General features: G+C 64.5%; 98 protein-coding genes, 1 tRNA gene and 2 pseudogenes (2 of these 101 running past the window's edge). 47 read left to right on the forward strand and 54 right to left on the reverse strand.

The features are described from left to right. Both ASD68_RS10840 and ASD68_RS10845 read left to right on the forward strand, forming a co-directional pair. Nucleotides 1-1561, forward strand: the 3' portion of a protein-coding gene (locus tag ASD68_RS10840; protein WP_056606597.1) for a VWA domain-containing protein. 482 nt of this gene lie to the left of the window's left edge; 1561 of the gene's 2043 nt are visible here — the last part of the coding sequence; its start codon lies off the left edge, out of view; its stop codon occupies nucleotides 1559-1561. A gap of 131 nt (nucleotides 1562-1692) precedes the next feature. After that, on the forward strand, nucleotides 1693-2064 hold the full coding sequence (locus ASD68_RS10845) for a hypothetical protein (protein ID WP_200945374.1): 372 nt from the start codon (nucleotides 1693-1695) through the stop codon (nucleotides 2062-2064). A gap of 333 nt (nucleotides 2065-2397) precedes the next feature. On the opposite strand, the gene ASD68_RS10850 is transcribed toward ASD68_RS10845, so the two are convergent. From ASD68_RS10850 to ASD68_RS16645, 10 genes are all read right to left on the reverse strand, one after another. Further along, nucleotides 2398-3105, reverse strand: a complete 708-nt coding sequence (locus ASD68_RS10850; protein ID WP_056606599.1) for an SMI1/KNR4 family protein — start codon at nucleotides 3103-3105, stop codon at nucleotides 2398-2400. Between the two features lie 554 nt (nucleotides 3106-3659). After that, nucleotides 3660-4232 (reverse strand): hypothetical protein, encoded by a 573-nt coding sequence (locus tag ASD68_RS10855; protein WP_056606602.1) that lies wholly within the window; start codon nucleotides 4230-4232, stop codon nucleotides 3660-3662. Nucleotides 4233-4626: 394 nt separating this feature from the next. Next, a complete protein-coding gene (locus tag ASD68_RS16640; protein WP_082546039.1) occupies nucleotides 4627-5100 on the reverse strand; it encodes a hypothetical protein in 474 nt (157 codons plus the stop codon). A gap of 371 nt (nucleotides 5101-5471) precedes the next feature. Then, a complete protein-coding gene (locus tag ASD68_RS10865) occupies nucleotides 5472-6107 on the reverse strand; it encodes a hypothetical protein (RefSeq protein WP_056606608.1) in 636 nt (211 codons plus the stop codon). A 27-nt stretch (nucleotides 6108-6134) separates the two neighbouring features. Then, nucleotides 6135-7478 carry an ATP-dependent protease ATPase subunit HslU gene (gene hslU, locus ASD68_RS10870; protein WP_056606611.1) on the reverse strand — a complete coding sequence of 448 codons (1344 nt, stop codon included), beginning with the start codon at nucleotides 7476-7478 and terminating at the stop codon, nucleotides 6135-6137. A 121-nt stretch (nucleotides 7479-7599) separates the two neighbouring features. Next, entirely contained in the window at nucleotides 7600-8136 is a 537-nt protein-coding gene (gene hslV, locus ASD68_RS10875; protein ID WP_056606616.1) for an ATP-dependent protease subunit HslV, read from the reverse strand. 509 nt (nucleotides 8137-8645) lie between these two features. Beyond that, complete coding sequence (gene xerC / locus ASD68_RS10880; protein ID WP_056606618.1) at nucleotides 8646-9527, reverse strand: tyrosine recombinase XerC; 882 nt, start codon at nucleotides 9525-9527, stop codon at nucleotides 8646-8648. A gap of 7 nt (nucleotides 9528-9534) precedes the next feature. Then, the gene (locus tag ASD68_RS10885; RefSeq protein ID WP_056606621.1) at nucleotides 9535-10221 is read right to left on the reverse strand and encodes a DUF484 family protein; all 687 of its coding nucleotides are present in this window, start codon (nucleotides 10219-10221) and stop codon (nucleotides 9535-9537) included. 82 nt (nucleotides 10222-10303) lie between these two features. Beyond that, nucleotides 10304-11152 (reverse strand): diaminopimelate epimerase, encoded by an 849-nt coding sequence (dapF, locus tag ASD68_RS10890; RefSeq protein WP_056606624.1) that lies wholly within the window; start codon nucleotides 11150-11152, stop codon nucleotides 10304-10306. An 8-nt stretch (nucleotides 11153-11160) separates the two neighbouring features. Next, nucleotides 11161-11376, reverse strand: a complete 216-nt coding sequence (locus ASD68_RS16645) for a lipoprotein (protein ID WP_082546040.1) — start codon at nucleotides 11374-11376, stop codon at nucleotides 11161-11163. A 148-nt stretch (nucleotides 11377-11524) separates the two neighbouring features. On the opposite strand from ASD68_RS16645, the gene ASD68_RS10895 reads away from it, so the two are divergent. Then, the gene (locus ASD68_RS10895) at nucleotides 11525-12208 is read left to right on the forward strand and encodes a hypothetical protein (protein ID WP_056082856.1); all 684 of its coding nucleotides are present in this window, start codon (nucleotides 11525-11527) and stop codon (nucleotides 12206-12208) included. Between the two features lie 452 nt (nucleotides 12209-12660). On the opposite strand, the gene ASD68_RS10900 is transcribed toward ASD68_RS10895, so the two are convergent. Continuing rightward, complete coding sequence (locus tag ASD68_RS10900; RefSeq protein ID WP_056606627.1) at nucleotides 12661-14265, reverse strand: carboxylesterase/lipase family protein; 1605 nt, start codon at nucleotides 14263-14265, stop codon at nucleotides 12661-12663. Further along, nucleotides 14262-15260 (reverse strand): alpha/beta hydrolase, encoded by a 999-nt coding sequence (locus ASD68_RS10905; protein ID WP_235578717.1) that lies wholly within the window; start codon nucleotides 15258-15260, stop codon nucleotides 14262-14264. The genes ASD68_RS10900 and ASD68_RS10905 overlap by 4 nt, the downstream gene beginning before the upstream one ends. Before the next feature lie 127 nt (nucleotides 15261-15387). On the opposite strand from ASD68_RS10905, the gene ASD68_RS10910 reads away from it, so the two are divergent. From ASD68_RS10910 to ASD68_RS10950, 9 genes and pseudogenes are all read left to right on the forward strand, one after another. Continuing rightward, the gene (locus ASD68_RS10910) at nucleotides 15388-16218 is read left to right on the forward strand and encodes a hypothetical protein (RefSeq protein WP_056082864.1); all 831 of its coding nucleotides are present in this window, start codon (nucleotides 15388-15390) and stop codon (nucleotides 16216-16218) included. Nucleotides 16219-16247: 29 nt separating this feature from the next. Continuing rightward, a complete protein-coding gene (locus ASD68_RS10915) occupies nucleotides 16248-17267 on the forward strand; it encodes a TRAP transporter substrate-binding protein (RefSeq protein ID WP_056606630.1) in 1020 nt (339 codons plus the stop codon). Nucleotides 17268-17280: 13 nt separating this feature from the next. Then, entirely contained in the window at nucleotides 17281-17799 is a 519-nt protein-coding gene (locus ASD68_RS10920; protein WP_056607522.1) for a TRAP transporter small permease, read from the forward strand. Nucleotides 17800-17802: 3 nt separating this feature from the next. Next, nucleotides 17803-19086: a TRAP transporter large permease gene (locus ASD68_RS10925; RefSeq protein ID WP_056606633.1), complete on the forward strand. Its 1284-nt coding sequence runs from the start codon at nucleotides 17803-17805 to the stop codon at nucleotides 19084-19086. 104 nt (nucleotides 19087-19190) lie between these two features. Next, nucleotides 19191-20726: a family 43 glycosylhydrolase gene (locus ASD68_RS10930; protein WP_235578737.1), complete on the forward strand. Its 1536-nt coding sequence runs from the start codon at nucleotides 19191-19193 to the stop codon at nucleotides 20724-20726. 46 nt (nucleotides 20727-20772) lie between these two features. After that, complete coding sequence (locus tag ASD68_RS10935) at nucleotides 20773-21801, forward strand: LacI family DNA-binding transcriptional regulator (RefSeq protein WP_056082875.1); 1029 nt, start codon at nucleotides 20773-20775, stop codon at nucleotides 21799-21801. A gap of 459 nt (nucleotides 21802-22260) precedes the next feature. After that, nucleotides 22261-23016 carry a 2-dehydro-3-deoxy-D-gluconate 5-dehydrogenase KduD gene (gene kduD / locus ASD68_RS10940; RefSeq protein WP_056082878.1) on the forward strand — a complete coding sequence of 252 codons (756 nt, stop codon included), beginning with the start codon at nucleotides 22261-22263 and terminating at the stop codon, nucleotides 23014-23016. A gap of 188 nt (nucleotides 23017-23204) precedes the next feature. Next, nucleotides 23205-23843, forward strand: coding sequence for an RpiB/LacA/LacB family sugar-phosphate isomerase (locus ASD68_RS10945; RefSeq protein ID WP_007082391.1), 639 nt, complete (start codon nucleotides 23205-23207; stop codon nucleotides 23841-23843). A gap of 271 nt (nucleotides 23844-24114) precedes the next feature. After that, nucleotides 24115-24957: pseudogene (locus tag ASD68_RS10950) on the forward strand (D-hexose-6-phosphate mutarotase); the annotation flags it as partial. Between the two features lie 174 nt (nucleotides 24958-25131). On the opposite strand, the gene ASD68_RS10955 reads toward ASD68_RS10950, so the two are convergent. Then, nucleotides 25132-28938, reverse strand: coding sequence for a LamG-like jellyroll fold domain-containing protein (locus ASD68_RS10955; RefSeq protein ID WP_200945375.1), 3807 nt, complete (start codon nucleotides 28936-28938; stop codon nucleotides 25132-25134). 130 nt (nucleotides 28939-29068) lie between these two features. Continuing rightward, a complete protein-coding gene (locus tag ASD68_RS10960; RefSeq protein WP_056606638.1) occupies nucleotides 29069-31885 on the reverse strand; it encodes a TonB-dependent receptor in 2817 nt (938 codons plus the stop codon). 282 nt (nucleotides 31886-32167) lie between these two features. Here ASD68_RS10960 and ASD68_RS10965 point away from each other — a divergent pair, with 282 nt between their 5' ends. Further along, entirely contained in the window at nucleotides 32168-33187 is a 1020-nt protein-coding gene (locus ASD68_RS10965; protein ID WP_056606641.1) for a sugar kinase, read from the forward strand. A gap of 112 nt (nucleotides 33188-33299) precedes the next feature. Here the strand turns inward: ASD68_RS10965 and ASD68_RS10970 are convergent, their stop codons facing one another. Next, nucleotides 33300-33791, reverse strand: a complete 492-nt coding sequence (locus ASD68_RS10970; protein ID WP_082546042.1) for an N-acetyltransferase — start codon at nucleotides 33789-33791, stop codon at nucleotides 33300-33302. 399 nt (nucleotides 33792-34190) lie between these two features. On the opposite strand from ASD68_RS10970, the gene ASD68_RS10975 reads away from it, so the two are divergent. Then, on the forward strand, nucleotides 34191-35675 hold the full coding sequence (locus tag ASD68_RS10975) for a RimK family protein (protein WP_056606644.1): 1485 nt from the start codon (nucleotides 34191-34193) through the stop codon (nucleotides 35673-35675). A 26-nt stretch (nucleotides 35676-35701) separates the two neighbouring features. On the opposite strand, the gene ASD68_RS10980 is transcribed toward ASD68_RS10975, so the two are convergent. Continuing rightward, the gene (locus ASD68_RS10980) at nucleotides 35702-35950 is read right to left on the reverse strand and encodes a hypothetical protein (RefSeq protein ID WP_056606647.1); all 249 of its coding nucleotides are present in this window, start codon (nucleotides 35948-35950) and stop codon (nucleotides 35702-35704) included. A 244-nt stretch (nucleotides 35951-36194) separates the two neighbouring features. On the opposite strand from ASD68_RS10980, the gene aroE reads away from it, so the two are divergent. The 3 genes from aroE (at nucleotide 36195) to ASD68_RS10995 (ending at nucleotide 37933) form a co-directional block, all read left to right on the forward strand. After that, a complete protein-coding gene (gene aroE, locus ASD68_RS10985; RefSeq protein WP_056606650.1) occupies nucleotides 36195-37025 on the forward strand; it encodes a shikimate dehydrogenase in 831 nt (276 codons plus the stop codon). Next, nucleotides 37025-37288 (forward strand): YkgJ family cysteine cluster protein, encoded by a 264-nt coding sequence (locus ASD68_RS10990; RefSeq protein WP_056606653.1) that lies wholly within the window; start codon nucleotides 37025-37027, stop codon nucleotides 37286-37288. Before aroE ends, ASD68_RS10990 begins: the two co-directional genes overlap by 1 nt. Nucleotides 37289-37396: 108 nt before the next feature. After that, nucleotides 37397-37933, forward strand: a complete 537-nt coding sequence (locus ASD68_RS10995) for a hypothetical protein (RefSeq protein WP_056606656.1) — start codon at nucleotides 37397-37399, stop codon at nucleotides 37931-37933. Between the two features lie 32 nt (nucleotides 37934-37965). Here ASD68_RS10995 and ASD68_RS11000 read toward each other — a convergent pair whose 3' ends face one another. After that, the gene (locus ASD68_RS11000; RefSeq protein ID WP_056606659.1) at nucleotides 37966-38499 is read right to left on the reverse strand and encodes a gamma carbonic anhydrase family protein; all 534 of its coding nucleotides are present in this window, start codon (nucleotides 38497-38499) and stop codon (nucleotides 37966-37968) included. Between the two features lie 102 nt (nucleotides 38500-38601). Here ASD68_RS11000 and ASD68_RS11005 point away from each other — a divergent pair, with 102 nt between their 5' ends. After that, complete coding sequence (locus ASD68_RS11005; RefSeq protein ID WP_056606661.1) at nucleotides 38602-40659, forward strand: M3 family metallopeptidase; 2058 nt, start codon at nucleotides 38602-38604, stop codon at nucleotides 40657-40659. A gap of 49 nt (nucleotides 40660-40708) precedes the next feature. Here the strand turns inward: ASD68_RS11005 and ASD68_RS11010 are convergent, their stop codons facing one another. Further along, nucleotides 40709-41332 carry an NAD(P)-dependent oxidoreductase gene (locus tag ASD68_RS11010; RefSeq protein ID WP_056606664.1) on the reverse strand — a complete coding sequence of 208 codons (624 nt, stop codon included), beginning with the start codon at nucleotides 41330-41332 and terminating at the stop codon, nucleotides 40709-40711. Nucleotides 41333-41433: 101 nt separating this feature from the next. On the opposite strand from ASD68_RS11010, the gene ASD68_RS11015 reads away from it, so the two are divergent. Continuing rightward, nucleotides 41434-41805, forward strand: coding sequence for a helix-turn-helix domain-containing protein (locus ASD68_RS11015; RefSeq protein WP_056082912.1), 372 nt, complete (start codon nucleotides 41434-41436; stop codon nucleotides 41803-41805). A 76-nt stretch (nucleotides 41806-41881) separates the two neighbouring features. Here ASD68_RS11015 and ASD68_RS11020 read toward each other — a convergent pair whose 3' ends face one another. Then, nucleotides 41882-42091, reverse strand: a complete 210-nt coding sequence (locus tag ASD68_RS11020) for a cold-shock protein (RefSeq protein WP_007809889.1) — start codon at nucleotides 42089-42091, stop codon at nucleotides 41882-41884. A gap of 259 nt (nucleotides 42092-42350) precedes the next feature. On the opposite strand from ASD68_RS11020, the gene xth reads away from it, so the two are divergent. From xth to ASD68_RS11035, 3 genes are all read left to right on the forward strand, one after another. Beyond that, nucleotides 42351-43130: an exodeoxyribonuclease III gene (gene xth, locus ASD68_RS11025; RefSeq protein WP_056082914.1), complete on the forward strand. Its 780-nt coding sequence runs from the start codon at nucleotides 42351-42353 to the stop codon at nucleotides 43128-43130. A gap of 109 nt (nucleotides 43131-43239) precedes the next feature. Next, nucleotides 43240-43917 carry a YecA family protein gene (locus tag ASD68_RS11030; protein WP_056082916.1) on the forward strand — a complete coding sequence of 226 codons (678 nt, stop codon included), beginning with the start codon at nucleotides 43240-43242 and terminating at the stop codon, nucleotides 43915-43917. Between the two features lie 169 nt (nucleotides 43918-44086). Continuing rightward, the gene (locus tag ASD68_RS11035) at nucleotides 44087-44920 is read left to right on the forward strand and encodes a pirin family protein (RefSeq protein WP_056606667.1); all 834 of its coding nucleotides are present in this window, start codon (nucleotides 44087-44089) and stop codon (nucleotides 44918-44920) included. Nucleotides 44921-44975: 55 nt separating this feature from the next. On the opposite strand, the gene ASD68_RS11040 is transcribed toward ASD68_RS11035, so the two are convergent. Next, on the reverse strand, nucleotides 44976-45536 hold the full coding sequence (locus ASD68_RS11040; protein WP_235578718.1) for a gluconokinase: 561 nt from the start codon (nucleotides 45534-45536) through the stop codon (nucleotides 44976-44978). Between the two features lie 392 nt (nucleotides 45537-45928). Between ASD68_RS11040 and ASD68_RS11045 the strand changes: the two genes are divergently transcribed. The 4 genes from ASD68_RS11045 to ASD68_RS11060 all read left to right on the forward strand — a co-directional run bounded on the left by ASD68_RS11045 (nucleotide 45929) and on the right by ASD68_RS11060 (nucleotide 49002). Beyond that, a complete protein-coding gene (locus tag ASD68_RS11045; RefSeq protein ID WP_056606672.1) occupies nucleotides 45929-46396 on the forward strand; it encodes an SPFH domain-containing protein in 468 nt (155 codons plus the stop codon). 177 nt (nucleotides 46397-46573) lie between these two features. Continuing rightward, nucleotides 46574-47212, forward strand: a complete 639-nt coding sequence (gene rsmG / locus ASD68_RS11050; RefSeq protein WP_056606675.1) for a 16S rRNA (guanine(527)-N(7))-methyltransferase RsmG — start codon at nucleotides 46574-46576, stop codon at nucleotides 47210-47212. 63 nt (nucleotides 47213-47275) lie between these two features. After that, the gene (locus ASD68_RS11055; protein ID WP_056082938.1) at nucleotides 47276-48130 is read left to right on the forward strand and encodes a ParA family protein; all 855 of its coding nucleotides are present in this window, start codon (nucleotides 47276-47278) and stop codon (nucleotides 48128-48130) included. A gap of 2 nt (nucleotides 48131-48132) precedes the next feature. Then, nucleotides 48133-49002: a ParB/RepB/Spo0J family partition protein gene (locus ASD68_RS11060; RefSeq protein WP_056606677.1), complete on the forward strand. Its 870-nt coding sequence runs from the start codon at nucleotides 48133-48135 to the stop codon at nucleotides 49000-49002. Between the two features lie 120 nt (nucleotides 49003-49122). Here the strand turns inward: ASD68_RS11060 and ASD68_RS11065 are convergent, their stop codons facing one another. The 13 genes from ASD68_RS11065 to ASD68_RS11125 all read right to left on the reverse strand — a co-directional run bounded on the left by ASD68_RS11065 (nucleotide 49123) and on the right by ASD68_RS11125 (nucleotide 61483). Then, on the reverse strand, nucleotides 49123-49656 hold the full coding sequence (locus ASD68_RS11065) for a hypothetical protein (RefSeq protein ID WP_235578719.1): 534 nt from the start codon (nucleotides 49654-49656) through the stop codon (nucleotides 49123-49125). Between the two features lie 95 nt (nucleotides 49657-49751). Beyond that, on the reverse strand, nucleotides 49752-50177 hold the full coding sequence (locus ASD68_RS11070; protein ID WP_056082948.1) for a F0F1 ATP synthase subunit epsilon: 426 nt from the start codon (nucleotides 50175-50177) through the stop codon (nucleotides 49752-49754). A 127-nt stretch (nucleotides 50178-50304) separates the two neighbouring features. Next, entirely contained in the window at nucleotides 50305-51738 is a 1434-nt protein-coding gene (gene atpD, locus ASD68_RS11075) for a F0F1 ATP synthase subunit beta (protein ID WP_056606683.1), read from the reverse strand. 125 nt (nucleotides 51739-51863) lie between these two features. Beyond that, complete coding sequence (gene atpG, locus ASD68_RS11080; RefSeq protein ID WP_056606686.1) at nucleotides 51864-52781, reverse strand: F0F1 ATP synthase subunit gamma; 918 nt, start codon at nucleotides 52779-52781, stop codon at nucleotides 51864-51866. 119 nt (nucleotides 52782-52900) lie between these two features. After that, nucleotides 52901-54451: a F0F1 ATP synthase subunit alpha gene (gene atpA / locus ASD68_RS11085; protein WP_056606689.1), complete on the reverse strand. Its 1551-nt coding sequence runs from the start codon at nucleotides 54449-54451 to the stop codon at nucleotides 52901-52903. 151 nt (nucleotides 54452-54602) lie between these two features. Continuing rightward, nucleotides 54603-55133: a F0F1 ATP synthase subunit delta gene (locus ASD68_RS11090; protein WP_056606693.1), complete on the reverse strand. Its 531-nt coding sequence runs from the start codon at nucleotides 55131-55133 to the stop codon at nucleotides 54603-54605. Between the two features lie 2 nt (nucleotides 55134-55135). After that, nucleotides 55136-55606, reverse strand: coding sequence for a F0F1 ATP synthase subunit B (locus ASD68_RS11095; RefSeq protein ID WP_007082360.1), 471 nt, complete (start codon nucleotides 55604-55606; stop codon nucleotides 55136-55138). A gap of 102 nt (nucleotides 55607-55708) precedes the next feature. Next, nucleotides 55709-56002, reverse strand: a complete 294-nt coding sequence (gene atpE, locus ASD68_RS11100; RefSeq protein WP_007082359.1) for a F0F1 ATP synthase subunit C — start codon at nucleotides 56000-56002, stop codon at nucleotides 55709-55711. A gap of 66 nt (nucleotides 56003-56068) precedes the next feature. Further along, nucleotides 56069-56887 carry a F0F1 ATP synthase subunit A gene (atpB, locus tag ASD68_RS11105; protein ID WP_056082963.1) on the reverse strand — a complete coding sequence of 273 codons (819 nt, stop codon included), beginning with the start codon at nucleotides 56885-56887 and terminating at the stop codon, nucleotides 56069-56071. 3 nt (nucleotides 56888-56890) lie between these two features. Beyond that, the gene (locus tag ASD68_RS11110; protein WP_056082966.1) at nucleotides 56891-57256 is read right to left on the reverse strand and encodes a hypothetical protein; all 366 of its coding nucleotides are present in this window, start codon (nucleotides 57254-57256) and stop codon (nucleotides 56891-56893) included. Nucleotides 57257-57498: 242 nt separating this feature from the next. Next, the gene (locus ASD68_RS11115) at nucleotides 57499-57876 is read right to left on the reverse strand and encodes a phasin family protein (RefSeq protein WP_007082356.1); all 378 of its coding nucleotides are present in this window, start codon (nucleotides 57874-57876) and stop codon (nucleotides 57499-57501) included. Nucleotides 57877-58124: 248 nt separating this feature from the next. Continuing rightward, entirely contained in the window at nucleotides 58125-58493 is a 369-nt protein-coding gene (gene queD / locus ASD68_RS11120; RefSeq protein ID WP_056606696.1) for a 6-carboxytetrahydropterin synthase QueD, read from the reverse strand. Between the two features lie 137 nt (nucleotides 58494-58630). After that, the gene (locus tag ASD68_RS11125; protein ID WP_056606697.1) at nucleotides 58631-61483 is read right to left on the reverse strand and encodes a TonB-dependent receptor; all 2853 of its coding nucleotides are present in this window, start codon (nucleotides 61481-61483) and stop codon (nucleotides 58631-58633) included. A 137-nt stretch (nucleotides 61484-61620) separates the two neighbouring features. Between ASD68_RS11125 and ASD68_RS11130 the strand changes: the two genes are divergently transcribed. Beyond that, complete coding sequence (locus tag ASD68_RS11130; protein ID WP_056082975.1) at nucleotides 61621-62400, forward strand: DeoR/GlpR family DNA-binding transcription regulator; 780 nt, start codon at nucleotides 61621-61623, stop codon at nucleotides 62398-62400. Between the two features lie 16 nt (nucleotides 62401-62416). Here the strand turns inward: ASD68_RS11130 and ASD68_RS11135 are convergent, their stop codons facing one another. Then, nucleotides 62417-63538, reverse strand: coding sequence for an amidohydrolase family protein (locus ASD68_RS11135; RefSeq protein ID WP_056606700.1), 1122 nt, complete (start codon nucleotides 63536-63538; stop codon nucleotides 62417-62419). 113 nt (nucleotides 63539-63651) lie between these two features. Between ASD68_RS11135 and ASD68_RS11140 the strand changes: the two genes are divergently transcribed. The 7 genes from ASD68_RS11140 to hutH all read left to right on the forward strand — a co-directional run bounded on the left by ASD68_RS11140 (nucleotide 63652) and on the right by hutH (nucleotide 72586). After that, entirely contained in the window at nucleotides 63652-65760 is a 2109-nt protein-coding gene (locus ASD68_RS11140; protein ID WP_056606703.1) for a glycoside hydrolase family 36 protein, read from the forward strand. Beyond that, on the forward strand, nucleotides 65757-66683 hold the full coding sequence (locus ASD68_RS11145; protein WP_056606706.1) for a DMT family transporter: 927 nt from the start codon (nucleotides 65757-65759) through the stop codon (nucleotides 66681-66683). Before ASD68_RS11140 ends, ASD68_RS11145 begins: the two co-directional genes overlap by 4 nt. Before the next feature lie 15 nt (nucleotides 66684-66698). Then, nucleotides 66699-67985, forward strand: a complete 1287-nt coding sequence (locus ASD68_RS11150) for a D-tagatose-bisphosphate aldolase, class II, non-catalytic subunit (protein ID WP_056606708.1) — start codon at nucleotides 66699-66701, stop codon at nucleotides 67983-67985. Further along, on the forward strand, nucleotides 67975-69132 hold the full coding sequence (locus ASD68_RS11155; RefSeq protein WP_056606711.1) for an SIS domain-containing protein: 1158 nt from the start codon (nucleotides 67975-67977) through the stop codon (nucleotides 69130-69132). Before ASD68_RS11150 ends, ASD68_RS11155 begins: the two co-directional genes overlap by 11 nt. Continuing rightward, nucleotides 69129-70073 carry a BadF/BadG/BcrA/BcrD ATPase family protein gene (locus tag ASD68_RS11160; protein WP_056606714.1) on the forward strand — a complete coding sequence of 315 codons (945 nt, stop codon included), beginning with the start codon at nucleotides 69129-69131 and terminating at the stop codon, nucleotides 70071-70073. The genes ASD68_RS11155 and ASD68_RS11160 overlap by 4 nt, the downstream gene beginning before the upstream one ends. Nucleotides 70074-70260: 187 nt before the next feature. After that, on the forward strand, nucleotides 70261-70986 hold the full coding sequence (gene hutC, locus ASD68_RS11165; protein ID WP_056606717.1) for a histidine utilization repressor: 726 nt from the start codon (nucleotides 70261-70263) through the stop codon (nucleotides 70984-70986). Nucleotides 70987-71056: 70 nt separating this feature from the next. Continuing rightward, nucleotides 71057-72586, forward strand: coding sequence for a histidine ammonia-lyase (hutH, locus tag ASD68_RS11170; RefSeq protein WP_056606720.1), 1530 nt, complete (start codon nucleotides 71057-71059; stop codon nucleotides 72584-72586). A gap of 320 nt (nucleotides 72587-72906) precedes the next feature. Here hutH and ASD68_RS11175 read toward each other — a convergent pair. The 13 genes and pseudogenes from ASD68_RS11175 to ASD68_RS11235 form a co-directional block, all read right to left on the reverse strand. Then, nucleotides 72907-73255: pseudogene (locus tag ASD68_RS11175) on the reverse strand (6-carboxytetrahydropterin synthase). Nucleotides 73256-73286: 31 nt separating this feature from the next. Then, complete coding sequence (locus tag ASD68_RS11180) at nucleotides 73287-75095, reverse strand: DUF262 domain-containing protein (RefSeq protein WP_056606722.1); 1809 nt, start codon at nucleotides 75093-75095, stop codon at nucleotides 73287-73289. 68 nt (nucleotides 75096-75163) lie between these two features. Then, nucleotides 75164-76207: a phospholipase D family protein gene (locus ASD68_RS11185; RefSeq protein WP_056606726.1), complete on the reverse strand. Its 1044-nt coding sequence runs from the start codon at nucleotides 76205-76207 to the stop codon at nucleotides 75164-75166. Between the two features lie 98 nt (nucleotides 76208-76305). Beyond that, nucleotides 76306-77079 (reverse strand): HNH endonuclease, encoded by a 774-nt coding sequence (locus ASD68_RS11190; protein WP_056606729.1) that lies wholly within the window; start codon nucleotides 77077-77079, stop codon nucleotides 76306-76308. Then, the gene (locus tag ASD68_RS11195; RefSeq protein WP_056606732.1) at nucleotides 77076-77774 is read right to left on the reverse strand and encodes an RNA ligase family protein; all 699 of its coding nucleotides are present in this window, start codon (nucleotides 77772-77774) and stop codon (nucleotides 77076-77078) included. The genes ASD68_RS11190 and ASD68_RS11195 overlap by 4 nt, the downstream gene beginning before the upstream one ends. Nucleotides 77775-77776: 2 nt before the next feature. Then, entirely contained in the window at nucleotides 77777-78301 is a 525-nt protein-coding gene (locus ASD68_RS16870; protein WP_156458383.1) for a hypothetical protein, read from the reverse strand. A 4-nt stretch (nucleotides 78302-78305) separates the two neighbouring features. Continuing rightward, a complete protein-coding gene (locus ASD68_RS11205; RefSeq protein WP_056606738.1) occupies nucleotides 78306-79640 on the reverse strand; it encodes a DUF3696 domain-containing protein in 1335 nt (444 codons plus the stop codon). Next, on the reverse strand, nucleotides 79640-83689 hold the full coding sequence (locus ASD68_RS11210) for an N-6 DNA methylase (protein ID WP_056606741.1): 4050 nt from the start codon (nucleotides 83687-83689) through the stop codon (nucleotides 79640-79642). Before ASD68_RS11210 ends, ASD68_RS11205 begins: the two co-directional genes overlap by 1 nt. Before the next feature lie 10 nt (nucleotides 83690-83699). Beyond that, nucleotides 83700-86483 (reverse strand): helicase-related protein, encoded by a 2784-nt coding sequence (locus ASD68_RS11215; RefSeq protein WP_056606743.1) that lies wholly within the window; start codon nucleotides 86481-86483, stop codon nucleotides 83700-83702. After that, nucleotides 86480-91780, reverse strand: coding sequence for a DEAD/DEAH box helicase (locus tag ASD68_RS11220; protein ID WP_056606746.1), 5301 nt, complete (start codon nucleotides 91778-91780; stop codon nucleotides 86480-86482). Before ASD68_RS11220 ends, ASD68_RS11215 begins: the two co-directional genes overlap by 4 nt. Before the next feature lie 147 nt (nucleotides 91781-91927). After that, nucleotides 91928-93253, reverse strand: coding sequence for a type II toxin-antitoxin system HipA family toxin (locus tag ASD68_RS11225; protein ID WP_056606749.1), 1326 nt, complete (start codon nucleotides 93251-93253; stop codon nucleotides 91928-91930). Further along, nucleotides 93250-93540 (reverse strand): XRE family transcriptional regulator, encoded by a 291-nt coding sequence (locus ASD68_RS11230; RefSeq protein ID WP_082546043.1) that lies wholly within the window; start codon nucleotides 93538-93540, stop codon nucleotides 93250-93252. The genes ASD68_RS11225 and ASD68_RS11230 overlap by 4 nt, the downstream gene beginning before the upstream one ends. 506 nt (nucleotides 93541-94046) lie before the next feature. Continuing rightward, nucleotides 94047-94123, reverse strand: a tRNA-Met gene (locus ASD68_RS11235). Nucleotides 94124-94296: 173 nt separating this feature from the next. Here ASD68_RS11235 and ASD68_RS11240 point away from each other — a divergent pair. The 8 genes from ASD68_RS11240 (at nucleotide 94297) to ASD68_RS11275 (ending at nucleotide 99418) form a co-directional block, all read left to right on the forward strand. After that, nucleotides 94297-94851 carry an RNA pyrophosphohydrolase gene (locus ASD68_RS11240; RefSeq protein ID WP_007082344.1) on the forward strand — a complete coding sequence of 185 codons (555 nt, stop codon included), beginning with the start codon at nucleotides 94297-94299 and terminating at the stop codon, nucleotides 94849-94851. A 58-nt stretch (nucleotides 94852-94909) separates the two neighbouring features. After that, nucleotides 94910-95107: a (2Fe-2S)-binding protein gene (locus ASD68_RS11245; protein ID WP_200945376.1), complete on the forward strand. Its 198-nt coding sequence runs from the start codon at nucleotides 94910-94912 to the stop codon at nucleotides 95105-95107. Between the two features lie 126 nt (nucleotides 95108-95233). Continuing rightward, a complete protein-coding gene (bfr, locus tag ASD68_RS11250; RefSeq protein ID WP_007082342.1) occupies nucleotides 95234-95704 on the forward strand; it encodes a bacterioferritin in 471 nt (156 codons plus the stop codon). Between the two features lie 106 nt (nucleotides 95705-95810). Next, nucleotides 95811-96557: a DUF6776 family protein gene (locus ASD68_RS11255; RefSeq protein ID WP_056606754.1), complete on the forward strand. Its 747-nt coding sequence runs from the start codon at nucleotides 95811-95813 to the stop codon at nucleotides 96555-96557. Further along, nucleotides 96544-96975, forward strand: coding sequence for a polymer-forming cytoskeletal protein (locus tag ASD68_RS11260; RefSeq protein WP_056606757.1), 432 nt, complete (start codon nucleotides 96544-96546; stop codon nucleotides 96973-96975). Before ASD68_RS11255 ends, ASD68_RS11260 begins: the two co-directional genes overlap by 14 nt. 103 nt (nucleotides 96976-97078) lie before the next feature. Further along, complete coding sequence (gene erpA / locus ASD68_RS11265; RefSeq protein ID WP_007082339.1) at nucleotides 97079-97447, forward strand: iron-sulfur cluster insertion protein ErpA; 369 nt, start codon at nucleotides 97079-97081, stop codon at nucleotides 97445-97447. A 14-nt stretch (nucleotides 97448-97461) separates the two neighbouring features. Further along, the gene (gene nudC / locus ASD68_RS11270; RefSeq protein ID WP_056606759.1) at nucleotides 97462-98433 is read left to right on the forward strand and encodes an NAD(+) diphosphatase; all 972 of its coding nucleotides are present in this window, start codon (nucleotides 97462-97464) and stop codon (nucleotides 98431-98433) included. Between the two features lie 115 nt (nucleotides 98434-98548). Continuing rightward, nucleotides 98549-99418: a beta-lactamase induction protein gene (locus ASD68_RS11275; protein ID WP_056606763.1), complete on the forward strand. Its 870-nt coding sequence runs from the start codon at nucleotides 98549-98551 to the stop codon at nucleotides 99416-99418. A gap of 66 nt (nucleotides 99419-99484) precedes the next feature. On the opposite strand, the gene ASD68_RS11280 is transcribed toward ASD68_RS11275, so the two are convergent. From ASD68_RS11280 to ASD68_RS11310, 7 genes are all read right to left on the reverse strand, one after another. Further along, complete coding sequence (locus ASD68_RS11280; RefSeq protein WP_056606766.1) at nucleotides 99485-101359, reverse strand: MFS transporter; 1875 nt, start codon at nucleotides 101357-101359, stop codon at nucleotides 99485-99487. A 244-nt stretch (nucleotides 101360-101603) separates the two neighbouring features. After that, nucleotides 101604-102887: a phosphoribosylamine--glycine ligase gene (gene purD / locus ASD68_RS11285; protein WP_056607532.1), complete on the reverse strand. Its 1284-nt coding sequence runs from the start codon at nucleotides 102885-102887 to the stop codon at nucleotides 101604-101606. 81 nt (nucleotides 102888-102968) lie between these two features. Then, entirely contained in the window at nucleotides 102969-104357 is a 1389-nt protein-coding gene (locus ASD68_RS11290) for an AMP-binding protein (protein WP_056606769.1), read from the reverse strand. 233 nt (nucleotides 104358-104590) lie between these two features. Further along, complete coding sequence (locus ASD68_RS11295) at nucleotides 104591-105163, reverse strand: Sua5/YciO/YrdC/YwlC family protein (protein ID WP_056606771.1); 573 nt, start codon at nucleotides 105161-105163, stop codon at nucleotides 104591-104593. After that, complete coding sequence (locus ASD68_RS11300; RefSeq protein ID WP_056606774.1) at nucleotides 105164-107695, reverse strand: DNA topoisomerase I; 2532 nt, start codon at nucleotides 107693-107695, stop codon at nucleotides 105164-105166. Nucleotides 107696-107806: 111 nt separating this feature from the next. After that, on the reverse strand, nucleotides 107807-108943 hold the full coding sequence (gene dprA, locus ASD68_RS11305) for a DNA-processing protein DprA (protein WP_056606777.1): 1137 nt from the start codon (nucleotides 108941-108943) through the stop codon (nucleotides 107807-107809). Nucleotides 108944-109036: 93 nt separating this feature from the next. Continuing rightward, nucleotides 109037-110164: a LysM peptidoglycan-binding domain-containing protein gene (locus ASD68_RS11310; protein WP_056606780.1), complete on the reverse strand. Its 1128-nt coding sequence runs from the start codon at nucleotides 110162-110164 to the stop codon at nucleotides 109037-109039. A 190-nt stretch (nucleotides 110165-110354) separates the two neighbouring features. Between ASD68_RS11310 and def the strand changes: the two genes are divergently transcribed. The 5 genes from def to ASD68_RS11335 all read left to right on the forward strand — a co-directional run. After that, nucleotides 110355-110864 (forward strand): peptide deformylase, encoded by a 510-nt coding sequence (gene def, locus ASD68_RS11315; RefSeq protein WP_056606785.1) that lies wholly within the window; start codon nucleotides 110355-110357, stop codon nucleotides 110862-110864. Continuing rightward, nucleotides 110861-111802, forward strand: coding sequence for a methionyl-tRNA formyltransferase (gene fmt / locus ASD68_RS11320; protein WP_056606789.1), 942 nt, complete (start codon nucleotides 110861-110863; stop codon nucleotides 111800-111802). Before def ends, fmt begins: the two co-directional genes overlap by 4 nt. 10 nt (nucleotides 111803-111812) lie before the next feature. Beyond that, nucleotides 111813-113117, forward strand: a complete 1305-nt coding sequence (gene rsmB / locus ASD68_RS11325; RefSeq protein ID WP_056606793.1) for a 16S rRNA (cytosine(967)-C(5))-methyltransferase RsmB — start codon at nucleotides 111813-111815, stop codon at nucleotides 113115-113117. A 211-nt stretch (nucleotides 113118-113328) separates the two neighbouring features. Beyond that, nucleotides 113329-114543 (forward strand): O-antigen ligase family protein, encoded by a 1215-nt coding sequence (locus tag ASD68_RS11330; RefSeq protein ID WP_162247415.1) that lies wholly within the window; start codon nucleotides 113329-113331, stop codon nucleotides 114541-114543. Nucleotides 114544-114694: 151 nt separating this feature from the next. Continuing rightward, nucleotides 114695-115343 carry the 5' portion of a CDP-glycerol glycerophosphotransferase family protein gene (locus ASD68_RS11335; RefSeq protein ID WP_156458384.1) on the forward strand. It continues 368 nt past the right edge of the window, so 649 of the gene's 1017 nt are visible here — the first part of the coding sequence; it begins with the start codon at nucleotides 114695-114697; the stop codon falls past the right edge of the window.

Raw genomic sequence — 115343 nt, forward strand, 5'->3', positions numbered from 1 at the left:
GGGCGTGGCGGGCACCCTGGCCGTCCTGCGTGCGGACGCGCTGCGTGCACGGCCGCCGCTTGCCGCGTTTCCCGCTCAATTGCAGCCGTTGGAACGCCTGATTCGTGGCGTGCTTGAAGCGTCATTTGCGCCGGGTGAGGAACTATCCCAACTCGGCCTGCCCTGCCCAACGCCGGCCGAATCCCTGCTGCGCGCCAGACAAATCGCGGATCACCTGCGCCGCACGGCCACGCGACAAGACTGGGGCCCGCACCCGTTGCTGAAAGATCTATGGACTGGCGAGCTGCGCGTGCCACTCAAACATGCGGCCAGCGTGGTGCCCACCAACAGCGCCGACCCGTTCGATGCAGATCGAAAGGCAGCGCGCAGCGCGCGCCTGGCTCGCCGACCGGACGTGCGCGAAGCCGATGACGAGGAAGACGACGAGCGCCCCGGTGCATGGATGGTGCAGACCGCGCAGCCACATGAACAGGCGGAAGATCCCGGCGGTCTGCAGCGCCCGACCGACCGCGACGACGCCACCGCGGCCGACGAATATGCCGATGCGCTATCCGAGTTGCCCGAAGCACGCCTGCTGACGCGCCCGGGCCGGCCCAAGGAAGTCTTGCTGTCCGATGATCCACCCGATGGCGCCGCGCGAGTCGAGGCACCGTCGACGTCCACCGCGCAGCACGCGCTGAACTATCCGGAGTGGGATTACCGCATTCGTGCGTATCATTCGCCCGGCGCCGCGGTGCACCCCTTGCCCGCCGCCGTCGGCCCGCAGGCGTGGGTCGACCACACCCTCGATGCCCATCGCGGCATGCTGCAGGAGATTCGTCGCCGCTTCGAAATGCTGCGCGCGCGCCGCGTCCGCATACACAAGCAACTGGACGGCGACGAAGTCGATCTGGAGGCGTATATCGAAGGCCACGCCGACTACCGCGCCGGCCTGCCGTTGCCGCAGCGCCTGTACCAGAGTCAGCGGCGCGTGCAGCGTGACATGGCCATCATGCTGCTCATCGATGTCAGCGGCTCGACCGATGGCTGGATCGTCGGCAACCGCCGCATCATCGACGTCGAGCGCGAGGCGCTGTTGCTGGTGTGCATCGCGCTCGAAGGCCTCGGTCAACCGTATGCCGTGCAGGCGTTTTCCGGCGAGACGGCGCAAGGCGTGATCGTGCGCGAGGTCAAACGGTTCGACGAGCCGTATGGCCCGGCCGTCGCCTTGCGCATCGCGGGGCTGGAGCCGGAAAACTACACCCGCGCCGGCGCCGCCCTGCGCCATGCCAGCAACCGCCTGGTGCAGCAAACCGCGCAGCACCGACTGCTATTGATGCTGTCCGACGGCAAGCCAAACGACATGGATCATTACGAAGGCCGCTACGGTGTCGAAGACCTGCGCCAGGCCGTGACCGAAGCGAAGCTGCAGGGCATCTCGCCGTTCTGCCTGACCATCGACCGCCAGGCCGCCAACTACCTGCCGTACGTGTTTGGCGCCAGCCAGTACGCGCTGCTGCCCAAGCCGGAGCTGCTCCCTACCGTACTTCTCGATTGGTTGCGGCGACTGGTTGGCCACTGATAAATCGCCGCGTCACTGCGCGCGGAGTATGTTCAAACAGCGGGGGGCGCGTTTACGGGCTGGAAAGTACACGACGGCACGACACGACCCGTACAGGCGCGGTGTTTTTTTGTCCATCAAGGGGAGAAAACATGAATATCAGCATTCAGAACATGTTGCTTATCTGCATCACGCTGTTCGCGATCGCGGCAGCCGGTGGCCTGGTCATGGCCGGTATGCGCGCATTGGCGAAGCGCAACCCACCGGCATGGCTGGCGCTGTTGCATGGCCTGTTGGCCGGCGCCGGTTTGACGCTGCTGTTATTGGTCTACTTCGTCAGTGGTTTGCCCGTACTCGCCGCGTGGGCGTTGTTGCTGTTGATCATTGCCGCCGGCGGCGGGGTAGTGATGAACCTCGGCTATCAATGGCAGCAAAAGCCGCTGCCATTGCCGCTGATGTACGGTCACACGCTGATTGCGGTTGTCGGTTTCGCGCTGCTGGTCTGCGCTGCAATCGGCACCTGATACCGCCACAGCCACAAGAAAGTGTGTCAGGGACAATTCCAAACAAGCTCCGGGAAAATTGTCCCTGACACGAATGGCACTTACTTAAGGCCGGCCGACCCCGTTCTATCCCGTTCTCGCTGAGCGTAGCCCGCGCAGCGGGCGGAGTCGAAGCGCTGTCAGGTGGGGGACGCCCTCGCCGCCGGCATGCCCTTCGACTTCGGCCTTCGGCTTACCTCAGGACGAACGGTGCTTAAGTCAGTGTCATTCGTCCCTGACAGCATTTTCCAATCCGAAACTGCGGTAGACCTCACCTCTCGCTGAGGTTCGCCTGGACGCGTCGTCGAGCTGTACCTACTCGGGAACGTAGTACGGGAACGCAATGCCTGGGTTGTACTTTGCATGAGCGGCCGCCGCGACCTTGATGTCGCCATCCATCTCGGCATCTGGCCCATCAACGGAAACGCCACCGTTCTCCATCGTCTCTCTCGCCGTAGCAAAGTAGCTGGTAAGGCTGCGGTATGCCTCTTGTGGACCGCTCTCCGTAAAGTAAAACATCAGCGGGCTTGCCTCGACGGTCGCTGATGCGCATTCAACGAAGTACCACTCCTCCTGAAAGAACATGACGGGGAACCAGGAGCGATCCCAATCAAGCAAGTGCTGTGAACGGAGGGACCGGTACTGCTGCATGGCTTCATCGGCAGGCATCAGCTGGTGGTACCAGACAAACGAATGGACGGTTGAAGTGTCCGGGTGCCCGTTCCTCCACCGCCACAAGGCGCGAAGCTCTCGCGGCAGCTTGCACCCCAGCTCGGCCTCCATCGCATCCAGGGCAGCGTCATCGAGGCCGGGCTTCAGCGCCCCCGCGACCCCGGTGCGCCTGTCGACATGCCAGGCTGCTATGTAATCGAGGTCCCCGCGCATGGCGCTGATGTCCGCGCTCTCAAGCGCAGCGGCTCGCATCTGATCGGTAATCCGGAATGCATCCTGAAACCCATCCCCCCCGGGGCTCGAGCAACCCGCCAACGCCAGCGCCAGAACCGTCAATAACCCGATGCGCATCGTGCAGCCCCATGCTGGAATTGAGCAGCGTGCAGTGTTTGCGCGGCCGCCTGGACGAACAGTGGGCGCCCAGTGTCACTACTCGGGGCGCTGCTCCAAAGTACCAGCAGGCGGCCCGAAAAGATGATGATCAAAGTCGTAAAAGGACAAGAATTGCCCCTCTTCCTGCACACGACCGCGGGCTAGCCGAATTTCAACGTCGATGGCCCCCGCACCTGGCCTGGTACTCCCAAGAACGCCGACGCCGGTCATCGGTACTGACATCCGGGTTGAGCCGTGCCGCGAAGCGGCATCGGCCCGGGCGAATTGCCAGGCCTCAGCCGACCCGTCCGCGGCGGGTAAATGACCAGACCCAAGCAAAGAGCGTGCAGAGGCCAATAATAAATGAACCTGACCCCATATTCACAGGCCAGCCCGAACCAACACAATGCGCCTTGCAAACACAGAGCCGAAACGCGACGCCCACGAAAAACTGCGAAGGGGATGCTCTGCCGCCTAACGCCTGAATTAAGCCAACCCGCGAAGCGGGTTCGGCTTGAATGAATTGTTAGGGCTCACCCGCGATTCCTTTTGTAATGCGCAAGGAACTCCGCGTTGCCCGATGCCACCTCTTGCATGAGCTGCAACATAATCACCGGACCTGGTACTACATGCTCTTCTAGAACCTCTTGACCGTCATAGTCCGGGTTGGTTGGTATCTCCACGTTCACCACCCACCACGTCTCGATCTTTCGAATTAGCTTAACGAGTTCAGGGAACAGTTGTACATGGGTTGACGGCAACTCACCAAACACAAGGCCTTGAAGATTGTGGGCCAATGCATTTCGAGTTGCTTTGACCCGCTCGAAGGATTCGATGTCCGATTGCTCGAGCACATCGTTCTCTTGCAGCCAACTCAAGGAAGCGTAAAGACGGCTTCGGTTCCGAGACAAGACCTCGGCCTGATACTTCGGGTCTATGAGGTCACCCCCTACACCAAATCCGAAACAGTAGAAGTCACGGATGCGGTCGCAGATCGATTGCTTGAGGATCTCGAAGGCGGCGATGTACAGAGAGGCTGAGATCAGTCGCTCGCGCGTGATCTCTGGATCGAGAAGCTCTTCCCATCTGCGCACGTGATCACTCATGTGAGCCCTAACGCTGGAGTTGAGCGGCGGCGAAGCCGTCCGCCTCGAACGAGTTGTTAGGCGTCAACTGCTCCATGGTCAGTCCTTAAGAATAGAACCAAGTGCAGTTATGAGGACTAAGAAGATTAAGCCGAAGATCAGATGGGCCAGAACCACAATACCAGCAGCAAAGCAAAGGGCTCCGATGACCTGTGCCGCCCTTCCGCTGACGCTAAAGTCTGGGACATCGCCTATGTCAGGTCCGAACTGCACCTTTTGAAACACTATCCCGCATACGGCACTGTACATACAGAGCACGAAGAGAATGTAGCGCGCGATGTCCCAAGATTCCATTGGCGCCTAACGCTTGAGTTAAGCGGCGTGCGGCTTTTCGCACGTCCGCTTGGACGAATTGCTATGTTTTGGTGTAGCGTTTAGTGACTTCTTCTTGCGCAAATTTTTGAAAAATTGAAACTTTTTCCCGTGCCGATTTGACCATACCATCTACGAGCTGCTTTTCCTGCTGACTCTTATTTAGAAAGACGAAGCCTTGAACGTCTGTGACAAGATTGAATGCAACAAGGCGGACTTCATCGGTTGAGATAATTTGTACGTTATTAAAAGCACGCAAATAATTTTTATATGAATCTGAGTCTGGGGTACAACTGCTGAATAAGTGGCTCTGAATAAGATCTTGGGATTGAACTAGTAGCTCAACATATTTCGACTTTTTTTCTTCTTGTAGCTTGTAAAACTGCTCTCTGGCTTCTTTTTGTTCATCGTGGGATTGCTTTTTTTTGAGAACGAGGTACCCGGATACCGCTGATATCATGGCTCCAAGCCCTATTTTTACAGCAGTATCGACGACGCTAATCCAAGATGAATCCATTCGGCTCTCCTGAATTCGGTGAGAAACATAACGCTATGTAGATTTCAAAGTGCAGTCTAATCCTGCAGCCTATTTCGGCAACCCATCCCCACGCGCCCTGTTCCTTTCGCGGCAAAGCTAGTGAATCCCCGGCCTGCCGAAAGGCAATCTACCCCAATAGTCACCTTCGAGCCGTCTCGTCGAAGGAATACGCGACGATGCCCATCGGTGTTTCACGAAAGGCCCGGCGCGGCAAGATGCCAGCGTCCAAGCACTCCTCGCAGGAGCGTGCACAACAAAGCACCCGGAGGCGGCGTAGACCCCAAGGGTATCGACATCTTTTGATACACCCGCCATCGGCCTGTCGGGAATGCCGGTCCTGCAACTACCGACTACTGCCGCGTCGGCAGCTCCGACACGCCGCTGTCCCCTTCCAGCAAAGCCGGCGCCGGCCCCGCCACAGCCAGCAGCGACATCGCATAACCATCCTCGATGCTGATGGTCGAGACCTCATCCCACGCGAAGAACGAGGCCTCGCGCATCCACTCGGCGTCGGGGCTGACTTCCTGCATGGTGAAGCCGTCTTCCTCGACGGCGACGAGGCGGCCGATGTAGCAGACTTCGGCTTCGTCTTCGCTGTCGACGTGGACGCCGATGACCGGCGACTGGGCGCCGGCGGCCTGGACGACGTCGCGGATGTTGTCGAGCGGGAAGCCGCGCGGGGGGCGCGGCAGGATGTGTTTCAGCGCCAGGGCTTTCTCGAAGAAGGCGTGGTGCTTGTCGGGGGCTTCCAGCTCGGAGATGTCGCGGTGCCGCATGATGTACATGCCGTCGTAGGTGATGCCGTCGCCGACCACCCACAGCAGGAAGAACTCGCGGCCGACGCCGCCCACGTAACCGCAGAAGCTGCCGTGCTCCAGCTCCTCGCGCCATAGCCGCACGAGGGTTTGCTTTTCTTGCGCTTCGCGCAGCTGGGCGCGCTGGCCGGTGCTCTTGAGTTCAATGATGTTGCTGTTCATGACGGTCATTTTAACAGAGCGGGCCCTTGGGCTTGTTTAAAGGATGTAGCGGCTGAGATCCTCGTCCTGGGCGAGACTTTCGAGGCTTTTGTCTACGTGTTCGGCGTCGATACGGTAGTTTTCACCGGACTTGTCCGCGGCCTCGTAGGAGATTTTCTCCAGCAGCCGCTCCATCACGGTGTGCAGGCGGCGGGCGCCGATGTTCTCGGTGCGCTCGTTGACCTGGAACGCCACCTCGGCCAGCCGGTCGATGCCGGAGTCGGTGAATTCCAGCCCCACGCCTTCGGTGCCCAGCAGCGCCACGTATTGCTTGGTGAGCGCGTTGTGCGGCTCGCGCAGGATGCGCTTGAAGTCGTCCACGCTGAGCGCGTTCAGTTCCACCCGGATCGGCAGGCGGCCCTGCAGCTCGGGGATCAGGTCCGATGGCTTGGCCAGCGAGAACGCGCCGGAGGCGATGAACAGCATGTGGTCGGTCTTGATCGGGCCGTACTTGGTGGACACGGTGGAGCCTTCGACCAGCGGCAGCAGGTCGCGCTGCACGCCTTCGCGACTGACGCCGGCATGACCGTGGTCACCGCGCTGGGCCACCTTGTCGATCTCGTCGATGAAGACGATGCCGTTCTGCTCGGCCGCCTCCATCGCCTGCGCGCGCAGCTCCTCGTCGTTGAGCAGCTTGCCGGCCTCTTCGTCGATCAGCAGCGGGCGCGCCGCCTTGATGGCGAGTTTGCGGCTCTGGGTCTTGGCGCCGCCCAGGTTCTGGAACATCTGGCGCAGTTGCGAGCCCATCTCTTCCATGCCCGGCGGCGACATGATTTCCACGCCCACGTTCATGGCGAAATCCAGCTCGATCTCGCGCTCGTCCAGCGCGCCTTCGCGCAACTGCTTGCGCAGTTTCTGGCGGGTGTCGCTGTCGATGGCGGGCGCGGCGGCGGCGTCATGACTCCAGTCGGTGGGCTGGGCCTGGCGGCGCGGCAGCAGCGCGTCGAGGATGCGGTCCTCAGCGCGATCCTCGGCCTGCGTGCGCACGCGTTTGACCGCCTGCTCGCGGGTGAGCTTGTAGGCCACGTCGGCCAGGTCGCGGATGATCGATTCCACATCCTTGCCCACGTAGCCGACCTCGGTGAACTTGGTGGCCTCCACTTTCACGAACGGCGCGTTGGCCAGCGTGGCCAGGCGCCGCGCGATCTCGGTCTTGCCCACGCCGGTGGGGCCGATCATCAGGATGTTTTTCGGCGTGACCTCGTTGCGCATGTCCGGCTCGAGCTGCATGCGCCGCCAGCGGCTGCGCAGCGCGATCGCCACGGCGCGCTTGGCGTCCTGCTGGCCGATGATGTAGCGGTCGAGTTCGTTGACGATTTCGCGGGGGGTCAATTCGGACATGAGGTCACCGGGAAGAGGGGTTTTCGGCCGTCATCCCGGCGAAAGCCGGGATCCAGTGTCGTTGCCGTGAAGGCGCTGGATTCCGGCTTCCGCCGGAATGACGGTGTGGGATCGAGGCGGCTTACAGTTCTTCGATCGACACGTTGTGATTGGTATAGATGCAGATGTCGCCGGCAATCTTCAACGCCTTCTCGACGATGGTGCGGGCATCGAGTTCGGTGTTTTCCAGCAGGGCCATGGCGGCTGATTGGGCGAACGGGCCGCCGGAGCCGATGGCGATGAGGCCGTGTTCGGGTTCCACCACGTCGCCGTTGCCGGAGATCAGCAGGGAGGTCTCCTTGTCGGCCACCGCCAGCATCGCCTCGAGCTTGCCGAAGCGGCGATCGGTGCGCCATTCCTTGGCCATTTCCACGGCGGCGCGGGTGAGGTTGTTGTTGTGCTTCTCGAGTTTTTGCTCGAACAGTTCGAACAACGTGAACGCGTCGGCAGTGGCGCCGGCGAAGCCAGCTACCACGTCGCCAGTCTTGCCGAGGCGGCGCACCTTGCGCGCGTTGCCCTTCATCACCGTATTGCCCAGTGTGACCTGGCCGTCGCTGCCGATGACGACGCGCCCTCCGCGGCGAACGCAGACGATGGTGGTGGCGTGGAACGATTCCATGGGGGGCTCCGCAACTCATTGGGTTGGCTCGATGAGATGGGGACTTGGGGGGGTGGGGTTCAATGTTGGAGGGGCGTTCTGGCCCCTGTTTGCAGGAGCGGCTTTGTTGGAAGTTCCCCCCGCGGTGTGAACCGCTTCGTCGAGAAGTTCCCCGCGGCATGCGCCCCCTCTCCCCTGCCCTCTCCCCGCAGGGGAGAGGGTATTACGGTGTCTTTGTGTCGCTGAGGTTTGGCAGGAGGCTTGTCCTGGCGTCATCGACAAACGGGGAAGTTCGAAGGCGCCGTGATCTCCTCTCCCCATTGGGGAGAGGAGACAGGAGAGGGGCGGTGCTTGCGGGGGAGTGAAAAGGAAGAGGCTTTATGGCGGCGTGGGCGGCTTCGTTGGAAACCTCCCCACGGCGTGTCCCCCTCTCCCTGCCCTCTCCCCGCAGGGGAGAGGGGATTACGGTTTTTTTGTGGTGCTGAGGCACCGCCGTTTGCGACTTGCCCTTTGCTCTTGGCGCGGCGCTGTTACGGCTTCCGCTTCGCCCTCGGATGCGCGGCGTCGTACACCTTCGCCAGATGCTGGAAATCCAGGTGCGTGTAGATCTGGGTGGTGGCGATGTCGGCGTGGCCGAGCAGTTCCTGCACGGCACGGAGGTCGCCGGAGGATTCCAGCATGTGGCTGGCGAAGGTGTGGCGCAGCAGGTGGGGATGGACGTGTTTGGGCAGGTCCATCGCCAGTTTGTTCATGCGCAGCTGCACGGTGCGGGGGTTGATGGGGGCGCCGCCGCGGCCGCGGAAGATGGCGCTGTCCGGCTGCATGCCTTCGGCGGCGCCCAGCGCACGCAGCGCGGTGATGGCCGGGCGGCCGACGGGCACTACGCGGGTCTTGCTGCCCTTGCCCAGCACGCGCACTTCGCCGCCGTCGAGGTCCAGGTCGATCCAGCGCAGGTTGACCAGTTCGGACAGACGCAGGCCGCTGGAATAGAACAGCTCCAGCATGGCGCGGTCGCGCACGGCCAGCTTGCCGCCGCTGTCGGTTTCCACCAGCGCGCCGGCTTCGTCCACGTCCAGCACTTGCGGCAGTTTGCGGCGCACCTTGGGGCCGCGCACGCCGGCCAGCGGGTCGTGCGCCAGCGCGCCTTCGCGGATCAACTGGCGAAACAGGCTGCGGCAGGAGGACAGCAGCCGCTGCAGGCTTTTCGCAGCGAGGCCCGCGCGGTGTTCGGTGGCAATGAACGCGCGCATGCGGTTGGGATCAAGCGCGTCGAACGTGGCCACGCCCTGCGCCTCCATGAAGCGCAACAGCTTGGCCAGGTCACGGCGGTAGGCGTCGACCGTGTGCGCGGACGCCTGGCGCTCGCTGGCCAGGCGTTGCAGCCACGCATCGACCTGGCTGGCGGGGCTCATTGCCGGCTCAGGCAACGTCCCGTGCGCGCGCCAGGGCGGCGGTGACGGTGGCGGCGATCATCTTCAGGAACAGCGTGCCCATGCCGGGCTGGAAGCGGTCCGGGTCCTTGCTGCCGATGGCCAGCATGCCGGTGTGGTCCAGCCGCATCACGGCGGCGGAATGCACGTGATCGGCGTCATCGCCGAACAGCCGCTCCAGTTTCTGCGGCGACAGGCGGCCGGAAACGGGCTCGTGCTGTTGCAGGAAATCGGCGAACTCCGGCAGCTCGGCGGCGCCGCCGGGAATCTGCTGCAACCACGCCGCACGCGGCAGTTCCGGCTGGTTGCCGAACAGCAGCAGGCGCACCTGGTCGGTGTGGAAATCGGCACTGAGCTTGGCCACCACGCTGCGCGCGGTGACTTCCACCGTGTTGGCGCGCAGCAGCGCCACGGTGAGCGCATGCACGCGCTCCATCAGCTTTTCATTGTCGGCGGCGATGGCGATAAGGTCGGCCAGTCGCCGCTCCAGCTCCGCGTTCTTGTCGCGCAGGCTCTGCAACTGATACATCGCCAGCGACGCCACCGCGCCTTTTTCGTGCGGCATGGTGAGTTGCGCGGCCAGCTCGGGGTAGTCGCTGAGGAACTGCGGGTGGCTTTTCAGGTAGGCAGCGACCACGCGGCCCTGGGTGGCGTCGTCGAGCAGCGTTTCGGTCATGCGCGGTGATCCTCGGGGCTACGGGTGACGGCAGAAACGATCCGCCAGCGAACGGCCAGTGTGCGATGGACGCCGCCGCGCTTCAATGGATGGCGTCGACGGCCAGCCATTCGCCTTCGAACACGAACGCGGCCGGGCCGGTCATCCACAGGGGCTGGCCGGGGCCGGCCCAGTCGATCTGCAGCGCGCCGCCGGGCAGTTCCACCGTCACCGACTCGTCGACCTCGCCGCGCGCACGCAGCACGGCCATGGCCGCGCAGGCGCCGGTGCCGCAGGCCAGCGTCCAGCCGGCGCCGCGCTCGTGCACGCGCAGGCGCAGGTGGCCGCGATCGACCGATTGCACGAAACCGGCGTTGACGCCTTCGGCAAAGCGCGGATGGACGGACAACGTCGGGCCGACGCGCTCCAGCGCGGGCGCGTGCAGGTCGTGCACCGGAATCACGGCGTGCGGGTTGCCCATCGACACCGCGCCGATGCGCAGCGCCTCGCCATCGGCATCGATGACGTAGTCGGCGGCGACGCCATCGGCCTGGAACGGCAACCGCGCCGGATCGAACTGCGGCTCGCCCATGTCCACGGTGACGCGGTGCGGATCGAGCACGCGGATGGTGACCGCGCCGGAGGGACTTTCAATGCGCACATCCTCGCCCAGCGCCAGCGCGCCGGCGCGATGCAGCCATGCCGCCACGCAGCGCACGCCGTTGCCGCACTGGCCCGAGGGCGTGCCGTCGGCGTTCCAGATGCCGTAATAGAACGCGCACGAGGGGTCACGCGCCGGCTCCACGCTGAGCAACTGGTCGAAGCCCACACCGGTGTGGCGGTCGGCCAGCGCGCGGATCTGCGCCACGTCCAGCGCGAACGGCTGCTGGCGGCAATCCAGCACCACGAAGTCATTGCCGATGCCGTGCATCTTGGAAAACGCCAGGGACATGACTGTGCTCAAAGCTCGGTGGCGGGAAGCGTAGCCGTGCCCGCTGGCGTAGATGGCATGGCAGCCCCAGCCGGCGCGGGCGCGGGCAGTGCACTGCTCGCCGGCGCGGGCGCCGGTGCGCTGGCCGGCTTGGCCGGCGGCATCACCAGCGGACCCTTCAGGCCGCAGCCGGCAAGCGCGGCGACGGCGAGGCAGACGGGTAGCAGCAGGAGGGATTGGCGCATGTCGGTATCCGGAGGGCGGTGGAGGCGCCACGGCGCCAGACTCGCCGCAGTATAGCGAGCCGCCCGCGGCACCTGCCCGCTGCCTTCATCCCGCTGCCGTTATCATGCGCGACTGCATTCGCGCATCGCGCGCGACGAGGAAACCACGATGGAATGGAGCACATGGCTGCGCCTGCCGACAACCGTGCTGCTGGTGCTGGCGGCGCTTTTTGCGCTGGCCACGCTGGTGCAACTGGTTATGGTGCGCCAGCGATTGCACGGCGGCCAGCCGTTTGCAGCCAGCGGGCGAGCGCTGCTGTGCCTGCTGTTTTTCGCGCTGACCGTGGTGCTCGGCGGCATGGGTTACGCGCTGCGCGGCTACCGGCTGCTGGCGCAGGAAAGCCCGGTGGTGGATATCGACGCGCGCATCCTGTCGCCGCAGCGCTGGGCGCTCACCTTGAGCTGGCCCGACGGCAGCACGCGGCAGGTGCAATTGGCCGGGGACGACTGGCGGGTGGAGGCGGTGGTGCTGAAGTGGAAACTGCCGGCGCTGCTGAGCGGTCTGCCGCCGCTGTACCGGCTCGATCGCCTGTCCGGCCGCTACGACGACCCGGAGCAGGAAGCCACCGCACCGCGCACGGTGATCAGCTTTCGTTCGACCGACGGCTTCGACCTGCTGAACCTCAAGCGCAGCTATCCGCAATGGCTACCCGAGGTGGATACCGTCTTTGGCAGCGGCGCGTATCTGCCGCTGGTGGATGAGGGGCATTACAGCGTCAGCTTGATGCGCACCGGCGCGCTGGTGGCACGGCCGGATGAGGCGACTGCGGCGCGTATCGCCAGCCCGTTGTAACGGCGCTGTTGCTCCCCCGCTGCGCAGGGGAGCTGCCCGGAGGGCTGAGGGGGCTTTTCGTTCCTGCGGGAAAGCCCGGATCAAGAGCGCCCTCTTCCGCCCTTCGGGCACCTTCTCCCGCGTGCGGGAGAAGGGAAAGTGCGCCCCATCCGCCCTGTCGGGCACCTTCCCCCGCGAGCGGGGGAAGGAACATTTCGCGCGGCAACCAACGCTTGCTCCCCCCGCCTGCGGGGGAAGCTGCCCGAAGGGCTGAAGGGGGGCTTTTGGCTCCTGCGGGAAAGCCCTGATCAAGAGCGCCCTCTTCCGCCCTTCGGGCACCTTCTCCCGCTAGCGGGAGAAGGGAAAGTGCGCCCCCATCCGCCCTGTCGGGCACCTTCCCCCGCGAGCGGGGGAAGGAACATTTCGCGCGGCAACCAACGCTTGCTTCCCCCGCGAGCGGGGAAGGGACGGCTTCAGAACGTGCCGCGTTGGATGAAGGGGACCTGGGCGTAGAGGCGGCGTTCGGCGCCGCGGGGGTCGTCGGCCTGGCGGATAGCGCTGTCGAACAGCATGGTTTGCCGACGCGCCAGCGAATAGCCGTCCCAGTGTGGCAGGCCCTTGTGGTTGGGGTTGCCGTGGCGGGCCAACGCCAGCAGGGCGTCGCTCATCGCATCGGCCATGCGTGTGGCGTCCTCGCTGCGGCCGGTGCGTGAGCCCGGTTGCTGCGGGTTGTGGAAAACCAGCGGGATGTCGAGGGTGTGGAAGGCGCGCAGTCTGGCGGCGTCGCCGTGGCGGTCGTACCAGTCCAGTTCGTAGGCCCAGGTGGGTGCGCCCTGCCGCGCGCGGGCTTCCAGTTCCTCGACGGCGCCGCGCCAGGAGCGGCCCGCGGTGGTGGCGGCGAAGAACACGTCCGATGGTGTGTAGTCGGGGTACAGGCGGCGGTATTCGGCGATCACCACGGACGGCAGCAGGTCCACGTATTGCTGTTTTTCCAGCTTGGCCGGCAGGTCGTCCCAGGTCAGATTGAAGTTGGCCGGGTCGTGGCCCAGGAAGGCGCGGGTTTCGTCGTGGGTGTTGCCGATGACCATGGGGATGCCGGCCGATTGCGCCGGTGCCTGCGGCCAGAACGGGTGCGACGGCAGCGCATGCGAATCCAGCACCGGGCCGAGGTACAGGTTGGTGCTTTCCATCCGCGAGGGATCGTGGATCTTCATCGCCTGCAGCAGTTTTTCCAGCGGCATGCGGCGCAAGGCGTCGGCATCGGCGTGGAAGTGATCCAACACCAGTTGCGCGCGCTGGCTGGCGGCCCGCGGGCCGGCGGCGGTGACCTGCTGGCCGCTCATGGTCCAGGCGCGATGGAACAGGCCCTTCGCTTCCGGCATCGCCATCAAGGTGGCGATCTTGGCGCCGCCGCCGGATTGGCCGAACACGGTGACATTGCCCGCATCGCCACCGAATTCGGCGGCGTGCTGCTGCACCCACTGCAAGGCCTGGATCAGGTCGAGCTGGCCCACGTTGCCGGAGTCGGCGAACGCCTCACCGCCGAGCTGGGCCAGGTACAGATAGCCGAACAGGTTGAGCCGGTGGTTGAGGGTGATCACCACCACGTCGCCGCGCTGGCTTAGATGGGTGCCGTCGTAGAGCGGGCTGCTGCCGGAGCCGTTGCTGAAGGCGCCGCCGTGGATATAGACCAGCACCGGCCGCTTGCCGCCATCGCGCAGTGCGGGCGTCCACACGTTGAGATAGAGGCAATCCTCACTGCCCGGGCCTTCGGCGCTGGTTTGCGGCGCGGCGGGGCCGTAATCGAACGCGTCGCGCACACCGCGCCACGGCAACTCCTGCACGGCGCGCTGGAACCGGCGCGGCGCCGTGTCGGCACCGTAGGGAATGCCGCGAAATACGTGGATGCCCTGCTCCAGCTGCCCTGCGACGCGGCCACTGCGCAGGCGGGCAATCGGGCTGGAGTTGGTGCTGACCGAACCGGCCATGGCCACGGCGGGCAAGGCGACGGCCAGCGAGCCGAAGGCGCCGGCGCGCAGGAAGTGGCGGCGTTGCGGGTCCATCTCTTCAGCGCTCATGGCGAAGCCTTCCCGGGTTGCGTGGCGATCCAGTCCAGTGCCAGCCGCGGCCAGGCGGCGGTGGTCAGGCCGTGCGTGCCGCGCACACCGAAACCGTGGCCGCCGTGCGGAAACAGATGCATCTCGGCGGGCACTCCCGCAGTCAAAAGGGCGCGGTAGAACTGCAGCGCGTTGCCTACCGGCACGGCCGGGTCGTCCTGCGCGTGAACCAGGAAGGTGGGCGGCGTGTCGGGGCGCACCTGGTATTGCATCGAATACTGGCGCAGCAGTTGGGCATCAGGATGGGGCCCCAGCAGCCGGTCGCGCGAACCGCCATGCGTGTCCGGCCCGGCCATGTCGATCACCGGATAGATCAGCAGCTCGAAATCCGGTCGCGCACTGACCTTGTCGATGGCATCGGTGGCCGGGTAGACCGCCTTGTCGAAACCGGTGCCCAGCCGCGCGGCCAGATGGCCACCAGCGGAAAAGCCCATCACACCGATGCGATGCGGGTCGAGCTGCCATTGCGCGGCGCGGCTGCGGATCAAGCGCAGCGCACGCTGCGCATCGGCCAGCGCCGCCTCGCGGTCAGCGCGGCCTTCGCCGGGCAGGCGGTAGCGCAGCACGAACAAGGTCACGCCGCCCTGCTCGACGAAGGCCGGCGCCATTGCCGAGCCCTCCTTGTCCAGTACCACCCGCTTGTAGCCGCCACCCGGCGTGATCAGCAGGCCGACGCCGTTGGGCCGGGCCGGGCGGTAGACGACCAGGTACGGCTCGCTGACGTGGGTGACGTAGCGATCCGGCAGGGCCGGATCGGCGCTGCGCTCGACGAGCTGCAGTGGTTGGTCGAGCGCTTTGTCTCCCGGTGCCAATCCGGCCGGCCACAGGCTGATCCGGTCGGCCGAGCCGGGCGCCGGCTCACCGTCGGCGGTGGCCGTCGCCAGCGGGGCGCAAAAACAGAGAAATAGCGTCAATGCCATGACAAACAGTTGCTTGCGCCGATGCGATGGGGACATGTGCGGCTCCGTGATGAGCGGGGTGGGCGAAATTTGTGCACTGCCTATTGCCAGATGACACCGGTTGACCATATATAGCAATCACCGTATTGTCGATGGGCAGTGCAGCAACTATCAGGAGAGTCACTTGAGCAACGAGCAAGGTCACCGGAACGCGACCGTTTCCGCATGGGAAGACATTGCCCACCGATTCGTGGAAGCGCGGCGCGCCGGTCGATCACTGCCGGATTTCCCCGGCGAGATTCCGCCGGATCTGGTCAGCGCCTACCGGGTGCAGGACCTGGCCATCGCGCAGTGGGACGACGCGGTGGTGGGCTGGAAAATAGGTTACATCGCCGCCGATCGCCGCGATGTCTCCGGCGACGAACGCCTGCTGGGCCCCATATTTCGCCGCAATCTCTGGAATGCTACCGGTGCCATCGTGGATATCCCGGTGTTTTCCGGCGCGGGTGGTTTTGCCGCGGTGGAAGCGGAGTACGTGCTGCAACTGGAAGCGGATGCGCCAGCCGACAAGCTGGACTGGACGCCCGAGGAAGCAGGACTGTTGCCCACCCGGCTGCATGTCGGCGTGGAAGTGGCCAGCAGCCCGCTGGCCACGATCAACAAGCTGGGCCCGCGCGTGGTGGTATCCGATTTCGGCAACAACAACGGCCTGGTGCTGGGGCCGGAAATCGACCACTGGACGACGTGCGACGAATCAAAGCTCACCGCGCGCACCGAAATCGACGGTGTGGTGGTGGGCACCGGCGGCGCGGCCAACCTGCCGGGTGGATTGCGCGGTGCATTCGCCTTCGCCCTGCGTCGCTCCGCCCTGCGCGGCCGGCCGCTGAAAAAGGGCGACCTGATCGCCACCGGCAACGCCACCGGCATTCATGACATCGACGTGGGCCAGCTGGCGCTGATCGATTTCGGCAGTGCCAAGATCGTCTGTCGGGCCACGCCCAGCCCCGCGGGCTGAGGAAACTTGATCATGCAGGGGAGGGGAAAATGATTACACGTCGCGGTTTTCTCGGTGCCGGCCTGGGCACGCTGGCCGCCTCCGCCCTGGCCGCCTGTTCCAACGGCGCCTCGGCCGGCATGGGTGGCAAGGACAGTGCCGGCGGCCACCTGCTGACCGCGTCGGATGTGCATGTCGCCAACTACCCCACCGTGACCGCGGTCGACTGGATCGGCAAGGAACTGGAGCGGCAGACCGACGGCCGCCTGCGCTTGCGCATGTACCACTCCGGCCAGCTCGGCCGTGAGTCCGAGGCGATCGACATGGCGCGCTTCGGCGCCATCGACATCACCCGCGTGTATTCGGGCGCCTTGAACAACGCCTTTCCGCTGACCCAGGCGCTGTGCCTGCCCTACGTTTTCGACTCGGTGGCGCACATGCGCCACGCGCTGGACGGCGGTGTCGCCGCGGCCGTGCTGCGCGGTTTCGAAAGCCGCGACCTGATCGGCCTGGCCATCTACGACTCGGGCACGCGCAACTTCTACAACACCAAGCACCCGATCGTGGAACCGCACGACCTGCACGGCCTGAAGCTGCGCGTGGCGCGCTCGGACATTTTCCTGGAGCTGATCCGCATGTTCGGCGCCAACCCCACGCCGATGTCGCTGGGCGACACGTTCTCCGGGCTGGAGACGCACATGATCGACGGCGCCGAGAACAACATGCTCAGTTTCCAGTCCAGCCGCCACTACGAGTCGGCGCGCTACTGGTCCGAAACCGAGCACTCCTACGCGCCGGACATCCTGCTGATGTCGCGCCGCAACTTCGAGAAGCTGACGCCGGCCGATCGCGAACTGGTGCTGGATCTGGGCCGCCGCTCGGTCACCGTGATGCGCCAGCAGTGGGATGCCACCGAGGGCAAGGCGCGGCAGACGGTGCTGGCGCACGGGGTGAAGGCGAACGCGGTGGACATGGTCGCGTTCCGCACGGCGGCCGCCCCGCTGCTGCAGAAATACCTGCAACAGCCGGATGTCGCCGAGATCTATCGCCGTATCCGTGAATTCACCTGAGGGGATGGCATCGATGTCCGAGACCGACGACCGCACGATCGTGACTGGCCCCCAGCGATGGCTGGAAGTGCTTGCGCGCATCGCCATCCACATCGCCGCGTTCGCCATGCTGGGCCTGGTGGCCGTGCAGGGCTGGCAGGTGTTTGCCCGCTACGTCATCAACGATTCGCCGGGCTGGACCGAGCCATTGACGATCCTGCTGCTGAGCACGGCGATGAGCCTGGGCGCCGCCGCGGCGGTGCACAGCAACCGGCATTTCGGCTTTTTTCTGCTGGCCGGTCAGCTCGGCCCACGGTTGAAATGCGCGCTGGAAGTGGTGGTGGAGATCGTGGTCGCAACCATCGGCGCCGTGCTGGCCTGGTGGGGCTGGATGCTGTGGATGGATGGCGTGCACATCAAGACGGCCGGCGCGGATTTCCCGCAGAGCATCAACTACCTGCCGCTGAGCATCGGCGGCGCGCTGATGCTGGTGTTCGCGATCAATCGCCTGGTGCTGGCCTTGCGCCCCACGACCATTGAAGGGGGCCACTGAGCCATGGGCATCGCGATTCTTTTCATCGTCTTCGGTGTGCTGCTGGTGCTGGGCGTGCCGGTGGCGTTCTCACTGGCCGCGGCGGCGCTGGCCACGCTGTGGTACCTGGATCTGCCGGCCGTGGTGCTGGTGCAGCAGATCGGCGCCGGTATCGGTACCGCATCGCTGGTCGCCATTCCGCTGTTCATTTTCGCGGGCGAGATCATGATGCGCGGCGGCATCTCGGAGCGCCTGATCGCGTTCGCCGCCTCGCTGGTGGGGCGCCTGCGCGGCGGCCTGGGCCAGGTGTCGATCCTGTCCTCGCTGTTTTTCGGCGGCGTCTCCGGCTCGGCCATCGCCGATGTGTCGGCGGTGGGCGGCACCATGATTCCGCAGATGGTCAAGCGCGGTTACGACCGGGATTTCGCGGTCAACGTCAGCATCACGGCGGCGCTGGTGGCGCTGGTGGTGCCGCCATCGCACAACCTGATCCTGTTCTCGGCCGCCGCCGGCGGCAGCATCTCCATCACTGACCTGTTCGCCGCCGGCATCCTGCCCGCGCTGCTGATGACCGTGGTGCTGATGGTGACCGGCTACTGCGTGGCGCGTCGACGCGGCTACGGCGTGGAAGCGTTCCCCGGCTTTCGCAAGGTGGCAAAACTGCTGATCGCGGCGCTGCCCGGGCTGGGGCTGGTGGCCCTGATCTTCATCGGTATCCGCGCCGGCATTTTCACCGCGGTGGAGTCGGCGGCGATCGCGGTGGTCTACGCGTTGTTCGTCACCGGCGTGCTGTACCGCAATTTCAGTTTCCGCGGCTTCCTGGACACGGTGGTGCATGCGGCGCAGGGCACCGGCGTGATCCTGTTCGTGATCGCCACGGCGGCGGTGTTCGGCTGGTTGCTGGCCTATCTTGAAGTGCCGGTGGCGATGGTGAACTTCCTGGGCATGATCGCCCACGACCAGACCACGGTGCTGCTGATGATCGTGGTGCTGCTGCTGATCCTGGGCACGTTCATGGATCTGGCGCCGATGATCCTGATCTGCACGCCGATCTTCCTGCCCGTGGTGAAGGCCTACGGCATCGATCCGGTGCATTTCGCGATGGTGCTGGTGATCAGCGGCGGCATCGGCCTGGTGACGCCGCCGGTGGGCTCGGTGCTGTTCATCGGCACCGCCATCGGCAAGATCAGCATCGCCGAATCCATGAAGACGATCTGGCCGTTCTGGCTGGCGGCCGTGGCCGGTTTGCTGGTGGTGACCTTCTTCCCGCAGCTGTCGCTGTGGCTGCCGGCGCTGATGCGGCACTGACAAGCGAGTACCCCATGACTCCACGATCGATCAACCGGTTACTCCCCAGCCACGGACGGCTTTTTGATACGACATGCAGGCGGCTGCTGATGCTGGCCGCCTGCATGGTGATGGCCGGCCCCGCGCTGGCCGCCGACGCCGCGCAACCCCGGAAGCGCGGCATCGAGCACCAGCGCATCGCCGACCTGGGTGACGGCCGCTTCCTCAACCCGGTGCTGTCCGGCGACCACCCCGATCCGTCCGTGCTCAAGGACGGCAAGGATTACTACCTCACGCTGTCCTCGTTCGACGCCTACCCGGGCCTGCCGATCTGGCATTCGCGCGACCTGGTGAACTGGCAGCCGCTGGCGCATGCGATCCGCACCGACGTGGGCGCGATCTGGGCGCCGGACCTGGTCAAGTACAAGGGCCGCTACTACATCTACTTCGCGGCGCGCACCGCGGAAAAGCGCGGCAACTACGTGGTCTGGGCCGACGCCATCGGCGGGCCGTGGAGCGAGCCGGTGAGCCTGGGCCTGCCCCGCCACATCGACCCCGGCCACGCCGTGGGCGAGGACGGCAAGCGCTACCTGTTCCTGTCCGGCGGCGATTACGTGCAACTGGCCGACGACGGCCTCAGCGTGGTCGGTGTGCCCAAGCACGTCTACGACGGCTGGCATTACCCGGAAAGCTGGGACGTGGAGAGCTATTCGCAGGAAGGCCCCAAGATCAGCCGGCACAACGGCTGGTTCTACATGACCACCGCGGTGGGCGGCACCGCCGGCCCGCCGACCGGGCACATGGTGATCAGCGCCCGCTCGCGTTCCATCCACGGGCCGTGGCAGAACTCGCCGCACAACCCCATCGTGCGCACCGCCAGCCGCGACGAGCCGTGGTGGTCGCGCGGTCACGCCACCATCGTGGAAGGCATCGACGGGCGCGACTGGATGGTCTACCACGGCTACGAAAACGGCTATTACACGCTGGGCCGGCAGATGCTGCTGGACCCGATCGCGTGGACGGCCGACGGCTGGTTCGTGGCCAAGGGCGGCGACCTGGGCCAGCCGCTGGCCAAACCGGCCGGCGAGGCGTTGCCCCATGGCATGGCGCTGTCGGACGGTTTCAGCGGCGACAAGCTCGGCCCGCAGTGGGCATTCTTCAAGCCCGGCCCGGACGAATACCGGCGCCTGTCGTTCAAGGACGGCGACCTCACCGTGCAGGGCAAGGGCCATTCCCCCCGCGACAGCTCACCGCTGACGGTCATCGCCGGCGACCGCGCCTACGAGTTCGAGGTGGAGATGGATATCGCCCCCGGCGCCATTGGCGGCGCGCTGCTGTTCTACAGCGACCGCCTGTATGCCGGCGTGGGCAGCAACGGCGAGCAGTTCATCCTGCACCGCTACGGCGAGGACCGTCCCGCGTCACTGCCGCCCAGCCGCAAGGGTGGAAAACTGTGGCTGCGGGTCACCAACAACCGCAACATCCTGACCGTGCACACTTCGCAGGATGGCAAGCACTGGCAGAAGTATCCCGTGCAAATGGACGTCTCGGGTTACCATCACAATGTGGCCGGTGGCTTCCTGGCCCTGAAACCGGCGATCTATGCGGCCGGAACCGGGGCTGTGACATTCCACCATTTCCGTTACCGCGCGCTGGACTGAAACCCGATGGTCGAAGGCCCGCGCAGAAGGATTCCAAAGGATTCCCTTGAGCAAGAAGGCCGATTCCAAAACCGTGACGATCAACGACATCGCACGGCTGTCGGGCGTTTCCAAGAAAACCGTCTCGCGCATCATCAACAACTCGCCGCTGGTGCGCAAAGACACCCGCGACAAGGTCGAGGCGTTGATGCGCGAAGTCGGTTACGCGCCCGATCCGCTGGCGCGCGGGCTGGCGTTTCGGCGCTCGTTCCTGATCGGCATGGTGTACGACAACCCCACCGCCCAATACGTGGTGGACATGCAGTACGGCGCGCTCGACGCGCTGCGCGGGTCCAGCTTCGAGCTGGTGGTTCACCCCTGCGATTCCCGCAGCGCTGATTACATCGAAGGCGTGCGCCGGTTTGCGCAGCAGCACAAGCTGCACGGCGTGATCCTGGTGCCGCGCGCCTCGGAAGACCAGGCGCTGGTCGAGATGCTCAAGGACATCGGCTGCCGTTACGTGCGCATCGCCGCCGTGCCGATGGACGAAAGCTCGCAGATGGTGATCACCCATGACCGCGACGGCGCGGCGGAAGCGGCGGATTATCTGCTGTCACTGGGCCACCGCGACGTGGCCCTGATCACCGGCCCCGTGGCCTACCGCTCCACGCTGGAGCGCTCCGCCGGCTTCCTCGACGCCTTGCGCAAGCGCGGCATCACGCTGCCGGACGACCGCATTGTCGAAGCCGGTTACACCTTCGAATCGGGCCTGGCGGCGGCCGAAAAGCTGCTGCTGGGCGACCGCCGCCCCACCGCCATCTTCACCGGCAACGACGAAATGGCCGCGGGTGTGTACAAGGTGGCCCTGCGCGCCGGTATCGACATTCCGCGCGAACTGTCGGTGATCGGCTACGACGACAGCTCGCTGGCCTCGCGCCTGTCACCGTCACTGACCTCGGTTCGCCGCAACACGCGTGACACCGGGCGTACAGCGGCCGCCATGCTGCTCCAGCCCGAAGGCCAGGGGCCGCTGGCTTCCGCCAGCGTGCGGCCGCATGTGGTGGTTCGCGACTCCTGTCAGCCGCCGCAGCGTTAGGGCTCCGCGCTTCCTTCCCCCGCCCGCGGGGACAAGATGGCAGGACTGCCATCTTGAGCAGCGAAGCTGCCCGAAGGGCGGAAGGGGGCCAGCACACCGAACGCGTGACATATAGAGCGCGCTCTTCGATTGGCGTGGAAAAGCCAACAGCAGCGCGGCTTTGCCGCGCGCCCCCATCCGCCTTCGGCACCTTCCCCCGCGAGCGGAGGAAGGAAGCAGCCTGCGCTTTCATCCTTGGTCTGGACGGTTCATACGAACCGGCTTTCCGGACTCTGAGCACCCGAATGACCGGGCCTTTCCGGAAAAATGACACCGGTTACCAAAATAGGCATAATGAGACTCAGCCGCCTCATGACGGAAGCCCAAACCGTCGCGTGCGCACACGGCCGCGTCGACCACCAAAACCGTCGTCCACGGCCGTCTTCCCAACCACGTACACCGTTCGGAGAGAAGAACACCATGACGAATCCATTCAGTCTCGAAGGCAAGGTCGCTTTGGTAACCGGTGCCAATACCGGGCTGGGCCAGGGTATTGCGGTGGCGCTGGCCGCCGCCGGCGCCGATATTGCCGGCGCCGGCATCGTGCCGGCCGACGAGACCGGCGAGAAGGTGCGGGCGCTGGGGCGCCGGTTCGTCAACATCGACGCCAACCTGATCAGCGTGGAGCCGGTTGCTCGCGTGGTGGCCGAAGCCATCGAAGGCCTGGGTCGGCTGGACATCCTGGTCAACAACGCCGGCCTGATCCGTCGCGCGGACGCGGTGGACTTCAGCGAGAAGGACTGGGACGACGTGATGAACGTCAACATCAAGTCCGCCTTCTTCATGAGCCAGGCCGCGGGCAAGCATTTCATCGCGCAGGGCGGCGGCAAGATCATCAACATCGCCTCGATGCTGTCGTTCCAGGGCGGCGTGCGGGTGCCTTCCTACACCGCCTCCAAGAGCGGCATCGCCGGCATTACCCGTCTGCTGGCCAACGAATGGGCCGACAAGGGCGTCAACATCAACGCCATCGCGCCGGGCTACATGGCCACCGACAACACCGCCCAGTTGCGCGCCGACGAGGATCGCAGCAAGGCCATCCTCGACCGCATCCCGGCCGGGCGCTGGGGCAAGCCGGAGGACCTGGGCGGCACCGCCGTGTTCCTGGCCTCGCGTGCCGCCGACTACGTCAACGGCGCGGTGATCCCCGTCGATGGCGGTTGGCTCGCGCGCTGAGAAAACCCGTACGCCGTCATCCCGGCGAAAGCTGGGGGCGCTTCACAACAGCCGAAGACGGGTCATCCAGCGCTTTGGCAGCGACTGCAGTCACTGGATTCCAGCGTGCGCTGGAATGACGAGCAAGAGCCATAGCGAAAAGCTGCTTCCCTTACCTCTGCACCACTTTTGAACCAAAGGAGTCACCCATGAAAATCGCCTTGATGATGGAATTCAGCCAGGCTCCCAAAAACCCGATCGTGCTCGAGCAGCTGCAGGGCGTGGCCGCGGCCCAGGGCCACGAAGTGTTCAACGTGGGCATGGATGGCGAGAACGACCATCGCCTCACCTACATCCACCTGGGCATCTGCGGCGCATTGATGCTGAACTCCGGCGCAGCCGACTTCGTGGTCAGCGGCTGCGGCACCGGCCAGGGCGCGATGATGTCGCTCAATGCCTGGCCGGGCGTGTATTGCGGCTACTGCATCGAGCCCACCGACGCGTTCCTGTTTGCCCAGGTCAACAACGGCAACGCGCTGGCCCTGCCCTACGCCAAGGGGTTTGGTTGGGGCGGCGAGATCAACGTGCGCTACATCTTCGAGAAGGCGTTCGACGGCGAGCGTGGCCAGGGCTACCCGGCCTCGGGGCGCCAGTCGCAACAGACCAATGCCGGCATCCTGGCGGCGGTGAAGCGTGGCGCGGCGAAGGATCTGGTCGAAGGCCTGAAGTCGATCGACCCGGAGCTGGTGAAGCACGCGGTCAGCGGCGAGCGTTTCCAGAAGGCGTTCTTCGACAACGCGAAGGACGAGAAGCTGCGCGCCTACGTCAGCAGCGTGCTGGGCAAGTAAAGCCCGCCTGGAAGCCCACTGCCCACGTCCGGCTTCGGCCGGACGTGGGCAGTGGGTTTTCTGCCAATCTGCATGGGTATTTCATCGGAGGTGGCGTTGCATGAATTCGACCTGCGCTTCCATCGTGTTGGGGCTGCTGCTGGCCGCGCCGGCCTTCGCGGCCCAGCCGGACAAGACCGGGCCGTTGAGCACGTTCCATTTGCCCGACGGCTACAGCCAGCTGGTCAACGCGCCGGCGCCGGCCAGGCTTGACCCGGACGTGCGGGTAGCAGGCCTCAGCAGCGGCGAATTTCACGGCTTCCCCGCGTGGCTGGTGGACACGCCCTACGCCAGCGCCGCCATCAGCGTGTTCGGTGGCCAGTTGCTTTCGTTCGTGCCCAAGGGTGGCCCCGACGTGTTGTGGCTGTCGCCGCTGACCCAACATCAGCCGGAACCGATCCGCGGCGGCACGCCGGTGTGCTGGCCGTACTTCGCCAAGATGGGCCAGGCTGGCGACATGCCGTCGCACGGGCTGGTGCGCACCACGGCATGGAGCGTGCACGAGGCCCGACGCGAGGCTGACGGCACGGTTGTGCTGAAGCTGGCGCCGCCCACCCTCGCGGGCTTGCCCTTGCGTCTGACGATGACGCTGCGCATCGGCCGCACGCTGTCGCAAACGCTGGCAACCGAGAATGTCGGCGACAAGCCGGTGGTATTCACCCAGGCCCTGCACAACTATTTCCATGTCGGCGACGTGCGCAAGGTGACTGTCGCCGGCCTGGACGGGCTGACCTATCTGGACAAGAAGGACGCCGGCCGCGCCCACATGCAGCACGGCAACTGGCAGTTGCTGCCGGCGGGATACAGCGACCGCATCTACACCGGGGCCAGCGGCCCTTACGTGCTGCACGACCCGAGCCTGGACCGCGACATTCGCATCAGCACCCGCGGCAGTCATTCGGCGGTAGTGTGGAATGCGGGCGAAGAAGCCGTTCGCCGGATCGACGATATCGGCGCGGGTTGGCGCCATTACCTCAGCGTGGAAGTGACCAATGTAGCGCCTGATGCCATTGAGCTGCAGCCGGGGGAGCGGCATGAGCTTGAGCAGGTGATCGAGGTCAGCGCCCTGAAATAACCCGTGGACAATTTGTTCCACGCCCGTCATCCCAGCGAACGCTGGGATCCAGTGCCTCGGGGCCTTCGAACAAGCCACGGCACTGGATTCCAGCTTTCGCTGGAATGACGGTTGGGGAGCTCGAGGTCAACCGGGCACAAGGCCCGGCGGCATTCGGCCGCCGGGCCTTGGTGATTACTCCAGCGGCAGACGGTTGTTGAGTCGGGTGACTTCCTCGACATCGCCTTGCTGCGACACCTGCACGCTGGCACCGTCGTGCTTGAATCCTTGTGGCAGCTTCAGTTCGACCCGCACGGTCTTCGGCAGCAGATCCAGCGGTGCGGGCAAGGCCGGAATGGCGACGCGCGCGACTTCGCGCCCGTCCGCATCGGTGACTACCGCCTGGCCCGGCAAGGTCGCGACATGGCCGAGGCTGTGCACGGTCAGCTTCAACGTTTGGCCGTCCCTATGCAGATCACCACGACCGATGCCCAGGTCGGCGCGAGTGGCGACCGACGTGCCGGCCTTGATGCGCGCGAACGCGAACACCTGAGTTTGCCGTGGCGGGAAGCGCAGCGTGGTGCTGGCGCTGGTTTCCAGAGGCACGTCGTGTTGTGTGGCTTTGCCGTCGATCTTGCCGTCGCCGTCGCGGTCGACGCCGCTGCGGATGCGCCAGGTGCCCGGGTCGATGTTCCAGCCGGTCATGTGCGCGTCCAGTGGCTTGTCACCGAGGTTGTAGGCGGTCACCGTGAAGCGGTCGCGCGAGGGTGCATTGACCAGCAGCGCCACCTGCTCGGCGGCGTGGGGCTGGTCGAAGCGCCAGCTCACCGTGTTGCCGGGGTAGCTCTGGTTGCGCTTCAGCGCGATGCCGCCCAGGCGTACGCGCTGCAGCAGTTCGCTGGGCGCCTCGACGCGGTCGCTCCACCAGTGGCCCTCGGTCATCATGTATTCGTGCTGGGCCTTGTCCTGGATGCCCTGGCCAAACAGTTGCTCCAGGTAGCGCTTGTCGCCGGTGAGCTGCCACGCCACCACGCTGGGGAAGCCGATCTTGCCGGCTTGGGCTTCGTCGACGAGACGCTTGCCCCAGTCACTCTGGCGACCCAGCACGTCGATGAAGTTTTCGCCCAGGTTGGCGATGGCGTCCGGGCCGCCGCGCACCACGCGATAGTCCAGCGCCTTGAGGTATGTGTCGTCACCGCTCCAGCGCCACGCGGCCCAGAACAGATGCATCAGGTCGCCGGCACCGGAGCCCTGGTTGAGTTCGCCGCCGCGCGTCTTGTCGGTGGACCACTGGATCTCGTTGGGTAACGCCCAGCGGCCTTTCGCGTCGGTGTAGGCATGGGCCAGATAGCCGTCCGCCAGTCCGGTGACGAGTTCGCGGCCGGTGGGGTCGGCGTTGTACACGCCGAGCAGGAAGGCCGGGTGCAGGATCGGGAACGAGTACGGTTTCTGCCACTGCCAGTTCGGATCGCGGTAGATCTTGTTGCCGCCGAACCAGTCGGTGGAGAAATGCAGGTGACCTTGCGGGTTGCGCCGGATGATGCGCTCATCGAGCGCCTTCACCGTGGCCATCAGGCGTTCGACGGTGAGCGGATCGCCCCAGTTGAGGTAGAGCATTTCCGAGTCGGCGTTGATGCCTTCCTCGTAGGAATGCAGCTCGTCGGTCTCGATGGTGCTGAGGCCGTTGGAGAACATGCCGTTCTTGTAGACCGCGTCGGACAGCGCGGTCAGCGAGGCGTTGAGGCGATCGGGCTGCACGCCCATCAGGGCGAGCCCGGGCCACTGCTGGGTGAGGTCGGTGTCGTCGGAGATGCCGCCGCCGAAGTCGCCGTAGGCAATCTGGCGGTTGTCGATCCACCAGTCGACGAAGCGGCGCACGTACTTCAGGTCCTCCACCTGGCGGAACGCCCACAGCGGCACGCCGGCCGGCGGCTGCGGCTGCACGAACGGCGGCAGGCCCTGGCTGTTGTAGCTGATGTCGTTCCAGTACATGCGGCCCTGCTCATGCTCGGGGTCCACCCGCAGCAGGTCGCTGATGTCGGCGTACAGACGGTCGTACAGGCGCTGGCGGCGGGAGGTGGTGTGCTCCTCGACCATGAAGCCCCAGTTGTCGCGCACCTGGTTGAAGCGGTCAGCCACGTGCTCCTTGATCGCCTGCTGGCGATCCTTGAACACCAGCCGGATCTCGGCGCCATCGAGCGATTTCGCGTTGAAGCCGGGCGCGGCCGAGGCGATGGAAATCCACAGGCTGTCGGCAGTGAGGATACGGTCGCGCAGGTCCAGCCACAGCGTGCGCTTCTGGCCCGGCTTCACCGACACGGACACGTCGATCATGTCGCGTCCCGGCCAGATCGGGTCCTTGATGCGGATGTCGAGCGGAATCACCTTGCCGTCGGGGCCGGTGTGCGTAGCCGGCAGGTCGAGCGCGGGGAGGTCGATGGCGACGCCGTCCAGCCCGTCGTGCATGTTTTCCCAGCTGTAGGCCCAGCTGCGGATCAGCGGCTGCGCCGCCGGTGCACTGCCAATGCCCGACGGGATCAGCACCTGCACGATCGGCAGCGGATGCGCGGGCAGGCTGTCGGGCCCGCGCGTGCGCGAACCCGCGCCTTTGGGCAGCGCCATCACCGTGGAACGCTCGTCCGGCGCAAAACGGCCGTCGATGTAGTCGCGCAGACGGTCAAGGTTGGTGTAATCCGGTAGCGCGTTGCTGTCGATGATGTAGCGCTGCTTGACCGAGCCCGCGGGCTCGGCGGCGTTGCTGACGTCGTAGCCCCAGATCTCCTGGATCGGGGTTTCCTGGGCGACGTTGGTGAAGCGCAGTTTGCCGCCGGTTTGCGCGGCGAAACTGTTGACGCTGCGCACCACGCCTTCGGGCAGCGTGAACAAGGTACCGGCGTCGCCCGCCAGCGTGCCGTAGGCCGCGCCGCGGATCTCGATACGGTTGATCGCTTCGCCGGCGGGCACGGTGAGGTCCAGCGTCTTGCCGCCGTCGACGTAGGTATTCCAGTCCGGCAGGGTGAAGTAATCGTGGCGACCGGCCAGGCGCGAGCGGTTGTAGACGCCGGGCCAGGTGGTTTCGGCGATGCCGTCGGTGCCTTTCCACATCCACTGCTTGTGGTCGCGCACGTCGGCGAACTCGACCTTGCGGATGCTTGTGACGGGCGCGGTCAACGCGGGCGGCGGTGTGCGATTCCAGCCGTAGCGATGCCACCAGGCGCGCTGCGAAGTGGTGGCGTCAGATGCGGTTTTCGGCTCGCCATGATGCGCCAGCGCGGAAACATCGCGTGCATCGAGCATGCGGTCGTACACGCGGATGTCGTCGACGTCGCTGCCGCGCAGGAAATTGTAGCGGCTCTGCACCTGGTAGGGCGCCATCACGCGGCCGGCCAGGCCCAGCTGGTCCAGCGCCGCGTCGTAATCGCCGGTGGTTTCGGCGCGCGCCACCTGCTTGCCGTCGACGAACAGGGTGACGCCCTTGTCCTCATCCCAGCCGAAGGCCAGGTGCATCCACTGTTTCGGGTCGGGGTTCTTGTCCAGCTTGAACGAGACGCGGGTGCGGGCCAGGTTGGCGTCGGTGACGAAGGCGTCGAAGCCGTGGCCGTTCCAGTCGATGCGCAGCCAGACCATGTCCCAGCTGCTGTGGTCGGCATAGCCGACGCGGAAGATCACGAACGGCGCCTCACCCACGGGATAGCGTGAGCGCCAGAAGAACGAAAGTGTGCCGCGCTCGGCGCGGATATTGCCTGGCGCATTCCATGCCAGCACGCCGTTGTCCTGCCACTGGATGGCCTGGCCCATGGCGCCATCGGCAACCAGGCTGACCTTGTCCTTGAAGTTGGGAACGGCGTCGCCTTCGGCATGATCGGCGGTGAAGCCGTGGTCGGCCGAAACGTGGAACAGCAGCTCAGGCAGGGTGCCCTGCGCGGCGGCAGGCAGGACGGCGGCGAAAGCGCCGACCAGTGTGAGGAGGTAACGCGAACAGCGGTTGAAACGTGGTGACATCGTGCATCCCCCGGCAACATGCGCGGAATGCCGTCTCGCACACGGTGGAAAGTGAGCGACACCCGCGGCGGGCGCAGGTGTCGCTCCTTGCGACAACGTCCCGGCCTTGCGACCGGGACGTCAGACGGCGTCAGAGCTTGTAACGGAAGCCCACAAGATACACGCGACCCGTTTCGCTGTAGTCCAGCGGCAGTTGGGAGCTGGCGCCGATCCAGGTCTGCGAGGGTTCGTTGGTGAGGTTGGTGCCCTCCAGGCTCAATTCCATCTTGTCGTTGAGCTTGTAGCGCAGCGAGGCGTCCACGAAGGTGTTGCCGCTCTGGCCATGCACATCGTCGGTGAAGCCCTGCTCCCTACCCGGCACGTCGATCAGGTAGTCGTCGCGGTTGGTGGCCGAGACGCGGCCGGAGAAACGGTCACCCTCGTAGAACAGGGTGGCGCTCCAGGAATGCCGCGACAGGCCGGTCAGGTCCGTCTTCAGCGAATTGTCGCCCTTGCTGGTCATGTACTGGATCTTCGAATCGACGAAGGTGTAGTTCAGCTGTGCACCCAAATTGCTGAACTTGCCGGGCAGGAAGGTGAACGTCTGCACGTAGTTCGCCTCCGCACCCTTGAGCGCGCCTCCGGGCGTGTTGATCGGCACCGAGAACGAGAAGTCGTCGTCGGGGCTGGCGCCCAGGTCGGTGGCCACGTTGTCAGGCAGGCCGCTGGTGTTGAACGGGCGGATCTCGTTGGTGTTCTGCGCGAAGCTGTCGATGTCCTTGTAGAACAGCCCGACGCTGAGCAGCGACGATTCCTGGAAGTACCACTCCGCCGCGAAGTCGTAGGTCTTGGCGCGGATCGGGTCCAGGTTCGGGTTGCCGCCCTTGACCGTGCGCGCACCGCCACTGACGCTGACCGTGACGCCGGGGGTGAGGCTGCCCAGGCCCGGGCGCGCCATCACCTTGGCGGCGCCGAAGCGCAGCAGGAAGTCCGGCGTCAGCTCGGCCACCAGGTTCAACGACGGCAGCGTGTCGTTGTAGTCGCGCTTGGCCTCGACCGGGGTGTTTTCGCCATTGATGACGGCGATGCCGTGCGAGCTCTGGCTGGTCTTGACGTAACGCACGCCGAGGTTGCCCGACACCGGGATCGCGCCGACGTTGAAGCTGAATTCACCCATCAGCCAACCGCCGCGATCCTTCTCGGTAACGCTGCGCTCGCTGGCCGCGTACGGGCTCAGCGCGAAGGTGTCCTGGCCGTTGAAGATGTTGAAATGGTCGGCGATGCCGCCGAAGTCCGGCACTACCCAGGTACCCGGCGAGCCGGATACGCCTTTCAGGCTGACCTGGTCGACCAGGTTGGTCGGAACCACCGTGGTGCCATCGGCAAAGTCGGGCACGATGGCCTCGTTGGCGGTGCGGCGCGCCTCCGTCGACGCGAACTTGTAGTTCTTGGCCAGCACGCCACCACGCAGCGAGAAGCCGTCCGACAGGCGCCAGTTGAAATTGAGCTCGCCGGTGTGGAAGTCGTTGTCCACGGTGGACTGACGCATGCGGATGGTGGAGAGATTCCAGCCGGTCGGGTCGGTCGGGCTGATGCCGTAGTCGATCACCGGCGCCCACTTGTTGCCGCGGTAGTCGTAGCTGTAACCGTCGACGTCGCGCTTGTCCATCATGATCGTCGTCTGCACCGGGTTGTCGTGATTGGACGACGACGTGCCGACCTTGCCGTCAATCATGAAATCATCGGTGAAGCTGTGTTTGCCGGTGAGCGAGAGCTGCTTGAACACCGTGGACCATTCGTCGTGGCGGTTTTCCGAACGCACGTCCACGTTGTCGAAATTGCCGTACAACAGACCGCCGGTGGCGGGGTCGACGTAGCCGTCGTTGACCAGGGTCTCGGGCTTGCCGGTGAAGGAGGTGCCATCGGGCAGCTTGGTCACGTTGCGGCTGAACGAGATGGCTTCGATGTAATGCTCGTCGCGCTCGGCGTCGATCTTGGAATACATCGCATCCAGGGTGAACAAGGTGTCGGCGCTGGGCTTCCACTGCAATGAGCCGGTGACGCCCAGGCGCTTCTGGTCGTGCAGCATCTGCGTGTAACGGGGGAAGCGCGGCGTGTAGACGTCCTCGCCCAACGCCTCCGTGAACGACGAATCGGGGTTGAAGCCACCATTGCTGGGCCCGTTGGCCCAGCGGCCGGTGCCGCTGCCCTCCTCCAGCGTCTGCTTTTCAGAGTAGGCCACCGAAAGCAGGGCGCCGAAGGTGCCATCGGCCCAGGTGTTGGCGATCAGCGCCGACACGCGCGGATCGGTCTTCCCGGACATGTCGCTGTAGCTGGCCTGGGTATTGGCCGCCAGCGTGAAACCCTCATAGTCGAACGGATGCGCGGTGTTCAGATCGACCGTGGCACCAAGCGAGCCTTCTTCCACGTCGGCCGAAGCGGTCTTGTGCACGATCATGCTGGAGAACAGGTCGGCGGCGAACACATTGAAATCGAAACCGCGGCTGCGATTGGTGCCGCCGGTCTGGTCGCTGCTGCCGACGGTGGTCAGCGCCTCCATGCCGTTGATGCGCACGCGGGTGAAGTCCGGCCCCAACCCGCGCACCGTGATGTTGCGGCCCTCGCCGGCGTCGCGGGTGATGACCACGCCAGGGATGCGCTGCAGCGACTCGGCCAGGTTCAGATCCGGAAACTTGCCCACGTCCTCGGCCATGATCGCGTCGACCATGCCCAGCTCACCGCGCTTCACATCCAGCGCCTTCTGGACGCTGGCGCGATAGCCGGTGACGGTCACCGAGGTGAGCGAGGTCACGTCCTTGTCGGCAGCGGCGGCGCTCGGCGCCACGCTGCTGTCCTGGCTGGACGTGTTGGTGTCCTGGGCCATGACGGCGCCCGTTTGCAAGGCCAGACCGATCGCCAGCGCAAGCGCGGTAACCGGTGTCTTTTTCTGGCTGTTGAGTAGATGCATGTTGTTCCCCTCCCGAAGGTTTGCCCGTTATCTGGTCACGCGACCTGGTCACGCGACATGTGAACAGCAAATGACACCGCTAGTCATACGGAAACGTAACAGCTACCTCCGGGCATCGCATCTTGCACTGCAACAGAGTGATGAAATCCATAATAAACCCATCAAAAATAGCATGTTATGTGTCAACGCAATGGTAGCGGTAACACCGCAACCACACACATGACACCGGTACCCATCCATCTGTGCCAACATTCTCCATCGTCGTTCGAACGGGAAACCTCCATGAGCTCAAGTGTGCTTTGTTTTGGCGAACTGTTGCTGCGTCTTGGCGCACCCGGCCAACAGCAGTTGCTGCAGACGCCCTCCCTCGACGTGCATGTCGGCGGCGCGGAAGCCAACGTGGGCGTGGCACTGGCGTGCTTCGGTCAGGACGTGGCGATGGCCGGCGTGGTGGCCGACAACGCGCTGGGCAGCGCCGCGCTGGGCGAGCTGCGCCGGCACGGCGTGGACACCCGCCACGTACGACGCAGCGCCGGGCGTATGGGCCTCTACTTCATGACCGCCGGCGCCGGCCTGCGCCCGGGCGAAGTGGTGTACGACCGCGCCGAGTCGGCTTTTGCCACGGCGCCGGCCGACGGCTACGACTGGCCGACGTTGTTGCGGGGTGCGCAATGGCTGCATCTTTCCGGTATCAGCCCGGCACTGGGCTCGCAGGCGGCGCAGGCGACTCTTGCCGCCGCACGGGCCGCCGGCGACATGGGTATCAAGGTGTCATTCGACGGCAATTTCCGCCCCCGCCTGTGGGAGCGCTGGGGTGGCGACGCGCAGGCGATCCTGCGCGACCTGTTCGCCTGCGCGCACATCGTGTTTGCCGACCATCGAGACATCGGCGTGGTGCTGGGCGGCGAGTTCGCCCAGGGCGACGCGCAGGCTCGCGTGGACGCGGCCGCAGCCATGGCGTTCGCGGCCTTCCCGCAACTGCAGTACATGGCCTGCACCCAGCGCACGGCATACAACGCCAGCCACCATGCGCTGGGCGCGATGCTGCTGGGTCGTGACGGCACCCGCGCGCTGGCACCGGTGCGGGAACTGGATGGCATCGTCGACCGCATCGGCGGCGGCGACGCCTTCGCCGCCGGCGTGTTGCATGGTCTGATGGAAGGCTTCGACGGCGCCACCACCATCCGCTTCGGCCTCGCCGCCGGCTGTCTGAAACACTCCATCCCCGGCGATTTCTGCCCGGTCGGCGTGGCCGATGTCATGGCCTTGATGGACGGGAAAACGTTCGACGTTCGTCGTTGATGATGCGCCTCTCCTCTGTGGGAGCGACTTCAGTCGCGATGCTCTTGCTCTGGAGCCCCAAGGAAGGAGCATCGCGACTGAAGTCGCTCCTACAAAAAGCCGCTTTGTCCGCTCAGCTGGTTTCCGCAGCCAGGTTTCCCAGCACCCGCTCGTAGCGCCAGCCTTCGGCGCCGTCTTCGTAGTAGCCAGGCAGCTGGTCGATGCGGCGATAACCCTGCCGCTCGTAGAGGCCGATGGCGGCAACGTTGTCGGCGCGCACCTCCAATCGCAGGACGCGGCAACCACGATCGCGGGCGGCCTTCGTGGTCGCCGCCATCAGCGCCGAGGCCACACCCTTGCCGCGTGCCTCGGCGGCCGTGGCCAGCGAGTACAGACGCGCCACCACGCTCCCTTTGCGGAAGAACACCACGGCGGCTCCGGCCAGGAATGGGCCGGCACCATCGACCACCAACACCAGTGCAGAGTCGCTGGCCAGATGCCGCCGGTATTGCGCGCGGCTGAGCTGGTCGCTGTCGAAGGTGTGCTGCTCCAAGGCGACCAGGGCGTCGAGATCGGAGGGGGCGGCGCGGCGGACTTCGATGCAGGAGGGAAGTGTGTGTTGCACGTTTGGAGTGCGGTGGTGGAGAGAGTTGCAGTTTAGGGGGAAAGCAACAGCGGCCCCCTTCCGCCCTTCGGGCACCTTCCCTCGTTGCACGGGGGAAGGAAACTGGCTGTGCCGAGGAGTCCGGTTGCTTCCTTCCCCCGCTTGCGGGGACAAGGTGGCAGGATTGCCATCTTGAGCAGCGAAGCTGCCCGCAGGGCGGATGCCATGGATGGCATCCGTTCAAGGTGCCCGAAGGGCGGAAGGGGGCGCTCTTGAAAAACACCCCACCAACCCATTTACCAACCCTTCAGCGCTCACCCTTGTACCCCGCCAACGCTGTGCCAAACTGCGCGCTTTGCGCCAGCCGGCCGCCCTTCATCGGGCACGCCGCCGAAAGTCGAACATCGCCCGAGTGGTGTCATGGCCCGTTTGGTCATCGTTGTGGAAAAGGCCTCCGACTGGGGCTCGTACTACCCGTCCGTCGACGTCATGAGCGCGATGGACTACCTGCGCCAACCGGTGGCCGCCGACGACGAGCGCACCCACGTCATCAATCTTTGCCGCAGCTACAAATACCTGGGCACGGGCTACTACGTGTCGCTGCTGGCCGAGGCGCGCGGGCACAAGGTGATGCCGTCGGTGCGCACGGTGAACGACCTGCGTCGGCGCTCGCTGTACGGGCTGGACATCGTCGACCTGAACCACAAGCTCACCCACTTCCTGCCTGCCGGCGGCCGCGACACCACCGACTTTGGCATCCTGGTCTACTTCGGCGAAACCGCGTATCCGGCGCTGCAGGATCTGGCGCGGCAGCTGTTCGAGATGTTCCCCTGCCCGTTGCTGCGGATCGAGTTCGAGCGCGATCGCGTGTGGCAGGTCAGTTCGATCAAGCCGGTGGGCCTGCATACGCTGGACGACGCGCAGGAGGACGCCTTCGCGCAGGAGCTGGACCGCTTCTCAAGGAAGCTGTGGCGCAAGCCGCGGGCGCGCAAGCTGTACCGCTACGACATCGCGATGCTGGTGGACCCGAACGAGGCGATGCCGCCGTCGAACAAGCGCGCGCTGAAATCGTTCATCGCCGCCGGCCGCGAGCTGGGCATCGAAGTCGACCCGATCGACAAGAACGACTACCAGCGCCTGGCCGAATACGACGGCCTGTTCATCCGCGAAACCACCGCCTCGGACAACCACACCTACCGCTTTTCCCACCGTGCGGAGAAGGAAGGCATGGTGGTGATCGACGACCCCACCTCGATCCTCCGCTGCACCAACAAGATCTTCCTCAACGACCTGATGGTGTCGCGCAAGCTTGCCGTCCCCCGTACGGAAATCCTCTACCGCGACGACGCCAAGGGCACGCACGAGGTGGTGGAGCGGCTGGGTTTTCCGCTGGTGCTGAAGATTCCCGACGGCTCGTTCTCGCGCGGCGTGGTGAAGGTGGAAAACGAACAGGCGCTGGCCGAGGCGGCGGGCCGGCTGTTCCAGCACAGCGCGCTGGTGCTGGCGCAGGAATACGTCTACACCGAGTTCGACTGGCGCATCGGCGTGCTCAACCGCGAGCCGTTGTATGCCTGCAAATACTTCATGTCACGCGGCCACTGGCAGATCTACAACCACGGCGCCAAGGGCACGGCCAAAAGCGGCGGCTTCGAGACGATCGCGGTGGCCGACGCGCCGCCGGAGGTGGTCAAGCTGGCCCTGAAAGCCACCCATCCGATCGGCAACGGCCTTTACGGCGTCGACCTGAAACAGGTCGGCAACAAGCCGGTGGTGATCGAGGTGAACGACAACCCCTCGATCGACGCCGGCGTGGAAGACGCGCACCTGGGCGATGAGCTCTACCTGCGGATCATGCGCGAATTCCTGCGCCGGATGGAGCACAAGCGCCAGGGCAGCAGCCGCTGATTGGCGCCCGATTCAATCCCACACTTTCAATGCCACACGGCGCCGTGGGTGACGCGTCGGCGCCGGCGCGCCAACAACGACAGCAGCGCCGGCTCCAATCCCAGCAGCGCGACAATGGGCGCGCCGATCAGCCAGAACAACGGCGTCCAGCCCAGCAGTTCGGTGTGCGCTGGCACCAGCGTGGTCAACAGTAAAACGGCGCCGGCGACGAGCCAGAGAACCGCGATGACGAACAACCGTGGATGATGCGGGTAAGGCAACGGTGAAGTGCGCATGGCGCGGTCCGATCAGTGATGGAGGCTGCAGCCTGCAGCGCGTCCATCTCATGGATTGCGACCCGTCTGCTTTCACCAATTGCGTGTGGCATGGCCCCGAGATGGCGGAGCGTTCGCCATAGTGTAGGAGCGCACCCTATGCGCGATGCTTTTCGTGACGTGGCCAAGAGCAATCGCGCACAGGGTGCGCTCCTACAAAAGTGGCAACTTGTAGAATGGTTGCAGTCACCATCAGGGAATCCGCATGCCAGCCGCCCAGTTCGCCGTGTTCGGCCACCCCATCAGCCACAGCCTGTCGCCGCAGATCCATCATGCCTTCGGGCAGCAGTTCGGCATCGAGCTGGAGTACCGCGCCATCGACGCCGCGCCCGAGGCGTTTGCCGAAGCCGTGCGGCGCTTTTTCCTCGACGGCGGCCGCGGCGCCAACGTCACCCTGCCGCACAAAGCCGCCGCGTTTGCACTGGCCAACCAGCGCAGCGAGTCGGCCATTCGCGTGGGCAGCGCCAACGTGCTGACCCTGCAGGGCGACGGCACGCTGGCCGCGCACAACACCGACGGCGACGGCATGGTGCGCGACATCACCGAGCGCCACAGCACCGACCTGCGCGGCCACACCGCCCTGCTGCTGGGCGCAGGTGGCGCAGCGCGCGGCGTGGCGTGGCATCTGCTGGACGCGGGCGTGGCCACGCTGACCATCGTCAACCGCTCGCCCGCGTCGGCCGACGCGCTGGCCGATGCCATCGGCGATCCTGCGCGGGCGCATACCCGCTACTGGCAGGATCTGGCCGACATCGGCAGCTTCGACCTGATCATCAACGCCACCTCCGCCGGCGTGCTCGGCACTTCCTTGCAACTGCCGTTTTCCCTCGTCGGCGCGCGGGCACTTTGCTACGACCTGTCCTACGGCGCGGCGGCCGGCAGCTTCCTGGCCTGGGCGAAAACCGCCGGTGCCCGCTATGCGTTCGACGGCCTGGGCATGCTGGTGGAAACCGCCGCCGACGCATTCGAACTGTGGCATGGCAAGCGACCGGATACCGACCCGGTCTACCACACGTTGCGCCAGCAGTTCGGCTGATGGATGCGCTGGCCTGTCGCAGCGGTTGCGGCGCCTGCTGTATCGCCCCGTCGATCAGCTCGCCCATTCCCGGCATGCCACATGGCAAACCCGCCGGCGTGCGCTGCGTGCAGCTGACCGCCGACAACCGCTGCGCGATTTTCGGCCGCGCCGACCGCCCCGCCGTATGCGCCAGCCTGCGACCGGAGCCGGCGATGTGCGGCAGTGATCGCCGCCACGCGTTGGCCTGGCTGGCGCAACTGGAAGCGGCGACAGCGGGCTGAGACACCGGCCGCCACAGGACTGAAACACATCGTCGCTACCGTGGCGCCCACCGCCGGGGTGCGCCGCAGGCGCCGGCTCTGCGAGCGGTCGCCCATGCAGCAGGTGTCATGTTTCGTTCCCTTCTGGCCACGTCGCGTCGCCACGCCCTGGTACTCATTCCGCTGGCGCTTCTGCTGGTGTCGGCCTGCGGCATCGTCTGGTACAGCCGCGTCAGCGTGGCGGCGTCGATAGCCCATATCGGCACACCCACGGCCACCGGGGCGAATGCCACCGGCGATGCCGACAGCGGGGTCACCATCCTGCTGGATCTTGCCCGCGATGCGATGCGCGACGGGCGACTGGTGGCGCCGCAAGGCAGCAATGCGTTCGAGTTCTATCTCAGCGTGCTGCAGCTCGACCCGTCGAACCTCACCGCGCAGGAGGCGTTGCGCGAAACCTTTCCGCGCGCCGCGGTGGAGATCGAAGGCACCATCAACGGCGGCGAACTGGAAGAGGCCCGCCGCGAGATCGACCTGTTGCGCGAATTCGATCACGACAACTTCACGCTGGCCCTGCTCGGCGGCAAACTTTCCGCCGCGCGCAACATCCTGACCCGGCAGCATGAGATGGAAGCCGAGCGTATCCAGGCCGCCCGCCGACGCTGAAGCCGCCACCGCGGGACACGATCACACCCACGCTACCCGGCGGACAGATAGACGTCTTTCAGCCGCACGTAGTGGTCGGCCGAATAGTGCAGCTGCTCGACCTGCGCATCGCTTAGCAGCCGTACGAAACGCGCCGGGTTGCCCAGCCACAACTCGCGCTCACCCACCACCTTGCCGGGCGGCACCAGCGCGCCGGCGCCCACGAAGCCGTACTTCTTCACCACCGCGCCATCCATCACGCTGGCGTGCATGCCGATCAGGCAGTAGTCGCCGATGGTGCAGGCGTGCACCACGGCGGCATGGCCGATGGTGACGCCCTCACCGATCAGACAGGGAAAGCCGGGGCCGTACGGGCCGGCGTGGGCGACGTGCACGATGCTGCCGTCCTGGATGCTGGTGCGCGCGCCCACGCGGATGTGGTTGACGTCGCCGCGCAGCACCGCGCCGGGCCAGATCGATACGTCGTCGCCCAGTACCACGTCGCCGATCACGCTGGCGGCGGGGTCGACGTACACACGATCACCGAGAACGGGCGCGATGCCCTTGAAGCTGCGCAGGGAATTCATCGGCCCATTCTAGCGGTGTCCGCCGATGCGGCCTTCGTCACGCCGCCACGCTTGATTTCGCCCCTCGCGGTCGCCACGCTGGGTGCCTGAAAAGGAGCGTTCATGAGCCACGACAACCCCCTGCTTGCCGACGACACCTTGCCGGCGTTCTCGCAGATTCGACCCGAACACGTGGAGCCGGCGATCGACGCGATCCTGGCCGATTACCGCGCCGGCATCGACGCCCTCGTCGCACCCGACGCGCCGCGCGATTTCGCCACCGTGATGCTGACCCAGGAGCGGCTGGAACAGCGCCTGGCGCGCGCCTGGGCGCCGGTTTCCCATCTGCATTCGGTGGCCGACAGCGAAGCCTTGCGCGAGGTGTACGGGCCGGCGGAGGAGAAACTCACCGATTACGCGATGGAGCTGGGCCAGAACCGCCCGTTGTTCGCCGCAGTGCAGGCGTTGGCCGACGCGCCGGATTTCGCCACGCTGCCGCGCCCGCAGCGCGCCTTGGTGGAACATTCATTGCGCGACTTCCGGCTTTCCGGCATCGCGCTGGAAGAGCCGGCGCGTTCGCGCTTCCGCGAGATCGGGGTGGAACTGAGCAAGCTTTCCACCGAATTTTCGAACGCGGTGCTCGACGCCAGCGAGGCATGGTACGAACAGATCACCGACGAGCGCGATCTGGCCGGCATCCCCGAATCCGGCCGCGCGGTGTTGCGCCAGTACGCGCAGGACCGGGATCTGGACGGCTACCTGGTGACGCTGAAACAACCCAGCGTGCAGGCCGTCCTGAGCTACGCCGACAACCGCGCATTGCGCGAGCGGGTGTACTGGGCCTACCAGACCCGCGCCTCCGACCAGGGCCCGAACGCGGGCAAGTTCGACAACAGCGCGCGCATCGAGAAGATCATGGCGCTGCGCCACGAAGCGGCGCAGCTGCTGGGTTTCGCCAATGCGGCGGAGGAATCGCTGGCGACCAAGATGGCCAGCTCGCCCACCGAGGTGATGGAATTCCTGCACGACCTGGCCACCCGCGCAAAACCCGTGGCCCAGCAGGAACTGGCCACGCTGCGCGCGTTCGCCCATGACGAGTTGCAGCTGGACAACCTCGAACCGTGGGACGTGGGCTACGCCTCCGAGAAACTGCGCCAGCAGCAATACGCGCTGGACGAGGAGCAGCTGAAACCCTACTTCCCGCTGCCCGCCGTCATCGACGGATTGTTCGCGCTTACCGGCAAGCTCTACGGCATCACGCTGGCGCAGCGCGACGACGTCGACGTGTGGCATTCCGACGTGCGCTATTACGACGTGCGCGACGCGGCCGGCCGCATTTTCGCCGGCGCCTACGTCGACCTGTACGCACGCAACGGCAAGCGCGGCGGCGCCTGGATGGACGTGTGCCGCGCCCGCTTCGACGATGGCGAGCACATGCAGTTGCCAGTGGCCTTCCTCACCTGCAACTTCGCCCCGCCCACCGGCGACAAACCGGCGCTGCTCACCCACGACGACGTGCTCACCCTGTTCCATGAATTCGGCCACGGCCTGCACCACCTGCTGACCGAGATCACGCTGCCGTCGATCGGCGGCATCGACGGCGTGGAGTGGGACGCGGTCGAATTGCCCAGCCAGTTCATGGAGAACTTCGGCTGGAACCGGCAGGCGCTGGACCTGTTCGCGAAGCACTACGAGACCGGCGAAAAGCTGCCGCACGAATTGTTCGAACGCATGCTGGCCGCCCGCCATTTCCACGCCGGTTTGTTCCTGGTGCGGCAGCTGGAATTCGCGCTGTTCGACTTCCTGCTGCACCTGGAATACGACCCCGCTGCCGGCGCCCGACCACTGGCCGTACTGGAGCAGGTGCGCAAAGAAGTGGCCGTCCTGCATCCGCCAGCGTGGCAGCGCTTTCCGCACGGCTTCAGCCACATCTTCGCCGGCGGTTACGCAGCCGGTTACTACAGCTACCTGTGGGCGGAGCTGTTGAGCACCGACGCGTTCGGCGAGTTCGAGGAACGCGCAGGCGAGAGCGGCGAGGTGATCGACCGGGCCACCGGCGAACGTTTCCGCAAGGAATTCCTGGCGGTCGGCGCCAGCCGCCCGGCGCTGGAAAGCTTCATCGCGTTCCGCGGCCGCAAGCCCGAACCCGAGGCGTTGCTACGCAGTCACGGGTTGGCCTGATCCAGCTTCAGCCGGCTTGCCCGAGCGCGTGGGCAAGCCGTGCAGGTGCTCAATAACCGATGGTGAAGCGGGCGCGCGAGTGCGCAGGCTTTTCCAGCTCGTCCACGAGTGCGACGGCAAAATCCTCGAAAGAAATGCTGCTGCCGCTCTCGTTCGACAGCAGCAAGTCGGTGCCGAGTCGGAACGTGCCGGTCCGCTCGCCGGGGATGAACATCGCCGACGGCGACAGGAACGTCCAGTCCAGCTGGTCCTCCGCGCGCAGCAGATCGAGGAAAACGCATCCAGCCGCCGCCTCCGGCTTGTAGGCCTCGGGGAAATTCGGCGCATCGATCAGCAGCAAGCCCAACGGGAAGTCACCCAGGGCCACCTCAAGGCTGCCCGCACCACCGACCACGAGGTAACGCGGCACGCCGGCGGCGCGCACGGTTGCGATCAACCTGGCGGCATCGGTGGTGGCAAAGGGCACGGCGCTGACGACCGCATCGTGACCAGCCAGAAGCGCCGCGAGACCCGTCGCATCGGCGACATCCCCCGCCTTTGCCTCGACTTCAGACAACACCGGCACCCGGGCCGGGTCACGCACGATGGCAGTGACCGTGTGCCCGCGTTGGACCAGCTCGGCAAGAATGCGTGATCCGGCATTGCCGGAGGCACCGATAAGCGCGACGTGCATGTTGATTTCCTTGGTGGTTTCTTTTGGTAATTAGGCTCCAGAACGTATACTGGTGTAAATAAGGAACCTGCACCTTACCTGGTTACCTCAAGGAAACCACCATGAATATCGCCAACCCGTATTCGTCCAACTGTCCCACGCGCAAGGTGCTGGATCGCGTTGCCGACAAATGGGCGGTGCTGGTGCTGGGGCTGCTGATCGAGGGCCCGATCCGCTTCAACCGGTTGCGCCGGGCGGTTGAGGGCATTTCCCAGAAGATGCTCTCGCAGACGCTCAAGAGCCTGGAACGCGATGGACTGGTCAGCCGCAAGGCCTTCGCAACCGTGCCGGTCACGGTCGAGTACGCGATCACGCCCCTGGGCCAGACACTCGCCGCCACGCTGGATGCCTTGCGGGTCTGGGCCGAGACCCACATGGAGGAAGTGACCGCCAATCAGCAGCGGTACGACGCGGGCGCCAAGTCCGACGCGTGAGCGTGGCGCGGTACGACAGCCATAAAAAAAGCCCGCCGAAGCGGGCTTTTCAAAGATCGCTCAAGTCCGGCTGGACTCAGGCAACCTGGACTTCCTCAGCCTGCAGGCCTTTCTGGCCCTTGGTGACGACGAACGTGACGCGCTGGCCTTCCTGCAGGGACTTGAAGCCCGTGCCCTGGATCGCGCGGAAATGCACGAACAGGTCGTCACCGCTTTCCGGGGTGATGAAGCCAAAACCTTTGGCGTCGTTGAACCACTTGACTGTACCGCTCTGACGATCCGACATGTAACATTACCTTTGAAGCATTGATGGTTTGCGGCTTGGAGCGAAATGCACTTGACCGCAATAGAAGCAGGCACTCTGGGTTGCCCCAAACCCCTGCCTCGCCAGCATACACTGGAATGCAAGCTTTTGGTGAATATAGTTTCCCGTGGGTTTTGCGCCTCGTCGGCACCACTGGAACACTCCGCCCGACAAGCCTGCCAAACCGCCTGACGGCGCCGTTTCCTCCGGTTTCCATCCGTTCATCGCCTACAATGGCTGAATGAAAATTGCCTCGTGGAACGTCAATTCACTGAAGGTGCGGCTGCCGCACCTGACCCAGTGGCTGGCCGATGCGCAGCCCGATGTGGTGGCGCTGCAGGAAACCAAGCTGGAAGACGCGAAGTTTCCCGTCGACGAGCTGGCGGCTGCCGGATATCAGGCGGTGTTTTCCGGCCAGAAAACCTATAACGGCGTCGCCATCCTGGCCCGCGACGAGCCGCGCGACATCGTCACCGACATCCCCGGCCTGGACGACCCGCAGCGGCGCATCCTGGCTGCCAGCGTGGGCGGGTTGCGCGTGGTGAACCTGTACGTCGTCAACGGCAAGGCAGTGGGCGACCCGAAATACGCGTACAAGCTGGACTGGCTGGCGCGGGTGCGCGACTTCCTGGCCGACGAACTGACCCGTCATCCACGACTGGTCGTGCTGGGCGATTTCAACATCTGCCCGGACGACCGCGACGTCTACGACGCGGCGGCATGGGGCGAGGACATCCTGTGCTCACCGCCGGAGCGGGCGGGCCTGAAGGCGATCACCGACCTGGGCCTGCACGACAGCTTCCGCCTGTTCGAATCCGAACCCGGCCACTACAGCTGGTGGGATTACCGCCAGGCCGCGTTCCGCCGCAATTTGGGCCTGCGCATCGACCTGATCCTGATCGGCGAAGCCCTCAAATCCGTCGCCCGCGCCGCCACCATCGACCGCGAACCACGACGCTGGGAGCGGCCCTCCGATCACACCCCGGTGATGCTCGAGCTCGATCTGGAGGCCTGCCGGTGAACGCGTCCGCCTGCCTCGTCATCCGGCGATCATCCGGCACCGACGTACACTTTCCCTGCCGCCCGTGCTGCACGCAACGGGCGCGATGCGACCACGAACAGGTTTTGAGATGACTGCCAAGAGTGAATGGCCCAGCTCGCTGGACGACAGCGAACTGGATGAACTGGACCGCTACCTGCGCGCCCACACGGGCGCGGACGACCTGCTGCTCGACGGCGTGCATGGCCTGCTCAGCGCGCTGGCGGTCGGCCCCCTGCTGGTGCTGCCGGAGGAGTGGCTGCCCGAAGTGCTGCACGAACCCTTCGCCGACGAGGCCGAGGGCAACCGCGTGCTGGCGTTGCTGGCCAAGCTCAACGACTCGATCAGCGCCGAGCTCGACGTGGATGCGTACGAGCCGATCCTGGGTGAGGTGGAACTGGAAACCGGCATGATGCTGTCCGCCGCGGGCTGGTGCGAAGGCTTCAGCCGCGGCATCGACCTGCGTGCCGGCCTGTGGGAAAGCCGCCTCAGCGAAGACCCGCAACTGATGGAACTGCTGGGGCCGGTGATGGCGCTGGCGGTCGACGAAGGCGTGCTCAGTGCCGACGCCGAGTTCGAGAAACTCAGCGACGACGAATACGACGAATGCCTGGCACAGGTGGCTGCCGTGCTGGTGGCGGTCAACCAGTACTGGCAAGCCAAGCCGGCCACCGAGGCGGAGGTGGAGACGATGGTGCTGCAGCAGCGCCCGGGCAACGACGACGACCACTCGCCGCCGCGCCAGCGCAGCGGGCACTGGGTGCATTGAAAAGGCCGGGGTGAGAGAAGATCGGTGCCGCTTCGCGCCCACTCCTCTTCGCTCACTTCCCGCTCCCGCCATTGTCGCCGCGGCGGAACGATCCGTTCCGACCATCGCGCTTGGATTGAAGCGCGAACAGGGCCATCTTGGCAGGCATGTTTTCCAGCCGGAGGATCCCATGAGCGATCGCACCATCACCCACCGCATCCGCGGCACCGATACTTCAGACGGCGCCGGCGTGAAGCTCAAACGCATCATCGGCCAGCCCGGACTGGACATGCTCGACCCGTTCCTGCTGCTGGACGAATTCCGTTCCGACAGTGCCGACGACTACATCGCCGGCTTCCCCGAGCATCCGCATCGCGGCTTCGAAACCGTCACCTACATGCTGGCTGGCCGCATGCAGCATCACGACAACCACGGCAACAGGGGTGACCTCACACCCGGCAGCGTGCAGTGGATGACGGCCGGTCGCGGCATCCTGCATTCGGAAATGCCGCAGCAGGAGAACGGCCTGATGTGGGGTTTCCAGCTCTGGGTGAACCTGCCGGCCAGCGACAAGATGACGGCCCCGCGCTACCAGGACATCGGCCCCGAGCGGATCCCGGTGGTGCACCCGGCCGAGGGCGTCGAGGTCAAGGTGATCGCCGGCGAACTGGCCGGCGCCACCGGCCCGGTCGAAGGCGTGGTCACCGCACCGATCTATCTCGACATCGCGCTGCAACCGGGCGCACAGCTGGCGCTGGACTTGCCCGCCGGCCACCACGGTTTCGCCTATGTGTTCGACGGCGAATCAGCCATCGTTGGCGGCGAACAGCTGCAGCGCAGCGAACTGGGCGTGCTGTCCGACGGCGACACGCTGCAACTGACCGGCGGCGCGCAACCCTCACGCCTGCTGGTGGTCGCCGGCAAACCGCTCAACGAGCGCGTCGCGCGCTACGGACCGTTCGTGATGAATACACCCGAGCAGATCCAGGCAGCCATCGCCGACTTCCGCGCCGGCAAGTTCTGAGGCGAACCCTGCCGGCGCCATCACCTCGCATCGAGGGATGCGCCGGCAAACCGGTTTATCGTTCGTCCGCCGGTGCACTCGCATGGGCGGACGGACGGCAGGCCCAGTCGATAATGGCGGCCAGACTTGCCTCCACGCCGTGTTCCTCGCTGACCCGCAAAGCATCCTCGTCCGCGCCCGGTTCTTCCAGCGTGGCCAGTTGGCTGTCCAGCAGCGACGGCGGCATGAAGTGGTTGCGGCTGCGCATGCGCCGGGCCAGCTCGTCGTGGGGTACGTGCAGGTAGGCGAAACGCACGCCGGCGCCGGCCTGGCGCAAGCAGTCGCGGTAGACGCGGCGCAGTGCCGAGCACGCCACGACGGCGCTTTCACCGCGTTGCAGCCGTTGCGACATCCACTCGGCGATCGCCTGCAGCCACGGCCAGCGATCCTCGTCGTTCAGCGGCGTGCCCGCGCTCATCTTTGCGACGTTCGCCGGCGGATGCACGCTGTCGCCCTCGAGGAACGCCCAGCCCAGCTTCTGCGCCAGCTCTCTGGCCATGGTGGTCTTGCCCGAACCGGATACGCCCATGACCACGACGACCGTGGCCTGATCACCCTGCTGCCTCTCGCCTGTCACGTGCTCGCTGCCTCTGTGTCGCGGGCCGTTACCTTACTTCACCTGCCGCACGCCGGCCACGGCGGGCACTTTTCTTGCTTCGAACGGGTGGCGGCAGCTCGCCACGCCCGTGGCGAGCGAAATCCGATGCGCGATTGACGTGCGGTGACACAAAAGATCGCCAAGCGTCAAGCATCGGCTAAAGATCTCCGGGCGCCGGCCGAAGCGTTAAGTAAGCGTTTCTACGAAAAACGAGCCGGATGAGGGATGAAAAGGGGCACCGTTGGCTACAAGCCTTGTTTCGGTCTGGCTCTCGGGTTAAATGTCCGTTAATATTTCACACCAGGTCCGCCTGTACCCTTAAGTTGTTGTACTGGACGAGGAAATAACAGCCAAGTGGCTGTTTTAATAAGATGAACACGCTCATTTCGGTCATGGTTCTGGGGTCCGCACTGGCACTGCTCGCCAGCGCGATCAAGCATGTGCCCACCGGACAGGTCTACAGCCTGCATCGGCTCGGGAAGCCGGCCCGGCTGCTGCAGCCGGGCGTGCACATGGTGATGCCGCTGCTGGAGCGCGTGGCGCACAAGATCAACCTCGCCGGCCAGGTGCTGCGGCTGGAAGAGTCGATGGCCGACAACACCCATGACGTCCGCGGCACCGTGTATTGGCAGGTGCTGGAACCTGAGCGCGCCGACGCGGTGATCGATCAGGTCGACCAGTTGATCCGCCGCGGGGCCATCGCCGCCATGCACGACGAGCCGCTGGCCGGGGAAGCCGCCGACCGCCAAGTAATGGGTACGCGGATGAAGCAGGCGTTGAACAGCGCCCTGCGCGAACGCGGCATGATGGTCACGCGGGTGGATCTCGACCTGGCTTGATCACATCAGGCACCCAGCGCGAACCGACCCGCCGTCCGGCGGGTTTTTGTTGGGCGACGCGCTGGCATCCGTGCCGCGTGAACGGGATACTGCCGCGGCACCGCAGCGACTCGACCGCCACCACCGTGCGCGGTCGCGATTGAAGTCGCTCCTACCACCCACGTTTCAGGAATCACCATGGCAGCGCGCGACGCCTTGCAGGCACGGCTCGAACAGGGCATCGATCAACTGGGTTTGCAACTGCCGGCCGACGCGGTTTCACGGCTGCTGGATTACCAAGCGCTGCTGGAGCGCTGGAACGCCACCTACAACCTCACCGCCGTGCGCGATCCGGCGGAAATGGTCACCCGCCACCTGCTGGATTCGCTGGCGATACTGCCCTACGTGCAAGGCGCCACCCTGGCCGACCTGGGCACCGGCCCGGGACTGCCGGGGATCGTGCTGGCGATTGCCGCGCCGGGGCGCGAGATCCTGCTGGTGGACTCCAATGGCAAGAAGGTGCGCTTCCTGCGCGAGGCGATCCGCGCGCTCAGGCTCGATGGGGTGCGCGCACTACAATCACGGGTGGAAGACGTCGAGGGCCAGTACGACTGCGTGACCGCGCGCGCCTTCGCCAGCCTCGCCGACATGCTGGGCTGGGGCGGCCAGTTGCTGGCGCCGGGCGGTATCTGGCTGGCGATGAAGGGCAAGCGCCCCGACGACGAACTGCCCGGCATCCCGCCCGGGTTCGCCGTTCGCAGCACGCATGAACTGGCCGTGCCTGGCCTGCCCGCCGAACGCCACCTGCTGGTGATCGAGCGCACATCCGCCAGGTGACGGACAGCGCGGGGCTGGGCGACGCATTACACTAGGGGTTCCCGCGCACGGTAGCTACCATCCATGGCCCGCATCATCGCTGTCGCCAACCAGAAGGGCGGCGTCGGCAAGACCACCACGGCAGTCAACCTCGCTGCGGCATTGGCCGCCGCGAAACGCAAGGTATTGCTGGTGGACCTGGACCCGCAGGGCAACGCCACGATGGCGTCGGGGATCAGCAAGCGCGACCACCGCCCCAACGGTTGCGACGTGTTGCTGGAAGAGGCCACCGTCGCCGAAGCGATCGTGGCCACCGACGCACACTACGACCTGCTGCCCGGCAACGGCGACCTCACCGCCGCCGAGCTGAAGCTGATGGATGCACTGGCGCGCGAGCACCGGCTGAAGGAACAACTGGCGAAGGTGACCGGCGACTACGACACCATCCTGATCGACTGCCCGCCCTCGCTGAACCTGCTGACCTTGAATGCGTTGACCGCCGCCAATGGCGTGCTGATTCCGGTGCAATGCGAGTATTTCGCGCTGGAAGGCCTGTCCAGCCTGCTCGAAACCATCAAGGCGGTGCGCCAACGCCTGAACCCCACGCTGGAAGTGGAAGGCCTGCTGCGCACCATGTACGACGTGCGCAACAACCTGGGCAACGAGGTTTCCGCCCAGCTCACCCAGCATTTCGGCGACAAGGTGCTGCGCTCGATCATCCCGCGCAACGTGCGCCTGGCCGAAGCGCCCAGCCACGGCCAGCCGATTCATCTGTACGACCGCAGCTCGCGTGGCGCGATCGCCTATGTCGGCCTGGCCGGCGAGATGATCCGGCGTGAACGCAATCAGGCCGCCGCCGGCGCGGCAGCCGATGCCGCCACGCATGATCACGAACACCCGGTAACGCATGACGCCGTCGCCGGCATTCACCAGGAATAAGCATGGCCGCTGCAAAAAAACGTGGGCTTGGACGCGGGCTCGACGCCCTGCTCGGCGGCGACGGCCCGGACACCCCGCCGCTGACCGAACAGGAAGGCGAGCTGCGCGTGCTGCCGATCCAGCAGATCCAGCCCGGCAAATACCAGCCGCGGCGGCACTGGAACGAAGAGGCGCTGGAGGAGTTGGCCGCGTCGATCAAGGCGCAGGGCCTGATCCAGCCGGTGGTGGTGCGGGCGCTGGGCAAGAACAGCTACGAGCTGATCGCCGGTGAGCGGCGCTGGCGTGCGGCGCAACGCGCGCAATTGGCCGAACTGCCCGCGCTGGTCAAGCGCGTACCGGAAGAATCCGTGCCCGCGATGGCACTGATCGAGAACATCCAGCGCGAGGATCTCACCCCGCTGGAAGAGGCCGACGCGCTGAAGCGGCTGATCGACGATTTCGACCTCACCCACCAGCAAGCCGCCGATGCCGTGGGCCGCTCGCGCGCCGCGGTCTCCAACCTGCTGCGGCTCACCGAACTGCCCGCCTCGATCAAGAAACTGCTGGACGAGGGCAAGCTGGAAATGGGCCACGCCCGCTGCCTGCTGACCCTGCCCGAGCGCGATGCCGAAGCGCTGGCGCTGGAAGCCTCGCGCAACGGCTGGACGGTACGCGAGCTGGAGGAGGCCGCACGCCGCGCGCAGACCGAGCCGAAGGGCAAGGCGAAGAACAGCCCGTCCCGCGACCCCAACGTCACCGACCTGGAACGCGAACTGGGCGAGCGCCTGGCCGCGCGGGTGGAACTGGCGCAAGGCCGCGGTGGCCGCGGCAAGCTGGTGATCCACTACCACAGCAACGACGAGCTCGAAGGCATCCTGAGCAAGATCCGCTGACACAAGGCGGAGCGGGGTCTTCACTACTTCCTTTGTGGGAGCGACTTCAGTCGCGATGCTCTTTCTTTGGGGCTCCAGGGCAGAAGCATCGCGACTGAAGTCGCTCCCACAGAAGCAGTTTCAGGACTTCGTCGGCGCTGTCGATACCGCCGCCTTGCCGGCGTGGCATTCGAAGTGGAATACGTAGTCGAGACTGAACGGCTTGGTCTCGCTTTCCACCACATGGCTCTCGCCTTCGGCATCAGCCGCCCAGCGGTCGATGGTCAGCGGGTTGAATTCCCATTGCAGCGCGGCGGCGCGTACGGCAGCGATGAACGCACGGCGGCCCGCATCAGCCTGCGCCTCGCCCGCCACGCGCACCTCGCTCACCGCTCCCTTGTCATCCACGATCAGCATGGCCTGCACGTCCTGCGGCGGCGGGCAGGTGCTGAGCAGGCTGGCCGGGTAGGTGGGGGTCACGCGCTTGAATGGCGTGGCGCCGCTGGACACTTCGCCCATCGCCAGCTGGTAGTGCTCCGTGCCGGGCTCGGCCACCTCATGCCAGGAGGCTTCGCCGGTGGGCGGGGGTGTCGGTAGCGGCTTGGTGGCCACGCAACCGGCCAGCCATACCAGCAGGCTGCCGAAGCTGATGCGCACCATGGTTGCCCGTTTCATCATCGGCGTCCTTCCCTGCGGCCAAAGCTGCATGGTGCCCACACGAAAACGCCGGCACAAGGCCGGCGCTTCGTGGCTTTCCGATGGACCGGAAATCAGTGCTTGAGGGTCTTGCGCAGACGCTCGAGCGCCTGCAGCTGGGCCATCGCCTCGGCCAGCTTGGTCTGCGCCTCGGCGACATCCAGCGCCTCGGTGCGATTGGCCAGGGCGGCTTCGGCCTCCTGCTTGGCGCGCAACGCGGACGCCTCGTCCAGGTCGCTGGCACGCGCGGCGGTGTCAGCCAGCACGGTGACGACCTGTGGCTGCACTTCCAGCATGCCGCCGGAAACATAGAACTGCTGCCGTTCGCCACCGGCCAGCAGCACATCGACGTGGCCGGGTTTGAGGCGGGTGATCAGCGGCGCGTGGCGCGGCGTGATGCCCAGCTCGCCCAGCTCGCCGGTGGCCACGACCATCGTCGCGTCGCCGGAGAAAATCTCGGCTTCGGCACTGACGATGTCGACGCGAATGGTTTGAGTCATTTCTTTGTCTCGCTTTGCTCGACGGGAATGGGGAATCGGGAATCGGGAATAGTCAGGAGCGGGGGCGAACCGGCGTTGTTGCCTTTACCGATTCCCGATTCTCCATTCCCGATTCCCGGAAGGCGGCTTACGCCGCCTTCTTCGCGCCCATTTCCTCGGCTTTCTTGATTGCGTCGTCGATGCCGCCGACCATGTAGAACGCCTGCTCGGGGATGTGGTCGACGTCGCCGTCGACGATCATCTTGAAGCCGCGGATGGTTTCGGCCAGCGACACGTACTTGCCCGGCGAGCCGGTGAACACTTCGGCCACGTGGAACGGCTGCGAGAAGAAGCGCTCGCATTTGCGCGCACGCGACACGGCCTGCTTGTCTTCCTCGGAGAGCTCGTCCATGCCGAGAATCGCGATGATGTCCTTCAGCTCCTTGTAGCGCTGCAGCGTGCCCTGCACGCGGCGGGCCACATCGTAGTGCTCCTGGCCGATCACCAGCGGATCGAGCTGGCGGCTGGTCGAGGCCAGCGGGTCCACCGCCGGGTAGATGCCCAGGCTGGCGATGTCGCGCGACAGCGCCACGGTCGAATCCAGATGCGCGAAGGTGGTGGCCGGCGACGGATCGGTGTAGTCATCCGCGGGCACGTACACGGCCTGGATCGACGTGATCGAGCCGGTCTTGGTCGAGGTGATGCGCTCCTGCAGCACGCCCATCTCGTCGGCCAGGGTCGGCTGGTAGCCCACCGCGGACGGCATGCGGCCCAGCAGCGCGGATACTTCGGTACCGGCCAGCGTGTAGCGGTAGATGTTGTCGACGAAGAACAGCACGTCCTTGCCCTTGCCGTTCTCGTCCTTCTCGTCACGGAAGTATTCCGCCATGGTCAGGCCGGTCAGCGCCACGCGCAGGCGGTTGCCCGGCGGCTCGTTCATCTGGCCGTAGACCATCGCCACTTTCGACTCGGGCAGGTTGTCGATTTTCACGACGCCTGCTTCCTGCATCTCGTGGTAGAAGTCGTTGCCTTCGCGGGTGCGCTCGCCCACGCCGGCGAACACCGACAGACCGGCGTGCTGGGTGGCGATGTTGTTGATCAGCTCCAGCATGTTCACGGTCTTGCCGACGCCGGCGCCGCCGAACAGGCCGACCTTGCCGCCCTTGGCGAACGGGCAGACCAGATCGATCACCTTGATGCCGGTTTCCAGCAGGTCGTTCGCGGCGGCCTGCTCGTCGTACGTCGGCGCTTCGCGGTGGATGACCCACTGATCCTCGGCCTCGATCGGACCGACTTCGTCGATCGGGTTGCCGAGCACGTCCATGATGCGGCCCAGCGTGGCCTTGCCGACCGGCACCTTGATGCCTTCGCCGGTGTTGCGCGCCTGCAGGCCGCGCTTCAGGCCTTCGGTGGAACCCAGCGCGATGGTACGCACGATGCCGTCGCCGAGCTGCTGCTGCACTTCCAGCGTGATGTCGGTGCCGTCGATTTTCAGTGCGTCGTACACCTGCGGCACCTGGTCACGCGGGAATTCCACGTCGACGACCGCGCCGATGATCTGAACAACTTTGCCCTGGCTCATGCTGATAGCTCCGGATGTAACTCTTGAGGTTCTTTACAAAGCGCCGATGATGCGTCGCTCTTACTAGGAGTGCGGCCATGGATGGCCGCTTTTTGATCTTGCTTTGCGATCACGGACGATCGCACTTATACAGCCGCCGCGCCGCCGACGATTTCCGAGATTTCCTGCGTGATCGCGGCCTGGCGTGCCTTGTTGTAGACCAGCGTCAGTTCGTCAATCACCTTGTTCGCGTTGTCCGACGCGGCCTTCATGGCCACCATGCGCGCGGCGTGCTCGCTGGCCAGGTTCTCCAGCGCCGACTGGTACACCACCGACTCGATATAGCGTCCCAGCACGTGCTCCAGCACGGTTTGCGCGTCGGGCTCGTACAGGTAGTCCCAGTCGTTGGTCGCTTCCAGCTTCACACCGGCGTAGGCCGATTCACCGGCCTCCTGGTGTGCCTCCATCTCCGCGGCCACCAGCGGCAGCGGCAACAGCGCGTCGATCGTCGGCTTCTGCACCATCGTGTTGACGAAGTCGTTGTAGGCCAGGAACACGCGGTCCAGCCCGTTGGCCTGGTACGCGTCCATCATCACCTTGATCACGCCCACCAGCTGTTCCAGCTTCGGCTTCTCGCCCAGATGGGTCACGCTGCCTATCAGGTTGACGCCCTTGATGCGACGGAAAAACGCCACCGCCTTCTGCCCGACCGCCACCACGTCCACCTGCACGCCCTGCTTCTGCCAGTCGGCAATCGCCGGCAACAGGCGGCGGAACAGGTTGGAGTTGAGGCCGCCGCACAGGCCGCGATCGGTCGACACCACGATGTAGCCGACCCGCGCCACGTTGTTGCGCTCGGTCAGGAACGGATGGCTGAAATCCGTGCTGGCCTGGGCCACGTGCGCGATCACCTTGCGCATGGCGCGGGCATACGGGCGCGAGGCCTTCATCAGGTCCTGCGCGCGGCGGATCTTGGCAGCCGAGACCATTTCGAGCGCGCGCGTCACCTTGCGCATGTTCTGCGTGCTCTTGATCTTGGTTTTGATTTCGCGTCCGCTGGCCATGCTTTACTCGCTCGCTTTGCTCACTCGGGGGATTTGGGATTCGGGATTCGGGATTTGTAGAAGCCGCACACTCAAGCTTTTACCGAATCCCGAATTCCAAATGCCGAATCCCGGTTCCCTTACCAACTACCGGTTTTCTTGTACTCGTCCAGCGAGGCCTTGAAGGTGGCTTCGATGTCCTTGTCCCAGTTGCCGGTGGCGACGATGGTCTTCATCAGGTCGGCGTGGTTCTGGTGCATGAAGGCGTGCAGGCCCTTCTCGAACGGCAGCACCTTGGCGACCGGCAGGTCGTCCAGGTAGCCCTTCTCGGCCGCGTACACCGACAAGGCCAGCTCGGCGATCGACAGCGGCGCGTACTGGCCCTGCTTCATCAGCTCGACCACGCGCTGGCCACGATCCAGCTGGGCGCGGGTGGCCGGGTCCAGGTCCGAGGCGAACTGCGCGAAGGCGGCCAGCTCGCGGTACTGCGCCAGCGCCAGCTTCACGCCGCCGGACAGCTTCTTCACGATCTTGGTCTGCGCGGCGCCGCCGACGCGGGACACCGAGATACCGGCGTTCACGGCGGGACGGATACCGGCGTTGAACAGGTCGGTTTCCAGGAAGATCTGACCGTCGGTGATCGAGATCACGTTGGTCGGCACGAACGCCGAAACGTCGCCGCCCTGGGTTTCGATGATCGGCAGTGCGGTCAGCGAGCCGGTCTTGCCCTTCACTTCGCCATTGGTGAATTTCTCGACGTAGGCTTCGGACACGCGCGAGGCGCGCTCGAGCAGACGCGAGTGGAGATAAAACACGTCGCCCGGATACGCCTCACGGCCCGGCGGACGCTTCAGCAGCAACGAGATCTGGCGATACGCCACCGCCTGCTTGGACAGATCGTCGTACACGATCAGCGCGTCTTCGCCGCGATCGCGGAAGTACTCGCCCATCGCGCAACCGGCATACGGCGCCACGTACTGCAGCGCGGCCGACTCGGAGGCCGAGGCCACCACCACGATGGTGTGCGCCAGCGCGCCGTGCGCTTCCAGCTTGCGCACCACGTTGGCCACCGACGAACGCTTCTGGCCGATCGCCACGTAGATGCACTTAACGCCCGAACCCTTCTGCGCGATGATCGCGTCGATCGCCACCGCGGTCTTGCCGGTCTGGCGGTCGCCGATGATCAGCTCGCGCTGGCCACGGCCAACCGGGATCATCGCGTCGATCGACTTGTAGCCCGTCTGCAGCGGCTGGTCGACCGATTTGCGCCAGATCACGCCGGGCGCGACCTTCTCGACTTCGGCGGTGAGCTTGGCGTTGATCGGACCCTTGCCGTCGATCGGGTTGCCCAGCGCGTCGACGACGCGGCCAAGCAGCTCCGGGCCAACCGGCACTTCGAGGATGCGGCCGGTGGTCTTGGCGGTGTCGCCTTCGCGCAGGTGCTGGTATTCGCCCAGCACCACGGCGCCGACCGAGTCGCGCTCCAGGTTCAGCGCCAGCGCGAACGCGTTGCCCGGCAGCTCGATCATTTCGCCCTGCATCGCGTCGGCCAGGCCGTGGATGCGCACGATGCCGTCGGACACGCTGATGATCGTGCCTTCGTTGCGTGCTTCGGCGCCGAGCTTGAACTGCTCAATGCGGCTCTTGATCAGTTCGCTGATCTCGGACGGATTCAGTGTTGTACTGGACATGGTTGCCTATCCCGGATTTTGAATGCTTTTTCGAAGCGTCCGGTCATGCATGACCGGTTGTGCTCTCCGCGAAACAGACTTCGCGTTTAATCAATTTTTCCGGCCATGAATGGCCAGTTTTTGCCCTTCGCGAAACGGACTTCGCGTCTATTCAACTCAGCGCGCCGGCCAGCTGCGCGAGACGTCCGCGCGCCGAGCCGTCGATTACTTCCGTGCCGGTGTCGATGATGGCGCCAGCCAGCAGCGTGGCATCGACCGAGGTTTCCAGTTCGATCTCGCGATGGAAGCGGCGCTTCAGCGACGCCTTCAACTGCTCCGCCTGCGCCGCGTCCAGTGCCATCGCGCTGGTCACCTTGACCAGCAACTGCGACTCGGACTCGCGCTTGAGCGTTTCGAACAATTCAGCCACCTCGGGCAGCAAGCCCAGGCGACGCTGTTCGGCCATCTCGGTCAGGAACTGGCCGAACGGCGCATCGACCGCCACGCCAGCCGGCAGATGCAGCGCCACCAGTTGCGACGGCAGTACCCGCGGATCATTGCCGAGGCCGCTCACGCGCGCGTCGCCCGCCACCGCTGCGGCAAACGCCAGCGATTGCGACCACGCGCCCAGCGAGCCAGCCGCGCGCGCTACTTCGAAAGCGGCGCGCGCGTAGGGACGGGCGAGAGTGACGGATTGCGCCATGGTCAGATCTCGGCCGCGAGCTGGTCGAGCAGGGCCTTGTGCGTCGAGGCATCAACCTCGCGCTGCACGATCTTGCTGGCACCCTGCACCGCCAACGCACCAACCTGCTCGCGCAGCTGGTCGCGGGCGCGCTGCGCCATCGAGGCGATGTCGTCCTGCGCGGTGGCCTTCAGCCGGTTGATCTCGGCAACCGCATCACCGCGGGCCTTGTCGATGATCTGGTTGGCCTGCTGCTGGGCCTTGTCGATGATCTCGGAGGCCTGCTGACGCGCCACCTTGATCTCGGCCTGCACTTTCACGTCGGCGCTTTTCAGCTCCGCGTGCGCACGCTCGGCCGCACTCAGACCTTCGGCGATCTTTACTTGCCGGTCTTCAATGGCCTTGGTGATATGCGGCCAGATGAAGTGGACGCAGAACCAGATCAAGATGGCGAACGAAAGCATTTCGCCAATCAAGGTCGCGTTGAAATTCATCGCTGCGTTACCTGTAAATACGGAGTGGAACGGACCCGGGCTTCATGCAGCCCAGGCCGGAAACACGGTGGCGCCGCAACGGCGCCACCGGAAGAGCGTTGCTTACTGGCCCGCGCCAGCAGCCGACAGCACCGAACCCAGCAGCGGGTTGGCCACGGCGAAGTACATCGCCAGCGCCACACCGATCAGGAACGCCGCGTCGATCAGACCGGCCAGCAGGAACATGCGGCCCTGCAGCAGCGGCACCAGCTCAGGCTGACGGGCGGCGGCTTCGAGGAACTTCGAACCCATGATGCCGATACCGATACAGGCACCGAGCGCACCGAAGCCGATGATCAGGCCGAGCGCGATAGCGGTGAAGCCCTGGATTTGTGCAAACTGAACGAGATGTTCCACGGTGATCTCCTGAGAAATACAAGCTGAAGTCAAAACGGATGAAGCGAAGAATTCGAGGTGCGCGGATCAGTGGTGATCGTGTGCCATCGAGATGTAGACGATCGTCAGCACCATGAAGATAAATGCCTGAATCGAGATGATCAGGATGTGGAAAATGCCCCACACCGTGTAGCCGATGATGCCCGCGCCATACAAGGCCCAGCCCGCCAGGCCGGCACCGGCGCTGAACAGGCCGGCGATCAGCATGAACACCAGCTCGCCCGCGTACATGTTGCCGAACAGTCGCATCGCCAGGCTGACCGGCTTGGACGCCAGCTCGACCAGGTTCAGTGCGAAGTTGGGCAGCCACAGCAGCGGGTGCTTGCCGAACGGGGCGGTGAACAGCTCGCGCATGTAGCCGCCGGCGCCCTTGGCCTTGAAGCTGTAGAAGATGATCAGCACGAACACCGTCAGCGACATCGCGAAGGTCATGTTGATATCGGCGGTGGGCACGGCGCGGAAATGGCCGATGCCGAACATCTCGGTGATCCACGGCAGCAGATCCACCGGCAGCAGATCCATCGCGTTCATCAGGAATACCCAGATGAACACGGTCAGCGCCAGCGGGCCCAGCACGCGACGATCGCCATGGAACACGTCCTTGACCTGGCCGTCGACGAATTCCAGCACGATCTCCACGAACGCCTGGCCCTTGCCCGGCACGCCGGCCGTGGCCTTGCGCGCCTTCAGCCAGAACCACAGGCAGAACAGCACGCCCAGCGCCAGCGAAATCGTGACCGAATCGAGATGCACTGCCCAGAAGCCATCGGGGCTCGAATGCGGCACGAGATGGGTCAGGTGGTGCTGGATGTATTCGGTGAGGCCGCCAGTCGGCTCGCTTGCCATGTCTCAACCCTTGAATCTGAACGCCAGCAGATAAACCGCGAAGGCAGCCACCAGCCCGGTAATGGCAGCCGGTGGCGGCAACTTGAATTGGAACAGGATCACGACCAGCCCCCCGACGATCACGATCCACTTCAGGAGCATGCCCGTCAGCAAGCGGCTCAACGCCATGCGCGCACCGTGCAAGCCACTGAAAAACCGCACCGACAACAGCGCGGTACCCAGCGCCACCATCGTTGCAGCTGCAGCGGCCGCTATCGCCTCGCGAGGTCCCTGTGCCAGAAATGCCACTCCGGCCAAAACTGCCACAGCAAGCTGCAGCAGCGAGGTACGCAAAGCGAGACGGCGACCGGTGGCAAGACTGTTGAGCACGCAAGGCCTCCGCGCGGTTTACACCAGGCGGCACCGATAGCTACGGGCCACGATCCGATCCGGCGAAGTATATCAGTGGGCGCATTCCAGCGACAAGCCGCCGGGGTGCGACATTTTGTTCTTCACCCTGCCGTGAGGCGGCTTGCAGACCACTCGCGAGCCAGGAATCGATGGCAAAGAAAGGGCCGGACAGTGGGGATCTGTCCGGCCCAAGACTCGCACACGGGGGGAGTTTTTACAGATTACTTGGCGGCAGCCTTGCGACCGACCGGCGCAGCGGCGTCATTCGCGGCCTGGCGCTGTTCCTGCACCAGGGCGCCCAGCGACTGGGCGGTCTTCTGCGAGATGGCGATCACTTCCTGCGACACGGCAACGGCCTGCTCGGCGTTCTCGCGGCTCACGCTGGCGCCCTTTTCCCACAGGCTGCGCAGGCCGTCGATGTCACGGGTTTCCTGCACGGCCGCAACGAAGTCGGCGGTCGCGCCGGCCTGGCGCTGCAATTCCTTGAACTGCAGTTCGGCGACCGTCTGCAGGCCCTTCAGGGCGAGCGTCTGCGCCTTGAAGGCGTTGTCGGAGAACTGTTTGGCGTAGTCGAAAAACTGATTGATCTGCTGCGTCATGATCTAAGTCCTCGTTGAGGATGGGGTAGTGAGGCAAAGATTAGCGACAATCTTTGTGCATTGCAACATATTTCTTCGGCCACCCCGGCCTCAGTTGGAAAATATTCATTTAACGCTTGCACTTATCTATCGAAGCCCGCTCTTTCGCATCGCGTCAGAAATGAGCCGACGAAGTAGCGAGGGAGATCGAAGTGACCCGATGAGCCGCAGGCGGCGTGGCGGGCAAGCCGGCCTACTGGCGCGAAACCTCAACGCGCGGTGGATGGCCCGCGGTAGCGACATCCCGAGGTGCAGGTTTCATGCACCACGACTTCGGACAACAGCGGCAACGCCGGCTTCAGGCGATCCCATATCCAGATCGACAGGCGCTCGCTGGTGGGGTTGTCCAGCCCCTCGATGTCGTTGAGGTAGTGATGGTCGAGCTGGTCGTAGATCGGTGCGAACGCGGCCTTGACGTCGGCGAAGTCCATCACCCAGCCGGTGTCGGCACCCGGCTCGCCACTGACGTGGATTTCCACCCGGAACGAGTGGCCGTGCAGGCGCGAACATTTGTGCCCGGCCGGAACATTCGGCAGCCGATGCGCCGCTTCGACGTTGAAGACTTTGAAGATATCCATGCCGCATTGTACCGCCGGGCCCATGCCGCGCCCGCGTTTGATCCGCTGCGCCAAACACCTTCCCCCGCCCCGCCGCCGACCGGGGGAGGACGGTCAGCGACGAAGCAGGGGAAAGATCGGGATGCGACTGACGTCGACTAGAACCGGAAGCTCACGCCCAGCGTGTAGGAGCGGCCGTAGCGGTAGTAGCTCTGGGTCAGCAGCGGATTGCCATTGATGCTGGTGGTCTGCGCCTCATCCAGCAGGTTGTTGCCGTCGAGCGTGACGCTGAACATGTCGTTGATGTCGTATGACACGTGCGCCGTCAGCCAGGTGAGCGGGTCGGCCTTCTCGTTGTAGCCGGTGCCCAGGACGTTGATCGCGGAGACGAAGCCGTCCGTGCGGTCGGCGTTGACACCCAGCGACCACTTGCCCTTCTCGTACATCACACCCAGCGAATACGTTGCCGGGGCAATACCTTCGAGCGGACGCTTCTCGCCCTCCACCCAGCTGCTCGAGAGATTGCGGGTGTACTGGCCGCGCACGCCGAAACCGTTGTCCCAGAAGTGCTGCAGGCCCAGCTCCAGACCCTTGACCTTGGCGTGATCGCCGTTGATCGGGCGCATCACATTGAACAGGTATCCCGGCACGCCGATGTCCTGACCCGGCTCCCAGCTGGTGGTGATCTGGTTCTTGATGTCCTTGTAGAACACGGCCACGTTGGCGATGGAGTGATCCGAGAAATACCACTCCAGCGACAGGTCGCCCTGCGTCGCCGTGTAGGGCTTCAGATCCACGTTGCCGCCGTAGATCTGGGTGAACTCGCCCCAGGAGACGCTTTCGGTGGTGTTGGTGGGTGCCAGCGTATCGACCGACGGACGCGCCATGGTCTTGGCCACGCCCGCGCGCAATTGCAGGTCGTCGGTGAAGTGCCAGGTGAAGTTGGCCGACGGCAACACATAGGTGTAGTCCGCGTCTTCGCTGATCGGCGTCGGCTCCGCGTAGGTCGCGGTGTAATTGAACGCACCGTTCTCGACGATGCCGAGGATCTTGGCGTCCCACGCCTGCGCGTTGGTGTTCGTCTTGACCAGGCGCACGCCCACGTCGCCGTCCCAGTGATCGCCCGACATGTCGGCCTGGACGAAGAAGGCATTGGTCTTCTCGCTGACCCGGTAGCTCTGCAGCGGGTTCCACGCCGGCGCCGCCATGGAGAAGTCGTAGGTACCGCCGCCCGGACGCGGATGACCGTCATACGCGCGCAACTGCGCCAGGTAATTGGGTACGTCGAAGGCCAGGAAGCTGCGCGGGAAACTGCTGTGCACGCCGTCCATGAAATGCGGCACGTTGAACGTGTGCGAGATCACGTTGCCGCCCAGGTCGCCCACGTTGATGGCGTAGTTGTCCGCGTAGTAATCCGCGCCGCCGTTGAGGGTGTTGTTGACCAGGTCGCGCGATTTCTCGCGCTCGGTGCGGGTCACGCCAAAGCGCAGCTGGTCCACGCCGAATTTACCGATGAACAGCTTGCCGGACACGGTGGCGCCGGTGATCTTGTCGTCGATGTTGTCGCCACGCAGCTCCATGTAATGGCTGTTGAGGTCCGACTCGGTGAACTGGCCGTCGGCCAGCCCGGTGGCAAGGTCGCGACCGTCGTCGAAATGGATGTCGACATTGGGCACCGCGTTGGGCCCCAGGCTGATGTGCGCCGTGTTCGGCTTGTTCATGCGCAGGACGACGTAGGTGTCCTGGCCACCGGAATGACGCTTCGAGGTGGAGCGGTAGACGTCGCCGGTCAGGGTCAGGTCGGGGGTGACCTTCCATTCGCCGTTGAGGCCGTAGAGCTCGGTGTCGACCACGCGGTATTCGGTCTGGTTCAGCAGCTCCGGGTTGAGCCGCTGATCCGGGTCCGGGTTGTTCATGGTGAAGTCGGTGACGATGCCGTTCTTCACCGTCATGTCGGACCAGCGGCCCGGCGCGAACAGCGTGTAGTACGACTGCTGGTAGGACACCTGCGGCGAATCCAGGCGGGTTTTCAGGCCATCCACCACGATGCGCACGGTGTCGCTCGGGTGCCACTCGAACTTGCCGGAATAGGCACTGCGCTTCTTGTCTTCCAGGATCGACCCGACGCGGAACTGGCCCGGGGCGATGAGGCCGTACTCGTTCGGGTCCAGCTCGTCGTTGCCGTTGAGGTCGATGTTGCCGCCCCAGGCATTGCCGCCCCAGTTCGGGTCGCTGGGATCGGGGTTGCGCGTCCAGCCACCGTCGTTGCCGGCGACGTCGGTGCGGTCCTTGCGCTTGGCTTCGACCACGCCCAGCAGCACGCCCATGGTGTCGTTGGCGAAGGTGGTGCTGAAGGTGGCCGAGAGCTTGCGCCCGTTGAGCTCGGACATCTGGTTGCGATCGCCCTCCAGCCGCACGATGCCGTGCGTGCCCTTTTTGTCGAACGGGCTGGCCGAGCGCAGGTTGATCAGGCCGCCGATCGCGCCTTCGGTCAGCGACGCCTGGGCGCCCTTGATCACGTCGGCGCCACTGATGACGTCGGCGGGCAACACGTCGAACGCGAAATCGCGGCCGGCGCCGTCGGTGGCGAGGATGCGGTTGTTGAACGTGGTCAGCGTGTATTCCGGCCCCAGGCCGCGCACGCTCACCCGCTGACCTTCGCCGCCGGCGGTGCGCGTAATGGCCACGCCGGTGATGTGGCTGAGCGAATCGGCCACGTTGTTGTCGGGGAACTTGCCCAGTTCCAGGGCACTGATGGAATCCTGCACCGTGCCCGCGTAGCGCTTGAGATCGGCCGAGCGCGCCAGGCTGGCCTGGACGCCCGTCACCGTGATGGCACCCAGGGCGACGGCATCATCGCCTGATGCAGCCGTCGACTCGGGCTGCGTCTGCGAATCCGGCGCCCCGTTTGTGTTTCCCGGCACGGTCTGGGATAGAGCCACCGTCGGCGCCAACAGGGCAAGCGCTACGGCATAAAACAACATGTTCTGGCGGAAGGATGCGGCATTCACGGGGTTCTCTCCTCGGAAGCGGGTGTTTGGGCCTAACGTCTAAACAACGAAATCGAGCCTAAAGCATGTTTCGTTTTGTATCAATAGCGAAATATATCGAAATGCGGCATACTTTCACCCACCCGTCGGAACACTCCATGGCCGCGACCCGCGACACCAGTCAACGACGCCTCCAGATCAGCGAACTCGTCCGCCAGCAAGGAAGCGTCCAGGTCTCCACCCTCGTCGATCGTTTCGGCGTGAGTGCGCAAACCGTGCGCAAGGACTTGCGTTATCTGGCCGAACGCGGGGTGATGTCGCGCGCTTACGGCGGCGCGATCGACAGCGGCGTCATCAACGGCACGCTGGCCGAGCCCAACTACGAAGCGAAAAGCACCACCCATCTGGACGAAAAGCGCCGCATCGGCGTCTGCGCCGCGGCCCTGGTCAATGTGGGTGACACCATCGCCATCGACTCGGGCACCACCGCCATCGAGCTGGCCAAGGCCTTGCCGGATGCGGAAATCACCGTGGTCACCAACGACTTCGGCGTGCTGACGGCGCTGGCGCCAAAGCACAACATCAACATCGTGATGCTTGGCGGCGAACTGCGCCGCCGCAACATGGCGTTCTACGGCGGGCTGACCATCGAGGCGCTGGACGCCCTGCATGTGGACAAGCTTTTCCTGGGCGTGGACGGCTTCGACCTGGAGCGCGGCATCACCACGCATTACGAGCCCGAGGCGCTGCTCAACCGCAAGATGGTGGAAGCCGCCGGCCTGGTGGTTTCGATCACCGACAGCTCGAAATTCGGCCGGGTCTGCCTGCATCGCATCGTCCCCGTCACCGCGCTGGACATGCTGATCACGGACACCAACGCGCCGGAAGATATCGTCCAGGCCAGCCATCAGCTCGGCTTCAAGCTGCAGCTGGCGTAGGGAGCGGCCGGCACGCTCAATCGGCCGGCCGGGACACGGCAAAAACCCGCACCGCATTGGCGTAGTAGATCTTGTCGATCACCGCGCGCGGCAACGCCAGGCCCGCCACGTCGGCGTGGATCATGTCGATCCGCTGGGTTTCGCCGGTGGCAAGGTAACGCCAGTCGGACGTCCACGCGCCGTGCGCTTCGCGCTTGAATTCCTCGGCCTTGGCGTCCGGGCCGAAGGTCAGGTCGGTGCCGTACAGCAGCCGGTCCTGATAGCGGATGAAGAAGTTGCGCACTTTCTCGCGGCCGCGCACCGACTGGTACTGCACCTGGCTCATGCGTGCGGCCAGGTCGACGGTCGCATTGGGAAACCGGTCCAGGAACGCGCCCAGCCGGTCGACGTCGTATTCCAGGCTGGCCATGTGCGCGCCCACGAAACGCAGCTTCGGGTTGGCGGCCACGAAGCGGTCGCGCGCGGCCATCAGGTCCTCGTAGCCGGGCATCTCCGGGTGCAGGTACATGTAGTAATCGGGATGATTGCTGAAGTACTCGCGATCGTTGTCGGTGGTCATCTGATCCAGCGGCAGCCAGCAATTGCGCGGCTCGCCCTGGTGGTCGATCAAGGCCATGCCAAGCGTGCGCACCTGCTCGACCACCGGCACCAGACCCGGGTCGTCCAGCATGATCAGCTTGCCGGCGGCGTTCCGCTCCACCAGCCCCACGTTCTTCCAGATCTTCACCGCGAGCGCACCGCTGGCCACGTCCTGCGCCAGCTTCGCGTCGACCTTGTCGGCCCAGCCCGGCGTGCCGAAGCCCTTCATCGAAAACGTGGTGGCCCAATGGAAATGCGCCGGATCCTTCGCAGCCAGCGCCAGCGCAATCGTGTGTTGCTGCGCGATGCTGGGGAAATCCGGGTAGTCGACGTTGATCGACAACACCTGGAAACCGTCCTCGCGCAGCAGCTCCAGCAGCGCCGGGTCGGCATTGTTGGCGTGGAAATGGGCGTCGTACTTGCGCACCTGCGCGAAGTCGGCCATCGAGTAGCTGTTCGAAACACCGGCGCCCGCCGACTGCGCCGGGGCAGCCGCAATCGAAAACGGAACGGCTGCCGCCAGCACGCCGGCGATCAGATGGCGGAAAACTCGGTTCATCACATCCCCTTCGCTACATAACGAAACATATTTGCACCATACCGAAACGAAACGCTTGCATCAACACCGATCACTGACGCAGAATCGGTACAACATTTTTGCAGGAGTTCGCCATGGAACCGATGGGACGCCGCACGGTATTGAAGCTGGTCGCTGGCAGCGTAGCCGGCGGTATGGCCATGGCTCTCCTGCCGAAAGCCATGGCCGCCGCGATCCGCAGCGGCGGCGCGGTGGCAGGCGCGGATGCCGTGGCCCAGGACACCGTCCTGACCATCGCCTTCGACCGCAAACTCCACAGCAGCCTGCTCGTCCAAGGCGGCGCCATCACGCCGTACCAGCCCAGCGAAAGCCTGCTGCTGGCCAATGGCGCGCTGGACGATTTCGCCCTCACCGATCATCGCGAGGAAGCGATCCGCGACCCACGCCACGGTGCCGGCCGTCAGGTGATCGTCACCGGCCGCTCCAGCGGACATGTCGAAAAGCAGGTGGCGGTGACGTTCTTCGACAGCCTGCCCGGCTTTGCCGTGCTGCAGACGCGCTACCGCAACAGCGGCACCGCACCGCTCAAGGTCGCCGGCTGGCGCAACGCCGCGCACGAACTGGCCGATGCACCGGGCGGCTTCTGGAGCTTCTCCGGCACCACCCACACCGACCGCCGCGACTGGGTGCAGCCGATGGGTGCCGATTTCGATCAGCGCAACAAGCTGTCCATGGATTCGTCCGACTACGGCGGCGGCACGCCGGTGGCCAATATCTGGCGCCGCGACGTCGGCATCGCCGTGGGCCACGTAGAGCCGGTGGTGCGACCGCTGGATCTGCCGGTGAAGAAGACGGCCAAGGGCGCGCACATCGCGGTCGAGCTGCTGCAGGAATCCACGCTGGCGCCGGGCGAAACCCTGATCACCGAACGCACCCTGCTCGCCGTGCACACCGGCGATCACTACGCACCGTTGCAGCAGTACAAAACCTACATGCAGGCCGAAGGCCTGGTGGCGCCGCAGGCACCCGCCTCCGCGTTCGCGCCGATCTGGTGCGCATGGGGCTACGGGCGCGACTTCACCATCAAGCAGATCCTGGACACCCTGCCCAAGGCTCGCGACCTGGGCTTCGAATGGGTGGTGATGGACGATGGCTGGCAGACCAACGAGGGCGACTGGCGCATCGACAAGCGCAAGTTCCCGCGCGGCGACGCCGACATGCGCGCGTTCACTGCCGAGGTGCGTCGCCAGGGCATGCGACCGCGCCTGTGGGTGGCTCCGCTGGCCGCCGACCCGGGCAGCGATGTGTTGCACGACCACACCGACATGCTGTTGCTGGACGAAGGCGGCGCGTTCCAGACCGTGACCTGGTGGAACGCGTTGACCCAGTGCCCCGCCTATCAGCCCACCATCGACTTCTACGTGGCGCTGGTGAAAAAGATCATTGGCGACTGGGGTTTCGAGGGCATCAAGTTCGACGGCCAGCACCTCAACAGCGTGGCTCCCTGCTACAACCCCGCGCACAAGCATGCGCACCCCAGCGATTCGGTCGAGGGGCTGGCCACGTTCTGGAAGGCCATTTACGACGCCATCCACGAAGCCAATCCGCAGGCCGTGGTGGAGTTGTGCCCGTGTGGCACCGCGTTCGACTTCCACAATCTTCCGGCCACCGACCAGTATCCCGCTTCGGACCCGACCTCGTCATGGCAGGTGCGCAGCAAGGGCAAGTCGATGAAGGCGCTGATGGGCTCGCGCAGCAGCTATGCGGGCGACCACGTGGAGTTGTCCGATCGCGGCGACGACTTTGCCTCCAGCGTGGGCATCGGTGCGGTGGTCTCGACCAAGTTCACCTGGCCCAAGGACACCGAGCATCCCTCCGAGCCGCTGCCGCCCGGTGGGTTGGTGCTCAATCCGCAGCGGGAAGCGCTGTGGCGCAAATGGGTGACGCTGTACAAGCAGCACATGCTGCCCAAGGGCGAATACCGGGGCGAGCTTTACGACATCGGCTTCGACCGGCCCGAGGCGCACGCCATCGCCAAGGACGGTGCCATGTACTACACGTTCTACGCCGACACCTTCAGCGGTGCCGTGTCATTGCGCGGCCTGGCGCCAGGTCGCTACCGCGTGCGCGACCTGTTCAACGAGGTCGATCTGGGCGAGGTGGATGCGGACGCCGCCAAGCTGCGCGTGACGTTCAAGCACTTCGTGCTGTTGCAGGCCACACCCGTGGGGGCGCGCGCATGAGTGTGCCGGCCGTGGCGCTCACCGCCACCTCGCCGCGTCGACCGTGGCTGGGTTTCGCATTGGCGACGGTCGCACTATGGGGCGTGTGGGGCGCGTTGTCGCCGCTGTCCGCCGAGCACGGATTCCCCGACACGCTGGTGTATGGCGTGTGGGCGCTGACGATGATCCCGCCCGCGCTGTACATCCTGTGGCGCCGCGGCTGGCAGCTCGAACGTTCGCCGCGTGCGATCGCCTACGGCATGACCATCGGCCTGCTGGGCGCCGGCGGCCAGATGCTGCTGTTCCACACGCTGACGATCGGGCCGGCGTATTTCGTCTTCCCGATCATCTCGCTGTCGCCGGTGGTCACCATCGCGCTGTCATTCCTGTTTCTGCGCGAACGCACGGGCTGGATGGGCACGGCCGGCATCGTGCTGGCGCTGGTGGCGCTGCCGATGCTGGATCTTTCGTTCGGCCGCAGCGCCGACGGTGGTCTGGGCTGGTTCCTGCAGTCGCTGTTGATCATGCTGGCGTGGGGCCTGCAGGCGTATTTCATGCGCCTGGCCAACGACACGGTGCGGGCCGAAAGCATCTTCTTCTACATGACCGTGGGCGCATTGCTGCTGGTGCCGGTGGCGCTGGCGATGACCGACTGGAGCCAGCCGGTGAACATGGGCCTGGACGGCCCGTGGATGACCGCCGGTATCCAGGTGCTCAACGCCATCGGCGCATTGACCCTCGTCTACGCCTTCCGCCACGGCAAGGCGATCGTGGTGGCGCCGCTGACCAATGCCGGCGCACCGCTGGTGACGGCGGTGCTGTCGCTGATCTTCGCCAGCGTCGTGCCGGGCCCGCTGAAGATGGTGGGCCTGGTGCTGGCGCTGATCGCCTCGCTGCTGCTGGTGCTCGAACCCGAACGCGATCCACCCGCTCCCCTTCCCTGACCGGAGCCCGTCCCCATGCAAGTCCTTCTCGACCTCATCGCCCGACACAAGCAGGGGCACGCCACCGGCGTGACCTCGATCTGCTCGGCCCATCCCATCGTCATCGAAGCCAGCCTGCGCCAGGCGCAGCGGACCGAGCAGGCCTTCGTGCTGTTCGAAGCGACCTGCAACCAGGTCAACCAGGATGGTGGCTACACCGGCATGACGCCGGCCGATTTCGTGGCCTTCGTCCACGGCATTGCCGACCGCGTGGGTTTCGACCACGCACGCATTGCGCTGGGTGGCGATCACCTGGGCCCCAACCCGTGGACGGCGCTGACCGCGGACGCGGCGATGGACAAGGCCGAAGTGATGGTGGGCGCCTACGTGGCCGCCGGTTTCCGCAAGATCCATCTGGACTGCTCGATGGCCTGCGCCGGTGATCCCGAGCCGCTGCCGGAAGCGGAGATCGTGCGCCGCGCGGTGCGCCTGTGCCGCGCCGCCGAAGCCGCCTATGCCAACGCCGGCGGCGAGGCCCCGGTGTACGTGATCGGCACCGAGGTACCGGTTCCCGGCGGCGCCACCGAAGCCATCGAAGGGCTGGCCGTCACCACGCCGCAGGCCGCGCTGGCGACGATCGAGGCGCACCGGCAAGCGTTTGTCGAAGCCGGCCTGGAAGCCGCCTGGCATCGCGTGATCGCCTCGGTGGTGCAGCCAGGCGTGGAGTTCGATCATCACAACGTGGTCGACTACCAGCCGCAGAAAGCCCGCGAACTGAGCCATGCCATCACCGCCGTGCCGGGCATGGTGTTCGAGGCGCACTCCACCGATTACCAGACCCGTGACGGCCTGGACGCGCTGGTACGCGACCACTTCGCGATCCTGAAAGTCGGCCCCGGCCTGACCTTCGCCCTGCGTGAGGCGCTGTGGGCGCTGGATGCGATCGAGCGCGAGTGGATCGACGAATCACAACGCAGCCACCTGCGCGACGTGGTGCTGGAGCGCATGCGCGCCCAGCCCGGCCATTGGCAGCGCTACTACCACGGCCAAGGCCACGCGCTGACCATCGATCTGCAATACAGCCTCAGCGACCGCATCCGTTATTACTGGCCCGATCCGGTGATCGAGCAGGCCCGCCAGCGCCTGTTCGACAACCTGCGCGCGAACCCGCCACCGCTGCCGCTGATCAGCCAATTCCTCCCCCACGCACTGCATGCGCTGCGCAACGGAACCGCCTCGCGCGATCCGCTGTCGCTGGCCATAGCCCACATCAGTGCCGCCCTCGACGACTACCACCATGCATGCCATCACCATGACCACTGATTATCTGGGCCTCACCGAATCCACGTTGACCGCCTCCGGCGCGATCGCCACCGCGCGGGAGATCGCGCAGCAACCGCGCATGCTGGAACAAACCCACGCGCTGGTTGCCGACCTGCACGAACAGATCCAGGTCTTCGCTGGCGGGCTGACCGGCAACCCCGCCGCGCGGGTGATCCTCACCGGCGCAGGCAGCTCCGCCTACATCGGCCAATGCGTGGCGCCGCTGCTGGATCGCCAACTGGCCGCCCGCGTGGATGCGGTGCCGACCACCGACATCGTCTGCGCGCCGCATCTGTATCTCGACCCCGAGCAGCCGCTGCTGCTGGTGTCGTTCGGCCGCTCCGGCAACAGCCCGGAAAGCCTGGCCGCAGTGAAGCTGGCCGAATCGCTGGTGCGCGACGTGCGCCACCTGGTCGTGCTGTGCAACGCTGACGGCGAACTCGCCAAGCTGGCCGTCGCCCACGCCATGACCCTGCTGCTGCCGCCGGAAACCCACGACACCAGTTTCGCGATGACCTCCAGCTTCAGCTGCATGATGTACGCCGTGGTGGCCGCACTGCTGCCCGCTGGAACCATGGACAGCCGCATCAACGCCATCGCCAACGCCACAGGCCGCAGCATCCACGACGCGCTGCCGGTACTGGACGCGCTGGCGCTGGAGCAGCACCAACGCGTCGCCTACCTGGGTAGCGGCGTGCTGCAGGGGCTGGCGCGCGAGGCGGCGCTGAAACTGGGCGAGCTGACCAACGGCGCCGTCGCCACCTGCTTCGATTCCCCGCTGGGTTTTCGCCACGGCCCCAAGACCTTCGTCAACGCGCACACGCTGGTGGTGGTGTTTGTCTCCAACGATCCGCTCACCCGCCGCTACGATCTGGACCTGATCGACGAACTGCGCCGCGACGGCTGCGCCGGCCGCATCATCGAGGTCACCGCGCAACCGCGCACCGATGCCGGCGCCGAAAGCATCGTGGTACCCGACATGACCACTGCCGCCGACCTCGACCTGCTGTGGCCGTACATCGCCATCGCGCAGGTCTATGCCTTCTTCACCTCGCGCGCGATGGGCGTGACGCCCGACAACCCCAACCCCGCCGGCATCGTCAACCGCGTGGTGCAAGGCGTGCGCCTGCACGCGCTGAGCGCATGAACGGACCGGTCTACCTCGGCGTCGACGGCGGCGGAACCAAGACCCGCTTCGCCCTGATCGACGGCGACGGCCAGTTGCTGGCCGAAGCGCAACGGGGCACCACCTACCACCCGCACGTCGGCCTGGACGGCGTGCGCGCCATCCTCGCCGACGGCGTGGCCGACGTGCTGGCCGCCGCGAAACGCACCCCCGCCGACATCGCCCACGCCTTCTTCGGCCTGCCCGCCTACGGCGAAGACAGCCACGCCACCGCGTTGCTGCAAACCTTCCCCGAAGCGATCCTGGGCCACCGCCGCTACACCTGCGACAACGACATGGTCTGCGGCTGGGCCGGCTCGCTGGCCTGCGCCGACGGCATCAACATCGTCGCCGGCACCGGCTCCATCGGCTACGGCCAGCGCCACGGCACCGCCGCCCGCGCCGGCGGCTGGGGCGAAGCGTTTTCCGACGAAGGCTCCGCCTACTGGATCGCCATCCGCGGCCTCAACGCCTACTCGCGCATGAGCGACGGCCGCCTGCCCAAAGGCCCGCTGCACGGCATCCTCAACGCGCACTTCAAGCTCGACAACGACCTCGACATCTGCGCCCACATCTACGGCGAAAAAGCCTCCCCGCGCAGCGACCTGGCGCAACTGTCGCGCCAGGTCGCCGATGCCGCGGGCGCGGGCGACGCGGCGGCGATCGCGATCTTCCACGATGCCGGTCGCGAGCTGGCGCAGATCTGCGACGCGCTGCGGTTGGCGCTGCAATTTGAAACGGGCGAACCCGTGCCGGTGTCGTATTCCGGCGGGGCCTTCAACGCCGGCGACCTGCTGCTGACACCGTTCCGCGATGCACTCCGCGCGGCAAGCTCCGTCTTCGAGATCCGGCTTCCCCTGCACGCACCGGATTACGGCGCGGCGCTCTACGCGATCAGGCTGGGGCAGGGCGGGGCACGCTAACGCCCGCCGGCTGGCCGACGCAGGTATCGGTGTTCCTCGGATTGCGCGTGGAAATCCGGCTTGTCGCAACAGCCTGACCGCGGCGCGGCCGGGAAACAGCGGCGCGGTCTTCACCACAACGCTGGCGCCCTGGCGGGGAAGTTTCACGGCCTTTCATCGGCTTGTATAGACATGTCATCCTAAGCGGATGAACGAGCCCGCGCCCGCGTACCTGAAGCTGAAACGCTACCTGCTTCAGCACATCGTCAACGGCGACTACCCGCCGCAAAGCCGCCTTCCCAGCGAGAAGGATCTCGTCATGAAGTTCGGCGTGTCGCGCATGACCGTGAACCGGGCCATGCGCGAGCTCACCAGCGCGGGCGTGATCACGCGCGTGCAAGGCGTGGGATCGTTCGTGGCCGACCCCAAGGTCGAGTCGGCCCTGCTCGACGTGCGCAGCATCCGCAGCGAGATCGCGGCGCGCGGCGAGACCCATACGGTCGACGTGCTGGTCAGCGAATCGGTCGCCGCCAGCCCGACCATCGCCCGCCAGTTCGGCATTGCTTCGGGCGAGCCGCTGTTCCACTCGCGCCTGCTGCACCGGGCCGACGGAAAGCCGCTGCAGCTGGAAGACCGCTTCGTCAGCCCGGCGTGTGCGCCCGGTTACCTGGACATCGATTTCCAGCTGGAAATCCCGCATCACTACCTGATGCGCACGGCGCCGTTGCAGCGCACGGAACACGTGATCGAGGCGGAGGCGGCAAACCGGCGCCTGGCGAAATGGCTGGACGTCAGCGTGGGCGCGCCGCTGCTCGTGCTGGGTCGCCGCACCTGGTCGCGCGACCGCGTCGCCAGCGTCGCGCGGCTCACCCACCCCGCAGCAAAATACCGTTTCGTCGGCAGTTTCCACGTCGGCGACGCGCTGCATGCGTGACGCAGCGTTCGATGGCCGCCAGCCCGCGAACCTGCGTTGCACCCGATCTTGATCACCGGACAAATCCGCCATGCAAACCCTGATTCCCGGACACATGCCCCTGGCCCAGTTGCGCGATATCGCCGCGACGTTCGAGCCGATTCGACTGGATGACACCTGCACGGCCGGCATCCACGCGGCGGCGCAAACCGTGCAAGGCATCGTGGCCGCCGGCCAGCCGGCCTATGGCATCAACACCGGCTTCGGCAAGCTGGCCAAGGTGCATGTCCCGGCCGATCAGCTGGAACAGTTGCAGACCAACCTCGTGCGCTCGCATGCGGCCGGCGTGGGACCGCTGCTGGACGACACCGCCGTGCGCATGATCCTGGCCTTGAAGATCGCCTCGCTGGCGCGCGGCTACTCCGGCGTGCGGATGCAGGTCATCGACACCCTGCTGGCGATGTACAACGCCGAGCTGTGGCCGTGCATCCCGTGCCAGGGCTCGGTGGGCGCCAGCGGCGATCTCGCGCCGCTGGCGCATCTGGCGCTCGCCGCGATGGGCGAAGGCAAGCTGCGTTGCCGCGGCGAAATCATGGATGCCGCCGATGGCCTGCACCGCGCGGGAATCTCCCCGCTGCGCCTGGCCGCCAAGGAAGGCCTGGCCCTGCTCAACGGCACCCAGGTATCCACCGGCATCGCGCTGATGGCCCTGTTCGGCGCCGAGCAGGTTTTTGCCGCCGCCGTGCTGGCCGGCGCCCTGAGCGTCGACGCCGCCTGCGGTTCGGATGCGCCGTTCGACGCGCGCATCCACGCCGTGCGCGGACAACCGGGGCAGATCGAAGTGGCCGCGCTCTACCGGCAACTGCTGCAAGGCAGCGCCATCCGCGAATCGCACCGCGTCGGCGACCCGCGCGTGCAAGACCCCTACAGCCTGCGCTGCCAGCCCCAGGTGATGGGCGCCTGTCGCGACCTGCTGCGGCAAACCGCATGCACGCTGGAGATCGAGGCCAACGCCGTCTCCGACAACCCGCTGGTGTTTCCGGAAAGCGGCGACGTGATCTCCGGCGGCAACTTCCACGCCGAGCCGGTGGCCTTCGCCGCCGACCAGCTCGCCATCGCCGTGGCGGAAATCGGCTCGCTGTCCGAACGCCGCATCGCCATGCTGGTCGACGCCAGCATCTCCGGCCTGCCAGCCTTCCTGGTGCAGGACTCAGGCATCAATTCCGGCTTCATGATCGCCCACGTCACCGCCGCCTCGCTGGCCAGCGAAAACAAGACCCTGGCACACCCCGCCAGCGTCGATTCGCTACCCACCTCCGCCAACCAGGAAGACCACGTCAGCATGGCAACCTTCGCCGCGCGCAAAGCCGTCGACATCGTCGACAACGTGCGCAAGATCGTAGCCATCGAACTGATGGCCGCCGCCCAAGGCATCGACTTCCGCCGCCCCCTGCGCTCATCCGACGTACTCGAAGCAGCACACGCCCGCATCCGCGAAACCGTGCCGCACTACGGCGACGACCGCCACCTGGCACCCGACATCGAAGCGTTGAATGCGCTGATAGACAGCTCGGCATTCCACGAGTTTCTAGACTTGCCGTTGCCGTCGACGGTGCGGTGATAGGTGGAAGGACAGACCGTCGACCAACGGCGACCGCTTGGCATTGGCACGATGCAGAGCATCGTCAGCTCTTGGCGTCGACGGGCCGACCGGCATCCATCCTTGCAGACGGGAAATTCAGACACAAAAAAAACCGTATCGGCGGGCTTGATCGCTCGTCATTCACTGATCTGATGGACGAGAGGATTTGGTGGTTTGGGTGCACTCGAATGGATGCCACAAAGCCTTATTAGGCCTTGATCGTCTTCAACCTGATAAGAAACACACCCCCAGACGAAGCGGGTTGCTCCGAAACGTCGTTGCTCACCTTATAACTCGGACTACTTGGGTGCCGAGTAACGGCATCCGGACATACAGGTCTCGTGCACCATGATCTCCGAGAGCAGCTGGAGCAGCGGCTTGAGTTGTTCAGATCCAGACAGCAAGTCGCTCTCTGGTGGGCTTGTCCAGCCGTTCGATGTCGTTGAGGTAGTGATGGTCGAGCTGGCCATAGATCGGCTGAAACGCCGCCTTAAACTCCACCGAAGTATCATACCAAACCCGTGTCGGCTCCGAGCTCGCCTGTCAGATGCACCCGACATGGAACGATTGCCATGCGGTCGCGCGCACTTCCGGCACGTTGGGAAGGCGGTGCGCTGCTTCAAGGGTGAAGGCTTTGAAGATATCCATCGACGCATTGTACAAGCGAGACCCTTCCTACCTACCCGTCAAGTAGCCACACCTTACGCGCCAACCCGGCGAGCTGCTTCTGACGATCTTCGATCGTCTCGCTGTTCCAGCTCGAATAGCTGGAGAGCAGCTCCAGAGCGCGCTTGAGTGTGGTGTCTTTGCCATAGCCATCCATGCTGTCGATAACACGGGTCAACAGAACCTTGGACTGGGCAAAGGCTTTCAGCTTTTCATCGAAGTCCTTGTTTCCCGCGGCGGGGTTGAGTGGCTTTTCAAGCAACGTCAGATTGCCAAGCCGCTCGACCCACTGGTCGTAATCGTCCGGCTTGTCGAAGGAGGCGCGCAAAGCAGCGCCAGGGTTCTGCGGCAGGATGTGTTCGATTTCGAGCTTGCCATCGAGATAGGTTGCCAGGTCGGCCGATGCCAGCGCACCTTGGTAAGCGACATGTTCCAGATACTGCGCCAGCTTGGCCAGAACGTATTTCAAGCGATACTTCTGTATGCGGCTGGCGGTCAATGCGCCCATCGCGAAATCGAAATCGCTGGATTTGGCCTGCAGTAACGGCCTTACACGCAGCGCAATCATGGCTTCGACGTCCTCGCGTCCGCGGGCACGGCGCAAGTCGGCCGCCCAGTCACCAAAAACCCCCTCAAACGCCTTGGTGGGCTCGCGAGTCACCGTGTAGACGAAGAACAGGCACTCCAGTTGCTGCGCCAACGTATCGAGTGCATCGGTGGGCAGATGACGGCCGGCCAACATCAGGATGAAATGCTGGCGCGCCTTCCCGCTCAGGCTTTGGATGTTGTCCAAGTAGCGAATCGGCGTGCCATCGGATGCTTTGCCTTCAGCAAAACGTCGATATTGCGCTGCCGCGTTTACCAGCTTCTCCAGGAATGCCAAAGGCCGACCTTCAATGTTCAGATCGGAATCACCGGCGTGCGCGGTGAACCATTCGTAGATCTCGTCTTCGCGCAGCGGCTTGCCGGATTTCATGCGGAATGCGGGCGAGGTGGCCATGACGAAATAGCGCAGGAAGCGGAGGTGCTTCTCCTTGCAGGCATCGAGATCGCCGGTCAGCCGCTTCCAGGCGTCCTTGAGCTTCGGGTAGTCTGACGCGGCGGCACGCATGAACAACAGGTTCTTCAACAGATCCATGGCGGTCAGACCGACGCCGCGGTCATTGACTGTCTCGAAAACCTTGAGCGCATGGGAAAGATTGGGTGTCACGATGCGGATCAGCTTGACCCGACGGATCAAGGTAGCGAAAAACTTGCGTACCTCAGCCACGTTCGTGCTGAACTCGTCCACCACGAAGGTCGTCAATACCCGGTAGGCATCGATGATGCAGCGCATCGACGTTGTATCAGTCTGGGCCGCGCTGGTTGGCACGCGACCATCAGCAATACGCTCAAGAATGTCGCGACTGTCTTCGTACTGCAGGATCAACCGGTAGTCGCGGGCGTCGGTACCATCTTCGGCGACGCGCGTGTCCGCAATCATTTTGTCCAGTGAGCCGCTGGCATCCGCTCCGAGCGTACGCAGATGGTCGCGTATCGCGCACAGGAACAGGAAGAGCGTGGTCATGCGCTGCTGGCCGTCAATCAAGTCGAACGTACCTTGCCCATTTCGGCACACCACGATGCTACCGATGAAGTATTCCGAATCAGGAACAAGCTCGCCCTTCTCGGTATAGAACTCGTCGTAAATATCCTCGGCAAAGGTTTGTACGTCGTCTTCAGCCCAGACGTACTCGCGCTGGTAGTCGGGAACGGCGTAGAAGTCCTTGTAGACCTGCTCGATAGTCAAGTCGCTTGATTCGATTTTGGGTGCGGTGGTCATGCGGATTGCCTTGGTTCGTATGAAACGTCTGCTGCCGCGTCATCGGCACCATGGAAGATATGTCCGCATTAACGGGGCGGAAGCGCAACCTTCCGACCCACGACAAACCGCTTCATATCCGCCGCAACAATGGTGACGCCCTCCGCATCCTCATCGAGCTGCGCAGTGTCGTTCCAGATTTGGCGGATATACGGCTCGATTTCTGCCGCCAGCGCGACGCGTTCTCTTGGGCCGAACGGTCGTCCAGCGATCGTCGGGATTCTCATGGCTAGGGCAATGTGTCCGACCTCGCCATCCTCATACACGACGCGCCTGTTTCTCTTCTCGATCCGCCGCGTGGCCCCAAGGCACTTGATGGTGCCGTTTTTGCGATAGTGGATGTCGATGATCTCCGCGTCCGTATCTCGCGGCAGATCGTCCCAGCCTTCATAAGCGTGGTAATCAATGCGCACGCTCGTGGGCGGAGTCTCACCCCCTAGGCTAGGCACTGCGGACTGGCGTACGGCCTCAGCCTCCGGCGACAGGCGGTTGTTACGGTATATGGCAAAATAAATCGGGCGGTCCGTGAGCGAACCTACTTTGGTGTTTTTCAGACTGAAGCCTACGGTCGCTTTGCCGCCGCGCTGAAGTGGACGGGTGCTCCGGCGCTTAAGCCATAACGCGCGTGCGTCAGCAATATCCGTGGACGTAATACGGCGCGCCGCCCTCCAAACATCGTCGAACCAACCTCCGATAGACGACATCTCGGACGGTTTTCTGGTTCGCAGACCCGCTTCATTCCACCCCGTTACTTCCGGCCCCTCGAGGCTCAACCCATTGGTCGACATATTTGCCGAACCCACGAGCGCCGACGATGAGCCGATGATGACCTTGGCGTGCAGCCGGTCATCCTGCTTCACCCGCACGCCCTTCATTTTCATCAGCTGCTCGACAACACCAGGATTTGTACCTCCCATCGCCAGGTTGCACACAATCTGAGTTGGTCTACCGCTCCGCGCCGCAACGATTTCCGCAGCGCCCTTGCCCCAGAACGCAACCGCCATGCGAACTTCATCGTCGTTCTCGACGATTGCGCGCACAGCAGCTTCATATTTATTGGCGTCGATAAACATTCGGACCTCCGGTGGCAACGATGTGGAAGTGAACTGAACCAAAGCCCAAAAGGCGGCGCCGGAAAGTGGCCGATCAATCGATCAGTCCGCGGCATCAACTACCCGATCGCCTCGAACCGAGCTCGATGAAATTCTAGATACTTGGCATGTTCATCAGCCAACCAGCGAAGGTGTAGTGTCTGGTCTAGTCCGAGTCGCATGCGGTCCGACGCACAAACTGCTGGCGATACAAGAAGCTTGCCAGAAGAACTGAAGCTGATCAGAAAGCGATCAAACAAGGCGTCGAGGTTGGCGTTGAGCAGGAAGCCGTTGAACACGTCTAGTCGTTCCGCGTCGCTCTTGCACTCCGCCCAAGGCTTGGCGTGGCTGGCGCGCAGTACGGCAGTATGGGACACGCCCGTGACAGCGCAGGCATTGCCCCAATAATTCAACATGGCTTGGCGAAGGGTCTGCTGGCCGACGCGCTGACGCACCATGCGTTCGACCTCGGTATCACGGGTCTGGTCAGACGAGAGTTGCGCAAGTTCGCCTGCGACTTGGGCTTCGAAATCCATCGCAGCCTGATTGGGCAACGCGCGGGCGAGTGCGGCGGCGCGGCGGAGGATCTGCGCCAGGTCAGCGTGCTCGGTTGCGACAAAGCTTCCGTCTGGCAGCAACGAAGCGGGAAAAGTGCGGACCAACTCTGCTTGCAGCAGGTGAGGTCCCGCGCTGGAAAAGACCAGTTCGAACCCATGGTCTCGAGGTGTCACCACGGCTTGCGCTCGATGAAGAGCGGAAGCAAGACGTACGGTGCCATCGTCGCTGGGCAATACATATTCGAAGCCGTGATCGTGACCGGCCTTTTCGATCAGCGCCCGCTGCAATGGGTTCATGCGTCGGTACCCGTTGGGCGCTGGAGGTGGTTCCATTCGATGGACCGGTTACGCCAGTGCTCGCCGATGGCCTGGGTGAACTCGGGCTGCACCAGCTTGGCACGTGCCTCGCACCACTGTTCGGATTCAGCGCGAATCACCAGTCCCTCGGGTGGTCCGTTTCGATAGAGACTGGGGGTGCTCTGCAAAAGCGCTTTGAGATCGGACAACGTGGCTCGACCGTGAAAGAGCCGGGGGACGACGGAAAGGCCGAGTGAGGTAGCCATGGCGTTGCGCCGGGTGCTGCTCCAGAAGCGCTGCTCCACACGGTCATAAACATCGAACAGCAAAAACCAGTCTGGCAGCGACTCGTAGTCGAGCGAGTGCTTGGCAGCACACCACTCGCCGAAGAGGATCAACCGCTGATCAAGATGGTCAGTCAGGGCAAACCGATGTTTGGTCAGCCATGAGGCAAGGCGGGAAAACTGTCCGCTGAGTGGCTCTGTCTGGTATTGGCCGCGGTTCTGGGCGCGCAGTTGGCCATCGGGCGCCAGCGAAATCCCGAGATTCGCGCCATCGAGCTTCTCTTCCACCACCACGCTACCGCTCAACAGGATGGTCGCTTCTTCGGTGGACAGGACCTTGTCATCGCGAGGCTGGCCTACACCTAGCCAAGCCAGATGGGGTGTATGTGGGAAGCGGAAGAAGGCGCTCACTGCTAGGCGATCCTTTCTTCGTACCAATTGTCCGGGAGCAACCGAACAAACTTTATTCCCTCAGGGATCAAACCAGCTTCGGCAATGAACCAATCGGTCTCGGCGCCATAAACAATCGGGGGCATCTCTTCATGAAGTAGATGAGCGGCCAGTGCGCAGCAAACCCATTTGTGATCAGCACGATCCGTAACAAGATGTTCGAAAGCTTCACTCAGAAGATGCCGGGCACCGTGTTCGTCAACACGAACATCGATGGGAACGTAGTCCGCAAGATAGTGATCGATTTTATGCTGCAGAACCTGCATCGCGTATTCCTGCTCCCGCCAGTTGTGGGGCAGGTTGTCTTCGTATTCGTCTCGAATCAGACCCTCTTCATCGAGCACGATCCGGTCATCCACAAGCTCAAAATTCTGCAGCCAGTCAAACACCAGCTCACGAAGCTCTGGCTCCAGCGGCATGGCATGCGGAGCCACCCTGGATAGTTCAGATACCGCGCTTGCAGCCATCATGACGTTTGTATCAATCAAGTACCTAGCCATCCTTTGCCCTCATCTCCTTGGCATGCTCGATCGCCAGTTTTGCCTGCTCCCTCGTCTCTCCCAACGCGTCACCAAAGAATTGTGTCGGCCAATTGCGGATACGTCCCACCTCATCCACTTCCAGGGGTCGAAGACTCGCGCGCCTCCCGTCTCGCTCCACGAAGTACATGGCACAGTCTTCTCGTGTGACTGTCTGTCGTGCGAGTAAGGTCTGCATACGCCGGAATAAGTGCTCGGAGTGCGTTTCGATAATGAATTGCACGCCGCGCTCGCTGCTCACTTCGGCAAACAAGTTGGCCAGCTCAGACTGAGCCGAAGGATGCAAATGGCTCTCGGGCTCTTCGATCAGGACGATATGTCCGGGCTGGGCAAACAGGGCTGCCACAATTACGGGCAGCACCTGCGATACGCCGACGCCCACGTCCTTGAGGTTTGAGGACTCGTCGTTGTTTTTTATCAGCAGTTCATAGCGTGCCGACCTGCCCAGCGCGCGCACCTCTAAGCCATCGGCCAGGTTCATCGCCTTGAGCCAGTCGATGGTCCGGTCGAATAGTTCGGCTTCGGGTGGTTTAGGCTTGTTGCGTTTCTTTGCTTGCTCGATGGCGACGCCGCTGGCGATCAACGCATCCACCGCTTTGGCACCGTCGTCACCGATATGCGCAGGCATGCGGCCGGACCAGACGTAGTCGCGCTGAGCGAGGCGGCGGACCGGCCCGAGATAGATGACCTTGCCGAGTTCGTGCAATAGCGCTGGACCGACCGATTCTATCGACGAGCCGCGCTTACCCAGCGAAGCGATGGCTTCCGGCGAGAACGCAAAGGATCGTTGCGGCCTATAGTCCGCGCTCTGACCGACGGCTTTGCGCTTATCGGCCAACCACAAGCGGTAAATGCCGGTCTTGCGACGCTCCACCGTGAAGCCTTCGCCATCGCGCCCCAGACGCAGGTAGTCCAGCTCCGCACTGCCAGACGGGCCCTTGCGATAGCGTGCCGAAAATAGGGTCGACATGGTCAGGTCGGCGCCCTCGTTCCAACGGAACTCGATGCCGACCTGGTTGGCGGGAATGCTGCCACTCACATCACCATGGCGACAGAGCAGATCACTGAACTGGCCAAGAGTGACCGAGTCATTGGCGTCGGGATTACCCAGATTGAGATCCAGGTTCGGATCATCGCCTTTTACGGTCTGGCGAATCAGCAGCAGGCTCTGGATCAGGCTGGACTTGCCGGAGGAGTTGGTTCCCAGCAGCAGCGTCAGCGGCGCCAGGCGCATCGCGCCGGTGCTGCGCCAGATTTTGAAGTTGTCGAGCTTGAGGTGGGTGAGCATCAGTGCAAGTCCCCACTCTCCAGTTTGTCCCACGCTTCCAGCACCAGTCGCTGAGTGCGGTACTCGCCAAACTCACGCACTTCGTTGCGCTTCAAGACAGAAAATGTCTCGGAAGGATAACCGGGTTTAACTGTTTCGGGCTCCAGAATGAATTGCATTTCCTCACGGGTTAAGCCATATATCCTTGCAAAGTATGCGTCTAGCTCTGCCTGCAAGACGGATCTCTTTGCGTGGTCGAATTCAACGGGAGGGCCAACGAGTGAAAGGTCGCTCGCCCAATCAATTTGATCGACAGAATTGTATGTAAGCTCTGCAACGCGGGACGAAATAAATTCAATATCATTATCTTTATACGATTGAGCGTCTACGAATGGCAGTTGCTTGAAAGTGAAGTAATTCAAGTTTAGACCGCCGAGCTTTTGTCGTGCAACGTAATCAAAGACAAGGGATCCCATATTTGCCATAAAGCACGCATATAACCTTTTATCATCAAAGTCCTTGAGTAACGGAAGGAATAGGCTATCCCCAACACCTGAATTCGGGACAATAGTGGCAATAACGGTGCGGGCGCTTGCCCGGGCGTCGGTGATTCGTCGCCATGCAAAAAACCACTGTTTATCCCAAGCCGCCGCGAGGCACTTGCTCACCACCTCCTCCCTAGCGACCCAATAGTAGGGCAAGGTCAGATATTTTGGATTCTCTAATCTTTCTTCAGGTATCTTTGGCAAAACGTGCGTTCGCTCGTGATTCGAGTCCGAAAAGTCGCCATTTCGGTGATTATAAATCTGGATCATTTTTGATTCATACAAGGGCAAGAAACAATCGCTTCCTTGGACGAATTGATTGCCCACCAACTCAAAACCGTCCTGCATTAAATCCTCGTACGTCTTGAACAAATGGCTGTCATTGGCCATATGGAACATAGCCATGAAACGAACGCCCCACGCATTATGTTCCGGAACATCCCCTCGAGATTCACGAACCAACACCGGCACGCGCTGGTATATTCTTTTGGTCAACTCAGCGTCGTACCTGGACTGAAATATTGGGCATGTCAACGTATTCGGGTTAACACGCTCGATATCTTCGGCACTAAGCGAAAACACGCGCTCAGAGTCGCGCAAATGATCCAGCTTTTTCGCTTGAAAGAGGAATCGGGTTTCTGGAATTTTCTTAGCGCAACCAACAATGGTCGTGAGCGCGAAACGCAGCATATGGCCCTGTCCCGCGCCCGGGAAAAATCCTTCATTCTCAAACTCAAAGAAACTTTCCAACGATTTCTTTGATATCAAATCTCCAAAAAATCCCTTTGTCGTGTTATCAGTTGCCAAGCCCGAGGGTACAATGAATCCTGCTCGCCCACTGTTCGCCGTGATTTGCCGGATGGTTTCCGCAAACAAAGCATAGGTGTTCACATCGCCCACGCCCGTCAGCGGGTAACGTCCACCCTCCTCGCCTTTGACATGCACAAACACGCTAGCCGCTTCTGCAGTACGACGCGTGCTCAGAAACTCTCTATACAGCCGCTGCTCAGTGGCGCTGGCTTCTGGGCTTTGCTCCTGCTGTGGATAGAGATGCTGCGCCAGCAGGCCCTGCGCGAGCCAGTCGATACGCTGGCTACGCTCGGCCTTGTTTTTCGCATCCGCCACGAGACGGCTACGGGTGGCGAAGAACTCCTCCTCCTGCAGTTTGATGCGTTCCCACGGCGGATTGCCCAGCACGCAGTCGAAGCCACCCTGCTTGAACACCTGCGGAAACGCCAACGGCCAGTGGAGTACTCGAGCTTCGACACAAGCAGCCCGCGCCGCCGCGAGCTGCTGCTGGTGCTGGGCATTGTGCGAGTCGCTGAACAACTCCAAGTACAGTGTGCCGCTGGTCGGCACACTGCTCGCGCTCTGTTCGGTCTTGGTCAGCACAAAGGCACCCAGCAGCAGATCTGCCGCATGCGCCAGCTTGCTGTTGCGGGACTGCGAGCGGATCAGGTCGTATGCCTGTTCGCGCTTGACGATATCTGCAGGAGTTTCGAAGGGTAGTGCTTCCAGCGCTTGCAGCTCCTCAAAGCCCGCCGCTCTCTCCAGCGCCAACGGGAGCGTCTGCTGCTTGTCAAAGGCCCTTTCCAACGCCTTGAGCCCGGCCTTGTTGTCCTTTGTCAGCTCCTTGCAAACGTTCTTGTCGTCGCCGGAAAGCGGCTTGAAGGCCGCAGACGAAATGCCGAACTGCAATGCCTTGAGATCGACAAGGCCGAGCAACGCGTCACCGCACTGCAAATGATGGTCGAGGAAGGACAACGGCCGGCCCTCCTCAAAGCCTTCCAGCCACAGCGCCATGCGGCACAGCTCCAGCGCCATGGGATTCCGATCCACGCCGAAGATGCAGCGCGTGATGACCTCGCGCAACGCATGACGGTAGTCTTGCGGCTTGACCGCACCTTCAGGACTGCGCAGCACCGCCAGTTGTTCGGCCAGCCGCCGCGCCGCCGCAAGCAGGAAGTGACCGCTGCCGCAGGCTGGATCGATCACGGTGATACCGAGCAGAGCGTCGATCGGGTTGGCCGGGCTCTCGGCCAGGCGCTGTGTGATCAGCGGATCGAGCGCGGACTTGATCAGCTCCTGCACCAGCGAGTCGGGCGTGTAATAGCTACCGCTGACCTTGCGTGCATTGCCCTGGGTGCTGCCATCGCTGGTCAGCCCGGTAAAGCCGAACGTGCGTACGGGTAGGTCGACCTCGGGCACCAGTTCCAGCAGGCTCTCATAAACCGAGCCCAACTCTTCCGGGCCCATGTTGCGATAGTCCACTGGCGCCAAGGTGCCGGTGCTGCTGTCCCAACGCAGGTGTTTGATGGCCTCGAGAAGACTGGTGTTGGTCAGGCTGGCGTTATCCAGCGCCGGACATTGGCTCTCCGCAAACAAGCCGCCGAGCGCCGGGAGCGCCAGCGGCGGCTCGCCATTTGCCAAGCCGCGGAAGACGATGCAGGCCGCCGTCCACAGATCATCGAAGCGAGTACGTGCGCGGCGGCGCAAGCTGGCGTCGCGCAGGCGCGCCAAAGCATAACCCTCAGCATAGGCACGACGGGCGGCAATCGCTGGTTTGCTGTCGTCGTAAGGATGCAATACCCCGCGCTCTTCCACGGTGAACAGGAAGATCAACCGATAAACCAGTCGCAGCAGCTGCTCGAAGTATTTCTCCTTGGTGAGTCGGCCCTCCTGTAGATCGCGACGCAGCGCGTCGTTGGCGGGATGCTGCAAAAATCCACTGCCCAAAGTGAGGAGTGCCTGCGTTACGCCGACACGCAAACCCTCACGTACGCGCGTACCCTCTTGCTGGCCCGCGCTACGCCACGCTTCCCAGATGCTGGCCTCCGGCGCATCGCCCGGCTGGCCTGCACGGCTTGCGTGCAGCAAACGCCAGGCCATGGCGAATTCCGCAAAACGCTGGCCTGCCAGCAGATCTTGCAGATCAAACTCCAGATAACTGGGGCGTGTCAGCGTGGCGGCATCACGCAGCAGGCGCAGCTGTTTGCCGTTGCTGACGATGCCCCAAAGGTGATCGGGACTGGCGTTGAGAAACTCCTGCGTCATCTGAAACGCAGATTTCTTGCGGCTGCCGCTGCCAACGACGGCGAAGCGCTCGTCAAGCTCGTCCAGGTTCAGTGTGTGCGGCGCCACGACCACCGGTACATTCCCGGCGAGCAGGGCTATGGGATAGCGCCGCTCACCCGCATCGATGCCGTCAACGTCGATCAGGTGGCTGTAACCCAAGGCATCACGCAACAGCTCCCGCACAAAACTGGTGGTGAGCTCGGCGGCATCGACATCGTCGCGTTCCAGTTGGCTGGCGAAGTGTTTCCACTGCGCGCTGGCGATCTGAAAGGCGCGGCTGTAGTCGTCCTTGACCTTGAGGCCCTTGGGGGTGTGGTAATCCGCCTCGGTCTGATGGGCAGCGTTGCCCAGGGCGGCCTTTTCCAGTTGATCGGGCAGCAACAGGCTGCCTTCCAGGCGCAGGCTGGGAAGGCTGAGGGCGGCGTGGGATTTGTTTCTGGTCAGTCGCATCACTCAGGCCTTACAGCGTATCGGGCAGCAGGACATAAACGCCGATGACATCCACCGGCAGGCAAGGTGTCACGCTGTATTGGCCCACATCACGCGCTGCCTCACGCACGCGCTGGTGATCCTCCAGCAGCGCTTCTGCTCGCTGTTGCGCCAGTGCTTCCAACTGCTCGGGATGCGCCCGCAAAAATTCCAGCGCCATACTGATCTCACGTTGCATCTGCTCTGCCGGCAAATTGGCGGTGGGCTCGCATTGCAGCAGTGCGCCTGTGCTTTCATCATTGAGCCACTGCGGCTGGCTTCGCCCCCGTACGGCCAGGGTGACGGTTTCCTCGGCCATCAGTTGATGCGGTTGGCGACGCCGGACATAACTGAGCTGATGACGCAATCGCAGCAGGTACAGGGTGGTGACGACATCCACATCGGCAGTGACGGTGGCCGCGCAGCGGGCGGCGATGGGCTTGTCCTCCTGCAATGCCTCCTCAAGCAAGTGCTCCGCGAGCAACGTCACCAGCGGATGGCTGCGGTGCAGTTGCGCGAAATCGAGGATAAGTGGCTTGTCGATGCCCTCATCCGCCAAGCGCAGTCGCAACGCTTCGGGAAAATGCTGCGGAAGAAGACGAAAGCGATTTCGCGTGGTGGGTTCCAGCGGTGCATTCAGGCGCGCGCACGCACTCTGTACGAAGCGCCTGACATCGTCCTCGCTGCCCAAAGCCTGCTGCTGCTTTTGCCACTCCGGCAGTACTTCGTCGGGGCGAATTCGGCGCTGGGCGAACACGGTGCGATTGGCCTTGGCCTTTTCCATCGCGTCTTTCCATTCCGCCTGCAGCGGCGCCAGAATTTGTTCGACTTCCGCAAAGTCGAACCCAAGCTGCGGGGAAGTCTTTCTCGTGTCGCTTCGGCGCATCAACGCGGCCTTGACCAACGCCTGGTTGATGCGCTGCTCGTCGGCTGGCATTGGCACCAATACGCCAAGTTCTTTCTGGATGGCTTCGCCCTTGCGCAGGATAACGTTGAGCACAAAGCCATCGACCGGGTTGTCCTGCCCGTACAACATGGAGCAGCGCACTTCGCTGGCTTGCTGGCCAAAGCGATCGACACGGCCCTCGCGTTGCTCGTGGCGAGTGGGATTCCAGGCCAGGTCGTAATGCACCACGGCCGTGAACAGATGTTGCAGGTTGACGCCCTCGGACAGGCAATCGGTAGCCACCAGAATGCGTTGCTCGGCATCCGCCATAGCCTCAACCCGCTCGCGGCGCTCCTCTGGCGTGTATTCGCCAGTTACTGCCTCCACGGTGGCTTTGGAAAAGTGCTTGCTCAAGTGTTCGGCCACGTAGTGAGCCGTTGCCACGTAACGGCAGAACACCACCACCTGGTAGCCATCGCCCAGCAAACCGTCGAGGTGGCTGATGAGAGCCGCGAGCTTGGGGTCACCCGCCTTTCCGCAAAGCCTTTGGGCCTCCGCAATCAACGCCTGCAGACGAGAGGTGTCTTGCAGTTGGCCCGGTGGCTCCATGTCGTTGCCAGCCAGGTCATCCGCCTCGCCGTCGTACAGGCGCTCATCCGCAAGGCAGTCGTCATTGACCCAAGCACCCTCAAGCCGCGTCGTCAGTGCTTTGACAGCGGCGGCCGGTGAGGAGGCCACGCAACGCAGCAGGGCCAGCGTGGCATACCAGATCAGGCGGGACGCACCGTGTCCGGTTTGCTCCACGGTTTCCGCCAATTCGCGGCAATAGGTCTGGACGGCATCGAAGAAAGCACCCCAATCGCCAGTGAGCTGGTAGGTGATTTCGGTCGTCATTCGCGTGGGAAACGCCCGAACGCCCTGAGACTCGATCTGCCATTCCTCGATGTCCTTGCGGCGGCGCTGGACGAAGTGGCGCGCCAGCTCCAGACGCAAGGGATCGGCTGCGGAAGTACGGCCTTGCAGAGCGCCGAAGGCGGGATTCAACAGGGAGAGCAGGTTGTAGAAGGCAGCTTCGTTACCGGAATGCGGCGTGGCGGTGAGCAGAATCAGGTGGCGCTGTTCATCGGCAGCAAGTCGCTGCAACAACGCAAACCGCAGTTGCTTGCCCTGACCACCGGTGGAGCAGGTATGGGCTTCATCCACGATGACGCACTCGGGCGCGGTGGAGAGGAAATGTTCGCGGTGGCTTTCGCTTTTGATGTAGTCGAGGCTGACCACGACGACCGGGTAATGATCAAACAAACCGACCCCGACCGGCAGGGTGCGCTCAAGACGGCCGGCACTGGCTGAGGTGAGCGCTACCGTTTGCAGATGAAAACGCTGCTCCAGTTCGCCCTGCCACTGTTCGACGAGGTGTGGCGGACACAGTACGGCGATGCGGCTTATCTCCCCACGATCGAGCAGCTCGCGCGCGATCAGGCCCGCCTCAATTGTCTTGCCAATGCCCACATCGTCTGCAATGAGCAAGCGTACGGTAGCCAAGCGCAGCGCCATCAACAACGGAACCAGCTGATAGGACCGCGGCTCGACGGCGATATTGCCGAACGAACGGAACGGGCCACCACCCGCGCGCAGCTTCAGGCGTAGCGCGTCGCGCAACAACAAGGCAGCGGCATGGTTGCCGGGTCGGGCCGGATCCGGTAGCGGAAAAATGGCCGACTCAACAGCCTGCAGTTCGAGATCTGGAATGAGCGCGATGATGTCTTCATCGGCGCCACCAAGTGGACGCAGACGCAGCCAGTCCGGTTGCGAGTCGGACTGGACAACCCATTCACGTCCGCGTGCGCGCACCAGGTTACCGGGCATGAAGTCGAGGTTTTGCGCGTTCATCCGTTCTTTTCGCTCTTGCCAAATACATCGGGGTGGGCCGCAAATTGCGCGGCCCACTGAGTGGGATCAGACAGATCCAGTACACGCCAGCCTTTGTCAGCCAGAGCGGCGCAAGCTTCCGGGCTCGGAGTTTCAAGAAACACCAATGCCCGCGCAGACTTGTATTGGCCAGCAGCAACCGCTGTCCCGTGGTTCACCGCAACCTGGAGAGCATCCGGGTGCCTTAGCCCGGCATTATCCAGTGCCTGCAGCCAGCCGTGCAGTGGCGCGTTGTCACTTGAAGTCGCGGAGTGCGTCAAAGGAACGTTCGGTTGACTGCTGGCCAGGATCACTTCCGCGTTGGCGAGTGCCACCAGCAGCCTCAGCGCGTCGACATTGCGCCGATTGATGTGGTCGTGATCGGGTTGATTGAAGTAGGACAGCAAGCATTGGTAGCAGCCTGCTTCACAGATTGATAGCCCGTTTTGCTTCAGCTCCAGGCTTTCCAGCGCATCCATGGACCACGCCCCTTCGGGTGCTCGGTGATGCATCAGGCGAAGTGCAGCATCAGCCACCTGAGCCAGACTCCCCGGGTCAGAGGCAAGACGAGTCAGCACGCCCGCGCCGCCTTCAGCGGCCTCATAGAACATGAGCGCCTTGCGATCGTCGGTCGTAGGCAACGGCTCGGCTACCAGTTCGGCCTCCTCGATCTGGAAGGTCATTTCGATACCGCGCTTGAGAGCCGCCTGCAGGGTGGCCATGGCCTCCAGCGACAACGGATGCACCGGCGTGAGAATCAGCAAGTTCCGGTGGTCTTCCACAAACGGCACAATGCGTTGGTTGGGCACCTTGTCGAGCAGCGACTCATCAACGGGGCCCTCACCTTCCTCGGCGTTCGGATCGTCCTTCTTGCTCCAGGTACCGGTGATGGGGTTGATGTAAAAACCCAGCTGATTCTTGTCCTTGCGGCGGCGCCAGCCTCGGTTGATCCGCCATAGGCGAGCTGCCGGCGTGTAGACCAAACCCGCCAGCACATTCTCACCTTGCCGAACTTCGGCCTGACTCTTTTGCACGAGCCCGTCGGGACCAGGTAGAAAGCGATAGGTGGTTTGCAGTTCGAACCCTTGGCGTTGACGGTCCTCGTCATTGATGGAGATGCGTTCGACAGGCACGGTTTCTACGGTCTCGATGCGATACAACTCTTTGACCCAGTCGCCTTCGGTGAGCAAGGCATCACAATGCTCACAGCGATCGAACAGGGGATCTCCTTCGCCCGGCTCGCCGAGATGGCCATATCCACATTGACTGCAGATACGCGATGAGATGGTAGCTAGCTGACTGCTGCTGGAGATGTGGTCGGCAGAACCCACATTCAGCTTCGCGCGTACCACGCGGTACATACGCCCCTGATGGTAGATCAGGCTACGCGGCCCGAACTCCGAGAGCGCCAGAAAACGCGGACGGCTGACCATACTGCCCTCGTCATCCTTGCCTCCGGCATTGGCACTGCCGCGTGCGGGAATCCAGGCCATCAATGGAAGACGTGGAAAGTTGTAGCCGGGCAGGAAGCCCTGGCTGGCGAGGTAACGGTAGGTATAGAAATCTGTGTTCTGAGAATTGCCCGTCTTGAGCAGCACCGCGTACTGCCGTGCCGCATCGCCGTAACGGCGACTGGCGTTGTTGCGCTCCGCGTGGGACGCGGTATGACTTTTCACGATCTGATCGGCCATCTCCATTTGTTTGCGAGTCGAGTCAAACAGCACCCGCCAACGCTCAAGGGAGCCGGAGAAGTCCTGAGCCGAACGCTCGATGACGTCGACTACATAAGTATGGGAGAACCAACCGCTTTGCTTGAGCTCATCGGTCAATTGATCGACTACCGCGAGCGCGCTGTGCCGGGCACGTTGCAAAACATCGGGGTCAGTGAAGCGCTGCTGCAGCGCCTGCTTTACTGGCTTGCCCGGCAGCTCCAGATCGATCAGCGGTGCGATGCTGTTATCCAGCGCCATCCGGACACACGCCAACCACACGGCGTGAAGATGGCTTTCGACCAGGTCACGATTGGCCAGGTCCAGCGTTGGCGCCTTGACCACGCCGTACACCATGTCGCTGGCGTGATGAAAGAACCACTGATCATGTGGGCTTTGTGCCGCGCAATAGGTGAGTACCAGCGCCTGTTGCCCGGAACGACCGGCACGCCCGCTGCGTTGTGCATAGTTGGCCGGCGTGGGGGGCACGTTGCGCAAGTAGACCGTGTTGAGCGCGGAGATATCAACGCCCAGCTCCATAGTCGGCGAACAAAACATGACCGGAAGCCGTTCAAGCGGCGCATCGTGTGCGGGGTTGTCTTCCCAGTCTTTACGATCTTTTTCCGTGAAGCGGAAGCGCTGCTCGAGCAGTTGCCGACGGGTGGAGTCCACCTGCGCGGTATGTTCTTGAGCCTCGAAATCAAAGAGAGGGTGCGTTGGCAGATTGAGAATGTCCGCCATGCTTAGGTAGAGCTTGCGGAAGAACGCGTTGGATTTATTGTCCTCGTCGACTTGCTGATGGCTGATCAGGTTCCAGTCCAGTGCCGCGGCGTTGAGCCGCCACCCGACCAACGCAGCGTCAATCGCATGCTTCTGGGTATAACCGTAGCTCACGGCAGCCTGCAGCATCACTTCTATCAGCTCGACCCATTCTTTTTCTTTCCAGAGATGGACCTGGCCGGCAAACGCGGATTGCTTCCAACATGTTGTGTTCTTGACGAGCTTCAACAAACGCGAGCGGGGGCCGCCGCTTACCAAATCGAGGCGCGGTTTGCCGCGATATTCGGGCCGCTTCCCCAGGACCAGCAATTTCGACGTTTCAAGCCTTTCGTCGATGGCGAAGGCCCACCTTTCGTTGATGTACGAGAAGGCGCTGCTGCGTGCCTTGTCTTGTTCAACGGGGTCGAGATAGCGGGTTTCCAGACACAGGCCGCGACGCATTTCGTCAAACAACACTTGATAGAGCGCGGCGCGATTCGTCGGGGCCAGCTTGCTGAGCACCAAGCCAGCATGTTCAAACAAGGATTCGTCGGCGCAAAAGTCGTCCAAACCTCGATAACTTATTGCCAGCAGACTCAGTTGGTCCAAGTTGGGGTTGTTGAAGCGCCAGCCGCGTCGCAGGTCTCGCAGCAATCTGTAGCCAATGATGAAGCGAAGGGTGCGCTGTGCTTCCTGACGCGCCAGACCCATGAGCTTTGGGGTACGCAGATATTCGGCGAGTGTCGCCAGGTCGACACGATCGAAGCCCAACGCTTTGAAGACAGCGTCAGCAAGATGCTCTTCCGTCAGCAAGCCATGATTGGTCTTTAGTGCGCCAATTAACGCGGATCGCAGCGTCAACAAGAAGACAAAGTCGTTGAAGTGACCCGCTTGCAGGGCGGCATCTTGGCGGTTGTCAGAGAAGCCCAGGAGCTTGCGTGGATCGGGCAAGCCTTCGGGGATATCGGTCTGTGCAAATAGCTCGCGCAGAGCGCTCAATGTAAGAACGGTTGTCGCCGATGAGCGCCCCTCGCCAGACAGGCTGGAAAGGCGATGAATGTCTTTCCCATGAGCCTCGTGGAGCTGGCTACAATTCAGACAAAAGCGAAATTTCCCAGGGATGTACCAGTAGCGCTCACCGCGTCCCTCCGTGCCCTGTGGATCAATCTGACTCTCGTAAGGCACTGCTTTTTTGTAGTTGCTCTTGACCTTGGGTTCGGCCTTGGTGAGGTCGATCCAGGCTTCCGGGAGGTCTTCCAACCGCCCTTGGTACGCCTGCCCCTCCCGTATCGGGCAAAGGAAGCCGAAATGCACATCTTCATTGTCATCGGCGGTGACGTCGTCGATTTCGCGCGGGCTATATTTAGGACTGCCCTGTTCTGATCGCCAAACCGGGTGGTACTCCTGTCCGCAATCTCGACAGAAGTGCGCCGGATACAGCAACACGCCAGTCGACTGCCGGCCTGGGGCAAAGCGTTGCGCGTCAAGAGTGATATAGCGTTGCCCGTGCGATTCCAGCGTCGCGTGCACCTTTCCCGGGCCACTAATGAATTGATGCAACTTGAAGGCAAAGGGTGGACGCCCTTGCGGCGTATTGATCTCGTGGGCGGCGAGAAGAAATTTCTGCAAGCCGTCCCGAGCCAATTGCTCAGAGCAATCTGCATCGCTCATCAGTTGCCGCGTGGCGTCGCTGAGCATGCGCGGCTTGGCACGTCGCGGTGCCTCATGGTCTGACAGCTCAATTCCAAGGTTCAACTCCACCCAGATCGCGACAGGATCTGTGGTGAATGCCTCAAAGGTTTGCCATACGAAGGACTCTCGACCCAGAGAGCTTTTGAGTAAATGACGAACGGCTGCGACGTCCTTGGAGGGATCAGTGACTCGCTCCAACGTCTCACCGATGACATCATTTTCCGAGATCGTCGCTCCGAACAGTTTGCTCGCCACCGCCGCAACAGCCTTATTCCTGTCGCTGAGATTGTTGGCGCTGGACATAGTGGCAGAGGTACCGATGCAAACCAGCTGGGAGGCGTGCAGACGCTCCCGCAATCGGCGAACGAGAAGGGCCACATCAGCACCCTGCCGGCCTCGATAAGTATGCAGCTCATCAAGCACCAGGAATTCGAGACCTTCGCAATGCTCCACCACCCTGCGGTCCGTATCCTCATAACGCGTGAGTAGTAGCTCAAGCATCATGAAGTTCGTCAGCAGAATGTCGGGGGGATTGCTCGCGATGGCTTCCCGCTCCACGCTACTTTCCTGCCCGGTATAGCGCGCGACGGTAAACGGCTGCTCGCCATTGGGATAGCCATAGAGGAACTTGTCCAGCTCCTCGAGCTGGCTGTTCGCAAGCGCGTTCATCGGGTAGATGACAATCGCCCGAGTGCGCGAACTACTGTCAGCCGCTTTCGCGCTGAGAATTCGATCAATGATCGGCAGGAAGAAGGCCAACGATTTGCCCGACCCAGTACCAGTCGTAACCACATAGCTTTGCCGGCCCTGGCCCTTTGCAAGCGCTTCGAGTTGGTGGGCATACAGGTAGAGCGGCTGCGGATTCGATTCGGTCTTCCCAACTTGGAAGAGCTCCGCGCATGCTTTGTTGAGCACCCCCTCTTTGGCTAGTTGCTGGACCGTTCCCTTGCGTTGATAGTTAGGGTTTATCTGAATGAGCGGCTCGGGCCAGTAGCGCCCGCCGTCATACTGAGCATCCACTTCTTTGCGGATATCGTCTGCCGCAATTCGCGTGAAGCTTCGCGAAAATAGGCTGTACTCCTCGATGATCCGATCACGGAACGTAAAGACGTTATCCAACGTACTTCTCCCCTAGTTCTGATCGTGCCATCCATCGTTTCCTTGGAATTTCAGAACCGATACAGGCCAAATTCCCTCGCGTTCTTCCTTTCGACGGTGAATCCACACTACGCGAATTTACCGCCCGAGCGACAACATTCGACGCGCTCATTTCGATCGCCCAAGAAGGTCGGAGCGACCAATTACGGCATGTGTCGGTTTGACGTGACCCGGCTCCGACAATCCGGTAAACGCTTCGCCCAACGGCGCGCCGGCCAACGCATAACCACGTTTGTCCCGAAGCCCATTGATGCCCTCCTGCCAAACCAAAAGCATCCGCTTACCAATGTCGACAAAGCCCGGATGTTGCTCCATCGCTTCGCGAACCATCGGGCCGACATCGACCATGGCCGCGGCGATCTGGTCGACGATCTCGACTTGGTCGCGCAAGGGGAGGCCAAACGTGGCGGTGATGAACGTATGCAGGCTCTTGCCCGGGTCCCACGTCTTCTTGCCCATGAACGCGATCGCCGGCGGGTTCCGCTGGTAGTCCGGATAGGCTGCGGTGGTGATCATGTCGTAGGCCGGCGCCAGATGAACGTCATCGTGGCGGGTGTAGAGCAGCGCGATGTTCTTGGCATGGCAGTCGGCATTGCGCAACGCGTACGTGAGCAGCAGCAAGGTCGCCATGTGCCGGAAGGTCGTCGACCGGTTGACCACCGGCACATGATCGCGCACAGCCTTGGCAATGCGCTCCCAGGTGGTTTCGTACTTGGCAGCAGGACGCAAGCCCAGCAGCGCACAGAAATCCTCCATGCCCCAGTGACGCGCGCCGTTTTCATCCACGTCGAAACGATGGACGACCAAAGCGTGGCCATCGCGGGAAACCTCGGTTCTGGCGGCGGGCATCACCCGTTGCGCCACTTGCATGCACAGGTGTTCGTTCAAGGACACGAACGGCAGTAGCCGCGACGAGCCCTTGATGATGTGCTGATGGGTAAACAGCGTGGCTTTCTTGTGCGGACCCTTGCTCAGCTTGTCGACGTCGAGGAACTTGGGAACGACGCCTGACACGCCACTGGTTGCGTGCTGCCGCACCAGTTCGTTGAACGCCTCTTCCGAGTTGTCGCCCTGGAGCAACCTGGCCACATCGATCGGTTTGGGCGGCTCATCCAGATCAGCACCTGAAGAGGCGATTTGGATCCGCCCGATCATGTTGCGCCCAATGACCGATAACAGCGCCATTGGGCTGGCGCCGATGTGCGGGCCAAATTTCTCCTGCAGCACCTGCAGCAGATATCCTTCCGGCAAATTCATCTGGAACACCGGATGCAGCACGTCGTCCCACAAGTAAGGATCTGGCCGCACCCGCATGGTCAGTGAAACGAAGTCCTCCGGCGCCACTTCGGCACCGTAGGTCATCGAACTTTTGAAATCACCCATGGCCTCCAGCCTGGCAACCTCACGCCCGCCCACGTAAACGGCAAGGCTCATGCGCCACCACGCTCGCGCCGAAGCTCATCCAGAGAGCCAGACGCGCCTGTTTCGGTGATCTGCAGTTCCATGCCAAGGGCCGCCAGCACGGCCAGCAGCTTGCGAGAACCGAACTCGGCCGACTTGCCTCGCTCGAAACGGGAGAGCACGTCCTGGCTGATGCCGGCACGGGTAGCTACCTCGCCCTGTTTCAGGCCGAGTGATCGGCGTCGTACCGCCACCGCTTCGCCTACTTCCTGCAAGGTCTGCATATTCGACGTATTTGCCAAAAAAATGGAGATAGTCATAATTGTTAGACAAATAAGTCTAAAAACCAAGTACCGAAGCACTGAGGAGCTCAGGACAAGCCGGCTCTTTGACAACGGCGCGGACTTCACCAGCCAGTTCCGGTGTGGAGACAATTTCACGCTCCAGCGGTGTCGAGCAATTGGCGAATGTTTGTCACCAGCGTTTAGCTGGGTCGACCGTTTGTCGATTTTCGGGGATGCGAGCTACCGCATGATCTCGCTCTGCCGGCAGTTGATATCGTTCCGTAGCTCATGAACGTGGTCAGCACACCCTTATGCCCCAGGCTCTGGCTCCATGTCTTGTGCTGCTCCGGCAACGTGCAGCGCTGCTGACCGAAGAGAGTCAGCGTCTTGCGCAGGCTGTGCGGGTTGAAATACGGAAGACCGGCTTGCGTGAAGGCTGCTCGGAAGATCCTGCGAATGGGCCCTGCACTTACAAAAAAACCGCTGCCATGCGGGCTTCGAGCGATTCTTGGGTTCTGCCCGGATGCCTTGAAACAGGCTATTGGTGGCTATGGGTGGACTCGAACCACCGACCCCAGCATTATGAGTGCTGTGCTCTAACCAGCTGAGCTACATAGCCATTGGGAACCCGCCGCGGGGGATCTGAATGATCGGGGGCGGGGCGCGGCAGTTTAGTCGTCTGGACCTTTCTGTTCAAGCCTTGAGCTTGCCGTGGCTTCGCGCGCCGTGCTTGAATCGACTTGACGGGTACGGTCCCGTGCGGTGCTGCGCCGCGTGATCCGAGGACGCGAGATGATTGACGCTGATGGTTATCGACCCAACGTGGGCATTGTTCTGCTGAATGCAGACGGCCGGCTGTTCTGGGCGCGCCGGGTCAATCGCGATGGCTGGCAGTTCCCCCAGGGCGGCATGCGCAGCGACGAGACGCCGCTGGAGGCGATGTACCGCGAGCTGGAGGAGGAGACGGGCCTTTCCGAGCACGATGTTGAGGTGGTCAGCGCCACGCATGGCTGGCTGCGTTACCGCTTGCCGGGCCGCTACGTGCGTCATCACCAGCGGCCCACCTGCATTGGCCAGAAGCAGGTCTGGTTTCTGCTGAAGCTGGTGGGTGGCGAGGAGGCGTTGAAGCTGGATGCGGGCGAGAAGCCCGAGTTCGATATCTGGCGCTGGGTCGATTTCTGGTACCCGGCCGCGCATGTGGTGAATTTCAAGCGGCAGGTCTACGAGCGCGCGCTGCGGCAGTTTGCACCGCTGGTGGAAGGCCTGTTCCAGGTGGATCTGGGCACCGCGCCGCCGCGCGAAAGCACCGCACCAACGCCGCCGCAGGGCGGTCGCAAGGTGGCCTGAGCGTCATCGTCGTCTTTTGTTGTTGACAATCATTCGCATTCGCGTTCTTATACGCGCCATGTACGTCTGCATGTGCAACGCCGTTACCGACCATGACATCCGCCGCGAGGTGGCCGATGGCGTGCGCACGTTCGCCGAGTTGCAGGCCCGCACGGGTTGTTCCGACTGCTGCGGCTGCTGCGAGCCGGAGGCCCGCGCCATCCTGGAGCAGGCGCTGACCCAGGTGCCGTTTCCGCTGCCGCTCGTCGCAGCCTGAAACCCTTCCCCTTGCAACACGCGTTTGCCGCATCGCTGCGATGCATCGGCAAACCATTCCCGTTCGCGTTTCGCTCCGCTGCCGGTGACCTTTGTATAGTCGGCGGGTCGTCAACGGAGAACTGCCATGAAGGGTGATGCCAAGGTCATCGAGTTCCTGAACAAGGTGCTCTACAACGAACTGACCGCGATCAATCAGTATTTCCTGCACTTCCGCATGCTCAAGGATTGGGGCTACACCGAGCTGGCCGAGCATGAGTACAAGGAATCGATCGAGGAAATGAAGCACGCCGATCACCTGATCGAGCGCATCCTGTTTCTCGACGGCCTGCCGAACCTGCAGCACCTGGGCAAGCTGCGCATCGGCGAGAACGCGCTGGAATCCATGCAGGGCGACCTGGATCTGGAGCTGGCCGCGGTGAAGGATCTGCGCGAGGCGATTGCGTACAGCGAAGGCATTGCCGATTACATCAGCCGCGACCTGTTCAAGAACATCCTGCACGACGAGGAGGAGCACATCGATTGGCTGGAGACCCAGTTCAGCCTGGTGCGCGACATCGGCGCCGAGCGCTACCTGCAGAGCAAGATGCAAAGCTGAAGTCCATCGTTGTGACCTGCGGCGCTTTTCCGGAGCGCCGCCAGGCGGCCAACCTTGACCGCCTCGCCGTGGCGACGCTATACCTTGGGTTTGCCGGGGGAGTCACATGGCCTCACGACCACCACCGCGCTTCGTGGTGCGGCCGCACAGCGAGCGGCGTTATCGGGGATTCTGGCTGGGCCTGGCCTGGCTCGGCAGCGTGGTGCTTACCGGCGCGCTGGTGGCATGGCTGACGTCGCACGACGCGCCCGCCAGCGTCGACCACCGCCAGCAGCGCGCGTTGAACGCGCAGATCGAACAGCTGAAACAACAAGTCGCCAACCTCGAAAGCGCCGCGCGGGTGAACGAGGTGGCCACCCGCTCCCTGCGAAATACGCTGACCCAGCGCGAAACCGAGCTCAGCAGCCTGCGCGCCGACCTCGGCTTCTATTCCCGCCTGATAGGTGGCGAAGGCCAGCGCACGGGGCTGCAGGTACAGGGCGTGCGACTGCGACCCATCGCGGGGTCGCACGGCTGGGACATCGGCCTGAGCCTGTCGCAGAACACCCGCCGCGGCAGCGATATCAGCGGCGCCGTCACGGTCAGCGTGGAGGGATTGCGTGGCGACAAGGTGACCCGGCTGGACTGGGCCGCCCTGGGTGACGCGGACCAGAAGGCCGGCATCCCGTTCAAGTTCCAGTATTTCCAGCAGCTGCGCGGCACCCTGGTGCTGCCAGCCGATTTCCGCCCCACGCGGCTGCGCCTGCATATCCAGCCCGAAGGCCAACCCGCCATGGTCCGCAGCGTCGCCTGGAGCGACGCGCTCAGCGGCAACATCAATACCGTCCTGGGAGACAACGATGCTCAACCGTAAGCGCCGAGAACGCCACCAAGCCAGCGACGACACCAGCCTGATCGCCCGCGGCACGGTGATCCGCGGTGACCTCTGTTTCCGCGGCGCGCTGCATCTCGATGGCCGCGTCGAGGGCACCATCGTGGCCGAGGGCGAGGATGCGATGTTCACGCTCAGCGAGCACGGCCAGGTCGATGGCGAGATCCGCGTGCCGCACGCGATCCTCAACGGCCATGTCACCGGCGACGTGTGGGTGACCACCCGGCTGGAGCTGTCGGCGCAGGCACGCATCGATGGCAACCTGCGCTACCACACGCTGGAAATGGCCGCCGGTGCCCAGATCAACGGCAGCATCAGCCGTGAAGGCGATGGCGGGGAAGCTGCCGCGCCGCACGAATTGCCGGCCCCCGCCGAGACGGAAGAGGCCGTATCCGCCTGAGCCGGCGAGCGCGATGGCGCCCCGCGCGCCAGCCGCGTTCATGGAGGCGGAGGCCGTCGCGGGTATGCTTGTACCGTCCCGCAACGACCCCATCTGGAACGTCATGAACACTTTCGTCGCCATTCCCGATTACCGCAGCGCCAGTGCGCCGCTGCTGTTCACCGCGGCGGCCGCCAGCAAGGCGCATGAGCTGATCGCCGAAGAGGGCAACCCCGACCTGAAGCTGCGCGTGTACATTTCCGGCGGCGGTTGCTCGGGTTTCCAGTACGGCTTCACCTTCGACGAGGCCCAGGCCGAGGACGACCTGGCGGTCGAGCGCGAAGGCGTGACCCTGCTGTGCGATCCGCTGTCGCTGCAGTACCTCACCGGCGCGCAGATCGATTACGCCGAGAACCTCAGCGGCGCGCAGTTCGTCATCAGCAATCCGAACGCCAAGACCACCTGCGGCTGCGGGTCGTCGTTCTCCGCCTGAACGGCTCGCCTCGCATGGACCGGGCCAGCACGCCGCCACCCAACACCTTTGCCGGGCTCAGCCTGGTGCTGGACCGGGTAGCCGAGCAGCGCGATGACCACGCCTGGATCGATGCCAAGGCCCGATCCGGTGATGCGCGTTACCTCTTGCTCGACGCTGCCGGCGACACCTTGCTGCAACGCGACCGCCAGGCCCTGCGCTGGCTGGACGTGACCGAGCGCGAACAACGGCTGGGCGACGTGCCCGCGAGCCTGCTCGGCCTGATCGACGGGCGCCCGCATTTCGTACTGGCGCTGGATGATGCCACCCGCACCAGCGCGCTGGCGGTTTCGCTGGGGGCGCCTTTCGCCAGCCTGCGTCACTCGGCGCTGCAGCTGCCGATCGAAGAAGCAGCCTTGTTCGCATACGCCAAGGGTCTGGTGCACTGGCAACGCGAGACCCGCTATTGCGGCCGTTGCGGCGCAACGCTGCGCCTGGTCAGTGCCGGTCACCGTGCGCAGTGCAGCAATACGGACTGCGCGCGCGTGCATTTCCCGCGCACCGATGCGGCGATCATCGTTGTCGTCGAACACGACGGCGCCTGCCTGCTGGGGCGGCAAGCCGGCTGGCCGGTGGGCCGCTATTCGACGCTGGCCGGCTTCGTCGAACCGGGCGAAACGCTGGAGGACGCGGTGCGGCGCGAAGTGGCCGAGGAATCGGGCGTGCTCGTGGACGAGGTGCACTACCACTCCTCGCAGCCGTGGCCGATGCCCGCCTCGCTGATGGTGGGCTTCACCGCCACCGCGCATTCGCGCGAGATCGCCATGCGCGACCACGAGCTGGAGGAAGCGCGCTGGTTCACCCCACAGCAGATCGCCGACGGCCTGGCGGACGGCAGTTTCCTGCCCTCACCGCCGCTGTCGGTGTCCTACCGCTTGCTGGCGCATTGGCTGCAACGGCGCGGCGGCATGGATCTGGACGACCTGGTCGCCGCGGCCGGGCGGTAGATCTCGCTCACCCGAATCCGCAACGCGGCCGACGACATGCGTTGAAGTTTCAGCCGTCCAGACGGCGGATCGTCCCTCGCTTACAATGTGTGCCATTCGCCCGCGAGTGTTTGTCATGGCCATCAGCCTGCTCATCGTCCTCATCGTCCTTGGTCTGCTGCATTTGCGGCCGCAACTGGCCCGCTGGGGTGGCGACCGCCCGTTTCGCCAGTGGGTGCGGCAACTGGGTGACACCAGCGGTGTGGGGCGTGTGGTGCTGGCGTTGCTGTTGCCGCTGGTGCTTTGCACCGCGGTAGCGTGGCTGCTGGGGCGGCTGCCGCTGGGTGAACTGTGGCAGATGCTGTTTGCGCTGGCGGTGCTGCTGTATGCGTTCGGGCCGCGCGAATTCGAGGCGGACCTGGAAGCGATCGTGCAGGCCCCCGACGGGCTGCAGCGCGAAGCCACGGCGCAGGCGCTGACCGAGGATGGCGAGACAGTGGCCTGGCAGGCAGCCGCGCTGGGCGAAGCGGTGGCGTACGCCGCCTTGCGCCGGCGCTTCGGCGTGCTGTTCTGGTTTTTCCTGTTTGGCCCGGTTGGTGCGCTGGCGTACCGGTTGGGGCAGACGCTGGGGCGTGATCGTTCGCTGCAACTGGACGACGCCAGCGCGCTCAGCGCGCGGCATGTGGCCAACGCGCTGGACTGGCTGCCGGCACAACTGCTGACCCTGACCCTGGCGGTGGTCGGTCACTGGGAGGCGGTGATCGGCGCATGGCAGCGCTGGCACGCCCAGGCCGCCACCAACAGCTGGTACAGCGTGGGGCCGGGCTTTCTCGGTGCGGCCGCCCGCGCCGATGCGATCAGCGACATCGAGGGCGGCGACGGCTACGCCGAGGATCGCACCGACCCCCTGGCCGAGCTGGTGCGGTTGCGCAGCGCGCTGCTGCGGGCGCTGCTGGCGTGGCTCAGCGTGGTGGCGTTGATCGTGATCGGCGGCTGGGTGGCCTGAGCGCCGGGAATCGGGAATCGGGAATCGGGAATCGGGAATCGGGAATCGGGAATCGGAAAGGCGTCGCTAGGCCAGATCGCCGCGCAACTCGCGAACGCGTGTTTCCAGTGCTTCGGCGCTGGACTGAGCCGGCTCCAACGGTGCGCCGGCGACGAGTTCCACGCGGGCGCGGAAGCGGCGCGGCAGGCGGGCGCGGTGCATGCGTGAATCGCGGCGGCTCCATACGCTGCCCCACAGGCCGCGCAGCGCCAGCGGCACGACCGGCACCGGGCGACGCGCCAGGATTTTCTCCACGCCGGGGCGGAACGGTGCGATCTGGCCATCGCCGGTCAAACCGCCTTCGGGAAAGATGCACACCACCTCGCCTGCGGCCAGCGCTTCGTCGATCGCGTCGTAGGCCTGCTGCAATACAGCCGCGTCCTCCTTGTAACCGGCGATGGGAATCGCCTTGGCGGTGCGGAAGACGAAGCTCATCAGCGGGATGTTGAAGATCTTGTAGTACATGACAAACCGCACCGGCCGCCGCAGCTGCGCCATCAACAGCAACGGGTCCATGTAGCTGACGTGGTTGCACACCAGCAGCACCGGGCCATCCTCGGGAACGTGCTGCAAACCGTCGGCACGCACGCGGTACAGCGTGTTCACCAGCACCCAGGTGATGAAGCGCATCAGGAACTCGGGCACCAGGGTGAAGATGTACGCGGCCACCGCGATATTGAGCAGCGCGGCGGCGAGGAAAATCTGCGACGCATTCAGACCGAGCGCACCCAACCCCAGGCCGAACCCCGCCGCCAGCACGATCAGCAAGGCGTTGACGATGTTGTTGCCGGCGATGATGCGCGACAGCTTCTCGCGCGGCGCCCGCGCCTGCACGAAGGCAAACAGCGGCACCACGTAGAAACCGGCAAACACGCCGATCAGGGTGAGATCCAGCGCGACGCGCCAGCTGCCGGCGCCGTGCAGGAAGGTCAGCCAGTCCACACCGCGCACCGCCGCCATGCCGTGTCGCGCGAGATACAGATCCACGCCAAACACGGTGAGCCCGAACGCGCCCAGCGGCACCAGCCCGATCTCCACCCGCTTGCCCGACAACCGCTCGCACAGCAGCGCGCCGATGCCGCTGCCGACCGAGAACAGGGTCAGCACCAGCGTATTCACCGAACCGTCGCCGCCCAGCGTCTCGCGCGTGTAGTTGGGCAGTTGCGCGATCAGCACGGTACCGAAAAACCAGAACCACGAAATGCCCAGCACCGCGTTCCACACGGCGCGATCCGCGCGCGTGATACGCAGCACGCGCGCCGTCTCGCTGAACGGGTTCCAGTTGAATTTCAACTCGGGTGCGGTGGCCGGCGCGGCGGGAATCCTGCAACTGACCAGATACCCCGCCACCGCCACCGCGATGGTGGCGCCCGATGCCAGCAGCGGCCCCACGCCAGCCACCAGCATCAAGGCATTGCCCGCGATCATGCCGATCAGGATCGCCAGCTGCGTGCCCATTTCCACCAGGCCGTTGCCGCCGACCAGTTCAGCCGGCTTCAGCGCCTGCGGCAGGATGGCGTACTTGATCGGCCCGAACACCGTCGAGTGCATGCCCATCATGAACAGCACCACCAGCAGCAGCGAGAGGTGATGGGTGTAGAAACCGATCGCCGCAACCACCATCGCCGCGATCTCGAACAGCTTCACCCAACGGATGATGCGCGTCTTTTCGAACTTCTCGGCCAGCTGCCCCGCCGTGGCCGAGAACAGGAAAAACGGGATGATGAACAACGCCGGCGCGAAGTTCGTGTACAGCGACACGGTGTAGTCGCCCAGCCCCATCTGGAACGCCACCAGCATCAACAGCGCATTACGGAACGCGTTGTCGTTGAACGCCCCCAGCGCCTGGGTCCAGAAGAACGGTGCGAAACGACGCTTGCCCAGCAATGCGAATTGGCTCATGCGAATCCATGGCAGGTGGGTGGGGGTATCGGGTGTTTTCCTGGGTTATCTGGAGTTTGGGGCCAAAAGCGCCCCCATCCGCCTTCGGCACCTTCCCCCGTTGCACGGGGGAAGGAAGCAATCGGACCCCTCGAAGCAGCCAGCTTCCTTCCCCCGCTGCGCGGGGGAAGGTGCCGAAGGCGGATGGGGGCGCTCCTGGCCAAAAAAGTCATCCCTCCAGAACCCCATGTCCGACCTGACCAACTCAGTGACGATGCAACGCCCGGTGCGCGATGTCGCGGCGATGGAACGCGCCTTCGTAGTGGATTTTCTCGATGGCAGCGTAGGCATGCGTGCGGGCGGCGGCAAGGTCGTTGCCGAGTGCGCAGACGGTGAGCACGCGGCCGCCGGCGGTGATCGCGCGGCCTTGTGGGTCGAGTTTGGTGCCGGCGTGGAAAACCTTGACGTCGGGCGCGGCGGTGGCATCCAGCCCGTCGATCACGTCGCCATTGCGCACTCGCGCCGGATAGCCTGCGGCAGCCAGTACCACGCCGATGGCCGGGCGGCGGTCCCAGCGCGCGCTGACTTCATTCAGACGGCCATCCAGCGCGGCGTCGATCAGGTCCACCATGTCCGATTTCAGCCGCATCAGGATGGGCTGCGTCTCCGGATCGCCGAAGCGCACGTTGTATTCGATGACCTTGGGATTGCCCTGCTTGTCGATCATCAGCCCCGCATACAGGAAGCCGATGAACGGCGCGCCTTCCAGCGCCATGCCGCGCAGGGTGGGTTCGATCACTTCCTTCAGGATGCGCTGCTCGACTTCCGGCGTGACCACCGGCGCGGGCGAGTACGCGCCCATGCCGCCGGTGTTGGGGCCGAGGTCGCCTTCGTCGCGGCGCTTGTGGTCCTGGCTGGAGGCCATTGGCAGGGCGTGGCTGCCGTCGCTCATCACGATGTAGCTGGCTTCCTCGCCGTCCAGGAATTCCTCGATCACCACGCGGGCGGAGGCGTCGCCGAAGCTGTGCGCGCCCAGCATGTCGTGCAGGGCCAGCTCGGCATCGGCCTGGGTCAGCGCCACCACCACGCCCTTGCCGGCGGCCAGGCCGTCGGCCTTGATCACGATCGGCGCGCCATGCTGGCGCACGTACGCCAGCGCCGGCTCCAGCTCGGTGAACACCGCGTAGTAGGCGGTGGGGATGTTGTGCCGCTGCAGGAAATCCTTGGCGAACGCCTTGGAGCCTTCCAGTTGCGCGGCGATGGCGCGCGGGCCGTAGATGCGCAGGCCGGCGTCGCGGAAGCGGTCGACCACGCCGGCCACCAGCGGCACTTCGGGGCCCACCACGGTCAGCGCGATGCCTTCGTCACGGGCCAGTTTCAGCAGGCCATCGATATCGGTCACGGCCACGTCGGCGTTGCGTACGCCCGGCTCGTGGGCGGTGCCGGCGTTGCCTGGCGCCACGATCACTTCGCTGACCCGCGGCGATTGCTTCAGCTTCCACGCCAGCGCGTGTTCGCGACCGCCGCCGCCGATGACGAGAACCTTCATGTACTGCTCCGATAACAGATGCGCGCCGGCGCGGCGCCGTCGCGCATTGTAGGGCACGCTGCGCCCTGGACGCCGGCGCGGTCAGTTTGGTGAATGGCCTTCGTCGGCGGTCTGCAGCAGCGCCAGCAACGCGGCGCGCGGCAATTTTCCGGTTTCATTGCGCGGCAGCGCGTCCACCAGCCGCAGCGGCCGGGGCAGGAACAAGGGGTCGATCGCGCGGCGCAGCGCGTCGAGGATGGTGTGCTCGTCCAGCCCCGGCGCAACCACCACGGCCGCGATGCGGCGCACGCCGATGGTGTCGGCGTCGTCCAGTTGCAGCATCACGCCATCGCGCACGCCGGGGATGGCCAGCAGGCGGCGGGTGAGATCGGCCAGCGAGGCGCGCTTGCCGGCGATTTCCAGCAGGTCCGCACGACGGCCGCGCAAACGGAACCGCCGGCCGCCATCGTGGAGGCTGACCAGGTCGGCCAAGGCGACCGCATCATCGAGCTGTGGCGCATCGACCAGGGTGCCGTCCGGCTGCGGGTGCAACTGCACGCCGTCGAACAGCGACCACTCCTCCTGCACGCTGGCGCGGCGGCTGGCGAACACGCAGGTCTCGGTGGAACCGAACACCTCCAGCAAGGGCGCGTCGAAGCGCTGCTCGGCGGCCAGCGCCAGTTCGCCCGACAACGGTGCGGTGGCCGAAACCATCGCCGCCAGCGGCGGCAGCGCGATGCCCGAATCGACCAGGGCCCGAAGGTGCACCGGCGTGGTCACCAGCACGCGTGGCGCGGGCACCTCCGCCAGCGCCGCCGCCACATCGGCGGGAAAGAACGGACGCCCGGCATGGATGCCGATATCGCCCAGCAAGGGCAGCAGCACCGACATCTCGATGCCGTACATGTGCTGCGGCGGCACCGTGGCCACGACCTCGAACCGCTGGCCCAGCTCGGCGCGCAACATCCGCAGGTTGCCCTCGGTGCTGGCGTGGAAGCTGCGCCAGGTTTTCCGGTTGGCGCTGGGCGCACCGGTGGAGCCGGAGGTGTAGCCGATCGCCACCACCTGGTCGGCGTCGATCAATGGCAGCGCGAAATCGCTGCTTTCGACCGTCGCCTCCAGTGGCGACATCCTTTGGTAGCGCGGCGGCGCCAGATCCAGCGGCAGGTCGCCCAGCACATGGCAGCCGGGATGCGCCGCCATCACTTCGTCCACCGCCTGCGGTGCGCGCGAGGAGGGCAGCAGATTGGTCTGGCCACGCAGCGCGATGGCGCAGAACGCCACCAGGAACGCGTAGCGATCCTCACACAGGTTGACCGTCGCCGCCGTGGCCGGCAACTGCGCCGCCACCTGTCGCACGTGGCCGAGGAATTGGGCGGCACTGACCGCGGCGCCATCGCGCCAGGCCACCGTGCGATCGGCGGCGGTGGCGAACAACAGGGGCAGCCGGCTGGGCGCCTCCTGCTGGAATGTGTCGTAGACGATGGCCAAGCGGGGTTCTCCTGTGGCATCCGGCCGGTCGGCAGGTGCTTCCGTGCAGACGGTTCAGCGGCGAATTATTACGCGGCGGCTCAGAGCTTGTGAAGAAAACCACTTCCGGTGGTTTTCTTCTATCGCGAGTCCGGTACATGCCCGGGCTCGCTCACGCGAATCAACCACTTGCGTGACCGATTCGCGGCCGGCCATCAATGGCCGGCCTGAGCGGTTGAAGAAATCACAACCTCTCAGTGCCGAATGGTGGCGCCGGTGAGGGCGTCGCGGATGGTCGTGGGCCGATCCTGCTGTCCCAGCGGCGCGTCCAGCAGGCCGTCCAGCGCGTTGCCGAAGTAGCTGGCCACCGTGTCCGCCGAGCGGGCCGGTGCGCTGCCGTGCGGGTTGGCGCTGGTGGAAACCAGCGCGCCACCGTAGGCGCGACACAAGGCTGCCGCAGGTGCGTGGGCCGTCACCCGCAAGGCGATACCGGTGTGCGCGCCGGCGATCCACTCGGGAATGTCGGCGGCGCGCGGAAGAATCCAGGTGTGCGGCCCGGGCCAGCTGGCCTGCACCTGCGCCAGCACGTCAGCGGGGACGGCGGCGCGGTCGATGTAGCACTCCACCTGCGCGAAGTCCGCCGCGATCAGCAGCACGCCTTGCGTGGGCGGCCGTTGCTTCAGCGCAAACAGGCGCTCGAACGCCGTCCGGTTGCGCGGGTCGCAGCCCAGGCCGAACACCGCTTCGGTCGGATACGCCAGCACGCCGCCGTCGCGCAGCAGCGCGGCGGCGGCATCGATCTGGCCCTCGGCAAAGCGCTGCAACACTCAGGCCTCGCCCGCGTCCGAGGTGCCGGCGGTTTTGGCTGGCGTCTTGCGCGCCGTGGTCTTCTTCGCCGCGGCTTTCTTGGTGGCCGTTTTCTTGGTCGCAGACTTCTTGGCGGCGGTCTTCTTGGTGGCGGTCTTCTTGGTGGCCGTCTTTTTCACGGCGGCCGTTTTGGCAGCCGGCGCCTTTTTCGCGGCCACTTTCTTGGCGGCTGTCTTCTTGCCGAAGCGGCCTTTCTTCACCGGCGCGGCGGCCAGCAGTTCGAGGCATTGGGCTTCGGTCAGCGTCTTGGGTTCCTGGTCTTTCGGGATCCGTGCGTTCTTTTCGCCATCGGTGATGTAGGGGCCGTAGCGGCCATTCAGCACCTGCACGCCATTGCCGAAGTCGAGGATCAGGCGGTTGGCCAGCATCTCCAGTTTCTCGGCCACCACCTGCAGCGCGCGGGGCAGTTCGATGGTGTACGGATCATCCTCGGCCTTGAGCGAGGCGTAAGTGCTGCCCTGCTTCACGAACGGGCCGAAGCGGCCGATCGCCACGCTGACCTCGTCGCCGTTCTCGGCCTGGCCCAGCTTGCGCGGCAGCTTGAACAGCTCCAGCGCGTCAGCCAGGGTGATGGTGTGCATGCTCTGGCCGGGGCGCAGGCTGGCGAAGGTGGGCTTTTCCTCGTCGTCCTTGGTGCCGATGGCCGCATACGGCCCGAAGCGGCCCAGCCGCACCGACACCGGCTTGCCGGTTTTCGGATCGGTGCCCAGTTCGCGCGCGCCGGTGGCCTCGCTGCGGTCGACCGATTCGGTCTTCTCGTCCACTTGCTGCTTGAACGGCTGCCAGAAGCGCTCCATCAACGGCACCCAGGCTTCCTCGCCGCGGCTGACGGCGTCAAGCTCGTCTTCCATCTTGGCGGTGAAGTCGTAGTCGACGTACTGGGTGAAGTGCTGGGTGAGGAACTTGCTGACCGCGCGGCCCACGTCGCTGGGCTTGAAGCGGCGGCTGTCAAGGTAGACGTACTCGCGGTTCTGCAGCACCTGGATGATGCTGGCGTAGGTCGACGGGCGGCCGATGCCGTGCTCTTCCAGCGCCTTGACCAGGCTGGCTTCGGAATAGCGCGGCGGCGGTTCGGTGAAGTGCTGGTCGGCGGCGATCTCGTGCAGCGGCACCGCCTCGCCTTTTTCCAGCCGCGGCAATCGACGGCCTTCGTCGTCGTCATCGGCCTTCTTCTGGTCGCTGCCTTCCTCGTACACCGCAAGGAAGCCGGGGTCGACCACCGTGGTACCGCTGGCGCGGAACGAGGCGTCGCCACCTTCCACATGCGGCAGCGCGAATTCCACCGAGACGGTATTCAGCGTGGCGTGGATCATCTGGCAGGCGACGGTGCGCTTCCAGATCAGCTCGTACAGCTTGCGCTGGTCGTCGTTGAGATATGCCGCTACCGACCGTGGCGTGTGCATCGCCGAGGTGGGGCGGATCGCCTCATGCGCTTCCTGCGCGTTCTTCGACTTGGTCTTGTACACCTGCGGCGCATCCGGCAACGCCTTGGCGCCGAAGTCGCGGGCGATCAGCTGGCGCAGCTCCGCCAGCGCGTCGTCGCCGAGCATGGTGGAGTCGGTACGCATGTAGGTGATCAGGCCCACGTTGCCCTCGTCGCCCAGCGCCACGCCTTCGTACAGACCCTGCGCCACCTTCATGGTGCGGCTGGTGGTGAAGCCCAGCTTGCGCGCGGCTTCCTGCTGCAGGGTGGAGGTGGTGAACGGCGCGGCGGGGCGGCGCTTGCGCTCCTTCGAGCTGACGTCGCTGACGGTGAGGCGGCCACGCGCGGCCTGTTTCAGCGCGTCGCGGGCCGCCTGTGCATCGGCCTCGTTGGTGAGGTCGAACTGTTCGAATTTCTTGCCGTTGAGCCGGGACAGGCGGGCGCTGAAATCGCCCTCGGCGTGCTTGAGCTGCGCCTCGATGGTCCAGTATTCGCGCGCCTTGAACGCCTCGATCTCCTCCTCGCGCTCCACGATCATGCGCAACGCCGGCGACTGCACGCGGCCGGCGGAAAGCCCGCGCTGCACCTTGCGCCACAGCACCGGCGACAGGTTGAAGCCGACCAGGTAATCCAGCGCGCGGCGCGCCTGCTGCGCATCGACCAGGTCGTGCGACAACTGCCGTGGCGAGGCCACCGCGGCCTTGATCGCCTTGGGCGTGATTTCGGAGAACACCACCCGGTGCAGCTGCTTGCCCTTGGTCAGGCCACGCTCGTTGAGGATCTCGCTGATGTGCCAGCTGATCGCCTCGCCTTCGCGATCCAAGTCGGTCGCGAGATAGATGTCGTCGGCCAGCTTGGCGGCCTTGGCAATCGCGTCGACGTGTTTCTCGTTACGCTCGATCACCTCGTAGGCCATGGTGAAGCCGTGCTCGGTATCGACCGCGCCCTCCTTCGGCCGCAGGTCGCGCACGTGGCCGTAGGAGGCCAGCACCTGGAAGTCCTTGCCGAGGTATTTGTTGATCGTCTTGGCCTTGGCCGGCGATTCGACGATGAGCAGGTTTTTTGCCATGAAACTGGATTTCCACAAACGTAAAGACCGCCGCCGGGCGACGGGCGCATATATATAGTTGAAACCACGCCGGGCGGGCGACTGTCAAGCCAAATCACGCCGGCCGCGCATTCAGCCCGGCAGTTGCTGGTAGCGGTTGCCGGGCAACGTCTCCACGCGCCCCTGCAATTCCAGCATCAGCAGCATCGAGGAAAGCGCCGACGCCGTCTGACCCGTACGTTGCACAAGTTCGTCCAACGTCGCCGGATCATGACCGAGTGCCCCGCATAAGTCGCGATATGCCGGGTCGTCCGATGCGGCCGAAGTGGTGTCGCCCTCGCTGGCGGCCACGCCGGCGCTGCCCAGCCGCGCGGCCAGTTCGCCACCAAGCATGCGCGCTGCGGGCGTCAATGTCTCGATAATTTCGGCGGCCGTTTCCACCAGCCGGGCGCCGTCGCGGATCAGCCGATGGCAACCGCGGGCCAGCGGATTGTGGATGGAGCCGGGCAGGGCGAACACCTCGCGCCCCTGCTCGCCGGCCAGCCGGGCGGTGATCAGCGAGCCGGAACGCAAGCCCGCCTCGACCACCAGCGTGCCCAGCGACAAGCCCGCGATGATGCGGTTGCGGCGCGGGAAGTGGTCGGCGCGGGCGCCGGTGCCGAGCGGGTATTCACTGATCAGGGCGCCCTGCGCGGCGATGCGCCGGGCCAGGGCATGATGCTTGCGCGGATAGACCCGGTCGGCGCCGGTGCCGATCACCGCCAGCGTGCTGCCGCCGGCATCCAGCGCGGCGGTGTGGGCGGCGCCGTCAATGCCGTCGGCCATGCCGCTGGTGATGGCGAAGCCAGCCTGCGCCAGCGCTCGGGCGAACGCACTGGCGTGGGCCATACCCGCCGCGCTGGCGCTGCGCGCGCCAACGATGGCGACCTGCGGCAGCAAGGCGAGGCCCGGGTTGCCGGCCACGAACAGGGCGGCTGGCGGCTGCGGGATGTTTTCCAGCTGCGGCGGGAAATCCACGTCGGTACAGCGCAACAGGTGGTGATCCGGTTCGGCCAGCCAGGCGATGTCGGCAGCCAGCCGCGCCTCGTCGGGCGCGTCCAGCCAGGCCCTGGCTTCCTCACCCAGCGCGGTTCGGTGGCGGTGTAGGTTTCGCAGTACGGCATCGATGTCGCCATCTGTGGCGTCGAGCCGCTCGCGCAAGCCGCCCGGCCCCAGGCCCGGCGTGCGCAGGGCGGTAAGCCAGGCGCGCAATTCGTGTGTTTCGTCCATGCCCCGAAGTTTACGCAGTCACCCCAAACAATCACGGCGCGGTGGTAGCCGCGCCGTGGTGTCAGGCAATGTCGCCGGGTTTCGCCGCCGGGACTACTCCGGCATCGCCAGCTTGTCGTTCTTGTGCACCGGCCGCAGGCTGTCCATCACCAGGCCGTAGCTGACCCGGTCGAAGGTGCGGAACACCATCACGTGGCCCACGAATTCGTCCGGCAGGGTGACGCGGGAACCCACGCCACGGCGCCAGCTGCTGCTGGCCACGTCGTCATGGATGTTCTCGCCGGGGCGATAGATCGAGAAGGTCTGGCCGTTGTCCACGCCATCCTTCGCACCGACCGACAGCGCCACCACCTGGCGCGAACCCGCCGCGTCCAGCGCATCGGCGAAGCCGATCACGTGGGAGTCCTGGGCAATGGACTTGGGCGGATGCGGGTAGAAGTAGGGGTCGTACGGCGCGTCGTCGATCGGCAGCACGCGGTCGCCGCTGCGGATCTCGCGGGTGGAGTCGAGCAGCAGCAAGGTGGACGGATCGCCCGTGCGCAGGGTTTCAGCGGTGCCGATCACGGTCACTTCCACGCCCATGTCCTGGCCGCGACCCGTCTGGCCGTCGTGGCGGGAATCCTCGCGCCACGGCGCGTTGACCATCGCCGCATTGCTGTCCAGCTCATGCGCGAAAATGCGGCTGTCGGCGTCGCCCGGGTCGTCCTGCTCGAAACCGCGGAAGACGTGGCTGGGCCGCACGATGGCCCAACGCTGGCCCGGCGTGGCCTGCAGGCCACGAACGTAGATGTTCTGGCCGACTGCGCCGCGCAGCCGGTTTTCCTCCAGCCCCACCACGTAGGGCGCGGAGCTGACCTCGTTCGAATTCATCACGCGCAGGTCTTTCAGGAAGGTGCGCAGTTCCGACAGCGGGATAGCCGGCACCGCGTCGCCTTCACGATGCACGCTGGGCTGCAGGCGCAGCGACGGGCCGTTGATGAAGGACAGGTTGAGCACGTCACCCGGATAGATCAGGTGGGGGTTGCGCACCTGCGGATTGGCCTGCCAGATTTCCGGCCACAGCCAGGGCTTGACTAGGAAACGGGCGGAGATATCCCACAGCGTGTCGCCACTGCGCACGGTGTAATTGTCGGGATGATCGGTGCGCAGTTGCGCGCCTGCTGCGTAGACGGCCACGGTTACCAGCAAGCCGGCCAGCAGGACGATGGTTTTTCTGATCATTGTTGGGAATCCCCCTCCCCTTATGCTCGGTCGAGTGTAGCTGAACCCTTTTGACGCGCAACAGTCGTCCGTCGACAAAAATCGTCTGCAGACACGCGCTTGCCGACGTACAATGAGGCACATTCTAAATGGCGCCAGGGCTCGATTTTCACCAAGTCGCCCGCACTTTCGGCGTCGAGGTGAAAAAACCATGTCCGTTCTGTCCATTCTCGAATTCCCCGACCCACGCCTGCGCACCCGTGCCGCGCCGGTAACCGTGTTCGACGCGAAGCTGAAGCAGCTCGTCGCCGACATGTTCGAAACCATGTACGCGGCCAATGGCGTGGGCCTGGCCGCGACCCAGGTCAACGTGCACCAGCGCGTGCTGGTGACCGACATGAGCGAGGGGCGTACCGAGCCGCTGGCGCTGATCAACGCGCAGATCCTGGAAAAGGAAGGCTCGCAGGTTTACCAGGAGGGTTGCCTGTCGTTTCCCGGCCTGTATGCCGATGTCACCCGCGCCTTGAAGGTGAAAGTGAAGGCATACGACGCCGACGGCAACGAGTTCGTCGTCGATGTCGAGGGACCGCTGGCGGTCTGCATCCAGCACGAGATCGATCATCTCGACGGCAAGGTCTTCGTCGACCACCTGTCTGCGCTGAAGCGCGGCATGTTGCTGAAGCGGCTTGAGAAGGCGCGCAAGCAGGCGGCCAGTGCTTGAGTAGCGCCGGCTTGCGGCTGGTTTTCGCCGGCACCCCCGATTTCGCCGTGCCCTGCCTCGAGGCCTGCCGCGCCAGCGGCGCCGAGGTGGTGGCCGTCTATACCCAGCCCGATCGCCCTGCCGGCCGCGGCCGCAAGCTGACGCCCAGCCCGGTGAAGCAGGCCGCGTTGGCGGCCGGCATCGCGGTGCATCAACCCGATTCGCTGAAATCCACCGAAGCGCAACAGGCGCTGGCCGCCTTGCAGCCGGATCTGCTGGTGGTGGTGGCGTACGGCCTGATCCTGCCGCGCAAGGTATTGGCCATCCCGCGCTTCGGTTGCTGGAACGTGCACGCCAGCCTGCTGCCGCGTTGGCGTGGCGCGGCGCCGATCCAGCGTGCCATTCTTGCCGGCGACGCGGAAAGCGGCGTCGACCTGATGCAGATGGAAGCGGGTCTGGACACCGGCCCGATCCTGCTGGAACGACGCACGCCGATCAGCCGCGACGATACCGGCGGCTCGCTGCACGACCGTCTTTCCGCGCTGGGCGCCGACGTGCTCGCCGATGGCCTGCGTTGCCTGCTGGCCGGCAACATGCCGGGCGCTGTGCCACAGGCCGACGAAGGCGTGACGTATGCGCACAAGCTGGACAAGGCCGAAGCGAAGCTCGATTTCCAGCACCCGGCGATCGAACTGGAGCGCCAGGTGCGCGCGTTCGACCCCTGGCCCGTCGCCGAAGGCGAGATCGCCGGCGAGCGTGTGCGGATCTGGGCCGCGCAAGCCATCGACATCACACATCACGTGGCGCCCGGCAGCGTGATCGCAGCCAACCGGGACGGCATCGACCTGGCGTGTGGCCATGGCGCACTGCGCGTGCTGGCGGTTCAACGCGCTGGTGGCAAACGGGTCAACGTCATTGACTACCTCAACGCGCGCCCCGACCTGCGGCGCACGCCATGACGTGCCACCGATGAAACCCGACACCCGTGCGCTGGCCGCCAAAGGCCTGGCTGAAGTCGCCCTGCGCGGCGCGTCCCTGCGTGACGTGATGGAACGCAACGCACGGCGATTGGCCGATCCGCGCGATCGCGCGCTGTTGATGGCCTTGCTCAGCGAAGGCGCGCGCTGGTGGTTGCGTTTCGATGCCGCCGTTGACGGCTTGCTGGAAAAACCACTGCGGCACAAGGACCCGGCCGTGCACGCGCTGCTGGTGCTGGGGCTGGTGCAACTGGAAATCCTGCAGCTGAGCGACTACGCCGCCGTGGCCGCCACGGTCGAGGCGACGCGCACGCTGGGCCGGCCGCAGCTGGCGGGCCTGGTCAACGCCATCCTGCGACGCTGGCAGCGCGAGCGCGACAGCCTGCTCGCCCGCCTCGACGCCAAGCCCCAGACCCGCCACGCGCATCCGGCGTGGCTGGCCGCCGCGTTGCAACGCGACTGGCCGCAGCAGGCCGACGCGGTGATGGCAGCGGACAACCGCGAACCCCCGCTGATGCTGCGCGTCAATCGCCAGCGCAGCGAACGCCTGGCGCTGATCGAGAAATTGCATGCCGCCGGCTATGCGGCCAGCGCGCACCCGTGGCTGAGCGACGCGCTGGTCTTGCCGCACAGCACCGACGTCACCCGCATGCCCGGCTTCGAGGACGGCTTTTTCGCCGTGCAGGATGGCGCCGCCCAGGTGGCCGCCGACCTGGCCGACCTGCGCGACGGCCTGCGCGTGCTGGACGCCTGCGCCGCGCCCGGCGGCAAGGCCTGCCATCTGCTGGAACGCGCCGACATCGACCTCACCGCGCTGGAGTTCGACGCCGCCCGCGCCGAGCGCATCCGCCAGAACCTGATGCGGCTGCGCCTGAATGCGAAAGTCGTGATCGGCGACGCCGGTGCGCCCAAGGGCTGGTGGAAGGGCCAGCCGTTCGACCGCATCCTGATCGACGCGCCGTGCTCGGCCACCGGCGTGTTGCGCCGTCGCCCCGACGTGCGGCTGCACCGGCGCGAAAGCGACATCGCCGCGATGCACGCGCAGCAGCGCCGCATCCTGGCGGCACTGTGGCCGCTGCTGGCGCCGGCTGGCCGGCTGGTCTACATCACCTGCTCGGTGCTGCGCGCCGAGAACGAGGCCATCGTGGGCGAACTACTGGCCGCGCAGCCCGATGCGCGGGCGACCGCCTTCACCCTGCCGGCGGGCCAGGCGGCCGGCGTCGGCTGGCAGATCCTGCCCGGTGACGGCGACCTGGATGGCATGTATTACGCCGTGATCGAAAAACGGACCCGATGAAAGGCTCAGCTGGCGGTAAGCCGGGGCCAGCTATACAACGCGTCCGTTCGGCTCGATTTGCTATTTTCCAACCGCTGCCGCACACCGCCTGCCTTCCCCCGGGCGGCACGTCGCTCCACCACCCACCCAATCGCGCAACCGCTGGAACGCAATGGACGCCATGCACGGTACACAGTTGAAGCGATGGGCACTGGCGTGCTGCACTTGGCTGGTGATCCTGGTCCCACTGTCGTTCTCCATCGAAAAACACGTCAGGGTGCTGCCGATTGCACTGCTTTTCCTGGCCGGCTTGTGGTTGCTGGTGGGGAACCGGGCGGTGCGCCGCGATTACCGCTACGCCTGGCCCGCGCTGGTTCCCGCGGCGCTGATGGTGGCGCTTTCGGTGGTCAACATCTGGCAACACCAACTCGGCTGGCGCGAGTTCGACCAGTCGGCGCACATCATCATGTACACCGTGATCGCCGCTGTTTTCAGCCTTGGCCTGAGCATGCGCAAGGTCTGGAACGGCTTCAGCCTGACGCTGATTTTCCTCGGCGCGGTGAGCATCGTGCAGCACCACTTCTACGGTGTCCTGCGCCCGGCCGGGCTCAATGGCGGCCCCGCCAGCACGATCGAATTCGCCACCGTCATGCTGGGGCTGACCTTGCTGGCGCTGCTGCAATTGTTGAACCCGAAGGCGACCAGAGGCGAGAAGTGGCTGCATGGCGCCGCCATGGCGCTGGGTATCTATGGCGCACTGCTGACCCAGAGCCGCGGGCCGCTGCTGGCGTTCGTGCCGGCGTTTGCGCTGGTGATGGCGCTGCATGGCTATCGCAAGGGTTTGCGGCGCCGGCAATGGCTGCCGATCCTGGTGATCGGGATCGCCGCCGCGCTCACCGCGGCTGCCAATCTCGATGGTCGACTGGTCGAACGCTTCGCCAGCATCAGCCAGGAAGTCAGCTCGTACAACCCCAACCACGACGCCAAGGGCGCCGTGCGCGAGCGGCTGGAAATGTGGCGCACGGCCGTGCGCGCGTTCAAGGAACACCCGCTGGCTGGCGTGGGCATCGACCGTTTCGGCACCTACATACGCAGCGAAGTGGCGGCCGGGCGCACCAATGTGGCGGTCGCGCAATACGGCCATCCGCACAACGAATACCTGGACGCCGCCGCCACCCGCGGCATCTTCGGGCTGGCGGTGCTGTTGCTGCTGTTCGCGCTGCCGTTCTTCTATTTTTTCCGGCACGCGGCCGATCCCGACGACGCCGTGTCCAGGCCCGCGTACGCCGGCCTGGCGATCGTGGTGCTCTATGCCGTGTGCGCGCTCACGGAAAGCGTGCTTTTCCGGGTGATGTCGCAATCGCTGTTCTTTTTCCTGCTGCTTGGCCTGGCCGTGCGCGTGGGCAACGGACTTCGCTGCCGGGCCGAGAGAAGCAGCGCGACCTGATCGCCGGGCGACGTCGCATCGATCAGGACGCGACCGCAAACGCTAGACTTCGCCCATCGATCTCCTGCGTTTTCCATGCCGCGCCGATGCAGGCCGGAAACGGGGAGTGCTTTTCTGGCGCCGCGGCGTGGCGCCGCGTTCGGGATTTTCCATGGCAAAGCCGTACCGTTACCTGCTTTTCGCCGAGCTGTCGTATGCGTTCGAGATCCTTCGCCCGCTGCAGGCGGCAGCGCTGGAACGCGGCGACGAGGTCGCGTGGTTCCTGAATGGCCCGGTGCCGGGAAACCTGCTTCCGGGCGAACGCTTGCTGCGCACCACGGCGGAAGTGCGCGCGTTCCATCCCGACGCCGTGCTGGTGCCGGGCAATGAAGTGCCGCTGTCGTTTCCGGGGCTGAAGGTGCAGGTTTTCCACGGCCTGGGCATCGAGAAGAAAGGCCACTTCCGCATCCGCGGCATGTTCGACCTGTTCTGCACTTTCGGCCCGCTGACCACCGCGCCGTTCGAGCAGCTGGCGCGGCAGCACGGCTGGTTCAAGGTGGTGGAAACCGGCTGGCCGAAAACCGACGTGTTGTTGCGCACGGCGCCTGCCGCCCGCGCCGAGGGCGATGAAAAACGCATCCTCTACGCGCCCACCTTCAGCCCCTCGCTCACTTCGGCGCCGGCCCTGGCCGCCGGGATTGCCGACATCGTGGCGCGTCGGCCGTGGCGCTGGACGGTGAAGTTCCATCCGAAGATGGCCGAGGAATTCGCCGCGCCGCTGCGCGCGATTCATGCCGACAACTACGAGATCGTGTCGACCA

Source organism: Rhodanobacter sp. Root627, from assembly GCF_001427835.1.
GTDB lineage: Bacteria > Pseudomonadota > Gammaproteobacteria > Xanthomonadales > Rhodanobacteraceae > Rhodanobacter > Rhodanobacter ginsenosidimutans.

What these genes read in the sequence shown, in the direction of transcription:
- ASD68_RS10845 (WP_200945374.1), top strand. Translation starts at nt 1,693, where the DNA reads ATGAATATCAGCATTCAGAACATGTTGCTTATCTGCATCACGCTGTTC.
- ASD68_RS10850 (WP_056606599.1), bottom strand. Translation starts at nt 3,105, where the DNA reads ATGCGCATCGGGTTATTGACGGTTCTGGCGCTGGCGTTGGCGGGTTGC.
- ASD68_RS10855 (WP_056606602.1), bottom strand. Translation starts at nt 4,232, where the DNA reads ATGAGTGATCACGTGCGCAGATGGGAAGAGCTTCTCGATCCAGAGATC.
- ASD68_RS16640 (WP_082546039.1), bottom strand. Translation starts at nt 5,100, where the DNA reads ATGGATTCATCTTGGATTAGCGTCGTCGATACTGCTGTAAAAATAGGG.
- ASD68_RS10865 (WP_056606608.1), bottom strand. Translation starts at nt 6,107, where the DNA reads ATGACCGTCATGAACAGCAACATCATTGAACTCAAGAGCACCGGCCAG.
- hslU (WP_056606611.1), bottom strand. Translation starts at nt 7,478, where the DNA reads ATGTCCGAATTGACCCCCCGCGAAATCGTCAACGAACTCGACCGCTAC.
- hslV (WP_056606616.1), bottom strand. Translation starts at nt 8,136, where the DNA reads ATGGAATCGTTCCACGCCACCACCATCGTCTGCGTTCGCCGCGGAGGG.
- xerC (WP_056606618.1), bottom strand. Translation starts at nt 9,527, where the DNA reads ATGAGCCCCGCCAGCCAGGTCGATGCGTGGCTGCAACGCCTGGCCAGC.
- ASD68_RS10885 (WP_056606621.1), bottom strand. Translation starts at nt 10,221, where the DNA reads ATGACCGAAACGCTGCTCGACGACGCCACCCAGGGCCGCGTGGTCGCT.
- dapF (WP_056606624.1), bottom strand. Translation starts at nt 11,152, where the DNA reads ATGTCCCTGGCGTTTTCCAAGATGCACGGCATCGGCAATGACTTCGTG.
- ASD68_RS16645 (WP_082546040.1), bottom strand. Translation starts at nt 11,376, where the DNA reads ATGCGCCAATCCCTCCTGCTGCTACCCGTCTGCCTCGCCGTCGCCGCG.
- ASD68_RS10895 (WP_056082856.1), top strand. Translation starts at nt 11,525, where the DNA reads ATGGAATGGAGCACATGGCTGCGCCTGCCGACAACCGTGCTGCTGGTG.
- ASD68_RS10900 (WP_056606627.1), bottom strand. Translation starts at nt 14,265, where the DNA reads ATGAGCGCTGAAGAGATGGACCCGCAACGCCGCCACTTCCTGCGCGCC.
- ASD68_RS10905 (WP_235578717.1), bottom strand. Translation starts at nt 15,260, where the DNA reads ATGTCCCCATCGCATCGGCGCAAGCAACTGTTTGTCATGGCATTGACG.
- ASD68_RS10915 (WP_056606630.1), top strand. Translation starts at nt 16,248, where the DNA reads ATGATTACACGTCGCGGTTTTCTCGGTGCCGGCCTGGGCACGCTGGCC.
- ASD68_RS10920 (WP_056607522.1), top strand. Translation starts at nt 17,281, where the DNA reads ATGTCCGAGACCGACGACCGCACGATCGTGACTGGCCCCCAGCGATGG.
- ASD68_RS10925 (WP_056606633.1), top strand. Translation starts at nt 17,803, where the DNA reads ATGGGCATCGCGATTCTTTTCATCGTCTTCGGTGTGCTGCTGGTGCTG.
- ASD68_RS10930 (WP_235578737.1), top strand. Translation starts at nt 19,191, where the DNA reads ATGGTGATGGCCGGCCCCGCGCTGGCCGCCGACGCCGCGCAACCCCGG.
- kduD (WP_056082878.1), top strand. Translation starts at nt 22,261, where the DNA reads ATGACGAATCCATTCAGTCTCGAAGGCAAGGTCGCTTTGGTAACCGGT.
- ASD68_RS10945 (WP_007082391.1), top strand. Translation starts at nt 23,205, where the DNA reads ATGAAAATCGCCTTGATGATGGAATTCAGCCAGGCTCCCAAAAACCCG.
- ASD68_RS10955 (WP_200945375.1), bottom strand. Translation starts at nt 28,938, where the DNA reads ATGTCACCACGTTTCAACCGCTGTTCGCGTTACCTCCTCACACTGGTC.
- ASD68_RS10960 (WP_056606638.1), bottom strand. Translation starts at nt 31,885, where the DNA reads ATGCATCTACTCAACAGCCAGAAAAAGACACCGGTTACCGCGCTTGCG.
- ASD68_RS10965 (WP_056606641.1), top strand. Translation starts at nt 32,168, where the DNA reads ATGAGCTCAAGTGTGCTTTGTTTTGGCGAACTGTTGCTGCGTCTTGGC.
- ASD68_RS10975 (WP_056606644.1), top strand. Translation starts at nt 34,191, where the DNA reads ATGGCCCGTTTGGTCATCGTTGTGGAAAAGGCCTCCGACTGGGGCTCG.
- ASD68_RS10980 (WP_056606647.1), bottom strand. Translation starts at nt 35,950, where the DNA reads ATGCGCACTTCACCGTTGCCTTACCCGCATCATCCACGGTTGTTCGTC.
- aroE (WP_056606650.1), top strand. Translation starts at nt 36,195, where the DNA reads ATGCCAGCCGCCCAGTTCGCCGTGTTCGGCCACCCCATCAGCCACAGC.
- ASD68_RS10990 (WP_056606653.1), top strand. Translation starts at nt 37,025, where the DNA reads ATGGATGCGCTGGCCTGTCGCAGCGGTTGCGGCGCCTGCTGTATCGCC.
- ASD68_RS10995 (WP_056606656.1), top strand. Translation starts at nt 37,397, where the DNA reads ATGTTTCGTTCCCTTCTGGCCACGTCGCGTCGCCACGCCCTGGTACTC.
- ASD68_RS11000 (WP_056606659.1), bottom strand. Translation starts at nt 38,499, where the DNA reads ATGAATTCCCTGCGCAGCTTCAAGGGCATCGCGCCCGTTCTCGGTGAT.
- ASD68_RS11005 (WP_056606661.1), top strand. Translation starts at nt 38,602, where the DNA reads ATGAGCCACGACAACCCCCTGCTTGCCGACGACACCTTGCCGGCGTTC.
- ASD68_RS11010 (WP_056606664.1), bottom strand. Translation starts at nt 41,332, where the DNA reads ATGCACGTCGCGCTTATCGGTGCCTCCGGCAATGCCGGATCACGCATT.
- ASD68_RS11015 (WP_056082912.1), top strand. Translation starts at nt 41,434, where the DNA reads ATGAATATCGCCAACCCGTATTCGTCCAACTGTCCCACGCGCAAGGTG.
- ASD68_RS11020 (WP_007809889.1), bottom strand. Translation starts at nt 42,091, where the DNA reads ATGTCGGATCGTCAGAGCGGTACAGTCAAGTGGTTCAACGACGCCAAA.
- xth (WP_056082914.1), top strand. Translation starts at nt 42,351, where the DNA reads ATGAAAATTGCCTCGTGGAACGTCAATTCACTGAAGGTGCGGCTGCCG.
- ASD68_RS11030 (WP_056082916.1), top strand. Translation starts at nt 43,240, where the DNA reads ATGACTGCCAAGAGTGAATGGCCCAGCTCGCTGGACGACAGCGAACTG.
- ASD68_RS11035 (WP_056606667.1), top strand. Translation starts at nt 44,087, where the DNA reads ATGAGCGATCGCACCATCACCCACCGCATCCGCGGCACCGATACTTCA.
- ASD68_RS11045 (WP_056606672.1), top strand. Translation starts at nt 45,929, where the DNA reads ATGAACACGCTCATTTCGGTCATGGTTCTGGGGTCCGCACTGGCACTG.
- rsmG (WP_056606675.1), top strand. Translation starts at nt 46,574, where the DNA reads ATGGCAGCGCGCGACGCCTTGCAGGCACGGCTCGAACAGGGCATCGAT.
- ASD68_RS11055 (WP_056082938.1), top strand. Translation starts at nt 47,276, where the DNA reads ATGGCCCGCATCATCGCTGTCGCCAACCAGAAGGGCGGCGTCGGCAAG.
- ASD68_RS11060 (WP_056606677.1), top strand. Translation starts at nt 48,133, where the DNA reads ATGGCCGCTGCAAAAAAACGTGGGCTTGGACGCGGGCTCGACGCCCTG.
- ASD68_RS11065 (WP_235578719.1), bottom strand. Translation starts at nt 49,656, where the DNA reads ATGAAACGGGCAACCATGGTGCGCATCAGCTTCGGCAGCCTGCTGGTA.
- ASD68_RS11070 (WP_056082948.1), bottom strand. Translation starts at nt 50,177, where the DNA reads ATGACTCAAACCATTCGCGTCGACATCGTCAGTGCCGAAGCCGAGATT.
- atpD (WP_056606683.1), bottom strand. Translation starts at nt 51,738, where the DNA reads ATGAGCCAGGGCAAAGTTGTTCAGATCATCGGCGCGGTCGTCGACGTG.
- atpG (WP_056606686.1), bottom strand. Translation starts at nt 52,781, where the DNA reads ATGGCCAGCGGACGCGAAATCAAAACCAAGATCAAGAGCACGCAGAAC.
- atpA (WP_056606689.1), bottom strand. Translation starts at nt 54,451, where the DNA reads ATGTCCAGTACAACACTGAATCCGTCCGAGATCAGCGAACTGATCAAG.
- ASD68_RS11090 (WP_056606693.1), bottom strand. Translation starts at nt 55,133, where the DNA reads ATGGCGCAATCCGTCACTCTCGCCCGTCCCTACGCGCGCGCCGCTTTC.
- ASD68_RS11095 (WP_007082360.1), bottom strand. Translation starts at nt 55,606, where the DNA reads ATGAATTTCAACGCGACCTTGATTGGCGAAATGCTTTCGTTCGCCATC.
- atpB (WP_056082963.1), bottom strand. Translation starts at nt 56,887, where the DNA reads ATGGCAAGCGAGCCGACTGGCGGCCTCACCGAATACATCCAGCACCAC.
- ASD68_RS11115 (WP_007082356.1), bottom strand. Translation starts at nt 57,876, where the DNA reads ATGACGCAGCAGATCAATCAGTTTTTCGACTACGCCAAACAGTTCTCC.
- queD (WP_056606696.1), bottom strand. Translation starts at nt 58,493, where the DNA reads ATGGATATCTTCAAAGTCTTCAACGTCGAAGCGGCGCATCGGCTGCCG.
- ASD68_RS11130 (WP_056082975.1), top strand. Translation starts at nt 61,621, where the DNA reads ATGGCCGCGACCCGCGACACCAGTCAACGACGCCTCCAGATCAGCGAA.
- ASD68_RS11135 (WP_056606700.1), bottom strand. Translation starts at nt 63,538, where the DNA reads ATGAACCGAGTTTTCCGCCATCTGATCGCCGGCGTGCTGGCGGCAGCC.
- ASD68_RS11140 (WP_056606703.1), top strand. Translation starts at nt 63,652, where the DNA reads ATGGAACCGATGGGACGCCGCACGGTATTGAAGCTGGTCGCTGGCAGC.
- ASD68_RS11145 (WP_056606706.1), top strand. Translation starts at nt 65,757, where the DNA reads ATGAGTGTGCCGGCCGTGGCGCTCACCGCCACCTCGCCGCGTCGACCG.
- ASD68_RS11150 (WP_056606708.1), top strand. Translation starts at nt 66,699, where the DNA reads ATGCAAGTCCTTCTCGACCTCATCGCCCGACACAAGCAGGGGCACGCC.
- ASD68_RS11155 (WP_056606711.1), top strand. Translation starts at nt 67,975, where the DNA reads ATGACCACTGATTATCTGGGCCTCACCGAATCCACGTTGACCGCCTCC.
- ASD68_RS11160 (WP_056606714.1), top strand. Translation starts at nt 69,129, where the DNA reads ATGAACGGACCGGTCTACCTCGGCGTCGACGGCGGCGGAACCAAGACC.
- hutC (WP_056606717.1), top strand. Translation starts at nt 70,261, where the DNA reads ATGAACGAGCCCGCGCCCGCGTACCTGAAGCTGAAACGCTACCTGCTT.
- hutH (WP_056606720.1), top strand. Translation starts at nt 71,057, where the DNA reads ATGCAAACCCTGATTCCCGGACACATGCCCCTGGCCCAGTTGCGCGAT.
- ASD68_RS11180 (WP_056606722.1), bottom strand. Translation starts at nt 75,095, where the DNA reads ATGACCACCGCACCCAAAATCGAATCAAGCGACTTGACTATCGAGCAG.
- ASD68_RS11185 (WP_056606726.1), bottom strand. Translation starts at nt 76,207, where the DNA reads ATGTTTATCGACGCCAATAAATATGAAGCTGCTGTGCGCGCAATCGTC.
- ASD68_RS11190 (WP_056606729.1), bottom strand. Translation starts at nt 77,079, where the DNA reads ATGAACCCATTGCAGCGGGCGCTGATCGAAAAGGCCGGTCACGATCAC.
- ASD68_RS11205 (WP_056606738.1), bottom strand. Translation starts at nt 79,640, where the DNA reads ATGCTCACCCACCTCAAGCTCGACAACTTCAAAATCTGGCGCAGCACC.
- ASD68_RS11210 (WP_056606741.1), bottom strand. Translation starts at nt 83,689, where the DNA reads ATGCGACTGACCAGAAACAAATCCCACGCCGCCCTCAGCCTTCCCAGC.
- ASD68_RS11215 (WP_056606743.1), bottom strand. Translation starts at nt 86,483, where the DNA reads ATGAACGCGCAAAACCTCGACTTCATGCCCGGTAACCTGGTGCGCGCA.
- ASD68_RS11225 (WP_056606749.1), bottom strand. Translation starts at nt 93,253, where the DNA reads ATGAGCCTTGCCGTTTACGTGGGCGGGCGTGAGGTTGCCAGGCTGGAG.
- ASD68_RS11230 (WP_082546043.1), bottom strand. Translation starts at nt 93,540, where the DNA reads ATGACTATCTCCATTTTTTTGGCAAATACGTCGAATATGCAGACCTTG.
- ASD68_RS11240 (WP_007082344.1), top strand. Translation starts at nt 94,297, where the DNA reads ATGATTGACGCTGATGGTTATCGACCCAACGTGGGCATTGTTCTGCTG.
- ASD68_RS11245 (WP_200945376.1), top strand. Translation starts at nt 94,910, where the DNA reads ATGTACGTCTGCATGTGCAACGCCGTTACCGACCATGACATCCGCCGC.
- bfr (WP_007082342.1), top strand. Translation starts at nt 95,234, where the DNA reads ATGAAGGGTGATGCCAAGGTCATCGAGTTCCTGAACAAGGTGCTCTAC.
- ASD68_RS11255 (WP_056606754.1), top strand. Translation starts at nt 95,811, where the DNA reads ATGGCCTCACGACCACCACCGCGCTTCGTGGTGCGGCCGCACAGCGAG.
- ASD68_RS11260 (WP_056606757.1), top strand. Translation starts at nt 96,544, where the DNA reads ATGCTCAACCGTAAGCGCCGAGAACGCCACCAAGCCAGCGACGACACC.
- erpA (WP_007082339.1), top strand. Translation starts at nt 97,079, where the DNA reads ATGAACACTTTCGTCGCCATTCCCGATTACCGCAGCGCCAGTGCGCCG.
- nudC (WP_056606759.1), top strand. Translation starts at nt 97,462, where the DNA reads ATGGACCGGGCCAGCACGCCGCCACCCAACACCTTTGCCGGGCTCAGC.
- ASD68_RS11275 (WP_056606763.1), top strand. Translation starts at nt 98,549, where the DNA reads ATGGCCATCAGCCTGCTCATCGTCCTCATCGTCCTTGGTCTGCTGCAT.
- ASD68_RS11280 (WP_056606766.1), bottom strand. Translation starts at nt 101,359, where the DNA reads ATGAGCCAATTCGCATTGCTGGGCAAGCGTCGTTTCGCACCGTTCTTC.
- purD (WP_056607532.1), bottom strand. Translation starts at nt 102,887, where the DNA reads ATGAAGGTTCTCGTCATCGGCGGCGGCGGTCGCGAACACGCGCTGGCG.
- ASD68_RS11300 (WP_056606774.1), bottom strand. Translation starts at nt 107,695, where the DNA reads ATGGCAAAAAACCTGCTCATCGTCGAATCGCCGGCCAAGGCCAAGACG.
- dprA (WP_056606777.1), bottom strand. Translation starts at nt 108,943, where the DNA reads ATGGACGAAACACACGAATTGCGCGCCTGGCTTACCGCCCTGCGCACG.
- ASD68_RS11310 (WP_056606780.1), bottom strand. Translation starts at nt 110,164, where the DNA reads ATGATCAGAAAAACCATCGTCCTGCTGGCCGGCTTGCTGGTAACCGTG.
- def (WP_056606785.1), top strand. Translation starts at nt 110,355, where the DNA reads ATGTCCGTTCTGTCCATTCTCGAATTCCCCGACCCACGCCTGCGCACC.
- rsmB (WP_056606793.1), top strand. Translation starts at nt 111,813, where the DNA reads ATGAAACCCGACACCCGTGCGCTGGCCGCCAAAGGCCTGGCTGAAGTC.